Source organism: Vibrio natriegens NBRC 15636 = ATCC 14048 = DSM 759, from assembly GCF_035621455.1.
Taxonomy (GTDB): Bacteria; Pseudomonadota; Gammaproteobacteria; order Enterobacterales; family Vibrionaceae; genus Vibrio; species Vibrio natriegens.
This window is the reverse complement of sequence record NZ_CP141822.1, coordinates 1,499,214-1,614,556: the sequence shown is the minus strand read 5'-3', so window position 1 is coordinate 1,614,556 and position 115,343 is coordinate 1,499,214. Positions and strand designations below refer to the sequence as shown.

The window sequence follows — 115,343 nt, the reverse complement described above, 5'->3', positions numbered from 1 at the left end:
TTCTAGCCACGTCTAAAATCATAACTCGCGCTCAATTCTTGCAATATCCATTATTTGGTTGATAATTGGCCACTACAAGGCCATGAAATTGAAAACAATTGTTGCAGAGTTGTAACCCTTATAAACGCTGTTGAAATTCGGACGAATCTTTTTAAAACAGTATGGTAAGGAATGATGACTTTTGCCCGTAAAATTTTTTCTGATTCGAGACTAAAAAATGCTTTGATTTCACAATTTTGGTGATTATGATGCGCGCCTCAAAAGTGAATGGCTAAAGTCACATCAATTGGCGTAAACCCAAATTTGAACGTGGGAGAAATACAGACGTTGAACGCTAAACAGCAAGCAGGAAATCCAGTTATTCGTTTATCTGGCATTAGTAAGAGTTTTGATGGTAAGGAAATCATCAGCAATTTAAATCTGGATGTTAATCATGGTGAGTTTCTAACGATTCTTGGTCCATCAGGTTGTGGTAAAACAACCGTTTTGCGCATGGTCGCGGGCTTTGAGGCGGTAGATAACGGTCAAATTATTTTGGATAACCAAGATGTTACTCAGGTTCCTGCTGAACAACGACACGTCAACACCGTATTCCAAAGTTACGCACTATTTCCACATATGACTGTTTATGAAAACGTTGCGTTTGGTCTTCGTATGCAGAAAACGCCTGCAGCAGAGATTGAACCGCGAGTCATGGAAGCGTTACGTATGGTGCGTCTTGAAAAAATGGCTCAGCGTAAACCGCATCAGCTTTCAGGTGGCCAGCAACAGCGTATTGCTATCGCTCGTGCGGTAGTGAACAAGCCAAAAGTATTGCTGCTTGATGAATCGCTTTCTGCACTGGATTACAAATTGCGTAAGCAAATGCAGATTGAGCTGAAACAATTGCAGCGCCAACTAGGTATCACCTTTATCTTTGTGACGCACGATCAGGAAGAAGCGCTATCAATGTCAGACCGTATCATCGTAATGCGTGACGGTGTCATTGAGCAAGATGGTTCTCCGCGTGAAATTTACGAAGAGCCTAAAAACCTGTTTGTTGCGCGCTTTATCGGCGAGATCAACGTATTCAATGCAACCATGTTGGAGCGCATCGATGAAAAACGCATTCGCGCTGACATTGAAGGTGTTGTGTCGGTGGTTTATTACGACGACGAAGCACAAGCTGGCGATAAACTCCAAGTTCTACTCCGCCCTGAAGACTTACGTATCGAAGAGATCAAAGAGTCGGAAGAAAAAGGCATTGTTGGTCACGTGACGGAACGTACCTATAAAGGTATGACGCTAGATTCTGTTATCGAACTCGATTCAGGCATGCGTGTAATGGTAAGCGAATTCTTTAACGAAGATGATCCTGATGTGGACCACTCACTCGGCCAGAAAGTCGCTATTACTTGGGTTGAGAGCTGGGAGGTTGTCCTCAATGATAACCAAGAAGATTAATCTTCAGAACGCAATCATTACCCTAATTGTTGGTTGGCTGACACTGTTTGTGTTGGTGCCAAACTTGATGATTATCGGTACAAGTTTCTTAACGCGTGACGAAGCGAACCTAATCGAACTCACCTTTACGTTGGATAACTACGTTCGTCTGTTGGATCCGCTGTATGCGAAAGTGCTCATGCACTCGTTCTACATGGCGATCATTGCGACGTTATTGTGTTTAGTGATTGGTTACCCATTTGCGTATATCGTCGCGAAAATGCCAGAGAAATGGCGTCCGTTTATGCTGTTTTTGGTGATTGTACCCTTCTGGACGAACTCGTTGATCCGTACGTACGGCTTAAAGATTGTTTTGGGTACTCAAGGCATTTTGAATAAGTCGCTGATGGCGATGGAAATCATCGATAAGCCGCTGCGACTTATGTATACCGAAACGGCGGTAATGATTGGTCTCGTGTACATCTTGCTTCCATTTATGATTCTGCCGCTTTATTCAGCGATTGAGAAACTAGACAACACCTACATCGAAGCTGCGAAAGATTTGGGCGCGAACAAGTTTCAGACGATTACCAAAGTTATCCTGCCTTTGACGATGCCTGGCATCATCGGTGGCTGTTTATTGGTGCTACTTCCTGCGCTTGGCATGTTCTATATCTCGGACCTTCTGGGCGGCGCGAAGAACCTGTTGATAGGTAACGTAATCAAGAGCCAGGTGTTGAATGCACGTGATTGGCCATTTGGTGCTGCAACCAGTATTGCGCTCACCATTGCCATGGCGATTATGCTATACGCCTACTACAGAGCAGGTAAGTTATTGAATAAGAAAGTGGAGCTAGACTAATGGGACGCACAGTTAGATTTAGCTTTATGGCACTGGTGTACGCATTTTTGTATTTGCCAATCATCGTGCTTATTGTGAACTCATTTAATGCGAATAAATTCGGCATGAAATGGGGCGGATTTACCACTAAGTGGTACGAGACCTTAGTTAACAACGACAGCCTGATGCAGGCGGCGTGGCACTCGTTAAATGTTGCCGTATTTTCTGCCACAGCTGCTACTATTATTGGTAGTTTGACGGCAGTTGCCCTATTCCGCTATTCCTTTAAAGGTAAAGGCGCAGTAAACGGCATGCTGTTTGTTGTAATGATGTCACCAGACATCGTGATGGCAATTTCATTGTTGGCGCTGTTTTTAGTGCTGGGCGCACAGCTTGGTTTCTTTACACTGTTGATTGCGCACATCACCTTCTGTTTACCATTTGTTGTGGTAACGGTTTATAGCCGCTTGAACGGCTTTGATGTGAAAATGTTGGAAGCAGCAAAAGACCTAGGTGCAAGTGAATGGGTTATCTTGAAGAAGATCATCCTTCCCCTGGCAAAACCAGCGGTTGCAGCAGGTTGGTTATTAAGCTTTACCCTGTCTTTGGACGATGTGATCATCAGTTCGTTTGTGACAGGCCCAACCTACGAAATCTTACCATTGAAAATTTACTCAATGGTGAAAGTGGGTATTTCACCGGAAGTGAATGCCCTGGCAACGGTTATGTTGATTGTTTCTTTGGTACTTGTGGTAATTTCTCAGTTGCTTGCAAGAGAAAAAGTAAAGTAAAATCAATACCCGTTAACATCACGAAACAGAATGGTTACATGCCATTCTGTTTTTCTATCTATCGTCCAAAATAGTTTGGACAACGTTTGGTTTGGAGCTAACGTCAATGAAAGAATGGGCTACTTTATTAGCTGGTAGTGCATGTGCGCTTTCTCTGTTCTCAGGTTCAGTGGCAGCGGACGATAATGAATTGGTATTTATGAACTGGGGTCCTTACATCAACAGTAATCTCCTGGAACAATTTACCAAAGAAACTGGTATCAAAGTGATCTACTCAACTTACGAGTCGAACGAAACTTTGTATGCAAAGCTAAAAACTCATAACGAAGGTTATGACTTAGTGGTACCTTCTACTTACTTCGTAGCGAAAATGCGCGATGAAGGTATGCTACAAAAGATCGATAAATCTAAGTTGAAAAACTTCGGCAACCTTGACCAGAACTACCTGGACAAGCCATTCGATCCTAAGAATGACTACTCTATTCCTCACGTTGTTGCAATTACTGGTCTAGCTGTCAATACCGACATGTACGATCCAAACGACTTCCAAAGCTGGGCTGACCTATGGAAGCCAGAGCTTGAAGGTCAAGTGATGCTAATGGACGACACGCGTGAAGTATTCCACATTGCACTGCGTAAACTAGGTTATTCAGGTAACTCAACGGATCCAAAACAGATCGACGAAGCGTATGCAGAGCTACAAAAGCTGATGCCTAACGTGCTTCTATTTAACTCTGACAACCCAGGTGCACCATACATGTCTGGTGAAGTTGGTGTTGGCATGCTTTGGAACGGCAGCGCAGCAGCAGCTCAAAACGAAGGTCTAAACCTTAAACTGGTATTCCCGAAAGAAGGCGGTATTGGTTGGGTTGACAACTTCGCTATCTCTTCTGGTGCGAAAAACGTAGAAGCGGCGCACAAGATGATCGACTTCCTATTGCGTCCTGAAATCGCAGAGCAGATTTCTCGTGACACTGGTTACCTGACCGCAGTGAAAGCGTCGAACGAGAAGTTTAAAGACGTTGCTCCTCTGTTCCCTTCACAAGAAGACCTTGACCGTGTTGAATGGCAAGACTCTGTAGGCGATCTGACAGTGAAATACGAAGGTTACTTCCTCAAGCTAAAAGCTGGCCAGTAATCGAATTTGCCGCAGGCAAATTGACCAAAATGAAAATAGGCAGCAATGGCTGCCTATTTTTGTAATTGACTGATATAATTATACCTTGCTACGTCTATTTGGTTCGACTCGTTTCATCTCAATGGAGTGAGAGGCATCGAATTTCATAGACAGAATTGTACTTAATGCAATTTGGTTCAACTTAATCATTACCGCTAGTATTGATTTGTCCAATCGCTAAACAAAACGGAAAACAAATGAAAAGTAAATTCTACGCAAGCGCTCTATGTGCAGCGACTCTGTTCGCTACTCCAGCAATAGCGGCTGATCAAGAACTCTACTTCTACAACTGGTCTGAATACATTCCAAACGAAGTTCTTGAAGACTTTACAAAAGAAACAGGAATCAAGGTGCTTTACTCGACTTACGAGTCTAACGAAAGCATGTACGCGAAGTTAAAAACACAAGGTTCTGGTTACGACTTGGTAGTACCGTCTACCTATTTCGTATCTAAAATGCGCAAAGAAGGCATGCTTCAAGAGATTGACAAAGAGAAGTTATCCCATTTTGCCGACATCGATCCTAACTTCTTAAACAAACCTTTTGATCCAAATAACAACTACTCTATCCCTTATATCTGGGGTGCGACAGGCATTGGTATCAATGCGGATATGCTGGATAAATCATCCGTCACAAAATGGGACGACTTCTGGGATAGCAAGTGGGAAGGTCAATTAATGCTGATGGACGATTCTCGCGAAGTTTTCCATATCGCATTGACAAAACTTGGTTACTCACCAAATACGACAAACCCTGATGAAATCAAAGCTGCTTACGAAGAGCTGCAAAAGTTGATGCCAAATGTGTTGGTGTTTAACTCTGATTTCCCAGCGAACCCATACCTAGCGGGTGAAGTTTCTCTTGGCATGCTGTGGAATGGCTCTGCTTACATGGCTCGTGAGGAAGGCGCGAACATTGATATCATCTGGCCAGAAAAAGGCACAATCTTCTGGATGGACAGTCTTGCGATTCCTGCGGGTGCTAAAAACGTGGAAGCCGCACATAAGATGATCGACTTCCTGCTTCGTCCAGAGAATGCGGCTAAGATTGCACTGGAGATTGGTTACCCTACTCCAGTTAAGACGGCGTTTGATCTACTTCCAAAAGAATTTGTTAACGACCAAAGCATCTTCCCTCCGCAAGAAGTGATGGACAGCGGTACTTGGCAAGATGAAGTTGGTGAAGCGAGTGTGATGTACGATGAGTACTTCCAAAAGCTAAAAGTAAACAACTAATACCAGTCAAAGTATAAAGAAAAAAGCGGCCAACTAAATTGGCCGCTTTTATTGTTTTTGAAGGCTTTATTTGTCTTCCAAAGATAAAATTTCATTCACCAACTTTGGTACTTCGATACTTGCCTTGCCGTAGCGTTTCTCTTCGAACTCACTTTCTATTGCACTTGGCTCCAGATTAATCTCGATGGTATGTGCTCCGTGCATTTTTGCATCGTGGACAAACCCAGCCGCAGGATACACCACACCAGATGTACCAATAGAAATAAACAAGTCCGCTTGTTCTAGCGCTTCGTAAATATCACCCATGCGCAGAGGCATTTCGCCAAACCAAACAATGTGAGGGCGCATTTGGGACGGAATTTGACAACAGTGGCAAAGCTCACCCGTTTCAATATCCTCAGTGTGTTCTATCACCTGATGCGATTCGCTACAGCGGGCTTTGAGCAGTTCGCCATGCATGTGGATGACATTGTGGCTTCCGCCTCTTTCATGCAAATTATCGATATTTTGCGTAATGACGGTCACTTTGCCATCCAGCTCTGCCTCAAGTCGCCCTAAAGCAAGATGCGCGGCGTTTGGCTGTATCGCCTCGTCCTGTAGCTTTTTACGACGTTGATTATAAAATGCCTGAACAAGGTCGGGATCTCGCTCGAATCCTTCAGGGGTTGCCACGTCTTCAATACGGTGGTTCTCCCAAAGGCCATCTTGAGCTCGAAATGTTTGAATGCCGGACTCTGCTGAGATACCTGCCCCAGTAAGTACTACAATGTTTCTATACGGGAAATTCATAACTGATCCTTGTTGTTCTTTTTCATTAGCTTAACACTGAAACAATATCAGCTGTAGTAATATGGATTAGACAATGGTAGTAATGAACAATAATAAAATGATATTTTGAGAGGAAAAGCAATGAGACACGTATCTCTGGCTCTTGTCTTACTTACGACTCTAGCGGGCTGTCAATTGACCAATGTTGAAGGTGAAATTGATGATGTGAGAGTGAGCGTTGGTACCAATGATCATGACAGACACGATGGTCATGGTAAATTCTGCCCTCCGGGTCAGGCAAAAAAAGGAAATTGCTAGAACGTATTGAAACGCTCGTTACTGAGATGAACAATACTTCTATAAAAAGAGCGGCGTAATGCCGCTCTTTTGCATTTTGTTAATCTTCGTTAGTTGAAGAGATTTTGTGGATAGCTAAGTCGGCACCATTAAATTCATCTTCTTCAGACAATCTAATGCCCGTAACTGCGTTAATTGCGCCATAGACAGCCAACGCACCTAATACAGCAATAGAAATACCTAATACGGTTCCCATAAGCTGAACAACAAGGCTAACACCGCCTAACCCGCCTAACGCTGTTTGTCCAAAGATGCCCGCAGCAATGCCTCCCCATGCGCCACAAATACCGTGAAGAGGCCAAACACCCAACACATCGTCAATCTTGGTTTTGTTTTGTAGATGTGTAAACAGGTAAACAAAGAGCACGCCCGCAATCGCACCTGTCACCAGCGCACCGATTGGGTGCATAAGGTCAGAGCCCGCACACACGGCAACTAATCCAGCCAGAGGGCCGTTATGGATAAAGCCCGGGTCATTTTTGCCCGCGATAAGTGATGCAATAATGCCACCAACCATGGCCATCAATGAGTTCATTGCGACCAGACCGCTGATCCCAGAAATAGCTTGAGCCGACATTACGTTAAAGCCGAACCAGCCCACACAAAGAATCCAGGCACCAAGCGCTAAGAATGGAATGTTTGATGGTGCAAAGTTGGTATGTTTGCCTGCGCGAATGCGCCCTTTACGCATACCTAAGAAAATGACGGCAACGAGAGCAATCCAGCCACCCACTCCGTGGACAACGACGGAGCCTGCGAAGTCATGAAAGCCAAAGCCAAAGCTTGCTTCAAACCAATCTTGGACACCAAAATTACCGTTCCAAATGATGCCTTCAAACAGCGGATAAACGATACCTACCGTGAAAAATGTCGCAATGAGGATAGGATAAAAACGCGCACGTTCGGCAATTCCCCCAGAGACAATCGCTGGTATAGCGGCAGCAAACGTTAGCAAGAAAAAGAATTTAACAAGCTCATATCCATTGCCTTGAGACAGTGTCTGCGCATCGGCAAAGAAAGTACCGCCATACGCGATCCAATAGCCAATAAAGAAGTAGGCTATGGCGGAAACACCAAAATCGGCCAAAATTTTAACCAACGCATTTACTTGGTTCTTTTGACGTACGGTCCCTACCTCAAGAAAAGCAAAACCTGAATGCATCAGAAATACCATGATGGCGCCAAGCAATAAAAATAAGGTGTCGGAACTTTGGGTCAGGGTTTGTACAGCTCCGTATACCTGACTTACAGTTTGAGTCATTCTCGTTACACTCCATGCAGCAATATAAATAATCGCACCAAGCAGGTGCTTAAAAATTATCAATTCACAAAAATGGTGAATTTATTATGTTTGTACACTGCTTAGGCAAAATGTGTTCCAGACTGTTTAAACTAGCTTGCATTGTTATGCGGTAAAACATTAAGCCTATGAATATTATTGATATATATAAATTTTAGTGAGTTTTAAGTGAAAGGTTTGGTCAATGCATAAACGAAAAAAGCGCACCAAATTAGTACAATTGTACCGATTTGGTGCGCACCATTAAATGGAACAATAATTAATCAATAAGGAATTTAGTTGGAGGTTACGGTTTGTTTACTGGGTTCCGGCTCAGAAAGCTCCTTTCTATCCTCAGATATTAGATTATTTAACCATTTACGTTGTAACACTCGATAGATGGCTAGCCCGGCTTTTACCACTTCTTCCGTCATAGAGATCAGATAAACCAAATACAGAGGCCATAGCCATTGCAAAGCACTAAGGTACACCAATGGAATACCGATACACCACATACAGAAAAGGTTAAATAACGCTGCAAACTTGATATCACCACCACTGCGTAATACACCAATGACTGCCACTGTATTAAACACTTTAATACACAGTGCTGATGCGAGAACGGCTAACACATAAATTGCATTTGTTAGGGTTTGTTCGTTCAGCTTACCAAACAGCGGCACAATTTCCTCTCTCAGTAAATAAAGGACAATACCGACCAACACAGCAACGCCAGTGCCCAGCCATAAAAACACTTTTGATTGTGACCATGCCTGATGATATCGGTTTGCGCCCAACTCATGCCCGAGCATGGTCGAACACGCTAAAGCAAAACCAAGAAAAAACGCGTATAGGCAATTTTCGAGTGGGCTCAAGAGGCTCATTATCGCCAAAGCTTCAACGCCCATTTGGCCGTAGATAAAAGCATAAACTAAAGTACCTAAAGCCCAGCCCCCATCATGCAACATCACGGGAATAGCGATGGCAGCAAACAGCCTAATGTTCTTGCGACTAAGCGCATTTTCAACATCGTTCTGTGTTGGCATCAGCCATTGTTTTTTCCTCCAGATGAGCCCCACAATACATACAGTTTGCAGCAATCGCGCGATGGTTGTTCCCCAAGCACTGCCTGCAACACCAAGCTCTGGGAACCCTAAGTTGCCAAAAATTAACAACCAATTTAGTGCAATATTCAGAGCTACTGAGATTAGGCTAATTATGGTGGGTGTTTTACTATCTCCTGTTGCGCGAAGCGCTGCTTCAATTGGCACGACCAAACACGTGAAGAACAATGATACCCCGGTTATCTGCATGTATTCCGCGCTCAACAATACCAACGGGGCGTCTTCACTCGCCAAGTGCAAAAACAGTCTGGGATGGATGCTATAGAGCGCGATAAATGGCAACGATATCAGTGTTGCAGCCATAACGGCTTGTACAACACAACGACGGATCCCTGCTTCGTCTCCACTACCATAATACTGTGCTGCCAATACATTCACGCCACCTGTGATTCCAAGGATCAATACCAGATTAAAATAGAAAATCCGGTTGCTGAGTCCTACCGCAGCCACTTCAGTCTCCCCAAGTTGACCGACCATCATGATATCGACCAGGCCTAATACCGCGTACAGCAAGAGCTGTAACGCAAATGGTAAAGCAATGGAAAAAAGTCTGGGAAAAAAGGTGCTATCGTAAAGTGATTTTGATCTCATATCATTGCCTGCGGCCCTGAGAACGGGCTAATCAAAATAGAGAATCCCACTATAAGAAGTACGCCACTATCAGGAAATAGGATAAACTCGCATCAGGATGGGAAAAACTATCAGGGGAAGGGAAAATCAAGGTATGACAACAACATGGCGAGACTGTTTAGAAGTAGACGACGCTACCGAAGAGCGATTTATAAGCCCTGAGAATGTATTGCCGTTGGCCAAAAATGACGTGCACTTATGTGGCGTTATGAAGGCTAAGCAGCACTATCGTGTCTGCCGTACACGGCCTGGTTTTCATGTTTTTCTTTATACTATTCATGGGCAAGCGCGCTTGTTTACTCCCAATCACACACTTTCCATAGAAGCTAATACGTTAAGTCTGGTACCCGCTGATAGCATATGTGGATATGAACTGGTGGGTGATGAATGGGAATGTGCTTGGCTAAGTGTCGATAATACCAGGCAGTGGCAAGCACTTTCTGGGAGTGCTCCCGAAGTGATGCACTGTGAACAAGCTTTGTCTGTTTATCACTTGATGCATTTGTTGCATCATGAACTCAAAGCCATTCACGTAAATGATGGTAGCGTAGGAAGTTGTGGCCAACTTTTGGTGGATTTGATCCGTAGGTCCTTGCAGCAAAGAGCCGTCGTAGATCCAATAGAAGTAAAACTTAGACAACTGTTTAGTGAGGTTGAAAATCAGCTGCATTATCCTTGGTCTATCGAGGAGCTGGCAGCGCGAGTGCACTATTCGCCACCACACTTTCACAGAATATGTTTGAAATATTTTGAGCAGAGTCCAAAGCAGTATCTACTTGCGCTAAGAATGACCCGAGCTCGTCAACTGCTACAGGGTCAGCACCTTAGTATTAAGCAAGTAGCACATAGCCTTGGTTATTTTGATGTCAGTTATTTTTCCAATCGGTTTAAAAAACATTTTGGCGTGGCACCAGGTGCCGTGCAGCGGAATGCAAATTACAGCGAGTCAGCCTCTGCAATAGGCTCTGAGGCCTGATTGCTAAGGCTGTTGCTCTTGAAGTCAGGGGCAGATAGTTGCTTTATCACCTTGCATGGAGAGCCTACCGCTACTACGTTAGCCGGAATATCTTTGTTTACCACACTACCCGCACCAATCACCGTGTTATCACCTATGGTTACCCCAGCCAACACAATGGCACCAGCACCAATCCAAACTCGGTTACCAATATGAATCGGCTCGCCGCAAGAGATAGGAGCAACCCGGTTTTCAGCCAATATAGGATGGCCAGCGGCACATAACTGGACTCTTGGTCCTATCAGCACATTGTCACCAATATGCACCTCGGCAATATCGGTTACCACTAAGCCATAATTAACAAATCCACCTTGACCGAAATAGATTTTTTCACCTAAATCACAGTGGAATGGTGGCACAATTTCATTGTTATGATAACTGCCCAGCAACTGACCGAATAGTTGATGGCGTTTTTCTTTTTCTCTGGGATGAGTGTGATTAATCTGCCACAGTAGATCCTGTGCTTTATCAACTCTCGCCTGAAATGATGCGTTATATGGTTCTAAAGTACTGAAATCATCCACTGTTGTGTGCATAACAACCTCCCTTGATACGACAAGAACTAGCTCAACTAGCCAACGTTTTTATTATAAGTAGAATCAAACGGACTGACTGTTGGATAAACTCGCATGGCTTTGCAGGAAACTATCATTCTAGCGTTAAAAAGAAGTTTAACGTGAATGTTGGTTGGCAACAGTTTGAGTTAACCGTAGTGATATTTTCATCGTACTGCTGGGAGTGGGATAAGGTTTAGCATGAAATGAAAATCTTCACACTGATTGATAATATTAGCGTCATTCCTACTCTTAATAAGAATGACGCTATGGAGACCTACAAGTTAGGACCTGTAGAAGGTCTGTGCGGCTTGTTATTACGTAATTGATGCATGCCTTGAAGCATCCGCCATAGCCACACGCCTATCGCTACAACGGCGAACACACTGCCAATGTATGGAATAACATACGCGATGTTATCTAACATTGTGCTACGCACCCAATAGTCACTGACCCCTTTTAACACACCATTTGTGGTGGCAACGGTCACGATTAAGACAACAAAGAACGTGAGGTACAGGAAGAAAGTACGAATTAGCCCGTAGTAATGCGAGATAACCACATCACTGTCTTCGCCTTTGTCCAAACGATAACCAGCATAAATAATAGCGACAACGCCTGAGATCAAAAACGTAAACGGGGTAAAACAACTCAGGATGTACGCAATCCAAATCCCGTTATGATGTTTGTTCATTCGCTTTCGCTCCTTTATCTGTTGCTTTAACCTCGTCTGATTCTCCCATTGCCTCTTGAGATTTGACTTCTTCGTACCAGAGATCGTGGTGCTCTTTCGCCCATGTTTCGTCAACCTCACCCGTTACCATTCCTTCCAGTGCTCCTTCCATACCGAACAAGCCGATATAGATGTGGAAAACAAAGCCACAGATAAGAATGAGTGCTGAGACTGCGTGAATCAGGTTAGACAACTCCATATCACGGCGGGTTTGATCAAAGATAGGGAAATCCAAAACCAGACCACTTGCTGCAGCGATTGCACCGACAAAAATGAGTAACCAGTAAACCGCTTTCTCACCACCGTTTGAGAAACCTGCCGATGGATGAGTGCCTTTGTGTTTACCAACCATCCCGCCCATTTTCATGAACCAACGTACGTCTGTCATGTTCGGGATCGATTTACGCCACCATTTCAGCAGAATTAACATCAGCAAGATAAAGAACAGCGGCCCCATGTAGTTGTGGTATTGCTTCGCCAACATAACGATGAAACCCCAGAACTCACTAGGCACGTATGGCTTCAGGAAGTGTTTGCCGTAAACAAGCATCAACCCACTGAACGCCAGGGTTAAAAAGGTAAACGCCATGCTCCAGTGCAGTGCACGATCAAGTCGAGACCAGCGCTTAATCTTTTTGCCTGTGCGAGGCTTACTTAGCATCAGAGGCCCGACAAAGACATAAGCCAATACAACCATCGCGATACTACCGAAAATAGCGATAGCACCGGCTGGAGACATCCACTTTTCTTTCAGGATGTACCAGGTTTCGCCCGGCTTACTGATTAGCACGCCGTGCTCAGGTGATTGAGACGTGGTGTAACCTGACTCACCCTGCCTGATCTGACGCCAATAATCCGCCCCTGCGAGTTGTGTCATCTCCTGCTGCACGACTTTGGAAGATTGCTCTTCTGCGGACGCTGGCATAGCAAAAGTCAGCAGTAATGCTGTCATGGCTGACAGCATTACCAGAGACGCACGTTTTAGAGTGTTTAACATGTGTCTCTCCTTACTTAGCTTTTTGTTGCGTCGTAAGAAAGATCATTTCCGTCTGTCCAACCTGCATTCTTAGCGCCGCGCTCTACAACACGCTGACGGAAAATATCAGATACTTTCTCTGCATCACCGGCCAACAATGCTTTCGTTGAACATAATGACGCACACATCGGCAGTTTCCCTTCTGCAATACGGTTCGCACCATATTTCTGACGCTCTTCAACCGAACCAGGTTCCGTCTCGGGACCGCCAGCACAGAAGGTACATTTGTCCATCTTGCCACGCTCACCAAACGCTTCTTGTTTAGGGAACTGAGGCGCACCAAACGGACATGCAAACAGACAGTAACCACAACCGATACACAGATCTTTGTTGTGAAGTACGATGCCATCTTCTGTGTGCTCAAAGCAGTCTGCAGGACACACCGCCATACAAGGCGCGTCGGTACAGTGCATACAAGCGACAGAAATCGAGTTTTCACCGGCCTCGCCGTCATTAAGTGTTACGACACGGCGGCGCTGAATACCCCACTCGAGCGCATCATCATTTTCGTTCTTACATGCAGTAACACAGCCGTTACACTCGATACAGCGTTTGGTGTCACATAGGAATTTCATTCGTGCCATTGTCGGACTCCTTACGCTTTACGAATGTTACATAGGGTTACTTTGGTTTCCTGCATCAGGGTAACCGGGTCGTAACCGTAGGTGGTTGCTGTGTTGGCAGACTCACCGCTTACATACGGTTGTGTACCTTCAGGGTATTTAGGGCGAAGATCTTCACCTTCAAACTCACCACCAAAGTGGAACGGAATAAATGCCAGCCCCGGTTTCACACGACGAGTCACCATCGCTTTCACCTTGATTCGGCCTTTCTCCGCGCCTTCAACCCAAACATCATCACCATCTTTAAAGCCAAGATCGTTAGCGTCTTTAGGGTTTACTTCTACGAACATTTCTTGCTGAAGCTCCGCCAACCAAGGGTTTGAACGAGTTTCATCACCGCCGCCTTCGTATTCAACCAAGCGACCAGAAGTCAGAACAATCGGGTACTCGCCAGATTTGTCTTGGTCTTGAATCGATTTATATAACGTTGGAACACGGAAAATCGCGTCTTTGTCTTCCCAGGTTGGGTAATCCGTTACAAGGTCACGTCTAGGTGTATAGAGCGGTTCACGGTGCAACGGTACGCGGTCTGGGAATGTCCAAACAATCGCACGCGCTTTTGCGTTACCAAATGGGATACAACCGTGCGCGATAGCAACACGCTGAATACCGCCAGACAGGTCGGTTTTCCAGTTTTTACCTTCTGCTGCGACTTTCTCTTCGGCTGTCAGGTCATCCCACCATCCTAGTTGTTTTAGCAACTTGTCGGTAAATTCCGGATAACCATCTTTGATCTCACTGCCTTTCGAGTAGCTGTCTTCAGCTAGCAGGTTCTTACCTTCAAACTCCACACCAAAGCGTGTACGGAAGTTACCACCACCTTCAGCAACGGTTTTAGAAGTATCGTAAAGGATATGAGTGCCCGGATGTCCCATCTCTGGCGTACCCCAACATGGCCAAGGTAGACCGTAGGTTTCACCATTAATTGGTCCGCCCTCTGCTTCAAGCGTGGTTTTATGGAATGTGTGCCAGTTTTGCTGGTGCGCTTTGAGACGCTCTGGGCTTTGACCTGTGTAACCGATCGTCCACATACCTTTGTTGAATTCACGAGTCAGATCTTCAATCAGAGGCTGGTTGTTTTCTACACGAATGTTTTTGAACAGCAGATCGTCGAAGCCAAGCTTTTTCGACAACAGGTACATGATTTCGTGGTCAGGCTTTGACTCAAACAAAGGCTCGACAACCTGATCGCGCCACTGCAAAGAGCGGTTAGAAGCCGTAACACTGCCGTAAGTTTCGAATTGGGTAGTCGCAGGAAGCAGGTAAACACCATCAGTGCGATCGTTCATTACCGCCGCTACGGTTGGGTATGGGTCAACGATGACCATCATATCCAGTTTCTGCATTGCCTTCTTCATCTCAACACCACGTGTTTGAGAGTTTACAGCGTGTCCCCAGTAGAACATGGCGCGAATGTTTTCTCGCTGACGAATGTTGTCTTTGTCTTCTAACACACCATCGATCCAACGCGATACCGGAATACCAGCACTGTGCATTGGTTTTTGACCGCCATACTCGTTGTCATCAAAACGGGCTTTGATCCACTCGTAGTCGATGTCCCAAACTTTTGACCAGTGACGCCAAGAACCTTCAGAAAGGCCATAATAGCCTGGTAGAGTATCGGCTAGAACACCAAGGTCTGTTGCACCCTGTACGTTATCGTGACCACGGAAAATGTTGGCACCGCCGCCTGATTTACCAATGTTACCAAGCGCAAGCTCAAGTACACAGTAAGCACGAGTGTTGTTGTTACCTGTGGTGTGCTGAGTACCACCCATACACCATACAACACAGCCCGGGCGGTTTTCAGATAGTAGTTTTGCAGTCTGGTAAACGTCTTCTTCGCTTACGCCTGATACGCGCTCAACTTCTGCTGGTGTCCATTTTGCGACTTCAGCACGGATTTCATCCATACCAAATACACGCTGACGGATAAATTCTTTATCTTCCCATTGGTTTTCAAACACGTGCCACAATACACCCCAAATGAAAGCGACGTCTGAACCTGGGCGAAGAGATACATAGTGATCGGATTTTGCAGCAGTACGAGTACGACGAGGATCCGCCACTACAATCTTACAGTTGTTTTTCTCTTTGGCGATCAGAATGTGTTGCATCGCAACTGGGTGTGCTTCTGCAGGGTTAGAGCCAATGAACAGCATAGACTTACAGTTATGCATGTCATTGAAAGAGTTTGTCATTGCACCGTAGCCCCAGGTGTTTGCTACCCCTGCTACCGTGGTTGAGTGACAAATACGCGCTTGGTGGTCAACGTTATTAGTTCCCCAAAGCGATGCCATTTTGCGGAATAGATACGCCTGTTCGTTGCTGTGTTTCGCACTGCCTAAGAAATAAACAGAGTCAGGGCCGGATTCTTTACGGATATCCAATACCTTGGTGCCGATTTCTTCAATTGCTTCGTCCCAAGACAGCTTTTTCCACTTACCGTTTTCAAGCTTCATTGGGTATTTTAGGCGACGTTCACCATGGCCATGTTCGCGCAGCGCAGCCCCTTTCGCACAGTGTCCACCAGCGTTAAATGGGTGATCAAAAGCTGGTTCCTGACCGGTCCAAACTCCATTTTGAACTTCAGCGTAAATACCACAGCCTACCGAACAGTGAGAACAGATGGTGCGTTTCACTTCTGTTTTCGCTTCTGGGTCGACAGTTTTCGCTTCCGCTTTTTTCATCATGCCCGGAGCAAACAGACTTGCACCGACAACAGCGCCACCAGCAGCAAATGAGGTGTTTTTCATAAATGCACGGCGCGAAATGCCAAGTTGGTTGGTTTCTTTGCTCACACTGTCGGAGCGTTTGACAAGTTTCATCTCTTACCTCCTAAAGTGTGTCGTAGTAATCACGAATGTGTTGAGTTTCACGGTACCCTTTCTTCTTCACGTCTTTTTCAGAAGACTCAACGGTTTCCGACGCGTTTGCCACTTTCGTAGTTCCTGCGACGACGGCACCAGCAACGGCAGCGGTTGTGAAGCCTTTCAATAGCTCCCTGCGGCTTGAGTTTATTTCTTTATTATCTTTCATCATTGCTTCCTTACCTTCCGGTAGATCTTTGGAGGATCATGCCTCTCTATCGATATGACTTTGTACTGCTTGATTACTCATAATCAGTGACGTTTTTCACATCAATTTTTAATTTGGCTTTACTGCTCTTGGTGTTCTCGCTAAATCGAACCTGTTCAAGCGTTAGAAACGCGTTGCAAAGCTGAGCGGCTGGTTTATAGAAGTTTGCACTTTCTGCATTTTCTAACTGGCGAGTGAATGCGCTAAACCAAGGGGCGAGATGTTTGTTAAACACGGCTTGTTGCAAGCCCTCTTCTTCGTCAGTCAGCATGGCCATGACTTCACAAAGTGCTGAAATGTGATCTTCGGGTTCTTTCACGTTTTCAGCGCGCTCTATGCCCAGTAAATCTAAATCGTGACGAATATCCGCTAGCGGCTTTTCCATCATTGAGCCTGTGCGGTGCCATGATCCAAATGGAACGACTTCACCACGACCAATTCCGATAAAGAGATCTTGATATTCATCTTCAAGCGTTTCTCGTTCCGCTTTTTCAGCCGCTAGCTGAAGCGCAATCCATGCTTGCTGCATTGCACTTGCCGAAGGTTCCACTTCCAGAGACTTAAGAAACTCAAGCATCTCTTCTGTTGGCGCACTGCGAAAAAGCGCCGATAAAATCAGGTATATTTCTGTTCTCAGTGTTTGTTCTTGCTGTTTTTCCACTGTGAGCTCCTAATACTTGAGTTGTTTCATTGGATCAGAGGCCATCGACTCAAACATATCGACCACGCGGCAGTCTTCACACATGGCGATACGGTTAATTGCGGCTTCATCAGTAAAATGAGAATGTCCACGTAGCTTGTTTTGCAACATGTCGATCATGGATTGAGGTGCGAAAGGTTTGTGGCAACGAAGACACTCAGCCGCTTTCTCTTGGTGAATGACGACTGCTTTCTGACGTTCTTCTTTCACCCAGTTCATGCGAGGCGTTAGCGTAAGTACATTTTCCGGACACGCTTTTTCACATAAGCCACATTGAACACAATCTTGTTCAACAAATTTAAGAGACGGAGACTGACCATCGGTATGCAGTGCGCGAGTCGGACACACAGCGACACAGCTCATGCACAAGGTACAATCTTTACTTTCACAAGAAACCGAGCCATAAGGTGCATTACCCGGTAATTCAACGGTATTATCGACAGGAATACGCGAGGCAGATAACGCATCTAGCGCGGTAAACAGGCGCTGACGTTTATTGCCTTGTAGTTCTCCTACCGCTAAATCGAAGGAATCTGTACACAATGTCGGTGCGCCTTCACGCAGAGATTCCAAATACAAGATATCGATGGTTTCTTTTGCAATGCCAAGTTGATCAAGCAATTCATGTGCTATACCGACTTCACTATTAAGTACGCGCAAAATGGTTGGCGGCATAAAACGTGAAGCAGCAAACAGAACCTGAGTCGCTCCGTTCACAAGCGCAGCAAACCAAGTATCGATACCAACAGATGGCAACTCTTCAACCACAATAGGAATGACGTTATCTGGAAGCGCTTTTAAAGCCATGACGTTGTACGTTTCATGGCGTGAACTACAAATCAGTACGATAGGATCAACGCCACCTGCTTTTTCGTAATTCGCTAACGTACGTTCGATGAACTTTTGCGTATCTTCTGGATTTGGGAGTGCGTAATGAATCGCTTCTGTAGGACATGCGGTTGCACAAGTTCCGACACCTTGACACAGGTATGGGTTAATCTCGATACGATGTCCTGTTTTAGGACTACCTTCACTGGATAGTGCACCCGCCGGACAGGCATCAACACAACGCTCACAACCTTTTACGCCTCGAGAACTGTGCGCGCACAAGTCGGTATCTAAACGGAAAAACTTCGGTTTATCAAACGTCCCCATTAACGTCGGGATTTCTTCCAGTGCTTCTGCGAGTTTCGGATAGCCGCGACCGACTGGATAATAACCCGGAGCTGGTACTTCCTCAGACATACAGCTGTTAAGGCAAAGATCGAGAACGACGTCGAAACAATCTGTATTAATCGCTACTTTAGCGAGATTGTTTGTCGAACCATTGTTTTCAATAATTACTTCAAATGTACCCAGAAAGCCAGATACCTGAACAGAGTTCGCATAATAAAGCGCACTGTGAGTTCCCTTTTCTCCGTCAGTAGACAGCAACGTAAGGCTGTTCATTTGTGATAATTGAGCTGCGGCACTTTCAATGATCGCCGTCGGGCCGACAATTAAAGTGTTACCGCCACTTTCATAGCTCACCGTCGGTGGGATCAGGTTTGTCAACTCGATGGTATTTTCAAAAGCATATAGCCTTGCTTTACCGTTACTGGAAGTCGTTTGTTCTAATAGTTGTTTCAACATTGCTCGTTTCCATTTATCAACATGGATAATCTTCCATCTTTCATTGTAGTTAGCGCGGTAGATTCTGCTGATTAACTTATAATTAAGCTGTTTTGTATGGAGCATCAGAGCCCATAGCAAAATTCAGAAAACCGATAGCGTTACAAGAAGATTGGTAATACCACTCAATTAGCAAGCGTCATGCCAATTTTAATATTCAATATTTTCAATAAGTTAATTGGAATCTAGCTGGTTTTAACTAATAAAAAAGCCGGATGAGACAATATGTCCCACCCGGCCAGTTGAGTGTTTAGTCAAAATGTACCTATTTTGAGTGTGGTATATTTTGTCCTACTTGTTCTGATAGCGATTCTGACTCTAAAGTGTCATTTTTACCTACTACTGTATATTTATCCAGTTCGCCTTCATTTTGAGCAGGTTCGACGATTTCTTGCTCATTTTCATCAGCATCTGAAGCCTCTGCTTGAACCACAGCCAGCTTATTATTTTCAATGGTTGCGTCGTCTTCAGTTTTATCTTTCACCCAGTCTCGCAGTGTTTCTGCTACACCTTCCGAAAGTGACTTCAAATTGCTGTAGTCGTCATCGTAATCGTCTAACCCGTCACGGACATTGAATTCTTCTGATAGAAACAACTTACGTAACGCGGCTTTTTTCACGCTTTCTGATGCTTCTGAAACCAATAGGTTTGCAATCGACATCTCTTCCGGCTTTTGCTCGTCAACGTTGGCAGCCGTTTCACTTACTTCAGCTACCAAGTTCTCTTCAGGTAAAGGCTTACCAGCAATGCCATCAGCAGAAGGATTTGCGTCTGCCTCCGTATTCGTCACGTCACTTTGTTCGGCATCTTCATGAGTGTTTTGAGATTCTTCTAACTTACGTTTTGACCAACGGCTTAAAAAATCATGACTAGTTGCCATTTGCTCTACCCGCTCCTTTGCGCTTCTTACCTTTCAACTCTAGCATTTCTCCATGGCGTCCGATAAAGGCTTCCATCCAGGCTTGCACAGGTAATGGCATGTTGTTTGATAACACTAAATTGTCCCCATCCATATATCGAGCCGCGACGGCTTGAGAGGCGGTGAGAAGCTGTATCGCTGGCTTCTCATTGGAGTCGAGGTTATCCATTACGAGAAAGAGTTTTGGGTTTTGCGAGCTTAGGTTAAATCGGTAATCCGTGCGTTCATCTCGGTGTAATTGGAGAAGACAAACATCAGTGGTGTCTTTATCAGGTGTCAGTACAAACTGTGTTAGTTGCCATTGGGTTGTGACCCAAGCACCTGTAATAATTTCATGTTCAACCAGTTCTACGCCGATAGGCCATGAATCTTCGGTTTTCTCATATATGTTTTCTAAATCTTTGTTAATGTCCGACATAACTCACCCAACTTGCTTCATTTGGTTTGATTGGCGAAAAGGACATTCTGGCCTACGCTCTCAAACCACGTTAGGTATACGTAGCAATAAACGCGCCAAATCAACCACTGTAATACTAGACAAGATACAGATATAAATACCAAATTAGTCGAAACTCAATGGGTTGTATGTGTCATTCCTGCGAACTCTCAGTTTTTGTATTAAGTAGCGTGAATCTCTCGCATTTTTTCCGTCAACCGCTATGTTGGAATGAGATTTGCTATTCAACCTCGTGTTAAAAAGAACAATCCTTGTGAGCAAGTAGCTCCTTCACTGAACAGGACAAGACTGTGGTAAAACCAAATATTATTAAAACCAGTGAAAATCCCCTGCAGACTATCGAAGTCGATGTGTACGATGAATACGGTGAAAAGCTGACGAAACAGATTGCCTGCGAGCGACCTCTTACCGTAATGCTGAACTGGAAAGAAATCGTAACGTTGATGACGATTGGATCCCGTCCAGATGCGCTAGTTTTAGGCTATTTAAAGAATCAAAGCTTCTTATCTGATCCGGAAGCGATAGAGTCTGTCATCATCGATTGGGAAACCCATTCTGCCGCAGTGATAACCAAAGAAAACATTGAGCATTTAGAAGGTGCGTTGAAAAAGAAAACCGTTACCTCGGGTTGTGGCCAAGGCACCATGTACGGCAATGTGATGAAACAATTGGAGAACTATCAGGTTCCGCAAGTGCCGCTTAAGCAGTCAGAAATCTATGCCACGCTTGAAGCGCTGACTCATTACAACGATACATACCGAAAAGCAGGTGCGGTTCATGGATGCGCAATTTGTAAAGGAAACCAAGTGTTGTCGTTTGTGGAAGATGTAGGTCGTCACAATGCCGTGGATACGCTCGCCGGAGAGATGTGGTTAAATCAAGAAACTGGCGATGACAAAATTTTTTATACCACCGGACGTCTTACATCTGAGATGGTGATTAAAGTCGCTCAAATGGGCATCCCTGTTCTTCTTTCTCGTTCTGGTGTAACCCAGATGGGGTTAGATCTCGCCAGACAATACGGTATTACTACGATCGCGCGTGCTAAAGGGTTGCGTTTTCAGGTATTTACTGGCGCGGAAAAAATTGATTTTGATGTAAAAGGTACCCAAACGGAATAATTTGCAAAAGCAAAGTTTGGTGTAAACTTAAATTAATCGCAGCCAATATGGGGTTGGCTATTTTGATGACTCCTATTTTACTGCGATTAGTATCGCTAATACCGTTTATTCACAAAGGATGTGAACTATGGACAATGACCAGCTTTGGAACTTTTTGCTCACGCCAAGTGGCATCATGGTTTCGATGATAATTACATTCGGTGTTGTTGGGATTTATGCTTACCTAACCGGTCAATTTAAGGATTAGACATCCAAACGAGAAAAAGACCTCAATGTGAGGTCTTTTTAGTTTTTAAAGATTCGCTTTAGACGTTGTATTAACCGTCGATACCACGTGATTTAAGGAACTCAGAGTAAGTGCCTTTGAAGTCTGTGATTTTGCCGTCACGAATTTCAAGAATACGGGTAGCCAACGAGTCAACGAATACACGGTCGTGAGATACGAAGAACAAAGTACCTTTGTACTGCTCAAGTGCCGTGTTAAGTGATTCAATGGATTCCATATCCATGTGGTTGGTTGGTTCATCCATTAGCAGCATGTTTGGTTTGTGCATCATTAGCTTACCAAGCAACATACGGCCTTGCTCACCACCGGATAGCACTTTTACCGACTTCTTGATGTCGTCCTGGCCAAATAGCATACGACCCAAGAAGCTGCGTACGACTTGCTCGTCATCGCCTTCCTGACGCCATTGACCCATCCAGTCTGTCAAGTTTAAGTCTTCTGCAAAATCATGTGCGTGGTCTTGCGCGTAGTAACCAATGTTTGAGTTCTCAGACCATTTGTACGTACCCGTACGTGGTTCCAGAACGCCAGCCAAAGTATTCAACAGCGTAGTTTTACCGACACCGTTCTCACCAATAATGGCGACGCGCTCACCCACTTCAAAGATTGCATCGAAGTTTGCGAACAGGTCATCTTCAAAACCTTGGCTTAGGTTTTCAACAATCAGAGCGTTACGGAATAGCTCTTTAGACTGTTCAAAACGAATGAATGGGTTTTGACGGCTAGACGCTTTAACTTCATCCAGTTTGATCTTATCAATCTGCTTCGCGCGTGATGTTGCCTGTTTTGCTTTCGATGCGTTTGCAGAGAAACGCGCAACGAAGGTTTGAAGTTCAGCGATTTGCGCTTTCTTCTTCGCGTTGTCGTTGAGTAGACGTTCACGAGCTTGCGAAGCTGCGGTCATGTACTCGTCGTAGTTACCTGGATAAACACGTAGCTCACCGTAATCCAGGTCAGCCATGTGGGTACAAACTGAGTTTAGGAAGTGACGGTCGTGCGAGATGATGATCATTGTACAGTTACGCGCGTTTAGCGTGTCTTCCAACCAACGGATAGTGTCCATATCCAAGTTGTTGGTTGGTTCGTCAAGTAGCATGATATCTGGGTCTGCAAACAGAACCTGAGCAAGAAGCACACGCAGTTTCCAGCCAGGTGCAACTTCGCTCATCAGACCAAAGTGTTGCTCCATTGGAATACCTACAGCAAGAAGAAGCTCACCAGCTTTCGCTTCTGCCATGTAGCCATCCATTTCTGCGAACTGAACTTCAAGGTCAGCTACTTTCATGCCGTCTTCTTCACTCATCTCTGCAAGAGAGTAAATGCGGTCACGTTCTTTCTTAACTTCCCATAACTCTTTGTGGCCCATGATTACCGTATCGATAACCGTGAACTCTTCGTAGGCAAATTGATCCTGGTTTAGCTTTGCAACACGCTCGTTCGGGTCGTAGCTTACGTTACCACTGGTTTGCTCAAGCTCGCCGCTGAGGATTTTCATAAAGGTTGATTTACCACAACCGTTAGCGCCAATTAAGCCGTAGCGGTTACCTTCGCCGAACTTAACTGAGATGTTTTCGAATAGCGGCTTAGCGCCGAATTGTTGAGTAATATTCGCTGTGGAGATCAAAACCTTTACCTTAGCAATTTGAGTGTATTTATAAAAACCGGGCAACGGTACTTGTTAAGGCTACACACTGCAAGTTTTGTTTTTATTAATTATTCAGAAAACCTTTATTTGATGGATATCACATTAAATATCCAAGCCAGATTAAGCGATATTGGTGACCTCCAGCATTAACTCAGCTTTTTTCGGCAGATAAATACTGAACACGCTGCCTTTGCCCCACTCGGACTCCACTTTTAGCTCCCCGCCCGTTTGGCTAAGAATACTTTGCGACACAGACAGCCCCAATCCGGTGCCATCTCGTTTGGTGGTGTAGAACGGCGAGAAAATACGACTCACGTTTTCTGGCTTGATTCCACAGCCTTCGTCGGCAACATGGATAACGGTACCTTTTACTAAGCCATTTTCCAGCCAGTCTTCACTCGTTACGATCAATTTACCTTGACCGTTCATGGCGTGGATGGCGTTCATCTGTAAGTTAACCAATATCTGCAACAGGTGATGGCGATTAATTTCAACCGGGGTATGAGCCTGCAAATCAGCAACAAATTCAATGTCGCGCTTTTTGCTCCCTGTTTTAACCAACGTGATACTTTCGTCGATGATCGGATTAACATGCTGCCAGGTGATCTCATCCTGAACTCCGCCCTGCCGACTGTATTGCAACAAACTGCGGGTAATGTTTCTGATGCGATCGATTTGAGCGTGAATAGCGTCAATTTCTTCTTGAACTCGATTTGCGTCGTCGCCAAGTTCAAAATGAATGAGTTCGATATTACCGAGGATCACCGCCGTTGGGTTATTAATTTCATGGGCGATACCCGCGGTAAGCTCTCCAAGCGCAGAAAGCTTTTCATGCACGACCAGCTTATCTCGGGTTTGATTGAGCAACTGAATGTGCAGTTCCAGCTCTTGGGTTTTCTCTCGTAAACTCGCTGTACGTTCTTGAACTTTACACTCTAACTGCGCTGCGGAATTCTTCAGTTCTATCTTGCGCTCTTGCAGTGCGTCCAACATGTTATCGAATTGCTTAGCCAGTTGTGCCAGTTCATGGTCGTCATTCAGCCCCAAAGGACCAATGCGCTTTTCTTTACCCAGTTGAACCTGTTTTACCACCTTATGAATACGTTCTATCGGGCGGAATAAATCACGCGAACCTCGATACACCATCACGCCAGACACAAGCAGTAACATCAAGGTCATCAGGCTGACTTCCGCAATGTTCGTCACATACGCTTTGACAAACGGCCACATTAAATAACCGGTATATAGCATGCCAATCACATTATCATACTGGTCTTTAATAGGCTGATAAGCGGTGATATACCAAGCATCGTAAACGAAAGCCCGACCAACCCACATTTCACCCCGGGACAGTACTTGCTCTGAAACTTCGTTGCTCACTTTCGTACCAATGGCCCTGCCAAGGCGATGATCACTGTCCAGCGGGACGTTGGTGCTTACGCGCAGGTCAGACAAAAACAGGGTCAGGGTGCCAATTGGTCGTAATCGGTCATTTACGTTGGGATAAATAAGGTCGCGAATCTGGTCTACCAGCACGGTACTGTTGTTGAGGAGTAATCCTCCGTCCAAGAAGCCAATTAAATCGTTCGCGCGACTATAAACAGGAATGACTGTACGGCTTACTAAGCCTCGGGTTTCTGTTCCACTGCCTTGGCTCACAATCGGAACCTCTGCCCGTTTAGCCAGATCGGGATCAAGTTGTTCAAGCTCTTGTTTATTCAATATATCGAAGAAGGACTCCCGCTTAGTCAAATCCATAAAGCGGAATTTGTTTTCAACGGAGTTCACGTGTTGGAAAGAGAGAAAATCTAACCCGTAACGATGCTTCTGGGTGGAGACCCAGGCCTGGAGTTCTTCCGGTGGCGTATTTTGATTGATACGGTAGTGAAAGTCATAAGAATCTGCGAACGCCCTAACGTAATTGGCTTGCTTTTGTTGCAACAGCTCGACACTATTTTCTGCAACCCCCAAGCGCTCAGAAACATCAAGCAACGTATTCTGCCACGTGTATTGAATAGACCAATAAATGGTGATGGCAATCAACGCGAGCAGCGTCACGAAGATAGGTGCTGATGTGAGAATTAACAGGCGGTAACGCACCATACTTTTAAATCGGTGCGTCCACTTAGACAATCCTTTGTGCTGCTGCCACTTAGTTGGCATATTCCTCATCCTCTGCGTCCCACTCTTTGTACTTACGCTCTAACGTTTTGCGTGCCACGCCTAAATCACGCGCTGCCGCCGATTTGTTACCATCGTGCAGGGTAACAACCTGTTGAATATGCGCTTTTTCTACTTCTTTAAGAGTCCAGCTATTGGGATAACCGTCGCCTAAAAACTCATTACTTTCCTTGAGCGTTGGAAGCTCGGCGGTATGTGAAACGGTCATAGAAACATTTGGCAAGGCGTGAGAGCCGTTTACTTCTCGCCAATGATGAGCAGGCGGCTTACCTAATAAGATGCAACGCTCAATCAGGTTTTTTAACTCACGAATGTTACCTGGCCAATCGTACTCGCTCATTGCTTCCATATCTTCATGCGCCCACTTCGGTGCGGGCATTCCTAGCTCGCGAGTTAGCATGTTGCTGAAGAAAGGAATGAGTTCAAAGAGATCACTTTTACGTTCACGAAGTGGACACACTTCAATCTTCAGAACGTTGAGGCGGTAATACAAATCGCTACGGAAGTTGCCCTGATTCACTTCCTCCTGCAAATTTCGGTTAGTCGCAGCCACGACACGGACATCGATGCTAATTTCTTTCTCTGAGCCAACCGGTCGGATAGTACGCTGCTCTAAAACACGCAAAAGTGATGCTTGCATCGATAATGGCATTTCACCGATTTCATCAAGGAAAAGGGTTCCGCCATTAGCCACTCGAAATAAACCTTCACGTGATTTTTTCGCACCGGTGAACGCGCCGGAAGTGTGGCCAAAAAGCTCACTTTCTAATAATTCAGGCGCGATCGCGGCGCAGTTGACGGGAACAAATGGACCACTTCTATCACTGGCCTGGTGAATACCGCGAGCAACCAATTCTTTCCCCGTGCCCGACTCACCTTCAATTAATACTGACGCACGTGATGGTGCAAACTGAGTTATCAATAACTTAAGTTGACGGGTTTTCTCTGAACCACCTATGATTTCTGAGCTGTTGTAGCGTTGATAATCCCGTTTCATCGCATATTGCATACGCTCATTCAATCGACGCTCCATACAGCGGGTCACCGATTTAAGCATTTGATCGAGATTAAAAGGTTTGAGAATAAAATCTGAAGCTCCAAGCTGGAGAGCTCGAATCGCGGTTTCAAGATCAGCATAACCGGTCATGAATATCACATCTGCTCTTTTTTCATCATCGGTAAAGGCTTCTTCCCACTCAATTCCTGAGCGGCCGGGCAAATTAATGTCGAGTAAAATCAGATCGTAATGACGAGAGCTTCTCAGTTGCTCTGCTTCTTCAATGCAGCCAGCCGTATCAACCTGGGAAAAGAGTTTACCCAAGGCTTTTTTCAAAATGGCTTGCATGCCTGGCTCGTCATCAACGACCAGAACAGAAAACGCGTTGAATTGTTGCTTTGTACTAATATGGGATTGCGCAGACATATTTACCCCAGATGGTTTCAGGTGGGACAGAGTGTACCAACACGACAGGGGTACCCTCCTCAATAACTGAGACATTTTGTACCAATGGGAGAATTTATGCAAACAAGTCTATGAAATGGCGCATAAATAGAACAATTTTAGGTTGAATATTGTTGGCATCTTGTTTGCTATAAGGGGTATCCAAGTCGCCAATATGTTGGGCTCTTAGAGTCTGCCACTCAAGGAAGGCTTGTGATTTGAGCAATCAAGATCGTTCAGGAACTTCTCACACGTTAAACGTAAAAGAAACCGAAACATCATTGGAAAGGAAACAAATAAAAATGAAAAAAATTGCGCTAACCTTGGCAGCAACGTCAATCACACTAGTAAGTTACTCTGCTTTTTCCGCTCAAGATGGCGAACACATTCGCTTAGCAACCACAACCAGCACGTACCATTCAGGACTGCTGGATTACCTACTACCAGAATTCGAAAAAGAGACAGGCTATAAAGTCGACATCATCGCTGCAGGTACCGGCAAAGCGCTTAAAATGGGTGAAAATGGCGATGTGGATTTGGTAATGACACACGCGCCTAAAGCAGAAGGCCTATTCGTAGAAAAAGGGTACGGCGTTCAACCGCGTAAGCTAATGTACAACGATTTTGTGGTTGTTGGTCCTAAAGCCGATCCAGCTGAAATCAAAGATGATGAAAGCGTTCTTGATGTGTTTAAAGAAATCGCAAGCAAAGACGCAACCTTTATTTCTCGTGGTGACGATTCAGGCACACACAAGAAAGAAATGGGCTTTTGGGCACAAACAAAAATTGAACCAAACTTTGGTGGCTACCGCAGTGTAGGCCAAGGTATGGGCCCTACTCTGAACATGGCGTCAGAGATGCAAGGCTACACGATGACAGACCGCGGTACTTGGCTGGCATATGAAAACAAACTGGATCTGGAAATTCTGTTCCAGGGGGATGAAATGCTATTTAACCCTTATCAGGTGATCTTAGTTAACCCTGAACGTTACCCAACTATTAATCACAAAGGCGCGCAAGTATTCAGTGATTGGTTGGTTAACCAACACGGTCAGGAATTAATTAACAGCTTCCGCCTTAACGGAAAACAGCTGTTTGTAGCGAACGCGGACAGTAAATAACGCACTATGAATCTTGCTGAAACAACACTAGAAGCGCTCCAGCTTCTGGTGAATTTCGATGCAGAGCTTTGGGAGATCGTCGCGGTCTCCTTTAGCGTTTCTATTACGGCAATATCGTTAGTGGTATTGCCGGCAATTTTGATGTCCTTTGTACTCGCTTACACCGATTTTCGTGGAAAGTGGTTTTTGCTGTCTATCATCAATACGCTTCAGGCCGTACCAACGGTTGTTATCGGCCTCTTGCTCTACATGCTGTTGTCGAGAGCTGGCCCTTGGGGCGGGTGGGAAATGCTGTTTACGCAGAAGGCGATGATATTCGGTCAAATGCTGATCTGTTTCCCTGTGTTAGTCTCGATGATGCACGGTGCATTGCAATCGAGCGATCGCCGTATGATAGAGACATCGCTTACCTTAGGTGTATCCCTTCCTCGTGTTGCATCGACAATGATTTGGGAAACGCGATTCCCGTTACTCGCAGCAGTCATTGCAGGCTTTTCGCGAATCGTTACTGAAGTCGGCTGTTCGATGATGGTTGGTGGCAACATTATGGGCGTGACACGCAATATACCAACAGCGATCGCAATGGAAAGTAGTAAAGGTGCTTTTGCGCAAGGTGTTGCATTAGGAATTGTATTACTATCCTTAGCATTAGCATTAAACTTCTTCCTGTCGAGTATGAGAGGCAAAGGCTATCTTAGAACATGACGCTAATGATCGACTCGTTTTCTATTCTCTGTAGAGGCGTACTATGACTATAAAAATTACCGCCGAACAATTGTCCATGCGCTTTAAAGAGCGCGTGCTCTTTCACATTCCCGAGCTAACGATTGGACCGAACGATGCGATTTATCTTAAAGGCGATAACGGCGTCGGAAAAACAACACTGCTGAAAATTCTAGCCGGTCTTTTGAAAGCATCAACCGGCACTGTAGCCGCACCTAAAGATACCTGGCTGAAAAAACTGACCCGCCGAAATGGTCGTGTCGATGTTATTTATCTCCATCAATCTCCTTACCTATTTGACGGCAGCGTTTACGAAAACGTTGTTTATGGCGTGAAATATCAGCAGGACAACGCAAAAGATAAGCGAGCGCAAGTCATCAACGCGCTACGCATGGTAGGTTTGGAAACCTTAGCCGATGAACATATCTCTGTATTGTCAGGTGGCGAAAAGCAGCGTGTTGCCATGGCGAGAGCATGGATCTTAAAGCCGTCGATTTTATTGATGGATGAGCCAAGTGCTTCACTAGACGCCGAATCGATCGAGCGATTAGTCGTGATGGCCAAAGATCTTTTAGATCGTGGCTCTAGTATCGTGATCACGAGCCATCAAACCAACGCGCTAACCGATTTATGTAAAAAACAGTGGTGGATTAAAAACAAGACTTTGGTAGAGTCACCTCTGTTATATGTCATACCAAAAGAAAACTCCCAAGAGAATGCATATGCTTCAACCAACACAAACTAGTTGGGTCATCTTAGCTGGCGGTCAAGCCAGCCGCATGGGTGGAAAAGATAAAGGCCTGATAGAGCTAAATCACAAACCACTCATCAAACACGTCATAGAACGTCTATCACCACAAACACCAAGCATTTTAATCAATGCCAATCGAAACCAAGACGCCTACCGTCAGTTTGGTTTCGTCTTCAGTGATCAATTCAAAGATTACCCTGGGCCGATGGGTGGCATTCATGCCGGATTAATGCACGCGCAAACGGATTGGGTCGGGTTTGTTCCATGTGACAGTCCACAGATTAATACTGACTTAGTTGAACGCTTTTGTCAGGCGGTCAAAGACGACACTGACATTTTGGTCGCGCACGATGGTGATCACCAGCAACCAGTTTTCACTATGTACCATAAGCGCGTACTGCCAAAACTGACGGCATTTTTAGAGCGTGGCGATCGAAAAATCATTTTGCTTTATAAAGAATGTCACACCAGCTACGTTGATTTCAGTGACTCACCAAACTGTTTCGTCAACTTAAACACTCCGGAAGAACTGGCGCAATTTGGACAATTAGAATCATGAAACACACGCTAAATATCCCTATTCTTGGTTTTGCCGCATACTCAGGTACTGGCAAAACTACGTTGCTAGAAGCACTGTTACCAAAACTGACCGAAGCTGGTTTACGTATTGGCATGTTGAAACACGCGCACCACAACTTTGACGTCGATAAGCCAGGTAAAGACAGCTATCGTTTACGCAAGGCTGGCGCTTCACAAATGTTGATCGCATCTCGAAATCGTTTTGCTTTGATGACAGAAACTCCGGATGCTGAGGCAGAGTTCGAATACCTGTTGACTCGTTTTGATGAAGACAAGTTAGATGTCGTTCTGGTTGAAGGTTGTAAAAACATCGCCTTTCCAAAAATCGAACTTCACCGAGAAGAAGTCGGCAAACCTTGGCTTTACCCTTCTGATGAAAACATCATTGCGATTGCCTGCGATAGTGGTGAATTAGATTCCGAATTACCGCAGATGAACATCAACGATTTGGATGCTATCGCGGAGTTTGTTCTTCAGTATGTCAACGCAGCGAAACAGCCGAAATCGAAAGACAAAGAAGCCGCGTGCTGTGACACCTTATCCCCTGCTTTCCTATCTGTGGAGCAAGGCCGAGAGAAAATTCTCTCTTTAGTGCCTTCCTTGACTGACATTGAACTATGCGATGTTGAGCGTAGTTACGGTCGAGTATTGGCTGATGACATCGTTTCTCCGGTTAACGTACCTCAATACACAAACTCGGCAATGGATGGTTATGCTATTCGCAGTGACGACCTTGAGCGAGAGAGTTACCAAGTGATGGCAGAAGTTCTTGCTGGCCATGCTTACGATAAACCGTTGCAGATGGGGCAAGCGGTTAAAATCATGACGGGAGCACCAACTCCGGTTAATGGTGACACGGTGGTGATGCGCGAACAAGCTATACAAACTGGTGACAAGGTAACGTTTAATACTTCAGGCATAAAAGCGGGTCAGAACGTTCGTCAAGCTGGTGAAGATCTTGAAATTGGCAGTAACGTCTTTACCTCTGGTACTCGCCTCGCCTCTCCGGAAATGGGCATGATCGCCTCTCTTGGTTTCGGACAAGCAAGTGTCTTTCGTAAACTCAAAGTCGCAATCTTCTCAACGGGTGACGAAGTGCAAGCGCCAGGCACCGAGCAGAAGCCTAATTCAATCTTCGACTCAAACCGATTTACCATTATGGGTATGCTTGAACAGCTCGGGTGTGAAATTTTGGATTTTGGTATTCTGGAAGACAATGAACAACAGATGATCGAAGCATTGGAGCAAGCATCCCAGCAAGCAGACATGGTAATGACATCTGGTGGCGTGTCTGTTGGTGATGCGGACTACATTAAGTTAGCTCTGGAAAAGTTGGGACAAATTGACTTTTGGCGTATCAACATGCGCCCTGGTCGCCCACTTGCGTTTGGCCAAATTAACAGTAAGCCGTTTTTTGGTTTACCGGGTAACCCTGTTGCCGTAATGGTATCGTTCATCAACTTCGTTGAGCCTGCAATCCGTAAAATGCAGGGAGAACAAGGTTGGCAACCATTAAAAGTCAACGCGGTTGCAACGGAAAACTTACGCTCTCGCCAAGGCAGAACTGAGTTTAGCCGCGGATTCTATCAGCTAGACGAAACCGGCCGCCTCACCGTTCGCACGACGGGTAAGCAAGGCTCCGGTATTTTGCGTTCGATGAGTGAAGCGAATTGTCTAATCGAAATATCCCCTGCTATCGATACAGTTAAAGTGGGAGAAAACGTGACAATCATCCCTCTTCAAGGCAGAATCTAGCCCCAATAGGTTACTAGCAACGATTTTATAAAGGTCAGCTATGCTGACCTTTCGTTTTTAGTGGAGTTTGAGGTTGGTACTCCATATCAAATATCCATCGCTGCTTACGGTAGGCATGGCTCAATTTCACTGAAAGCATTAACACACTATTCGAGAGATTATTATGGCTCGCACCATTCTTTACACATACAAGAACGAAGACAAAGAACTGACGTTCTCTTACCAGCAACATCGCAATATTCATGAAGCCGTTGCTGAAGCAGAAGGTATTGATATTTCTGAGTTCCTAAAAATGGAACAGCAAATCGAAGCGATTTCTGATACCAAAGCCGTTCGAAACTATCGTGATAACCACTTTAAAAAACTTGGTTTTACAAAAATCACTCTGGCCCAAAAGGAAAACTTGGGCGTTGGTAAAAAGAATAAATAGTTTTTACCAAATAGCAAAAGCTCGCGATTAAACGCGAGCTTTTTTGTATCTGCTTGGATCTGTTCGAGTTTAGAGCTGAGGCGCAACAACCACAAACTTACTCGTCCCTGCAATTGGCGCATACCAGTCATTGCCTCGGACATAATAGGTAGCACCATCCACCGTTACTCTCACTACACCACTTGGGAGTGCATTCACAACCTGACCCGATAGACTGCTGCTTACGGAATTGACTTGCTGTGACGAGGATACAGGTGGCTGCTCAACATAAATATACTGGTCACCACTTTGCTTGTAATAAGCGTTATCGATAATCGCATACGTTATTCCCGCAATCGCTAAAATTGCGGCCGTAGAAGGCAATCCGCTATGATGATACGAACGATGTGACGGAGCCTTATGACTCGGTCTATGGTCTGGCTTTACTACAACAACTTTGCTCGGAGGTTGATGGTCATGCCCCTGTCCCGGCGCTTGCTTCGCAAAAGATGGGGCCACCATACTCATCAGTACCAACGCAATGGCACCGTTACGAAATGTTGAAACGTTAAACATAGTCATCCCCGTTAATTAATCTCTAAGATTTAAAGAAATCTTACCAGAGGCTAGTTCAAGTGACGTAAATGAAGTGTAAAGCTCGGTAAAGACGGTTTCCTGACAAAGTCTACGCAAACAAAAAGCCCTGTTGCATAATTAGCAACAGGGCTTTTATTCAATTCTAAATGTTAAACCAAGCTAACTATTTACTTGATGTTTAAGAATGCTGCGCCGCGAACACCACCCGAATCACCATGTTTTGCTTTGATGATTTTTGGACATTTCGCTACAGAAAGCAGGTGTTTTGGAATACGCTTTGGCATCTCTTCGTAAATAAGATCGAAGTTAGAAAGGCCACCGCCCAGTACGACAACATTAGGATCTGTTGCGGTAAAGATGTTGCCCAAACAAATCGCCAGAAGTTCCATAAAGCGCTCAACGTGTTCAACGGCTGAAGCTTCACCTTCGCCATACGCTTTGATGATATCGATCGCTTTTTTCTGCTCGCCGAAGTAATGCGCATAAATCAGCTCAAAACCGCGACCGGATAGGTAGCTATCAAGACAACCTTTCTTACCACATCCACAACCAAGTAATGGCGCATTGTCACCTAGGTGGAACCATGCATCGATAGGAAGACGCATATGGCCAACCTCTCCCGCTACGTGGTTACGACCTGAGAAAACTTTGCCTTCGTAAATAAAGCCGCCACCAAAACCGGTACCCAAGATTAAACCCAATACAGATGGCTCACCTTGTAGATCTTCATCCCAAGCTTCTGAAAGTGCGAAACAGTTTGCGTCGTTTTCGATCTTCACAGAGCGACCGATTTTCGCTTCTAGATCTGCACGTAGTGGTTTGCCTTTCGCAGCGGGTACATTTACTGTCAATACGGTTGCATCATCAGCATCTTCCATTCCCGGAAGACCCAGGCCAATGGTACCTTCGCAGCCAAACTCAGCGTCGTACTTACTAATAAGATCAGCGATAGTGTCAACCAATAGTTCATAGTTATCAGTTGGTGTTGGTACACGCTCAGTTGCTACACGCTCAAGCTTTTCGTTAAATGCACCAAACTCAATCTTTGTGCCACCGACATCAAAGCCATAATACATGCAATTCTCTCCTAAAAAGTGCTAACAGGACTCCCAAAAATTTAGTGGAGTCAAAAAGATAAACTTCAGGCATTATCCATATCTATACGCCTACAAACCGTGACCAAATCCAGATTTATCCTCTCACTCAAGCCAGTTGAACAACAAGCGATCAACAAAAACTCATTCCTTAGAGTCAGTTCTCAGTTTTTGCCCACGCTTTGAAACGATGTAGATGCGGACGGTTGGGATCCGTTTTGACTCGTGTTTTGGTCAGCATGTAGGTTTCTCTAAAAGCTTCGAACCACAATTGGAGACACTCTGAAGCTTGGTGCTCACCTGCCTGTTTAAGCACTAAAGTGGCAACTTCAGCCGTAGAGAGATGCTGCTCGTTTTCAGAACGTCGCATGATGTATTCAGAGAGTGTTTCTGGTTGTATCGATAATACCGGTAACGATTGTAGATAGTCAGAACGGCGGAAAATTTTTCTCGCTTCACGCCAGCTGCCATCAATAAAAATCAACAGCCATTTATTGTTGCTGCTTTCCGGTGTTCTCAATAGCTCAGGGCTCAGGCTGTCCATTAATCGTGAAGTGTCATCGACATAATCTGCCGGGAATATGATCACCGGCTGATAGTCATCACTTTTTAATAACGCGAGCATCTCATTGGAAGGTTCCGTTCGGTTCCATTGGTATACGTAGGTTTCCTCAATGGTATCGGCAATCAGGCGACCCGTATTACTCGGCTTAAACACTTCGTTTTCCGATACAATCAACATACAAGCGAGATTGGATTTGATATTTGGCTGTAGTTCACACAGGCAGTGCTCTTGTGAGACCTGACAATATTGGCAGCGAATAACTTTGCAGCCTCGCGCGTTAAAAGTCTTTGTCGAGATAGACTGACGGTGCTGATATAAACGGTGAAAAGCGTGAATTCTCATGAGTAGCAATGCCAAATAAAAAGTAGAGCGCGATTCTACTGGCATAACCGCTTAGCCTCAAGGTAAGGTATAGATACCGAAAGAAATTGGCACTGAATTTGGTCTGTTCAGACAGAATAGATAACTGAGAGGAACTTCTGTGACAGAAACAGCATTTAACGACCCCGCTTGGATAAGGCTCGGTTGCTTTGTCGGTGTGTTGCTGCTTTGCACGTTATGGGAAAACGTATTACCCAGAAAAGTATTAACGGTGTCTCGCGCTTTTCGTTGGGTAAACAACCTCTCACTCGTCGCGCTCAACAGTGTTGTTATCGCGTTAGTCATGCCTATCGCGGCATTCCAGGCAGCCGTTATTGCTAGCGAGCATCAGTGGGGTCTATTCCAATTAATGTCGTTCCCTGATTGGTTAAACGTTCTGATCTCTATCATCCTGCTCGATTTTATTATTTATGTGCAGCACGTTATCTTCCACCGTGTCCCTGTATTGTGGAAGCTTCATCGGATGCACCATGCTGATTTGGATATTGATGTAACGACGGGCGCCCGCTTCCACCCAATTGAGATTTTGATTTCCATGGTGATTAAAATTGGTGCCGTATTTATGCTCGGCGTCTCTCCAATCGCCATTGTCATGTTTGAAATTATTCTCAACGCGAGTGCTATGTTTAATCACAGTAATGCGAAGCTTGCGTTACCTGTAGATGCATGGCTAAGGAAAGCGATTGTTACTCCGGATATGCATCGAGTCCATCACTCCGTCATTCCGAGAGAAACGCATTCTAACTTTGGGTTCTTTTTGTCAGTGTGGGATCGAATGTTTTCGACGTACCGCGCTCAACCAGAGCTTGGGCATGAGCATGTTGTCATTGGTTTACCTGACATCAGAGACAAACTGGAGCAGAGGCTGGATAAGCTTCTTACCCAACCATTCCGCTATCGTGTTAAGACAAAAAAATAACGTTGGTTTGGAATGACACTGGTTTTTTTGGTCATTCCCTTACAAACTGATTATGACGATACTACCGGAAAATCTGGCGCGACTGTCGATTCTTACGAGCGTTCCAAAGCCATATAGATACGCCCATAGCAAAACCTAAAAATAGCGTCTTCATCTGTAAAGCGGTGTTGTTATCTAATATTTCCAACGAGTAATGTGCGTGAGAGTTAAAAATCACATTGGTGAACAAGATTACCAACATCAATACCAGACCAGCCCTGCGGTATCGAATCAAAAGGTAAACTGCCAACAGGTCGAAAATGCCCAATATACTCCAGTAGATATTTAACCAACGCGGTGCAAAATCATAAGGTAATAAACCGTCGGCAATGTTGTCGTAAATGTGTACAGCACCGCCAATCGTCAAAAAAAGGCATAAGAGAAACACTACGAATTTATCCATCATCGTTTCCTTATTTTAGTGAATAGCGAAGAGCATATAGAACTAATCGAACAATTTATAATTTTGTGGCAATTTTTGGGACCGACCATGCCCTAATGCATGACCAAGTAATTGGAAATGTATTCGGTTACGAACATGCTGCTACTGCAAGGATAGTTACATGTTATCAAATTCGCACGCTGCGAGCGCATGTATCTCCAAATAACTTTGGCATGGAAGACTTAGTAAGTATGCTTGGGATACGAAACGGGAACAAAAAGGCCAAGGACGTCGATAGACCCGGCCTTGGCTTGTCGTCGGTTTACTTATGATTTACAAGTCATACTTATGAAGCATAGCTTGTTGATGGCCAGCAATTTCTGCCACTTGTTCCGAGCTTTCGACCATTGATTCTAGTCGTAGCTTTGTTTGCTCGCCTTGTTCCGATATTTGTGCGATTGATTGTGACACATCAGCGGTTGCCCGCTCCTGCTCTTCTGTCGCGACAGAGATCTGTTCAACACGTTCTTGAATAAGTTTAACGGCGTTATTGATGTCGGAAAATACCAATTTAACTTCATGACTCGATTCTAGTGCATGCGTCATTTCTTCCCGGGAATCGCTCACGGCTTGTCGAGAACGCTCTGCCGCCGTCGTCAACTCATTCATCATTGCCCGAATATTGGTGGTTTGTTGCGACGTATCGCTGGCGAGTTTACGCACTTCATCTGCTACCACCGCAAAACCACGCCCTTGCTCACCTGCACGCGCCGCTTCAATCGCAGCATTCAAGGCCAACAAGTTAGTGTTATCAGCAATACCACTGATCATATCGACCATTTCGCGAATCTGTTTCACGCGCTCATCGAGCTCCAGTATGGACTGTTCATTCATAGTAAATGACGTCTCTAGTGCCTCCAGTCTAGCGCGATTTAGTTCAACAACTTCAACCCCTTTTTCGGTTTGCGTTGTCGCCACAAGAGCATCTTCGGCTGAAGCGTTCGTCACCATGGCTATTTCTCGTATCGAGGCTTCCAACTGTGTAATGGTAGTGACCATACTCACCAAGGCTTCATTTTGTTTACTGAGTCCTTCGTTAGTTTGCTCTGCGGCGGTATGGCTGATTTCCGCCGTTTGATAAAGTGTCTCACAATTTCGAGTCACCGTAGAGATGGAGTCATAGGTGGAATCAATGACCAGATTCAGTTTACGCGCCACCTCTTTCAGTTCTTCAGGTCCCACCTCATCGGCTTTCTCCCGGAAATCGTGTTCGGTCAGTGCGGATAATCGGCTAAGGACCGACTTTAGTCCTCGATTCGTCCAGCTTCTCAAACCAACCAAAGTTGCGAAAATAATGATTGAGATGACCACAGCGGCGATAATGACCATTAAGCTAACGGTTTTTATCGTCGTATTTACGACGTTTTCTCTCTCATTAATCAAATCAGAAGCTGCGAGTGAAACCTGATCAAGTAACAGCATCGTCTCGTCAGCGAGCTGGGAAGCTTGTTTAAATTCCGCTCTTTGTTGTTCGCTTTGTTCGAGTTTAGCAAGAATCAAATGCAGAATACCTTTGTCAGTAAAGCCTGCTTTTACCATTTCATAAGGCGCGGTTAGACTGGCATAGTCACTGACTTCAGGGTGCAGTGCTTGGAAATCGGAGTATGCGAGGTTAATCCCTGCGATTCGGTTTCGCATTTCACGGTATTCTTTTTCCGCTTTTTCTAGGTCAGTATGCGTAAGCATCATTAAAAAGGTACTTTCCATCGAACTTGCTGAAGCAATAAACCGATTGGCAGCGTCACTTGATTGAGGATTGTCTGCACTCAAAAAAGAGCTGATGCGGTTCATTTCCGGGCCGATAGAGCTTAGACCGTAGCGGAACCCACCAACCGCAGAATTTATGTCCGTTTGAATCTGGATCACTGCCTTCTGCTTTAGCAATATCGCTTGAGTGATGTTGTGCAAGTTTTCGACTTTGGTTTTTAATTCATTTGAAAGCGAAACCGCAACGCCAGAGGTTTTTTCCGTTAAGCCCTCAGATTGAATAGCTAACGCTTCTATTTGTGATTCAATTACAGGGAGTTCTTTAGGTTCGGTAACTTGCATTCCATGGTTTAGCAATTTAACGATCTCGAGAACATTTCTGGTTAACTTGGCGTTGGCCATTGCCATAGGTAATGCTTTTTGAGACAGATCTTCAAATTGTTCTCCGATCTGTCCCATTCCTTTGAAACTTGAAGCAGAAAGAGCTATAACAAGTGCAATGATAGTTAAAAATGTTGCACTGATCGTCTGAATCAGTGAGAGTGAAAAGCGTGAGCGTTTGCGCGTTGCCATAATCAATTTTTATTCTTTCTTAGGTTTGAACGGTTTTACTGCGTGTCCATCACATAAAGTTGATAAAACCGTGATAAGCGTTCAATAGTATGGATTGATTGTGACAATAATATTTCATGTATTAATCACTTGAATGGTAGGTGGATGATTTGCGTCGTATTTATTTCTCTTTGATAATCAGCGCACTTATGACAGCTTGTTCGTCGGGTCCTGAGCCAGCAGAGCACGCCGTGGCTGTGACAGTTCCCCCTGCGAAAACTTTGGCTAGCAAACCGGAGTTACTGCAGTTTTATAACGAGTGGCACGGCACTCCGTACCGCTTGGGTGGGACACAAAAGTCAGGTATTGATTGTTCTGCCTTTGTGCAAAAGGCCTTTGTGGAAGCGTATCAACTTGCTTTACCGAGGACGACAAAGCAGCAATCTAAACAAGGCGTAGAATTAGGATGGAATGAAGCCAAACAAGGGGACCTTGTCTTTTTTAAGACCAGAAGAACAACATATCATGTTGGTATCTATTTGGGTAACAAGCAGTTTATGCACGCGTCCACATCGAAAGGCGTCATTATTTCTCGGATTGACAACCCCTATTGGGCATCAAAATTTTGGCAAATTAGAAGGGTGACATTGTAACGCCACGAGCGCTTTGAACGATGAGAATTCACGATTCAAACAACATAAGCCTCTAGTCGTAAATCGCCACTGCGTTATCAAAAAGATTTTTCACCAATGCGACGTACTCTTCCAAAAAAGTAATCTGTTCATTGGTCGCCTTCTTACCCCAGACTCCAGCGAGGACTTCACCCAAGTCTTCTACTACGGCATCCGCTTCTTTTAACAACTTAAAACGCACACTGGAATGAAGTTCAGGGTTTTGCTCAAAAATCATCATGATATTTGATGCCACCATATCGGTAACCACATCTTCGATACTTTCTGAACCTGTATCACCACGCTCGGTGGTAAAGATATCAAGGTTTAGCGACAAGTGTTCGATAAGAGCAAGGTAACCATCCGTTTCAACAACCACTGTATTTCTCCATTAACGTCAAGACTAGAATGCTAGGTGCACAATTTGTATCAATAGTAAGACATTACTAAGAAATTTCACTAACTTATGTCATAGAAAAGCGTATTTACGAGCCAAATGGACAGCTAGTAACCAACAATATAGAAACTCGTCTCGATTTAGTCGTCACCAAATACACAACTTTGGTTTCGTCCGCTTTCTTTTGCACGATACAAAGCGGAGTCTGCACTTTTTAACCATTGTATATGGCTTTCAAAGTGAGGCTTATATTCGCATACGCCAATACTGACGGTGTAGTTAATCAGAGAATCTTCAACTTTCACGGTCTCTTGTTCTACGCGTTTACGTAGCCGCTCTGCAAAATAACTGGCCTGTTCCTGATTGGTATTTTTTAACAACACTGTGAACTCTTCCCCGCCAAAACGACCACAAATGTCGCTGCTTCGGGCTGTTTTTCTTAACAGAGCTGACGTTCGACGAATCACTTCATCCCCAACAGGGTGACCAAAATTATCATTAACTTGTTTAAAGTGGTCAATATCGAAAATAACCAGAGAACAGGACCCATCAACGACTTTTATTTGGGTAAATTCTTCTTTGAGTGATTGTTCCCAATAAGCGCGATTAAACAAACCGGTAAGACCGTCTTTACGGCTGATTTCTGAAAGGTGTTGATTGGTTTCTTTAAGATAAATACGGCTTCGTGCCGTTTCAGACACATCGTTTATTTGGATAGCGATATGGCTTATCTCTCCGGAAAGAGAGCGCAGCGGCGTGATCACGATATCCTGATACATAAAGGTGCTGCTGTTCGATACCGGAGAAAAGTTAGTAAACTTAAAAAGGTATGGACGATTTTCCCAACTAGAAAATGAACGAGTTTCCAAGTCGGCTGATGTATTTAATTTTGTCTCGAGCCAAGCTCTAGGCAGGTCTTCAAAGTGGTCGAATAGACTCTCACCGAGAATTTCTTGCGACAATACACCGCTGTAGGATTGCATAAAGCTGTTCCACACGCAGACCTTATACTGGCGATCCAGCACAATAAGGCCAGAGTCCATTGTGTCTAAGATTTGCGTGACCCAGTGAAAGTCAGCCATGTCCAGCGTGATTTCGGACATCAGATTAACTCCATGATTTCATAAATGATTTCTACAGATGGTTTGTCTATCAGAAAGAGCACTTCACATTCAAAGTCCAGTGATTCCGCCATGTATGTATATTCAATCGTAAAAAGCTCCCCTTTTTGACCTTGCTGCTCACTATAAGTCGGTAAGGTTTCGATGATACTCGGCTGGCGAAGCGAGAACTGCTTATCTAACTGGCAACCTAACGACGTTAAGAACGAAGACACTAACAAGTTAGAGATATTAAGAATGATCTCGTTATAGCTGGTGAACTCCAGTTGAAAGCCTAGCCGCTCTCCTATCTGGTCGATGTGTTTACCTCTGAGGCAAACTAATGCTTCACCATGAATACCACCACCAACAAACCGTTGTGCGACCGCAATCGAACCATCACGGCGAATGACATCAACCAGCGTCATATGGAGTTCTCCATATGTTAATGGCCCAACGTGAGGTACTGGCAACTGAATAAACTCGCGTAAATGATCGGCCATGATGGCGGCCCCTTTTCCTAGGGCAACATTCGCGACTTCTCGAAACTTCGCAAGCGAGGAAAGATCATCGAATACTTGCTGTTTAGGACTGAGCTCTACGGTAGGCTTAAATGCGTATTGCATTCCCAGTTGCTCATACAGCGGGGCCACTTGCTCTTCAGACAATGGTTTTGCAATAAATGCTTTTGCACCTAATTCGATGCAGCGCTGTTGGGCTTCTTGTTGGACATCGCCAGAGATGATCACTATCTGGGTGTTGTAGCGGCTTACTGGTAAGGATTTTAGAACTTCGAAACCGTCCATAATCGGCATCGTGAGATCGAGGAACATAATGTCAATATTTTGTTCCGCCAGAATCTTCAGTGCTTCATACCCATCTTGGGCTTCGATCAGCTGCATTGATGAACTTTGCACGATTGTTCTTATAATCAGTTTTCTTGCGATTGCTGAGTCATCACATATCAGTACTTTCATGCTATCAATGGAACCAAAGTCAAAAAAATTATAATACATGTTGTGTGGGTATATAACCATCTGCTAGGACGATAAATCATAAACTTATGAGCGATATGATTCACACTTATGCAAATTTCGTCAGCAGATTCATAAATTTATTGTTCAAGTATGCGCAGCAACGCGCCAATTTCTCGTCGTTTATCCTAAACTATTGGTGGTCAAACAGATTCGCGAGGTTTTGTATGTGGCAAGCAATATCGCAACAGCTTTCTGATACGCTGTTATTTGAATATCAAATCAACGAAAAAGTTCGCCTTTCTGGTGGAGATATCAATGAAAGCTATATGATCAATGATGGCGAGCAACGCTATTTCGTTAAAATAAACGATCGTGATTTTTTGTCTAAGTTCCAAGTAGAGGCTGAAAGCCTGCATCTGTTACGTGAAACTTCAACCGTATTTGTTCCAGAGGTTGTACTGGTCGGCAAAACAAAAAATAACTCTTTCTTAATTCTTAACTACCTCCCAACTAAACCGTTAGAAGATGCGCAAAACAGCTTCTTGTTTGGCCAACAGCTTGCTCAATTACACCAATGGGGAGAACAAAAAGAGTTTGGATTTGATACCGACAACTATTTGGGTTCAACCCTACAACCTAACCAGTGGCACAAGAAGTGGTGCATGTTTTTTGCAGAGCAGCGCATAGGATGGCAATTACAATTACTGAAAGAAAAAGGCGTAACTTTGGTCGATATTGAGGACTTTGTTAACGTCGTGAAACAGCTTTTGTCTAATCACACGCCTGAGCCATCGTTACTGCATGGTGACTTATGGAATGGTAATGCTGCCGTGACACCTGTCGGACCTATTTGCTATGACCCTGCATGCTACTGGGGCGACAGAGAGTGCGACATTGCGATGACTGAGCTTTTCGGTGGATTTAGACCTGAATTTTATCAAGGATATGAATCAGTTATGCCATTATTACCTGGATACCAGGAACGTAAAGAGATTTATAATCTCTACCATGTTCTTAACCATTGCAACCTGTTTGGCGGGCATTATTTAGAGCAAGCGCAGCTAACAATTAACAAAATTATTTCTGTCTAATTTGAAATACTTAAAACGTTGCATAATGTAAATTTACGAGTGATATCACTCTGAAAATTGACCCCAGATTCAGTGTTGAGTTTGGGGTCAAGTTTTGTACTTATTTCGATTCAAATAGCAACAACTACACTTAATATTTAAGTATCTCTCGATGTTGGGACAAAGTAAGTGATAGGGCTGAGCTTCCACAATAAATTGTTTTAAAAGCCCTGCAATACGAGGAGTTGTTGTATGAAAAACTATACTGAAAGACACGTAAAGTGTCCGCATTGTGGGCACTCAATAGGAATCACTTTAGACGCCAGTAATGGTGACCAAGAGTTTTATGATGACTGCCCTGCCTGTTGTCATGCCATTCATCTCAACATGCATGTGGATGAACTGAACGATAAAGTAGAGCTGTTTATTGACGATAACTACGAATAAACTAAAACGTAAAAAGGAGCAATAACGCTCCTTTTTTAGATCACGGCAAATATCACTGATATTTAAATTTGTTTCGCTGCCAGCACACGCTCGACCGTATCGACAATAGCCTGAGTTTGTGGATCGAACTCAATATTGACACGTTCAGTCACTTTCCTACCGCCAAACATAGTTCTCTGCAACGTCTCAGGAATCAGATGTACAGAGAAACGATTGTCTTCTACCTCGCCAATTGTTAACGAACAGCCATCGATACCAATATACCCTTTGGCCAATACGTATTTCATTGAATCTTGAGGCAACTCGAACCAGATGGTTCGGTTATTTGGCGTGTCAATGACGTCGACAATGGTGGCCATCAAACTAATATGACCAGACATATTGTGACCACCAATTTCATCACCAAATTTAGCCGCTCGTTCGATATTGACGTTATCGCCCTCACTGAGAAAACCCAGATTGGTTAATGCTAGTGTCGCTTGCATCAAATCAAAACTAATGTGCTTCCCGTCGATTTGAGTGACAGTCAGACAGCAACCATTATGTGCGACGGATGCCCCAATCTCTAACCCGTCAAGAAGGGAGCCATCTAACTCGATCACATGAGTTTGAAAACGCTCTTTCTTTTCGATTTTCACGACCTTTGCCGTGCCCTGTACTATTCCAGTAAACATTGTTTATACCTACTTATCTGATCTCTACTAAACAACGCTCGAGAGATGTTTATTTCTACGCGTTTACCTTTCTTCTATCGGACTACTATAAACTGTTTTCAAGTTAATATGCAGTTAAAGGTATGGCATATAAAGATACAATTGTTTATCATTTGCGCGGAGGCTCTCTGAGACATTTTTCCACCTTATCATGGTTAAGATCAACCACTAGGTCAGTCCATCACATCTTTTGTTCTCGAGCTCTCTCATTCTTTCAATTTCAATCTCTCTTTGCGCCCTGGAGTATTTCGTGCAGCACTATAAAGAAGAAGCGTCGAGTCTTATAAAATTGGCTACCCCTGTATTGATAGCTTCCGTCGCTCAGACAGGCATGGGGTTTGTGGACACGGTAATGGCAGGTGGCGTAAGTGCTACTGACATGGCAGCTGTGTCTGTTGCTTCAAGTATTTGGCTTCCATCGATTTTATTTGGCATTGGCTTGTTAATGGCGTTGGTACCTGTTGTTGCACAACTTAACGGCTCTGGTCGTCGGGTAAAAATACCTTTCGAGATTCAGCAAGGTATCGCCATGGCGCTATTCGTTAGCATTCCTATTATTGTGGTGCTATTGCAAACTCAACTTATCCTCGGGTTTATGGATATAGAAGCGCTGATGGCTGAAAAAACCATAGGCTATATTCACGCTGTCATTTTAGCGGTGCCGGCTTTTCTCCTGTTTCAGGCTTTGAGAAGTTTTACCGATGGGATGTCACTCACTAAACCAGCAATGGTGATCGGTTTTATTGGTTTATTGCTCAACATTCCATTGAACTGGATTTTCGTTTACGGCAAGTTTGGTGCGCCAGAGCTTGGTGGCGTTGGTTGTGGCGTCGCAACAACTATCGTGTACTGGATAATGTTTGCGCTGCTCTTATTTTATGTGGTTACGTCGGAACGACTGAAGAACATCAATATCTTTGCTGAATTCCACCCACCACAACTGAAAGCGCAAATTCGTCTGTTTAAGCTCGGTTTTCCTGTTGCTGCTGCGCTATTTTTTGAAGTAACACTGTTTGCAGTCGTTGCACTTCTGGTGTCCCCTCTAGGTCCAATTATTGTTGCAGCTCACCAGGTCGCGATTAACTTTTCGACTCTTGTGTTCATGCTGCCAATGAGTATTGGTGCCGCTGTTAGTATTCGAGTCGGGCATAAACTTGGAGAAGAAAGTGTAGCAGGCGCCCGAGTGGCATCGCGTGTTGGTATCATGGTTGGTACTGCGATGACTGTTGTGACGGCATTTCTAACGGTAGTATTCCGTGAATTTGTCGCAGAGTTATATACCAGCAACCAAGAAGTTATCAAACTGGCGATGGAACTATTGTTACTCGCTGCGATATATCAGTTTACCGATGCCGTACAAGTGATCGCCGCAGGTGCATTGCGTGGGTATAAAGACATGCGCGCTATCTTTAATCGAACTTTCGTTGCTTATTGGATTTGCGGTTTACCAATGGGTTACATCCTTGGCCGTACCAACTGGATCGTTGAGCCAATGGGCGCGCAAGGTTTCTGGATTGGCTTTATTGTTGGCCTGTCGTCTGCCGCTCTGTTGCTTGGCGTCAGGTTACGTTGGATGCACCACCAAAAGCCAGAGGTTCAGTTGAACTTTTCGGTACAATAATCTCCTGTAAAAGCCAGCAATCGCTGGCTTTTTTGATCGAACCGAGCCTCAGTCAGGTATACTTTTATACCAAACCAACTCAGTGATCAGAAAGGAACAGTGTGCGTCTAACCCTATTGTTCTCAATAACATTGCTTTCAGGTTGTACCGACTTATTCAACCCTGAACAAGCGCTGCTGGATAAATACCATCAACGCTTGGCGAATGTATTGGACGTTTCAAGCGTTGAGATAACTTCCCTGCCCGCCATCACCATTCCTCCTCGACGAGCGCTTTTTCAGCCATTACCCAGACTGACACTCGGTCTGTTGGAAAGCTACCAACTTCGTCAGTGTGGCTTGTTTAATCTTTTGGCAGACAAAAATTCGCAACTAGGTAAAGTACAGGATGCTTTTCACGATTTAGATTATCAGACATCGTTACTCAGGACTTTGAATTCATGCCTGAATGACTTTCCAATTAGCGATGATGAACGACAGACTCTAACACTATTGTACGGTCAGAAATGGAGTCACCTGCATACTCACCTTGATAACCTGTTGTTTGCCAGTGAGACGATGCAAAAACAACTCACAGCCTCTGATTGGCTATCTGTCGATAACAAAAACCAAATTGCGATGGTGAGCGAAGCTTTTAACCTCTTAGGTAATATGTATGAAACGCCTAACAAGACTATCTCTCGATTACCGGATATTCATATCGTGCAATACCAGGAAGTGCTGGAGAAGTCTCGCCTTATGGGTCGACTTTACTACTCTCTCGTAAACGCTTCCCATTGGCTAAATGAAACCACCCAATTGCTCGACACAAATCAAAGTAAGCTTATTTGCGGCAAGAATCGAGATATCACAACGTTTCGTTACTTAAATAACGTTTTTCAATCTATTTACGTGAAAGAAGTACAACCATATCTGGCCTATTTGGACAGTACATACCAACGCCTGGACAGTGGCGTTAACTTAATCGAAAAAAGAATAGACCTTCATGGCGAGTCATACGGACTGATGGATGCTCACAATACGTTCAGAAAAAGAACCCTGGAGCACATACAGTTCTGGCAGGGTCTTTTTAAGCGTTGTGGTGTGACAGTGGGAAACGCCGAGAAGTAAGAATCGAGCGAGGCTACTCTTTAGAACGCTCGCGCAAAAATCGGGCAAATTTCGGTTTTCCGTTATGAGTAAACCCGTTGTACCTAAATGTGATAATCGAACCCAATTGTGGTGGGTTTCGACGCAACTCGTCTGTAAATCCACTACCAATATAAAACTCTGTACCATCAGGCATACGAACCAGAATCGCGCCCATCATTCCCAGCAAGCGACCAGTACCGGGCTTATGTCCGATCACTTGTGCTTCTGTATCGGCAAAACGTTTTAACTTAAGTAAATCACTGCCCCGGCCCGCTTGGTAACGACTAGACACCTTGCGTAACATGACACCTTCCCCATCAGCTAACGCGATTTTGTCTAATTGGCTAAATAAGTGCTCTTCATCTTGAATAGCCATATGCTCGACGTACTTAATGTGTGGCTCGTCCAGTTCATACACCAAGTTTTGGATATTGTAATAGCGCTTCCGATAGTCACCCGCAGAGTAAGGCATATCAAACAACATAAAATCTACTTTCTTCCACGCGCTGTCGACCGGTGTTTTGTCCAAAACCGTTTGCTGGACCAAATGAAAATTACCTCGCCCGGCCCAAAGTTCCCCATCCAGAGGGTAATCTGGCAATGGTGCTGTAAACCACTTAGGAGCGTGTATCCGGTTTCCATTACGTGTTACAAGGTGTTGCCCCGTCCAGTAAGCACGAATACCATCCAGTTTTTCACTGTACCAGTATTGCGACACATCAATCCCATCTTGATAGGTTTCTGCTAGCGAGACTAAAGGCGCGACAGTTGGATGGGCTTGAACGTGCGTGGATGCCATAATGGCGAGTGCGATCAATGTCATTTTTATGGGCATAGGGAGGAACCTTGTTCAAAAAATCTCCCATATTGAAGCGCAACTTTCTTCGATAACCTATTTGTCAGTAATTATTCTTCGACTCACAACAATGATTGTCAGTAAGACTCTGCAAATTTAAGACTGATCTTTAGACAAGGTTTGATTGTTGCTTGTGCTTAATCCTGCCACTGGTGTCGCATCTTCTCGATCGTTGCCGTTGGGACATCGTGAATGCTCTGATATTCACCATCACACACTTTTATCTCGACCTCGATACCCTTCTTTTTACAGTAATCCAGATACCGCTTCATTTCCCAAAGGCGAACAAAAGTATTGCTCACTATGACGGTTTTACCTTGGTTTAACCACCTTCGAGCTTGACGGAAACACCACTCATGAGCTTGAGGAAGTTGCTGTGGATTGAAGTGGTACTCCCCACTTTCTTTTTCAAAGTACATGTCCGCTTCAAAATGTTTCGCATCGAGCATTGGTACCAGCTGTTTAGCCAGCGTTGTTTTTCCAGATCCCGGAAGACCACGAATTAGAATGAGTTTATTGATAGACATGATTTGACAATTTTGAAGTTGACGACGCACAAACTCTAAATGAATTTATTAAAAAGGAAAGAACAAATAAAAATGCCGAGCTTACAAAGCTCGGCATTGAAATCGTGTGTTTCAGATAGACTATTTGTATGCAGGTAGTTCGGTTCTTAAACCCTTAACCAAGCTGACACACATTACCAACAAAACTAATGTAAACGGCAAGCCTGTTGCGACAACGCCAGACTGTAGTGCCTGCAAGGCTTCTTTACCGCCTATCCAAAGCATAACCGCCGCGATTGCCCCTTCAATACATGCCCAGAAAATTCGCTGAGGTATTGGAGCATCAATTTTACCGCCAGCTGTAATGCTATCGATGACCAAAGAACCGGAATCCGACGACGTTACAAAGAACACCAAAATCAGACCGATAGAAAGAATCGAAATTACCGAGCTGTATGGCAGTTGGTCATACACATGGAACAGAGTCAGAGAAATGTCCGTAAGGCCATTTGTCCCCAGCTCACCCACTTTATTCACGACCTGATCAAGTGCAATGCCACCAAAGATAGCCATCCAGATAAGTGTAACCACTGTTGGAATGATAATAACTGCACAGATGAATTCTCGTACTGTACGACCTTTCGATACTCGTGCGATAAACATACCGACGAATGGCGACCAAGAAACCCACCACGCCCAGTAGAATACAGTCCAACCTTGCATCCAAGTTTCATCTTCTCGACCGTGAGGATTACTCAGAGGAATGATGTACTCGATATACGCTTTGGTTGTATCAAAAATTGACGTAAAGGCGGTGTCGAAGCTGATGAAGGTAATGAAAATAAGCAACGCAAAAGCGACCACCATGTTGACATTACTAAGCACCTTAACACCACCATCGATGCCACGAACGACCGAAAGTACCGCAATGAAGGTCACAAAGGCGATCACGATCATTTGAGTGCCGATACCACCATCAAGACCAAATACATGGTTGATACCACTTGTCGCTTGCTGAGCACCCAAACCCAATGAAGTCGCCAGACCAAACAGCGTCGAAAGCACTGCCAGGATGTCGATGACATGACCTAACCAACCCCATGCACGGTCACCAAAAATTGGGTAAAAAGCAGAACGTAGTGACAGTGGTAAGCCCTTGTTAAATGCAAAGAAGGCAAGAGCTAGTGCAACAAGGGCGTAGATACCCCAACCATGAACACCCCAGTGAAACATGGTCGCAGCCATTGCCAATGATTTCGCTTCTTCAGAGTATGGTTCCGCATTTAGTGGCATTCCCCACCAATCAGTGAAGTACGCGGTTGGCTCTGCAACACTCCAGAACAGAAGACCAATACCCATACCTGCAGCAAATAGCATGGATAACCAAGATACTCTTGAATGATCAGGTGTTGCGTCTTTGCCACCTAAGCGAATTTTTCCCAGCGGCGATAACAGTAAAACAACGGCGAATAATACGAAGAAGTTCGCTGACCACATGAAAAAGGCATCAAATTGCTCAATGATTCCGTTTTTAACACCGTTCAAAGCGTCACGAGCGGTATTAGGGTCAACTAAAAGCAATGAAATAAGACATAAAACAATAAGACCGGCACTGATTCCGAAAACAGGGTTGTGAACGTCAAATCCCCACTTTTGTACGTTATCCTGCCCTACCTGATAATCTGTTGTCTCGATACTATATTTTTTAAATGAAGCTTTATCCATAAATACAAATTTAACGTTAATTTGAAACGCTCCTCAAATGAGAAGAACTCCAATACGCCCTCCAATAATTTGAGCTCTAAAGTTTTTAATCGCAACGAATATTAACATCAGTCACAAAAATATGCAAAAATGATGCTTTTATTGCATTTAAAAGACAGTTCATTTTCAAGAACAGCAAAATAAACACTATGATGTCTAATTATTATCTCTCGCTATAATAACCATTGCTCTCATATTGTGGGTGGGCGCTAAACAAAAAAGTGGCCCTCGCTGAATCGCAAGTGACCACTTTATGGCTGTCGCAAAAACTAAGAAGTGAATTTTCCTGGGCGAGATGTTTATAAGAAATGGAAAGTAACGTTGCCGGTAAAGCTACTAACTGAATCGCTGTCGCCATCGATATCAACACCAAAAGCCTGGTAACTTGCACCAACTGAGATGTTATCTAGCAAAAAGTACTCTGCACCGACACCATACATATAAGAGACGCCATCATCTTTATCGATAGCACTTAATGAACCTTTATAGTCAACGTTAAAAGCATTGATGCCACCCTTGGCATAAATATGGAACGGGCCAAAATCGATGCTTGGCTTAACCGCTAAATAGAGTGAAGAGAAATCCCCATCGCCTTTGGTTCCATCCACATTCAGTCCAACTTTGCCATGGTTAAAGTAACCCGCTTCGATACCGATTAGCGGTAAAATCCCCGTACCGACGTGTAAACCGTAGGTTGTATCACTTTCGCCTTCAATATCAGATTGACCGATTTGTCCGCCAGCATATAGCCACGAATCCGCGAACGCAGACGTTGAACACAACGCCAAAGCCAATATCGAGAGTTTTGTTTTCATAGTCATACCATCCTTTGTAAGTCTGCGTGATTTCACGCTCCTAGCTCGTAGTTTAATGATCACTATATATTGGAAGGTATAGAGAAATTAAGATCAAAGAATGAATAATTTATATTCAATTCGTTGTAGTGTGATATCAATTCAGACAGAGAGGCAAGTCGAAGTCACTATCAGAAACAAAAACACCGGCTTAAAGCCGGTGTTTTATAACTCTCGGATATGTCGAAAATTATAGGAAGTGCAAAGATGCATTCACAGAGAACGTACCGATATCGTCTTTATCTGCTGTGTAGTTCATGTAGCTTGCGCCCACAGAAAGTGGACCAAAGATGAAGTATTCAGCACCAACACCGTACATTAGATCGAAGTCGTCATCGTCGCTACCTCCTTTCACTTCTTTATCCCATTGGTGGATACCACCTTTTGCGTAAATGTGCAGTGGGCCGAAGTCGATGCTTGGCTTTAGTGCTGCGTAGTAAGAGGTAAGTTTTGTATCGCGACCATCAACGTTAAATTCACCGTGCTGAGTCACACCAGCTTCAATACCGATAATTGGAAGAATACCTGTACCTACGTGCACTGAGTATGATGTATCCGTCTCGCCTTTGTAATCAGACTGACCTACAGATGCGCCACCGTAAATCCAAGAATCTGCCATTGCCGCAGAAGATGCGCTAAGTAGTGCCACTGCTAATAGAGTTTTTTTCATCATTTACCTTTTACTCTTTTCATTCCTACGTCTTCTCAATCTGACGTAGACACTGCAAATACAAGGGAGGCAAACTATTGCCTCCCTAGAACTAAAAACAACACATTTATCAAATACTAGCAATTACTATACCAGTAACCGCACGAGCGTTGATATAAATAACTGTCACGATTGTACTTTACGCTAACAAGCATCAATCGCGTTTTTGACTCGTTTGTCAGACACCGGATACGGAGTGCCTAATTGCTGAGCAAAGTAACTCACACGTAGTTCTTCTAGCATCCAACGCACTTCTTTTACGTTTTCTGGAATAGCCATGCCTTTTGGAATCTTATTCAATAACTCTTTGTAGTCCTTGGTTACTGACTCGATTTTCAACATATGCAGGCGATCTTTATTCGGATCGATTGGCAACTTCTCCATACGGCGTTCAATTGCACGCATGTAACGGAGAATGTCTGGTAGACGTTTCCAGCCACACTCAGTTGCAAAGCCTTTGAAGATCAAACCCTCGAGTTGAGCTTTGATGTCTGACAGTGCAAACGCCATGGTAAAGTCGATCTTACCTTTCAACTTCTTATTGATGTTAAAGGCAGTCGTCAAAATGGTTTCAACTTGCTTAGCAATTTCAACCACGGTATCGCCGAGTTCGGCACGAACGTGTTCTTTCAACTTTTCAAATTGTTCTGGTTCCCAAACTAATCCGCCCTGCTCTTCGATAAGCTTATCGACGCCACAAGCTATGCAGTCATCAATCAGATCCAGTACTTTTCCATACGGGTTAAAGTACAAGCCCAGTTTTGATTTGTTCGGCAAATTGGCATGCAAGTATTTAATAGGCGATGGTACATTCAACAAAATTAAACGACGCTGACCAGCACGCATCGCCGAGATTTGCTCGTATTCTGTCTCGTATAGTTTAATTTCAACACTATCTTTGGTATCGACAAGGGCTGGGTACGCTTTCACGTCATAACCGCCGCGTTTTTGTTGATACACTTTTGGCAGTTCGCCAAAGCTCCACGTATGCAAGCCCTGCTGCTCGATATCATCGTCAGCTACTTTTGAGAGCGTTTCCTGAACTTTCTCTTTCAGGCTTTCTTTCAGCTCATGAAGGTCTTTGTTTTCCTTCAGCTTTCGATTGCGATGATCAACAGCGCGGAATGTCACTTTCAAGTGTTCCGGCACCTGATCCAGCTTCCAGTCTTCACGCAATACTTCTACGCCCGTCATGCGTCGTAACTCTTTCTCAAGTGAGTCAAGAAGTGGCGCTTCCATCGGCGTAGAACGAGCTAAGAACGCATCTGCGTAATTTGGCGCTGGCACAAAGTTCTTACGAATGGTTTTTGGCAACGACTTAATCAGGCTCACCACAAGTTCATGGCGCAGACCTGGGATCTGCCAGTCAAAGCCGGCTTGTTCCACCTGGTTAAGAATTGGTAGTGGCAGATGAACCGTTACACCGTCACTATCATCACCTGGTTCAAACTGATAGCTAAGCTTGAGTTTTAAACCATTTTGGTGCCAGAAGTTCGGGTAGTCTAAGTCAGTAACATGGCTGGCATCGCCCTTGAAAAGCATCTCTTTTTCAAAGTTGAGCAGTTCCTTGTTTTCTTTCGACGCTTTTTTCCACCATGAATCAAAGTGTTTACCAGAAACCACTTCGGTACCGACGCGTTGGTCGTAGAAATCAAATAGCTCATCGTCATCGACCAAAATATCGCGACGACGAGATTTATGTTCCAGCTCTTCGACTTCTTGCAATAGTTTACGGTTTTGCTTGAAGAACGCGTGTTTGGTTTCCCACTCGCCTTCAACTAACGCACTGCGAATGAAGATTTCACGACTGATAGATGCATCAATGTTCCCATAATTCACCAGACGTTTAGGGACGATTGGCACTCCATACAACATGACTTTTTCGTACGCCATAACCGCAGCTCGTTTCTTTGACCAGTGCGGTTCGCTGTAGCTGCGTTTGATTAAGTGCTTGGCTAATGGCTCAATCCATTCAGGCTGAATTTTTGCAATAATTCGGCCCCAAAGTTTTGAAGTTTCTACCAACTCCGCTGACATGATCCATTTAGGCTGCTTCTTAAACAAGCCAGACGCTGGGAAGATATGGAAACGGGCATTACGCGCACCCTGATACTCATTCTTCTCCTGATCTTTCATACCGATGTGAGATAACAGGCCAACCAGAATTGCGCTGTGCACACCATGATATGACGCAGGCTCGTCATTGAGCTTAAATTCCATTTCACGCATGGATTGGTGAATTTGGAAATAAACGTCTTGCCACTCGCGAACACGCAAGTAGTTCAAGTAATCTTGCTTACACTGTTTACGGAACTGATTACCCGTCAGCGCTTTTTGCTGCTTCTGAATGTAATCCCAAAGATTTACTAACGTCAGGAAGTCAGACTCTTCATGGAAAAAGCGACGGTGCTTATCGTCTGAAGATTGTTGTTTGTCCGATGGGCGCTCACGTGGGTCTTGGATCGACAACGCGGCTGCAATCACCATCAATTCTTTTAACGCACCGTACTTTGGTGCTTCTAACACCATGCGCGCTAAACGCGGGTCGATTGGTAATCGTGCCAGTTGGCGACCCGTTGGGGTAAGGCGTTTTTTCGGATCTTTTGCATCTGAATTAATCGCACCCAACTCTTCTAGCAGGCGCACACCATCTTGAATGTTGCGTTTGTCTGGCGCTTCAACAAATGGGAACGCTTGAATATCGCCTAAACCAAGAGCCGTCATTTGCAGGATTACCGACGCTAGGTTGGTACGCAGAATTTCTGGATCGGTAAACTCTGGGCGTGACTCGAAATCTTCCTCTGAGTAGAGGCGAATACAGATACCCTCTTCCACACGACCACAACGACCTTTACGCTGGTTCGCACTTGCCTGAGAAACAGGCTCAATTGGAAGACGCTGTACTTTAGTTCGGTAACTGTATCGACTGATACGCGCGGTACCTGGGTCAATCACATATTTGATGCCCGGAACGGTTAACGACGTTTCCGCTACGTTGGTTGCCAATACAATGCGGCGACCAGCGTGTGGTTGGAATATCTTGTTCTGCTCACCAGCCGACAAACGCGCATACAAAGGTACAATCTCTGTACTCTTAAGATTACGTTTAGAAAGCGCATCTGCCGTATCACGAATTTCACGTTCACCGTTCATGAAGATCAGAATATCGCCCAAACCTTCATCACACAGCTCATCGACGGCTTCGAAGATACCTTCTAGCTGGTCACGATCGTTATCCTCATCGCCGCTTAACGGACGGTAACGCGTTTCTACTGGGTAAGTACGACCAGACACCTCAATAATTGGGGCATCGTTGAAGTGCTTGGAAAAACGTTCCGGATCGATGGTTGCCGACGTAATGATGACTTTTAAATCAGGACGACGTGGCAGAAGTTCTTTTAGGTAGCCCAAAATAAAATCGATGTTCAGGCTACGTTCGTGCGCTTCATCGATAATGATAGTGTCGTATTGATTCAAGAAACGGTCATGCTGAATTTCTGCCAGCAAGATACCGTCCGTCATCAATTTAATCTGAGTATTCTCTGAGATTTGATCGTTAAATCGAACTTTATAACCAACAAATTCACCGAGCTTAGTTTCCATCTCTTCCGCGATGCGATTTGCTACGGAACGCGCAGCAAGACGACGAGGCTGAGTATGACCAATCAGGCCAAATTTACCACGGCCAAGCTCTGCACAAATTTTGGGTATCTGCGTGGTTTTACCCGAACCCGTTTCACCAGCGATAATAACCACTTGGTTTTCATCAATCGCCTTTGCAATGTCGTCTTTCTTTTGACTAACAGGCAGGAGCGCAGGATATTCGATTTTTGGCTGATAACTGCCACGTTGTTCGACTTCCATCATCGACTTAGCAATGTCTAAAGCGATTTCATCAAACACGACATTACGCGATGCATCTTTCTTAATTTTACTTGCGCCAGAAATACGTTTACTTAAGCGAAAACGGTCGCGCATCATGCACTGATTAAGTGCTTTGCGTAGCGAGGCGGCATTGTTCACTTGAGCATGAGGCGCTTGAACTTTCTTTGCTCCATTTACTGGCGCAGATTGCGCTTCAGAGGAGGTTTTCTTTGTAGGCTGTGACGAAGTCAAAGCGTTTCCTATTCTTTTCATTACATAAAACTGCGCGAATTGTATCACAACAGGACCAAGACAAGACAACTGAAAGCTTATTCAATTTTTTCGAACAACTTAAGCAAACAAGTCGGGTTTAGAACCTCAGCCCATTGCTTATAATGCATCACATAGTCGAAAGCACTTATTTAAGGAATATCCATTATGTCTCGTGTACTAGCTCTAAAATCAAGCATCCTTGGCGACAACTCACAATCAAACAAGTTGGTTGAAGAGTTCATCAAAAACGTAGCTCAAGACAAACTAACGGTTCGTGATTTAGCGGCGAACCCATTGCCAGTGCTTGATCTTACCGTAGCGACAGCGCTACGCTCGACAGGTGACCTTTCTCAGGAACAACAGCAAGTTGTAGAGTTGTCAGACTCGCTTATCGAAGAAGTGAAAGCTGCGGATACGCTAGTCATTGCAGCGCCAATGTATAACTTCACGATTCCAACTCAGCTTAAAAACTGGATTGACTTGATTGCTCGTGCAGGTGTGACATTTAAATACACAGAAAATGGCGTTCAAGGTCTGTTTGAAAACAAAAAAGCGATTGTTGTAACGACTCGTGGCGGTATTCACAAAGATGCTCCGACAGACAACATCACGCCTTACCTACGCACGGTACTTGGTTTTGTTGGTATCGCTGATGTGGAGTTTGTTTACGCTGAAGCCCTAAACATGGGTGAAGATGCAGCAGCAAAAGGCATCACTGAAGCTCAGAGCCAACTAGCAACGCTAGCGTAAGCTTGATTCAACTAGTATGAATACAAAAGGGATGGCCCCAATTGCCATCCCTTTTTCATTGACCACTTCATATTTGCGAATAGAAGCATTCCAGTATTTACCACAGTGTTGGGTTATGAACCTTCGGTTTTATTTTCGTCTGCGGTCTTCTCTATGTTTTCTAGCGCGTTCTTATAGAGTTGCTCTAATACTTCTTCAGCCTCCTGAACCATGCGCTCTACCATTGCATCAAACGCGACATCGCTGGGTATCTCTATTTCCTCACCCACACGCACTTCTATTGAGTCAACGTAAAGCACTAACCATCCGTCGCCTTCCATATGCCCTTCTCCGTTAACCACAAAGAATCGCTTGGCGAACTCGTCATTAGTGCAGTTTGTTCCCTCAATCTGAATGTTATATGAAGAATCAATGCTCATCGTGCTAATGCCATCAAATTTATCGGATGCATTGCAAATGGCTTTAACCTTTGCGCGATAAACAAATTTCAGCTGGGATAATAGTGTATTCGTTTTCATCTCACTGAGAATGGGTGATATTTTTCGCGGTGACAAATCCGACCTTTGATCTCGTTGTAAAATAGAAACACATTCAAGCACCAACCATAAATGCCAGAAGTGAGGCATGCCGGAGCCATTTCACGTCTTTTCTATAAAATTGCTCGATAAAAAAGCAATCATTCGTTAATTGAAACTTTACGCTTATGTTCTTTCTAAATGAGCCGTTACAATGTGAAATGTTGTCATATACGTGACAGAATAAATCTTATGCTTTGATAAATTGGCATTGAATCTCGTTGAAATAGAATGAATTACCTAACGAGTTGTGCCAGTTATGTCGCTAGCCCTAACGATAACGAATAAAAAGTGAAAGTATCAGAACTCATTTCCATCCTTAATAATTTGCCGACCAACACTGACCCAGATATTGTTATGGGAGAAGAGTGGCTGCCGGAAAGATTGGTGGAAACACAACTTGACGGCAATCTGTTATTTTTGAGCTTCGACAATGCACCAGAAGAATGTCAGGCAGAAGAAGGTCGGGGTTTCGTTGACCATGAAATTGATTTAATTCGTACTCGATTACGACAGGTTCTGGACGAAGACAGCGATAACGATTCGAAGACAGAAGCGATGCTAGGGTTGTTTCTTGCGGGTCACGAATTGAGTAGCGCTCAAGTAGTAGAAATATTAGAAGAATCAGACAAATAAGGAACCAGTTTGGCTGCATCATTAGACAAAACCCAACATCCTCATCTTCCCCTTATCATTGCGGGCCCTATTCTCCGCAAAGTGACTGCATCAGAAGTGAATATTTGGCTGGTCACGACCAAGCCATTAGAAGGGTTCATCGAAATCAACGATGCAAACTCTGCGACTTCGTATCACACTGAGGACTTTGAAAAGCTCACTCAACTTCAGGTTGGTGAGCAAGCTTGGGTTTGTTTACTGTCATTAAAAGCTGACTTCCCTACTAATCAGCCACTTCGATATCAGCTGCACACGCAAGACGGTCTACTAACAGAGCTGCTGCCTCACTTGTGTTATGAGCACGATAACTATATGCATAACGGCATTGAATTTTTAATCAGTGAAAAAGCCGATTATGTCCTTCATGGTTCTTGCCGCAACCCACAGCATTTTAGTGACGATGCTTTAGTTGCAGCCGATGCAAAAGTGGCTCAGCAAAGCGTAGAATCTCGCCCAGACATGCTCATCATGAGCGGTGATCAGGTTTATGTTGATCATGTAGCTGGACCAACCTTGGATGCGATTGAGCAAGTAATCGAGTTACTGGGATTGCCGGATGAGCAATTTCAACAAGCACCGATCACCGACACCAAAACGCTTTATCAACACGCTGCGTGTTTTTATGGCCGCGACCAGTTGCTACCGCATTACGTCGATGACGGCAGCCTGCTCAGTCAGTTTTTCCCTCACCGTGGCACGCCTATTTTCAGCTCTAAAGAGTGTGAAAATCACCTGATCAGTTTTGCCGAATGTTTTGCCATGTACCTCTTGGTTTGGTCGCCGACGCTTTGGCATCTCATCAAGCGTGACCGATTGCTGGAGAATCAATTCCTTGTCGGAGGCAACACGCTCGCGCCCAACTGGCAACAAAAATGGCGTGAGGAAAAAACGCAAATAGATAAATTTGTCAGCGGTTTAGACCGCGTACAGCGCCTTCTTGCGCACCTTCCGACTTACATGATATTTGATGATCACGATGTGACGGACGACTGGAACTTGACCATTGGCTGGGAACAAGCGGCATACACCAACCTTTTTGCAAAACGAATAATCGGAAATAGCCTGATCGCCTATTGGTTTTGTCAGGGCTGGGGAAACGCACCGGAAAAGTTCGATGACGCGTTTATGGTTCACATAAAAGATTTTCTTGAGCAACGCACTGCCGAAGCTCAAGATGACCTGATTCAGTATCTCTATCGCTTCGAGAACTGGCATTACACGATTCCGACCTCCCCCAAAGTCGTGGTTTTGGATACCCGAACTCGTCGCTGGCGGTCAGAATCTAAAATGAATAAGCCGTCTGGCTTGATGGACTGGGAAGCGTTAATTGAGTTTCATCAAGAACTGGTTCACGAAGATAAAGTGATCATCGTATCTGCAGCGCCGATGTTCGGTGTGAAATTTATAGAATCGCTACAACGCGTGTTTACCATGTTTGGTAAGCCACTATTGGTGGATGCTGAAAACTGGATGGCGCATCCCGGCAGCGCGAACACGCTCGTCAGTATTTTCACTCATACTAAAACACCGACTAACTTTGTGATTTTGTCGGGGGATGTCCATTACTCTTTTGCTTACGACATCAAATTACGCTTTCGAAAAAGCAGCCCTAACATCTATCAAATCACCTGTAGCGGTATTAAGAATCAATTTCCGACAAGACTACTCACTATTTGTGATGCGCTGGATAGAATGCTTTACAGCCCCCGCTCGCCACTAAACTGGTTCACCAAGCGTAAGCGACTCAAAATTTATAAGCGTGCGCCAAGTAGTCATAACTTTTATCGTTTGGTTAACCACAGTGCGATCGGAGAATTACATCTCGATGATGACGGTAAGCCTAGTCAAATCAGTATACTTACCGCAGATAACCAAGAAATTCATTTTCCACCGACGAGAATAGAAAATTGATCACCTTGATTGATAGCGTCGTATTCTAAATGTAAAGAATTCGTAATTTCAGGTTTCACCCCTTGAGATTTAAGTCACATATAACCATGTTTAAAAGATAGTTATCAGTTTGGTGCTTACTATGTTCAATTCTCTTACATCTCTATTTAAACAGCTTCTCGATGGCGAGGATCTGGCACAGACTCATACCGTGTCTCCCAACATGGCGATTGCATGCTTACTTTGTGAAGTGTCCGGCGCCGACCACCAAGTGGATGAAAAAGAGCTAGAAACAAAACATTCTCTTTTAATGAAGTTGCTTTCGCTGAGCGCTGCAGAGGCGACACAATTACTGGAAAAAGCGGCACAAACAACAAAAGAGTCCGCGTCATTGTATGACTTCACTTCTCAACTAAGAGAGTTAACTCAAGAAACACGTTACAACCTGATCAAGAGTATGTGGGAAGTGGCGTATTCTGACGGGCAAATTGACCCGCTTGAAGATGCAGTCATCCGTAAGACGGCAGAATTGCTCTATGTCGACCACAAAGACTTTATCCGCGCCAAACTGCAATCGCAGTAGTGTCACCACCTACTCGTCACCCAATAAAAAACGCGCTGAAGTTCAGCGCGTTTTTATTTTATAGAAGCCAACGTGTTGTTATTAAGACTGGTCAAGATTTGAATTTGTTTGACAAGGTCGAGATTAGACAAACTCCATGACAGAAAAACACAAGTTGGATTAAAGATTCATTACAAACCCACAACTAAAGCATAGTCAGTGCGAGTTTGGCTAGGTTATACGCATCAACATAACCAGAATGTTGGCGGCCTTCCCATTCAATCCCTTTCGCTTCTTGGGCAGCGCGATGACCAATGCGCTTTTCTTTGAGACGGTTTTGAATACGGTAAAGTGTCGCTAGGTTAATGAACTCAGTAAATGGCGCTTCGATGCCCTTTTGTTTGCACTCATCAAGTAAAATCGTGTCATCTCGCCCCCATGAGGCGTAAATTTTGTTGCGGCCGCCGAAGTTCTTAACCATAGACTTCAACACTTCTTCAAGTGGTCGACCTTGTTTCTCGATTTTACGTGGTGTAATCCCCGTTAGCTCGGCGCAGAACAACGAGACTTCATCTTGTTCAGGCTTAACATAGTACTGAGCACGTTTAACGATCTCACCTTTGGACAAATCTATTTCAGCCAACCCAACTTCGATGATCTCGCCAGTACGGCCAACGCCATTCTCGTTCCAGCAACACATTTCTAAATCGAAGCAGACGATACGGTTATGGTTCATAGTTTGTCTTGATTCCTAACATAGATTTTAAAGCGAGAGATTCTACCTCAATGACAGGTAAAACTCGAATGCGCTTGCCGATTTAATCACCGATTGCACTGGGTTAACGCTATTTTATAAAGTGATTCGACAAATTTAGGTTCTTATACTGCTGTATGAACACGATGTATAACGTCGGTGAAAACCGAGGCAAGGTGTCATTAATTGCGGAAATATCGTACTTCTGGCATGCCATGGCCTTTAAAGCGTGTTCCAATCGTTGGTTTTTCGCGCTAATCGTGCGGTAAATTTACGAATTATTACAGCGTTAAGCCTTGAATATGCTAACATCCGACATCATTTTAGTGTCTAAACTTGGTGCAAGATCGCAAAGACGATCAATTTAATAAACACATTGAGCCTATGCACCAATGAATCAATAGAAAGAGAAAAAACGTCATGAACATTGATTTGAACCTAATTCCTCAAACGTTCGATATGCTTCACGCTGGTCTTGCTGCTTCGAGCGTATTGCTTTTGCTGGTTGCTGTATCACGTAAATCGAAAGTGATTGAGAAAGTAGTAGAAAAGCCGGTTGAGAAAATCGTCGAGGTTGAAAAACCTGTCGAGAAGATCGTAGAAGTTGAAAAAGTCGTTGAAGTAGAAAAAGTGGTTGAAAAGGTTGTTGAAGTTGAATCAAAACTGGCAACTGCTTCTACTGACTCTGCAATGCAACTGCTTTCTATTATGCAGCAAGAAGCTCGCCTAATTGACTTCCTACAAGAAGACTTAACGTCATTCTCAGATGAAGAAGTTGGCGCAGCTGCTCGCGTTATCCACACTGGTGGTAAAAAAGTATTAAGCGATTACGTGACGCTTGCACACGTACGTAACGAAGACGAAGAAACCCGCATTACGGTTGAAGAAAACTTTAACCCACAAGAAATTCGCCTAACTGGCAATGTTACAGGCAGTGCACCATTCCACGGAACACTGGTTCACAAGGGCTGGAAGGCTACATCAATGAACTTGCCTAAACTGGCTGAAAATTACGATGCATCAGTCATCGCTCCAGCCGAGGTTGAGCTGTAATGGAACACATGAACCAAGAAAACATTTCTCAAGAAGAAAACATCCAAGAGACGCCAGAGCAACAGTCGCCTAAATTTAGCGTTGGTATCGACTTAGGTACGACACACTGTGTGATGTCTTTTGTCGATACTCACGATGAAGATGCTCGTGTAGAAGTTATGCCGATTCCACAATTGACGGCACCTGGCACAGTAGAAACTCGCAGCCAACTTGGCTCGTTCCTGTACCAACCTCACGAACACGAAATGAATCCTCAATCACGCGTACTGCCGTGGTCTAGCGAGCCTAAAGCACTGGTTGGTGCGATTGCTCGTAATCTGGGTTCAAAAACGCCAATTCGCTTGATTGCCAGTGCTAAATCTTGGCTTTGTCATGGCGGCGTAAACCGTCGTGATGCGTTTCTGCCTGCAGGTAGCCCTGAAGAAGTTGAAAAAGTATCCCCTCTTCGTGCAACCGAGTTGTACCTTGAGCATCTAAAAGACGCCTGGAACCACACTCACCCTAATCACAAGCTTGCTGAGCAAGATGTGACAATTACCGTTCCTGCATCGTTCGACCCAGCGGCACGTGACCTAACGGCAGAAGCTGCGCGCAACGTTGGTTTTGTGCATCTGACACTACTAGAAGAGCCTCAGGCTGCGCTTTACAACTGGATCGACAACAGCAACGACAAATGGCGTGACGAAGTTGAAGTCGGCGATATCGTTCTGGTGGTTGATATCGGTGGTGGTACAACCGACCTATCTTTGGTGGAAGTAACTGAAGACGACGGTAACCTGAGTCTTAGCCGTATCGCAGTAGGCGAACATATCCTACTTGGCGGTGACAACATGGACCTTGCCCTTGCGTACCGCTTGAAAATGAAGCTTGCGCAAGAAGGTAAAGATCTACAACCGTGGCAAGTTCAGGCAATGACACACGCTTGCCGCGATGCCAAAGAAGCGCTTCTGAACGACAGCGAGCTGCAATCTGTGCCAATCGTTGTTCCTAGCCGTGGCTCTAAACTGCTTGGCGCAACGCTTAAGACCGAACTGACGCAGGAAGAAGTACAGCAAACGCTGGTTGATGGTTTCTTCCCACAAGTTGCGATTACTGATCACCCTGTTCAGCGTAACCGTGGTGCACTGACGCAGATGGGCCTGCCTTATGCTCAGGATGCAGGTATCACGCGTCACATTGCTGCATTCTTGTCTAAGCAAGCAAACGCACAAGGCGGTGGTGAGTCTGCACCCGCTCAAGACTACAACCCATTTGCGAACATGCCGGGTATGCCAGGCGCTGAAGCTACTCAATCAGCAGATTTCATCAAACCAACCGCGATTCTGTTTAACGGTGGTGTACTGAAATCAACGCTATTGGCCTCTCGCTTAGAAGACACCATTAACGAATGGTTGCTTGAAGCAGATGCAGAAATGGCGAAACGTCTGACTGGCGTTGATCTCGATCTTGCAGTAGCAAGTGGTGCGGCTTACTACGGCTCAGTTCGTCGTGGTCAGGGCGTTCGTATTCGCGGCGGTATTGCTTCGGCTTACTACGTAGGTATCGAAAGCGCAATGCCAGCGATTCCTGGAATGGCACCTCCAATGGAAGCCCTATGTGTGGCACCATTTGGTATGGAAGAAGGCTCAAGTGTTGACGTACCAAGCCAAGAGTTTGGTTTGGTTATCGGCCAACCAGTAAACTTCCAGTTCTTTGGTTCGACAGTACGTCGTGATGACCTAGCAGGTACACATCTTGATCACTGGGCACCAGAAGAGCTAGAAGAGTTGCCAGAAATTCAAGTAACGCTACCAGTATCCGAAGGTCGTCGTGAGGGCGAAGTGGTTCCTGTCACTCTGGCATCTCGCGTGACAGAACTTGGTACGCTTTACCTGGAAGCAATTGCCGCCGATAACGGTCAAAAATGGCACGTTGAGTTCGATGTGCGTGAAGACGCAAAAAGTGACTCAAACGAAGAAGAATAAATAGAAATCAAACGGCATCCAATCGGGTGCCGTTTTTAAATACACGAAGGTTTGTATGGCATCTCCTCGTTTTCTAGTTGGTATTGACCTTGGCACGACAAATACTGTGGTCGCCTATTGTGAAATCACCGACAACCTTGAACAATCCGAAGTATCCCTATTTGATATCGACCAGTTAATTGGTCCTGGTGAAGTGGTTCGTAAACCGCTGTTACCCTCTTTTCGTTACCACCCGGCTCAGGGACAAATTTCCCCGTCTGATTTAACCTTGCCTTGGGAAAATCAGCCTGTTTCTGGCGACATTAAAAATGTCATCGTCGGTGAATGGGCACGTGAACTAGGTGCGAAAGTCGAAGGACGTCAGGTATCGAGCGCAAAAAGTTGGCTCTCCCATCAAGCGGTCGACCGTAGCTCAGACATTCTTCCTTGGGCTGGCGCGCAAGACGTTGATAAAGTCTCACCCGTAATTGCCAGCGCAAGTTATCTGAATCACATCCGCCAGGCATGGAACTATCGTCATCCGAGTAACAAGCTGGAAGACCAAGACGTCGTGGTCACCGTCCCTGCATCGTTCGATGAAACGGCACGTAAACTCACCCTTGAAGCGGCCGAGCTTGCCGGATTGAAGAAGATCGTCCTACTCGAAGAGCCACAAGCGGTATGTTACGACTGGTATGCACGCCATCAACAAACGGCGGCCGACGAACTCAAAGACCTACCGCTGATCCTTGTCTGTGACGTGGGTGGTGGTACTACCGACTTAAGTTTGATTGAGGCTAAGTTCAAACAAAGTAATGACAGCGAGAGTGAGCTGGCCCTTGACCGTATAGGCGTTGGTGAACATCTCATGCTGGGCGGTGACAACCTCGACTTAGCACTCGCGCACCTCGCAGAAAGCCGCTTCAATCAGAACAAAAAGCTGACAGCTGCAAGCCTAACAAAGCTGATTCAGCAGACCCGAAAAGCGAAAGAGAACCTGCTTTCTTCAAATGCACCTGAAGAAGTTAAAATCACCATGCTGGGTAGCGGCTCAAAACTGCTTGGTGGTACCAAGAGCATTGCGCTGAGTAAACAAGAAGTACACCAGATTGCCCTGGATGGCTTCTTCCCGCTTTCTGAATTTAATGAAGTACCCGACAAACGACGCAGTGCCGTTGTCGAGTTTGGGTTGCCTTACGTTGCAGATCCTGCAGTAAGTAAACACGTAGCCGAGTTCCTAACTCAGCATCAGCAAGTGTCGCGATCTGCTCTTGGCATAGAAGACGAAAAACAAAACGCGATTCCGGTCGGCTTACTACTCAATGGTGGTGTGTTTAACAGCGACCTTGTCACAGAGCGTGTCACTACCCTACTCTCAGACTGGCGCGGCGCTCCTGTCACGGTTTTGGATAACCCGCATCCTGATTGGTCTGTCGCACTTGGTGCCGTTGCCTTTGGTAAAGCACGACGGGGAGCCCAGCTAAAAATCGGTGGTGGTGCCGCTCGTTCTTACTTCCTGCACCTGCAAGAGAAAAACAAAATGGGCAAAGCCCTTTGTTTGCTCGCAAAAGGGACGGAAGAAGGCCATGAGATTCGCTTAAGTGGTCGTCGATTCTCGCTTACACTTGGCGAGCCGGTTCGATTTAATCTTCTTACCTCAACCCACGATACTCTGACCAACAACACTGCGATTCAAAATGGTGTGATGGTTGACGTTGATCCTGACTTATTTGTTCCACTTCCGCCGTACATCACCACATTAGAAGGCGAAGGTGCTGAGCTGCACGCAAATCAAAAAGAGCGTGTCGAGGTACAACTCGCTTGCCAGTTAACGGAAGTGGGCACACTCAAAATGGAATGTGTCAGCGCAGAAGACGACACTAAACGTTGGGCGCTAGAGTTTGAAGTACGTAACAAACAAGCAGACGACAACGAAGACGTACAACTTCATCCAAAGTTGAATGAGTGTAAGGAGCTGGTGGCTCGTCTTTACAGCGGTAATAAGAAAAGCGCCGACAGCAAAGAGATCAAAACGTTAGCGAAAGATCTTGAGAAGAAACTGGGTAAGCGTGATGAATGGGACTTCACAACGCTTCGTCAGCTATTCGATGCATTTGCTCAAGGCAGAAAACGCCGCCGTCGTTCAGAGCAACATGAAAAGAACTGGCTTCGACTTGCGGGCTTTGCACTGCGCCCGGGGTTTGGTGATCCAACCGATTCTTGGCGTATCGAACAAATTTGGGGACTTTACCAACAAAACATTCAGTTTAAAAACCATCAAGGATGGACAGACTGGTGGGTATTCTGGCGTCGTATTGCTGGTGGCTTAAACCAGGAACAGCAAGAAACGATTTTGGCTGACATTGCGAAATATCTGCACCCAGGCGCAATGAAGAATCCACAATCCGCCAAAGCTGCGCAAGACATGGGCTACGAGTCAATGGTTCGGCTGTCAGCGTCGTTGGAAAATCTGGAAGTCGAAGATAAAGTGCTTTTGGCAACGTGGTTCCTGAGTAAAGCCATTAACCAAAATCAATTCCAACAAGCACACTGGTGGGCAATGGGCCGACTTGCATCTCGTACTCCGCTATACGGCAGCCAGCACAATGTTATTCCCCGTGAGCAAGCAGAACAGTGGCTTCCAAAACTGTTAGATCAAAACTGGCAAAAAGAACCAATGATCGCGTTTGCGGCTGTCATGATTTGTCGTAAAACAGGAGACCGCCTGTTCGACATCTCAGATGACTATCGCGAGCAGGTTCTGGCGAAGCTGAAACAAAGTAAAGTACCTGAGTCTTGGGTCTCTTTGGTTGAAGAAGTGAAAGAACTTTCTGATAGTGAATCGAAGCGTGTGTTCGGTGATGCACTCCCAAGTGGTTTAACGCTGGTTCATCACTAAGCTTTTTCTCCATAGAAATGCTAAAAAAATGCACAAAGCCCTTCGTTGAAGGGCTTTGTTTTATCTGATTTCTCTACAAACAACGGGTTAATTCAACTCTGTCGTAATCACCACATCACGCGTTTCGTTATCCATGTCACTGATGCCGACCACTGAGACTTCGCGATCCGAAAGTGTCTCAATCAAGCTGTCTTCTAATCCGCCATCAGCTAACCAAGTATAAAATTTCTCTGCGATGCGCTCCGAACCTTCTCCAACAAACGTTAATGTGACCTTCTTCATTTGTGACACTCCATCAATTTACGATTCAGCAACTTAAGCGTAGTATGTTTGGCAAACATCGACATCTACTAAGGCTAACTTCTTTTATGACCATTGAAAAATTTGGCGCGATTTACCAACGCGCCGCCGAACGTAAAGGCGGTAAAGACCAACTTGAAGCCCTGCTTACTCACCCGTTAAGTAAAACAGAGTTAGCCGCTATTCCTGATGACCGTTGGTTAGCTGCATTTTCAATGAAAGTATTTCAAAGTGGCATTTCATGGAGTGTGGTACGAAAAAAATGGCCAAACTTTGAAGAGGTCTTTTTTGGTTTCAAAATCGAGCCATTACTTATGCTTTCTGACGAACAGTGGGAAACAAAAGCGACAGACGAACGTATCATTCGCCACCTGACAAAAGTGATGTCGATTCCCGCTAACGCTCGCATGATCCATGAAGCGAGCATTGAATACGGCTCATTCGGTAAAATGGTTGCAGATTGGCCTCAAGAGAATATCACCGAACTTTGGGCTTATTTAAAAAAACACGGCAAACGCTTGGGCGGAAATACAGGGCCATATACCTTACGCCAAATGGGTGCAGACACATTTATCATCTCGAACGATGTAGAGGCTTACCTGCGCAACTGCAAGATCATTGAAGGTGGTAAAGACACCAAGAAATCTCTGGACGCAGCCAATAAAGCCTTTATTCAGTGGCAAAAAGAGAGTGACCGAAGCCTCACAGAAATCAGCCAAATCATCGCATTTAGCACGGGTGATAATCGCGTCTAATTGGTAACGACTGTGCTTATCTTTTTTTACCTAAGCTTGGTTGGGTAGCTTATTCTGAGCTTAGGTTAACGCCGCGCTTTTCTCTCAAAACACAAGTTTATTCCGGCTTAAAGCGTTGATTAAACTCAGTTAAAGTTATGTTTTAACGCTTTAAGTTACCAATTCACTCTGAACCACCAAAACCACCCTATTAACATGAATTTCACATAATTTTGTTACATTGGCGGGTTGCAGTAATAAAGTGAGAAATTCGATAGAGCATATATTCAAAATCAATACAAAATATCGTATTTATGTTTGCTCAATATTTGTGCTTGTAAACTTTTCATTTCGCCCAATAATGGTTCCATAATAATTTCAATCAGTTAAGTTGGGAGGCGGAATGAGAATTTTCTGGCAGCTACGTTGGTATTTCAAACAGAAATGGAAACACTACGTTGGCTCTATTTTACTATTGGCACTGATCTCTGTCCTCCAACTGATACCGCCAAAAGCGGTAGGCGTGATTGTTGATGGTGTCGTCGATAACACTTTAGAAACAAGCACGTTAATTATGTGGTTGTCTGGTCTTACCGCAATATTCGTTACGATCTACGTATGCAGAATATTGTGGCGTATATGGCTGTTTGGCGCGAGTTGGGAGTTAGGAACCATCCTTCGTAACAAGCTTTACCGACACCTTTCAACTCAACCACCGCGCTTTTTTGAACGTTACAAAACTGGCGACTTAATGGCTCGCGGTACCAATGATGTCAGAAACATTGTCATGACCGCTGGCGAAGGTGTGCTTACCGCCGCAGATTCGTTAATTACAGGTATTGCCGTTCTTATCGTGATGGTGACTCAAGTTAGCTGGAAATTAACGGTTATGGCGCTTTTGCCTATGCCGTTTCTTGCCATCGTCATTTTCTATATTGTGCGTATCCTTCACCAACGTTTCCGCATAGCGCAAGAAGCTTTTTCTACAATGTCAGATATGACTCAAGAGTCATTGAACGGTGTTCGTATGCTGCGTGCGTTCGGCCTAGAGAAGCAAGAGCAACAGCGTTTCGAAGATGTAGTGGACGACACAGGCGCGAAGAATATCGCAGTTGCGCGTGTGGATGCGCGTTTTGACCCAGCTATCCAACTGACTATTGGCATCTCCTTTTTACTTAGCGTCGCTGCAGGTGCGTACCTCGTCGATAAGGGTGAGCTCTCTCTTGGTGACTTAACCGCTTTCACTATGTATCTGGGCCTTATGATTTGGCCAATGTTGGCGTTTGCTTTCCTATTCAACATTTTGGAACGTGGCTCGGCGGCATGGAATCGTCTGCAAGAGATCTTTGATGAGCAACCTGAAATTGTCAGTGGCGACACTCTGCTGCAAGATAAGCCTCTGCCCCTGCAAATCAATATCGATACGTTTCACTGGTCAACGGATTTACCGCCAGCCCTGGCGGATATCAATGTGACGTTAGAGCCAGGAAAAATGTTAGGTATTGCTGGCCCGGTTGGAAGCGGCAAATCAACATTATTGACGCTACTTTTCCGTCAGCATGATTTGGAAAACGGCACGATTAAATTCGGTGATGTATCAATTAAAGACGCTCAACTTCCGCAATGGCGAAATCGCTTTGCTGTGGTAAATCAAAGCCCATTCCTGTTCTCAAAATCGATCTTTGACAATATCGCATTGGGTAATCCAAATGCGTCTAAAGAAGAAGTGTACCGAGCAGCAAAACTGGCCTGTATTCACGATGACATTGAGAAGTTTCCAGACGGATACAACACCGAAGTGGGCGAAAAAGGCATCACGCTTTCTGGTGGCCAAAAACAGCGTATTGCGATTGCGCGAGCCATGTTACTCAATGCTCAGGTCCTTGTTCTGGATGATGCCTTGTCTGCTGTCGATGGACGTACTGAGCACCAAATCCTGAAGAACCTTGAAACACATTATCGTGATCAAGCCTTAATCGTGATTGCTCATCGTTTAACAGCACTCAAATCGGCTGATGAGATTATCGTCCTCAATCACGGTCATATTACCGAGCGTGGTCGTCATCATCTATTAGAGCAAAACCAAGGATGGTACGCGGAAATGCTTCAGTACCAGAAACTAGAACAGGCAATGGAGGAGGAATAGATGAAACAGACGAGTACATTTAGGCGGTTGTTGTCTTACCCATTGTCCCAGCCAAAACCGATGCTCAAGGGGTTAGGTCTGCTGTTTATCGCCGCATTAGCCAGCGCAGGTGGGCCTTGGTTGATTCAATATTTTATTGATGAACACATTGCCAAAGGGGATTACTCGCAAGGTGTCTTGATCACGTTAGCTGCAGGCTACATTGCACTTCAGGTGATTTCAGCGACTTTTCAATACTTGCAGTCATTGCAGTTCAGTATGGTCGCAACCAACACCATTAAAACGATTCGTAAGCAAGTGTTCGCTGGCGTGATCAAACAGCCGCTTTCTGCCTTCGATTACACACCCGCAGGAAAGTTGGTCTCGCGAATTACTAACGATACCGAATCTCTCCAGCAGTTCTATGAGCTCTTGATTGCGACGGTAGTAAAAAATGCCGTGATGATCCTCGTAATGCTGGGGGTTATGTTCTTTATGAGCTGGCAGCTCACACTGGTTGTTTTGGTGCTACTTCCAATCGTGATTGGTTTTATGTATCTGTTTAAGCAACTCAGTACAGAAAGCTACCGCAGAATGCGTGACTTGCTCACTGACATTAACGCTAACTTAAGTGAGTCAATCCAAGGGATGAGCGTTGTTCAGTTAATGCAACAAGAAGAGCGTTTTAATAAACAGTTTAACGAGTTAACGGAAGAGCACCTAGTCGCTTCCAAGCGAGTTATTCGTTTAAACGGCTATCTATTACGTCCATTAATGGATCTGTTAGCCGGTCTTGCTTTGATGAGCCTGGTTGCTATCTTTGGTTTCAATGGCGTCGAGGTAATTGGTGTCGGTGTACTTTATGCGTTCATCAGTTACCTGGGTCGCGTTACTGAGCCGTTGATTGAAATGACTCAACAACTGGCTCTATTGCAACAGGCACTAGTATCGAGTGAGCGAGTGTTCGAACTCATAGATGCAAAAGAACAGACGTATGGCGATGACAAGGCCGTTCTCAAAACGGGATCTATCGAGATTAAAAACCTGACGTTTAGCTACGATGGAAAGCAAGAAGTATTAAAAGACATCTCTATTAAAGCCGATCATCAAGACTTTATTGCCTTAGTTGGTCATACAGGAAGCGGAAAAAGTACCCTAGCCTCGCTGCTAATGGGGTTTTACCCAACAGAAGTTGGCGAATTGCTAATTGATGGCCGTCCGCTCAATACGCTAGCCAAGCATGTGCTACGTAAAGACGTGGCAATGGTTCAGCAAGACCCTCACATTCTTCCAGATTCAGTTAGGGAGAACGTTTCTTTGGGACGCCCCGTTGAAGACACTGAAATATGGGATGCATTAGATAAGGTAGGTTTATCGGAGCAGATACGTCGTTATCCTAACGGGCTGGATACTCAGCTAGGTCAGGGTGAAACTAACCTTTCCGCAGGTCAGAAGCAACTGCTCGCTTTAGCAAGGGTATTAGTGGCGAAACCAAAAATTCTCATTCTGGATGAAGCAACGGCAAACATTGACTCAGGCACTGAAGCTCTGATTCAAAAGAGTTTGGCGGTATTACGTCAGAATATGACTTTGATTGTGATCGCTCACCGTTTGTCTACGATCTTGGATGCCGATCAGATTGTGGTTCTTCATCATGGTGATTTAGTTGAAAAAGGTACGCACAAATCACTTCTTGCACAAAATGGCCGCTATGCACAAATGTATCAATTGCAACAAGCTAGCAGACATTTACAAGAAATTGAGGAAGAGGAAGCAAATCAATTGGAAGAAGCGGTTTAGAATATGCGCCCGTAGCCATTTTACGGGCGTACTATTTTGGTGCAGTAATCACGCCTTAATATTCAACTTCTGCATTTTGACGTAATTTAGCGTTACATTTCGCAACAAACGACAATAATTTTCTATTTCCTCACCGATAATTGACATAACCCCTCGCTAATTAACGCGATGTCGTTGTAAAATCGCAATTAAATTCAGCCAGTCTATTTTCTATTTCTCGATCGGCTGGTTATCACATTTCAATATTGCATATTAATCTCATGACTGAAGTCCATGGATAAAGATAAGTTTACTAATATCTATCGTTTACCAGGCTCGATTCAAATTCGCATTGGTAAATGGCAAAAAACGTTCCGCGGAACCTCAGATTTGGTTTTGCACCAAGCTTTAATGGAACGTAACAAACAATTTAAGAAACCAGACTTTCTCCCAAAAGGCTGGTGTATTACTCCTATTGACGAAAATGACATCACCGTAACGCATCATGGCAAATATATTCAGACTGTCATGAGAACCATGCTGGACAGAAAAGTTTCTTATAAAAGGCTTTTCCTTTCTCGTATGAGCGAAGACAAAGGTGAACAAGTGCTTCGTGACTACAAGTTAGAGTGGGTAAGAAAGCACAATCAGATAGCGAAGAAGTACAACCAGATTAAGAAAAAGCAGTACATGAACTTTTCCCGAGAAGAAGAAGAGACCCTCTACCCTTCTATCCCTAAAGGTGAGTTTGATAAAGCACTGTGGAACAAACTGGTGGTTTCTGCATTTGGTCCAGCAAAGAAATACAAAAACCCGCACTATGTACGCAAAGCGGATTTCTAAGCGCATCCAGTTAATGCAAAAGCAATTGCGCTGCGGCGTTTATTATGTGTAAGCCGCAGCAGCGATGAAAAGGATTAATGACGAGAATCCGCGCTAAACTCTACTTCTTTGTATATATCAGCCAGCGATTTTTTACCTTGTCTGTCTTTGACTGAACGCGCGTTTTTTGGTTGGTAATGATACTCTTGCTCATGCAAAGCCTGTTCATGCTCTTTGGCCGACTGAACAAACTCAGAATTCGCAAGTGCTTGTTGGCGTAAGCGGTTTACTCTTTCTAGGGTTTCCCACAACATACTTCACCTCCAAACTTAATCTAAACCACAATACTGTACATGCATACAGTATTGTTTATAAAATCCTCCTAGTCAAATTTTCATCTCCTTCATTGTTTACCACTATTCTACAGAGCAGTGTTCTGGATATTTATGGATAATTTGTTTTAGATAAACTTGGTTATCCCGCAAGACGTTGACACACTCACCAGACAATAAACCGTCACTTACCCATTTCTCTAACTCAATTAACGCATACGGAATAGACCATGCCTGACGATTTGGGTGGTGCGTGGTCAGTACGTCAAAGGAGTTCGCAACTGCAACAATTTGAGCGGCGATTGGAACATCCTTTTCTTCCAATCCATGCGGGTAGCCTGACCCGTTTAAATTTTCATACTGATAAGTCACCATCTGCATGAATAGCACAACACTCGGATGAACGGGGTTACCAATGCGGGCAACGGTGTCGTCTGCCGACTCGATACATTGCTCAATATGCTGGATGATGATGGACTCTTGCTCTTTGCTAAAATGACTACGATGACAAGCAATATCAATCGGCAATTGGATACCACTCACAGCATGGAACTGTGCGAAAATACCAATCTGTTCAACCATTTCATCCGTCAACTTATGTCGTTCCGCAAGGTGAACACCAAGCAAGTGAGCGTAAAGGCGCATTCTCTTGGTGTGGGCGTAGCACTCTGGACAATAACCAGGCATCGAACATAGCTTACGCTCAGACAGCCTTTCGATCTCATTGACAACATGATCTTCCGACTCCACGGCAAATTCGACCATATCAAAATAAGGTTTGAGCACATCCAGCGTTTCTAACTTAAATGAATTGGGTTTAACGGAATTCAAAAAGACAAAGCCGGTAAATACTTTGTTTTCGTAGCAAGGAATTGCGGCAGAGGATCGATACCCGTAGTTAAGCAGGACTTTAACGCGATCGCTGTGATTAATGTCGTTGAGATCATCAACGATACGAGGTGTTCCGTTTTGAGCCGCGGCATACAAGTTGGGGAGTTTACGAAGTGGCGCTTCATAATGCGCTAAATCCCAGTTATTAAACTCAGTGTCAGCGAAAGATATGAGCATATCTTGTCTGGGGTGATATTTTGCGAACGACACCCTGTCAATGCATGGCATATGTGCCTGCATCCTATTTTTCAACGCTTGCAATTGCTCATTAAGCGGTTTTGCAAACGGATAAAAACTACGGTGTGTCATACTTCCACTCTCCCAGTCAAACTAGGTATTGAGCGAAAAAGCCCTTTTTATCAGTTTATTGCGTAAATTATTAGAGCAAATTTTTTCAACTCAAATTTTTGATATACCACAATATAAGTGTACAAAACAAAACCGAACATCCGCCAACTTTTTTAGTGGATATATCCAACTCACCTGATCCAGATTAAAAAAGCCAATGAATCATACCCATTGGCTTTAAAAATGTTTAGTTTTAGACAGAATAATCAACCTAAAGCTGGCAACACTCCAAGCGTAATCAATATCTGTGCAGCGACGATTCCCGTACCTGCGATACCTGTGATCACTAACGCCCCCTGCCCGCCAGCTACGCGGTATTCTCCGGAAAAATCGTCAGAGCGACGGACTTTAATAACCATCACCAGCGGTAAAAATATCGCTAGAATAGCCAGAGCGATAGCCGCATAGCCTAATGCCATGATGAAACCTTGCGGATAAAACAGCGCAAAGCCTAATGGTGGAGTAAACGTGATTAACGCAGCAATCAAACGGTTTGGCTTTTCACTGCTTCCTTTGATCGTATCGCCCAAGAACTCGAACAAGCCAAGACTCACGCCAAGGAAAGAGGTTAATAGAGCCAAGTCTGCAAACACACCAACAATGTTACCCAGATTTGATTGGTGAACCGTCAGTGATAACTGTCCAATAAGAGCACTTAATCCGCCATTTTCAATCAATGTATCCTGACTGACCACGCCTAACGTCACGACTTGCCAGAATATGTAAATGACCAGAGGAATAGTAGAGCCTACGATCACGGCTTTACGCAATGAAGCAGTGTCTCCGTCTAAATAGTTCACAATAGCCGGAATACTGCCGTGGAAACCAAAAGACGTAAAAATCACAGGAATCGCCGCCACAATAAGACCTTGTCCGATGGGCATGCTTAGCAGGTAAGATTGCGTCACATTTGGCGCTAAAAATGACAGTACCGCAACCATAGTAAGAAGTTTGAGGGCAAACAAAACACGGTTCACTTTATCTACGGTACCGGTGCCAACAGTCACAACCAACGTCACTATCAATGTGAAAATGATGGTTGAAGTCGAGCCTGAAATATCAAGATCAAACCATTGGGTTAGGCGTTCGCCAAACTGTGCACCGCCACCAGCGATGTATGCCGCACACAAAGAGTAAAACAAAAATAGCATTGCAAAGCTGGCAACCCATTTACCCTTCTGGCCCAGTATTTGTTTCGCCAGAGTATGGAGTGTTGCACTGCTTTCAGCATACTGATGAAGCTCGAGCATCAATAAGGCGGTAAATGCCATTAAAGCCCAAAGACCCAACATAATAACGAGGGAAGTAGAAAAACCGATACCAGCAGAGGCAAGAGGAAGCGCCAGCATACCGGCACCAATTGTAGTCCCTGCAATAATTAGGGTGCTACCAAACACTTTAGAACGACTCATTGTATATTATTCTTTACATCACATTGAATATTAGCAGCACCAGATCGGGTAAGAATGACCCTACATGACACCATATTTTGTTATGATCCCGATATTGTAGGATATTCACGATAAGATCAAGCAAAGTGTAAGAATAAAAATCCATTGATGTATATTTTTATTTACACATGGAAATCAGCCAAAAAAATTCATGACGATCGGGTGAGACTCATCACGACTATCAGGGCAAAACTTAATTATATGATTTCTGGTAGGTTTGTTATGGATGGTTGGGAGTGAAAACAGAGGATTCAGAACATGGTTGAAAATGTTCTGTTATAGGATGATGGCGAGACGTAAAGATTACGCCTCACCTGATATTAATAAAAAGGGATTAAATCGTGTCAGTTAGCTTGCGATATCTAACAAATTATCTCTGACGCCATTGATACGGAACCAACCTGCGATACTAAATCGCTCTGTATTAGTCGGTAACACTTCATGTGGAAATTGTTCTGACAAGAAAACAAGAAGACGCCCTCCACGCGGTGGTATCTTGGCGATTACGTTGTCTTTAAGATCATAAACGACCAGTTCGCCAGCGTCTTCTTCACTCCAGGCTTCATTCATGTAAAACACGGTGGTCAAACGACGATTTTCATTTCCTTTGAAACTATCGAGATGTTTTTTATAAAAATCGCCTTGCTCGTATTTCGCAAAGTGAGATTCATATTCAAACAGACCGAGATATAGATGACGATTAACCGCTTCGCGAATGTCTTCCATCTTATTAAGGTAAGATGCTATCGGTTCGCCCATATCAGGTTTTAGCCATTGAATTTTGTCACTGCGAATGGATTCTATGCGTGTAACATCTTCATTACGACCAATGCGCGCCTTTTTCCAATTGTCAGGGATACACGCTCTTAAGTGAGCAACCTCTTCTTCTGAAAGAAAATCGTCCCAAATATAATATCCATGAGTCGCAATAGCATCGATCAGTTCGTTCATTTAATCTATTCAATCGTGTGGTTGGATGCGTCTTATATGTAATTCAACCAACAACGACAAATGTGATATTTTGTCGATACGACAACTATTTAGTTTTATAGGTCGTCCTTCTCATTTCCGCTCTGTGTTCCCTATTAAACCTTACGAAAACAGAAACCCTCTGCTTTAATAATAAGATTGTCCGCAAACCGCCCACATTTTATCGGTAACAACGCTCAAACTGGACGAGATGGGACGAACAATCCTCATCACAATCGAATTACTATAGTGATAAATACCAGAAAAGTTTATTTTCATAACATGATAAATTACAAAATTACTGTTATTCTCGAATAAAACAAAGACCGAAACTCACTTATGGACTATATCACTCTTTCTAGAATCAGTTTGAAACACCTCACCGTGTTACACATGTTGCTGACAACACACAGTGTCACTCAAGCTGCAGAGCGACTCTGTGTTACACCTTCGAGTGTCAGTAAAACACTAAGCCAGCTTCGTGAAACTCTAAAAGATGAACTTTTCTATCGTGATGGTACCCGTTTAGTTCCTACGCCATTTGCAATAAATATCGGTCCTTCTATTCACGGCATCTTGTCTAGCATGAACGGCTTATTGCACCAGGGCTCATTCAGTCCGGCGTACTTTCAGGGCGATTTTTCCATTGCGATGCGTGAAAGCTCAATGGAGCTGTTTGCTCCAGTCTTAGTTCACTTGTCACAACAACTTGGTAACCATGCTTATTTAAACGTCCATTCTAAAGACGAGATGAGTTTTGATGCGTTGATCAGAGGTCAGATTGATTTCTTGTTGCTGCCCCATGATCTTAGTCAGCCACCGACTCATAACAAAGATCTCGTTTGGCAAACCATATTAAAAGATGAACTGATCTGTTTGATGGGCAAATCTAATCCGCTGGCCAAGCAACCACTGACGATTGAAGGGTATCTGTCCGCTAGGCATATAGGTATTCATGATAAAGACCTTTCTCGGCCATACTTTGAGCAAAACTTGCAACAAAGGCACCAGAAACGAAACCTTGCCATGCGCGTCGCTGATTTCGGATCCGCAGCGGTAATGTGCCATCATACAGATTACTTATTCACCTGCTCTAAACGTTGGGCAAGAATCGCACTGCAAACAAAAGGTTTGGTTGAGCAGCCTCTGCCGTTTGATTTTGGGCAAGTGTCGTATAGTTTGGTCTGGAACAAAGCGAGCTTAAATGATCCCGCCTTACGCTGGTTACAACAGCAACTACTTGATGCATGTAAAGTGCTTAGCGCTTGTGAATATTGACTATTAACATTTTGAACAAGCTGAAGATGTAAAGATGGGATTTTTGTCTTGAGAGTCGAGGAAGATTCCCCACCGGATGTCGTCACTACGCAGGTAAACGTCTTAACATCATCAAATCGCCCACCGCTTTTATAGAGTAGCCAGCCATTTTTAATTTAGATTGTACTGGTCTATCTCTACTACGGTAAACGCAGTGGGTTCACTCCTTTTTAAGCCAAACAACGTTGTTGTTTTGTTATTCTGTCGAACCACACACAGAGTTTACTCTAGCCAACGATTGGCAACTAATGAAAAAACCCACACGCACTATTTCCAAAAAGGAAATAAGACATGCCTAAATTAGCACTTAATTATGCAATTCAATTTGCCAATCTTGATTAGTTTCTTCTAAACAACGATCTTTTAATAAACAGCAGTTATTTCATAAAGTTAATTAAGTTGCACCCAGAAAGAGTGATAAGTTGTTAAAGAATAGAAAAACGTGCCCCTTTCACGCCATAAGCGACTAAGAAACTTTGTGTGATATCGTCAAGCCGGAAGGCAAATAATTAAAATTTCTGATTATATCTGAGTGTTTTATTCGCTACGGTTTTAGCGTAGGAATAGTATGACATATTTCCATAACAGAAATTAAAAGACTTAAAGATGATAGATTTCTATTTCGAGGCGTGGGAAATAAAACGGCTACGATTTTGAACTCGTAGCCGTAAAAAATGACAGAGATATTCGTTATCTAAGTCTTTCAAAGACAACGCTTTGAGCAAGGTGTTCATGGTATTGAGTATAATCCAGCCCCCTATCAAAGATGTATGCGGTCACCAGATTCCTCACACACTCTACCAACTGGCTGGCCTGCCACGGCTTCTCGAAGTAACGGTCAATGCCTGCGGTATTAATCGCATTAATGGTATCTGTGTGCGTTGCCTGCCCGGTTAAAAGGACTTTTCTAGTATGAGTAAAACGACTGTCTTTTGAAATTTCAGCCAAAAGCTCAACGCCAGTTTTTCCTGGCATGACGTGATCAGAGATGATCAAAGCAATCATTTCACCCTCTGCATCAAGTTCATCCATCAGTTCCAGAACTTCATCTGCGGACTCACAATCTTCTATGTTTATCCACTGAGATAATGGTTCTAGATCAAGTAAAACTGCGCTTAACACCTCTCGTTGGTCATCAACGCAAATTAAATTAAGCTTCTCCATGTTCACCCTCTACCGGTAATTTGATTCTAAAAATAGTTTTGTCACTGTTACTCTTTACAACAATCGAACCGCCATAGCCTGCTACAATGCGTTTAACTATCGACAAGCCCAAGCCCAGTCCAAATGACAGCCCCCCTTTCTTGGTAGTAAAGTTCGGCCGAAATATCTTTCTACGCGTCGCTTCATCTATCTCAGGGCCGTTATTAGTGATAGTGACAAGAATTTTTCCTTTGCTGGCTCGAGTTTGAATCTCGATGACTGGCGAATCTACGCTAATGAGCGCATCACAAGCATTTTTTAAGATATTCACCCAAACCTGGACGAGTTCGGTCTGTGAGCCAACAAACAAAGGGAGTTCCGCAGGACTAAAACGAACTTGTACTCGTCTTAAATCACTTTGTAACAATGCAACCGCTCGGTTAATCGAATCATTGATATTCAAAGCCTCATCCAGATCGATATCGGTTCGACCCAATTGCTTAACAGAGCGAACAATGCCCACCGTATGCTTGGAAGCCAGACGCAGGTCATGAAGATCTCTCCCCATCTGCCAGTACCTGATGGCTTCCTCAGGACGCTTCAACCAATGCTCTGAGAGGTAACCTTCTGGTACCGCACGAGCTAAATCCCTCGCTAAGTCTCTCGGGAGGCCATAATACTTTTCAAAATGCTTGCCTCGTTTGCGTGCCTCACTAGACGAGACTTTTTGCCCCTGAAGCAAGCCAAAATCAAAAAACTGACTCGCCTCCGGATGCACTTCCTCTAACAGCTCCATAATCACAGTTTGTAAACGTTCGGACTTACTGCTCACTACCCCAATGGCGTTGTTAAGTTCATGCGCAATACCCGCAGCCAATTGCCCCAGCGTTGTCATCTGCTCTGCAGTATGAAGCTTTTGCAGGGCCTTTTCTTTTGCAAGTGCCTCTTCCATTGCACGGTGCTGGCGGCGAGATAACTCGTTGACCATTACCGGCATAAATTGCGTTGTCAGAGGACCGAATTGTGATTCTTGCACCGCTGGCGTACTGCGCTCTATCCAAGCTAGCTCTGCGGCTGTTTGGGCAACCACGGTTGACGACGCCGTCCACGTACCAGAAAAAAAGCTATGCACCCCGATAAATGTCCCCTCGGAGGCGGAAAAAACTTTAATGGGCTTTTTGTCATCTTCTGAGTAGTAGCCCGCCAATTCACCCGAAATCACGAAATATAGACGATCGTTATAGCCAGCTTGTTCAATCAATACCGACCCTGCCGACACATTAATTCGTCGGTCGTTATTATCGAAGTAGCGTTCTACCAACGCATCTAATTTGCTTTCATACATGACTTAACCGATATGCCCTACAGAATGCAGTATCCAAACCATAACAAAGCTTAGCAGTACCCCCACAACACCAAGTACCACGCCAATCCGAGCCATTTGGTTACTTTGTACATGCCCGGTAGCATGAGCGAGCGCATTTGGCGGCGTACTGATTGGCAGTGACATACCCAGAGAAGCTGCAAACGTCACTACCAGAATCAACGTTACTTCACCACCTAATGGTGTTAGTGATGCCATCGATGTACCTAGAGCGGCCATAATTGGCATCAACAAGTTAGCGGTTGCCGTATGCGACATAAAGTTGGCCATGGCTAAACAAAGGAAAGCGGCACCAAACAACACCACATAAGGTGAATATTGGTCAAATGGAATGCTGTTCACGACTAATTTAGCCAAGCCGGTTTTATCAAGGGCTAACCCTAGGGCAATACCACCGGAAACCAACCAAAGCACGTCCCAAGAGATTTTCTTTAAATCTTCTTTGTTGATGATGCCAGTTAAGGAAAAAACCGCGACAGGAATCAATGCGACTGTGTATGAGTTCATGCCGTGTGCTGAACCCATTAACCAAAGAATAATCGTACCCGCAAATGTAATGTACACAATCATCGCTTTTGGCGTCTTCAGGAATTTGCTCTTAATATTCAAGTCGATTGTGGTTTGTTCGGCTTTATACATTGCCCCGATAAGTACCCAAGCTAGAGCCATCATAATCACGACAAACGGCACACCAAATACCATCCATTCACCAAAAGTAATCAGGTTCTCCCCGACTAAATATTTAAGTGCAATCGCGTTAGGTGGCGTCCCGATAGGTGTCCCGATGCCACCGATGTTTGCCGCAACTGGAATACACAAAGCAAATGCGATTCTGCCCGGGTCTTTTGGACCAAACACAGCAATGACGGGAGTCAGGATAGATAACATCATCGCGGTAGTTGCCGTGTTAGACATAAACATGGAGAAAATTGCGGTAATCAGCATCAATCCCAACATAACGTACTTGGGATTTTGTCCAAACGGCTTCAAAAGTACACGTGCTAAGTTGACGTCCAAACGGTACTTGGTCGCCGCCATCGCCAGAAAGAAACCGCCCAAGAACAGCATAATAATTGGGCTGGCAAAGGTCGCCATGATCTCATTGTATTGCAACAACTCGCCAAAATGCGCCTGTCCTTCTTGTGCCCTAAACAACACGATTCCCTTATTGGAAATCAGCAGTAGTTCCAGAACAATAATCACCACCGAAGTCGCGTAAATTGGGATAGGCTCGAAAACCCAACACAACGCCGCCAGTAAGAAAATCGCGATGACGCGCTGTTGAATAATGGTGATGCCATCAAATGGAAACGCAGACAAAGGCATCAGCCAGATGATTAACGGAATTATCGTTGGGATGATGTATTTAAGATAAGGACGCATAGTGCTACTTCTCTTCCTGAGATGGTGTAAAGATGTAGGAGTTTCACTAATAAACGGACGTTTTGCTGTTTCGAATACTGGCTTTGTTGATGATGCTTATCCGAAACAAACGCAGCTAATCACGACTCCGATTTGGAATTATGCGCACTGTTAAGGGAAAAAGATTTGGTGTTAGATCAATGAACTTGTATTCACATTCGAAAACATCTTTGAGATGTGTTCGACCTCACTAAATACGTGTCATAAATAATAATTTTCGTTATAAGTCACTACAACCTCATCCACTTGGTCTCTGAAAATAAACATGCCGACATTCGCCGGCATGTTTTCGCTTTGGTTTGGAAAGGCGATGTGACAACCGCTACAACAAAATCTTTTATTGACGGGCAAAACGCGCCTTTATCGCCACGACTTGTCTAGAAACCGTATAAGTAGCACCAATTACCAGTGCGCTCGCCAGCATTACACCCAAACCAAATTGAGTAAATGATCCCTGAGCCTCAGCGCCTTGCACCAATCCATGAGATAAACTGAAAAGAAGTATCGCAGCGGCAGCTATCACACTCTTCGCTCCACCCTTTTTAAGAGCGATAAGCGCAAGCGGTAAACCGATTAATGAACTAGCGACTAAAGCTTCTACGGAATTAGCCGCAGCCCACTCAAGACCAATCGCATACCCGCCAATAATTGCTACCATTATCAATGCTGAAATTTGGCTTGCTCTGCGTAGTGCAAAGCTTGAAAGAAACAATCCTATCAATGCCATTGCAGATAAATGATCCCAGCCGGTCAATGGGTGCAAAAAACCTTGAGAAAAGCTGGCCTGCATTGCGTGGCCCGTATGGGCAAAACTGCTTGCACTGACTAAAGCCAAACTTGCTGCAAATACTTTTGTTAGTCCTTTCATATCACTGTTCCTTATGCTTCCGTAACTTCAACTTTTACGTCACGCTTCTCCAGCATGCCGCGCTCAACAATAAAATTGATGACTTCCTGTAAACCATCACCACGAATCAGGTTGGTAAATACGAATGGCTTTTCGCCACGCATCTTTTTCGCGTCACGGTCCATAACGTCTAACGATGCATTAACCATCGGTGCGAGGTCGGTCTTATTGATGATCAATAAGTCAGACTTAGTGATACCCGGTCCTCCTTTACGAGGGATTTTATCTCCCGCGCACACGTCAATAACATAAAGCGTTAAATCAGATAACTCAGGGCTGAAGGTCGCACTCAGGTTGTCTCCGCCACTTTCGACTAACACGAACTCTAAGCCGGGATGACGATCTTGTAGCTCATCGATCGCTGCCAAATTCATAGACGCGTCTTCGCGAATAGCCGTATGTGGACAACCGCCTGTCTCCACGCCCAGAATACGATCGGATTCTAACGCTTCATTACGCAGTAAAAATTCCGCGTCTTCTTTGGTGTAAATGTCGTTGGTCACGACGGCTAAATCGTAATGTTGACGCATTGCTAAACATAACTGACGCAGCAGTGCCGTTTTTCCTGAGCCAACCGGGCCACCCACGCCAACTCGTAAACATTGTGTACTCATCCTTAACTCCTAAATAATCTTGAATATTGGGTTTCATGCCATGCACAGGCCATCGCAAAGTTCGGTAAAGTCAGCCCTATTGCTTCGTCTTCTACCGCAAACCCTGTGGTAATTGCTTCTTCAATTTGTGGCATTAATGCGATGAGAACGCGTTGGGCTGACGTCTGCCCCAACGGCACCGTTTTACATGCCACTGTAATTTGGTTTTCCAGCCACGACCAAAGCCACCCCGTCGCAGCTTGCTCCAGTGATACACCAAAGTGCTGACAAGCTTTGGCAAATAACGGCAGATAAGTCATTGTTTTTGCCTGTGGCGGTAATTCCACTTCTAAGCTCGTTAATAAACGATAAAAGGTTTGCCCAAGTTTTTGCTCTTCCATTACCAGCTCCGCCGTTTCCCGGTTTGCCAGTAACACCGCCTGCCAATGTTCCAGAGCTGCCATGTCGTTTGCTTGCCACGCTTGATAACAGCGAACTAAAAGTGGTACTTCCAAATTGGCCTGAGCATGATTAAGAATCGGTTCAAGCCAGGTTTGTAGCGTCGCCTCATCGCTCACCCACTCCAGGTCTACCGCCGTTTCCAAACCTTGGCTGTAAGCGAATGCACCAATAGGCAGACTCGGACTGCTAAGGTGCAACAGAGAGAGTAATGACTGAACGTTCATTAGTGGCTATGCTCCCCATGGCTGTGTTGATGTTCACCATGTGAATGACCGTGACTATGCCCACTGCCGTGATACGCACCAGACTCAGGATTAAACATCGCTTGATGATGGTTGCACTCCAGCCCAAATAGTTCGACCATCTCCTCCAATACGTGGTCAGGTTGAAAACGCAGCCAAAGTTCACCGATTTCCATTGGTACATGGCGATTCCCCATGTGATAGCAGGCTTTGGAAAACGTTAACCAGTCTTTTGCCGAAGCCGTGACGATCTCTTCCTCCTGAGCTTCGACCAGAAATACCTTTCCGCATTCAGTGAAAAGGCAGTCACCATCTTGAAGAACATCACCTCGTGGTAGAAATACGCCTACATCCATGCCCTTTTTGCTTGATGCTCGAAAACGTCCGCGTTGACGCACTTCATAAGCCAATACAATCGAGTCATCAATTTCACCATGGTGATGATCAGAGCGACTAATTACTCGGTACATAATAAAATTCCTTCTTTAAACTAAGCGATTAGAACAGGGTGTAACGCTGCGCAAGAGGCAACTCTGTCGCTGGGTCGCACGTTAATAGCTCGCCATCCGCTCGAACTTCATAAGTTTGTGGGTCTACCGTCACCGTTGGCATATAGTCGTTCAGAATCATGTCGTTCTTGGTGACAGTCCGGCAATTCTTGCAGGCTATCAACTCTCGCTGTAACCCCAATTTGTCTTTCAGCCCATTCTCAGTGGCGACTTTGCTGGTGAAGGTGACGGACGTTGCAGAAGCAGCGCTACCAAAACCGCCAAACATACGACGATAGTGAACTGGTTGAGGCGTCGGGATTGACGCATTCGCATCGCCCATCGGTGCTGCAGCAATAAAGCCACCTTTAATGATTAACGCTGGTTTAATACCAAAGAACGCTGGTTTCCAAAGAACGATATCCGCTAGCTTACCGACTTCAAGAGAGCCGACCGTATGATCAACACCATGCGCGATTGCAGGGTTAATGGTGTATTTCGCGATGTAACGTTTAGCGCGAAAATTATCCGCCTGAATCTCTTTGTCTTGTTCCAGATAACCACGTTGCACTTTCATCTTGTGTGCGGTTTGCCAGGTACGGGTAATCACTTCACCCACTCGCCCCATCGCCTGTGAATCCGAGGCAATCATGGAGAACGCTCCTAAATCATGGAGAATGTCCTCTGCTGCAATGGTTTCTTTGCGAATACGAGAATCGGCAAACGCGACATCTTCCGGAATGTTTGGATCAAGGTGATGGCACACCATCAACATATCCAAATGTTCATCAACGGTATTCACCGTGTAAGGACGTGTTGGGTTGGTTGACGATGGCAGTACGTTTGGCTGACCACAGGCAACAATAATGTCAGGAGCGTGACCGCCACCCGCACCTTCGGTGTGGTAAGTATGAATCGTACGTCCTTTAAACGCTGCAAGTGTGTCTTCCACAAAACCAGATTCATTCAGCGTGTCCGTATGAATGGCGACTTGCACATCGTATTTTTCAGCAACGGTCAAACAATTGTCGATCGATGCTGGTGTTGTCCCCCAGTCTTCGTGCAGTTTTAGTCCGCAAGCGCCAGCTTCAATTTGCTCTGCCAACGGCTCCGGCAAACTTGCGTTCCCCTTGCCTAAAAAGCCAAAGTTCATCGGCATTTGGTCCGTACTGCGCAGCATTTGCGCCATGTTCCAGGCACCGGGTGCACACGTCGTAGCGTTCGTTCCCGTTGCTGGGCCAGTACCGCCACCAATCATGGTCGTGGTACCTGCCATTAACGCTTCTTCAATTTGTTGTGGGCAAATAAAATGGATGTGAGCGTCGATAGCACCTGCCGTGACGATATGACCTTCGCCGGCAATCACCTCGGTACTTGCGCCGATGTTAATCGTGACATCAGGCTGAATGTCTTTGTTACCTGCTTTGCCGATCGCGGCAATGTTGCCATCTTTAATGCCAATATCCGCTTTCACAATGCCCCAGTGATCAAGGATTAACGCATTGGTGATCACGCAGTCCATCACTTGATCACGACATAACTGGCCTTGTCCCATGCCATCACGAATGACTTTACCGCCACCAAATTTCACTTCATCACCGTATACGGTGTAATCCTGCTCAACTTGAATAAATAGCTCAGTGTCGGCCAGACGGACTTTGTCGCCTACTGTCGGGCCATACATATCGGCGTAGGCGCGACGAGAAATTTCTGCCATTGTTTAGTTCTCCTTAACCTTCAATGCTTAGCATCTCACTAAAGCTGGCTAAATCTGTATTAGACCTTTCCCATGACTTCACCGCGGAAGCCATAGATGGTTTTCGTTCCGTCAATCTCGACCAATTCTATGTTGCGAGTCTGCCCCGGCTCGAATCGTACTGCGGTACCAGCCGCAATGTTGAGTCGCATTCCTTTGGCTTTCTCGCGGTCAAAATCTAATGCCGGATTGGTCTCAAAAAAGTGGTAATGACTGCCAACTTGGATCGGGCGATCACCATGATTAATTACTGCCAATTGCTCAGTACGACGTCCTTTATTCAGCTCGATTGGCACGTCACTTAAAATGTATTCACCAGGCTTCATGGTTGCTCCTATTGAATCGGGTTATGAACAGTGACCAGCTTCGTGCCATCCGGGAACGTCGCTTCTACCTGCACTTCCTCTAACAGCTCTGGAATACCTTCCATCACGTCATCTTTTGTGAGCAGTGTGCGTCCATCACTCATAAGTTGGGCGACCGTTTTGCCGTCACGAGCGCCCTCCATGATTGCTGCGGAAATATAAGCAGACGCTTCTGGATAATTGAGTTTTACGCCGCGAGCGAGTCGACGCTCTGCCACTAACGCTGCGGTAAACAGCAATAACTTGTCCTTGTCTCTTGGAGATAATTCCATTTGTAAACCCTCTAACCTTTGCGTTACGTCCCTAAACGTTACATTGTGACTTTTAATGCCGCTGCACTTAGCGGGCTTCGTTTAGTTACTGGACTTAAAATAACCTACGTATTCCAAATTCTCGGTGGGCATGCTGGGCGCCTAAGCAGCTCTGGACGAATAAGTTGCCAGCACGCTCGCAGTTGCCGCTGAGCCTCTTCACTGCAATCACCAAGGTAACGAACTAATAAAACATTGAGTCTGTAAGTGATACTCAACGTGCCATGTGTATCTGCGGAAAAGTGTTCTCGCAGCGTTTCAACCATAGTTTGAGCGTCATTCAATCCAACAACCGTTAAAGTGCCAGAGACTAAATTGCTGTTGAAACCACTGATAGCGGTCAAAAGCGGATCGTCTGCGGCCAGATATTGGCGTTCAAGTAACAGAGGCGTACCGTCTTGATAGATGGATAAACGCTGCTCTACGCTTCCCTGTATGAACGGAAAGTGGCTTTTCGGGCGACCTAAACAAAAAACATCGATACCGATAAACTTCGCATCACCGTAAAGATTAACGTTGGTGGTCAATTTACCGTGCGCACCATTGAAGACGATGGTTTCCATGGGTAACCACTCGCACGCGGCATTATCAACTTCGATATCGACATGCTGTTTTTGCTCGATGTTTTTACTGTCAGCCTTATAAATTTTGCCCGCAGACGGTGTGGTGATCAGCGCATGACTATCGTTTTGGCAATGAATCTGAATACTCAAATCATCACCCGACACCAACCCACCTGGCGGATGAAGCAAGTAAACGTGGCAGACATCCAATTCTGGGTAAAATGGTCGCTGCACTCGCAATGGGCCTTGAAACTCCATGCGCTTCATCTGCGTTTTGTCATCGGACTTACTAAAGCCGAGGGACAGATAAGCTGGCCAATGACGCTGCGTTTGGGTCGACATGTTAAATACACTGTTCATCCGCTTACACCGTCAGGTATTTCTTAACTAACGTATCATCGAGCGCTTCCATTTCTCCCATCGCCACCTGACGACCACGATCAATAATGCAGAAGTTGTCTGCGACTTTACGCGCGAATGGTAATTTCTGTTCAACGAGCAACACGGTCAGGCCAATCTCTTTATTTAGACGGCGGATGATGTCACCAATTTCAGCCACAACATTAGGCTGAATGCCTTCGGTAGGTTCATCCAGAATAAGGAGCTTAGGGTCAATTACCAAGGCGCGACCAATCGCAAGCTGCTGCTGTTGTCCGCCGGATAAATCACCACCACGACGGTGCAGCATTTCTTTTAATACCGGGAACAACTCGTAGATGAATTCCGGAACCTGTCTCGCTCCATCTTTGCGCATTGGTAGACCGATACGTAAATTCTCTTCTACCGTCAGCAACGGAAATATCTGGCGTCCCTGAGGAACATAACCTATCCCGATTGGCGCACGTTTCTCTGCGGCCATTTTGGTGATGTTTTGACCCAAGAAGTTAATCTCGCCGCTCTTGGTTGGTAACAAGCCCATGATGCATTGCAGCAACGTCGTTTTACCTACCCCATTGCGTCCCATCAGAACGGTACATTTGCCCTCTGGTATCTGCATGTCGAGATCCCACAACGTGTGGCTCTGTCCATAAAACTGGTTTAATCCTTTAATCTCAATCATGCTTCTTCTCCAAGGTAGACTTCCACGACCTTACGGTTGCTTTGAACTTGGTCCATCGTGCCTTCAGCCAATACGCTGCCTTGGTGTAAAACCGTTACATCACGCGCTATCGAGCGGACAAAATCCATATCGTGCTCAACCAGCACAATCGTACGTTCACCCGCTAATGACGTTAGTAATTCGCCCGTTCTGTCCATCTCTTGGTGGGTCATCCCCGCAACAGGCTCATCAACCAGCAACAGTTTCGGGTTTTGCATCAGCAGCATGCCGATTTCCAGCCACTGTTTCTGACCATGAGATAATGCACCAGCCAGTAGTGCACGCTGCTCGTACAAACCTATTTGCTTGAGTACGTGATCGATATGATCCACCTGGCTGGGCGTTAGTGTGGCAAACAGCGTTGAAAACACCGTTTTTGCCCCTGCCATCGCCAGCTCTAAGTTGTGAAATACTGATTGAGATTCAAACACCGTCGGCTTCTGGAATTTACGGCCGATGCCCGCTTGTGCAATTTCAGGCTCACTCATTTGTAACAAGTTAATGTTTTGACCAAACCACGCGGTACCGGTATCCGGACGGGTTTTACCCGTAATGATGTCCATCATGGTGGTTTTGCCTGCGCCATTAGGTCCAATGATGCAGCGCAACTCCCCTTCTTTAATGTAGAGATTGAGGTCGTTGATTGCTTTAAAACCATCAAACGACACGCTGATACCTTCGAGATACAACAAGCAACCATGACCGACTTTAAGCATCGGGTTAACTTGCGGCTTCATAAACTCATAAACGTGTTCGCGGTCCGTCAGCTCTTTAGCAAGGCTTAGAATACTCATGAATGCACCTCTTTACGTTTGATTAAGCCGGTTACTCCCTTAGGCAGGAATAGCGTGACCAGAACGAACATTGCGCCTAAGCTAAACAGCCACACTTCCGGAAGCGCCGCGGTTAAGTAGGTTTTGGCGTAATTGACAGCTAAAGCACCAACCACCGCACCGTACAATGTTGCACGTCCACCAAGTGCCACCCACACGACAAGTTCAATTGAGTTAAGAGGAGAAAATTCTGAAGGGTTGATGATGCCCACCTGAGGGACATACAACGCACCTGCAATGCCAGCGAGTACCGCAGAAAAAGTGAAGATAGCTAACTTGACGTATTCCACTTTGTAGCCGGTGAAACGAGTCCGAGCTTCAGCATCACGAACGGCCATGGCAACTCGACCTAAGCGGCTAACCACAATGAATCGACAAGCCATGTACCCTAATCCCAGAGCGATGCCTGATAACGCAAATAGTGTCAGGCGTGTCGAATCGGCTTGCAGGTCAAAACCTAAGATATCTTTGAAGTCAGTTAAGCCATTATTCCCGCCAAAGCCCATCTCATTACGGAAGAACGCCAACAGTAAGGCATACGTCAGTGCCTGAGTGATAATGGATAGATAAACACCCGTTACTCGCGAGCGAAAAGCAAACCAGCCAAACACAAACGCGAGGAGTCCAGGAGCCAATACCACCATCAACATCGCGAACCAGAACTGGTCAAAACCATGCCAGAACCAAGGCAGCTCCTGCCAGTTAAGAAAGACCATGAAGTCCGGTAGTTCTGGGTTACCATACACGCCGCGATCACCAATCTGACGCATCAGATACATACCCATCGCATAGCCACCCAGTGCAAAAAAGGCGGCGTGACCTAAGCTCAGAATACCCAAATAACCCCAAACCAAATCCACTGCGACTGCCAGTAGCGCATAGGTCAGATACTTACCCATTAATGTAACGGTGTAAGTCGAAATATGAAGTGCAGATCCTTCTGCAAAAAACAGGTTCAGCGCTGGAATTAAGCAAAGCGCCGCCCCCAATACAATCAAAAACATCAGTGTAGAGCGATCGAACAATTTTGATTGATGATCCATGATTAACCCTCCGCCGAGCGACCCTTCTGAGGGAACAAGCCTCGGGGTTTCTTCTGAATAAATAGAATGATAAATACCAGCACCAGGATTTTAGCCAGAACGGCTCCAGCCCAAGGCTCCATCACTTTGTTAGCGATACCAAGCGACATACCAGCGACGAGAGTTCCCCACAAGTTGCCGACACCACCAAACACCACAACCATAAATGAGTCGATAATGTACGCCTGACCTAAATTTGGTCCCACGTTGGTGAGCTGACTAAGCGCGACACCGGCAATGCCTGCAATACCAGAACCGAGACCAAAGGTCATTGCGTCAACCCATTCCGATTTCACGCCCATTGCTCTCGCCATACTGCGGTTTTGCGAAACGGCGCGAACTTCAATGCCTAAACGGGTGTAACGTAATACTGCAAACAACAGAGCAAAGACGATCAAACAGAAGATGATGATGTAGAAACGGTTCAGGGTCAGACTTAGCAGCGGGTTAATTTCAATCACACCTTGCATCCAGTCCGGTGTTGATACCGAACGGTTCAGTGGAGAGAAAATCGTGCGTACGGTCTGTTGCAAAACCAGGCTGATACCAAACGTCGCCAACAAAGTTTCTAACGGTCGTCCGTATAAGAAACGAATTACACCTCGTTCGATCAATATGCCTACTGCACCAGAAACCAAAAATGCCACAGGTATCGAAACTATGATTGACCAGCCAATATGATTCGGCATCAACGTTTGAATCACGTACGTGGTGTAAGCGCCAAGCATGATAAGTTCACCATGCGCCATGTTAATCACGCCCATAACACCAAACGTAATCGCCAGACCAATTGCGGCAAGCACCAGAACGGAACCTAAGCTCAGACCAAAAAATAGAGTTTCACAAAAATGTGCCAGACTGACGCGCTGCTCAATCAAACCGAGCGCTTTGTTTGTCGCATTGGTCAGTTCCTCATTTGGTTCTGTCGCTAAAAATTGGGTAAGTGCATTGCGCGCGGTTGGCTGATAGCTATCCCCCAGCGTTGCTATCGCTTGTTCTTGTGCCACTTGGTCGCTCGAATGTTCTAGTTGATATATCGCTAGTGCTGTATCTAAAACTTGTTGGACATCCGAGTCTTCTTCACTAAGTCTCGCTTTTTCTAGCAAGGTATACGTTTGTTCGTTCAGGTCACCCATAAGCTGTGTCACCGCATTGATACGGGTGCCTGAATCTGGGTGACGGATATTAAGTGCGGCAAGTTGCGCTTTAATTTCGCCGCGGATCTGGTTGTTAATACCGATTTTTTTAACGGAACGGCGTTTGACGAGCAGTGGCTCTGCCGACTCTTGGGCAAAAAGAGGGGTGACTAAATACTGACTGCCCTTTTTCTCGACAATTTTGACCAATTGCTTGGACTCTTTATCAAGATAGATATCACCGCTGAATAGGAGTTCGAGAACTTGAATTGAACGCTCGTCGCCACTCTCTCCAATGTTGATAACAGCCTGGCTGATTTGATCATAGTCGCGTGTCGCAAGACGTTGTAGCTCACTCTCTAACCCTGCCGTTGAGGCTAGAGTTTGAGCAGATATAAATAGGCTAAAAAGAACAACGGTAACATGCGAAGCCGAGGAAAATATCCCATGGCAACATTGAGTTAGTCGCTGAAAAATGGATGCGTAAAACATCGTAGGCAAACCTCTGGTTAAACGAATATTCTTCTCGAGTGAACGGAAAAATAAACAAAAGACTCGAATAAGTGACAGTGCCACGTATGAGTTAAAGGCACTGTCACTAACGTTTAACGATTGAACTCTGCTATGAGAGCGTGATGGTCAACTTAGAAGTTTTGACCAGAACATTTGCCAGTTTTGGTGTTGTAGTTACCGCAAGATAACGGTTGACGCCAATCCGAGATAAGGTCTTTTGAACCCGGTAGGAAATCCGACCATGCATCACCAGCCACTAATCCCGACGTTTTCCATACCGTTTCAAACTGGCCATCGTCTTGGATTTCGCCGATAAGAACGGGTTTAGTGATGTGATGGTTAGGCATCATTGCGGAGTAACCACCAGTCAAGTTAGGAACGGTCACGCCGACAAGCGCATCACCAACAACAGCTGGATCGGTTGTGCCTGCTTTCTTAACCGCCTCAACCCACATGTTGAAGCCAATGTAATGCGCTTCCATTGGGTCGTTGGTTACGCGCTCATCGTTCTTAATGAACTTGTGCCATTTTTCGATGAACTCGTCATTCACGTCGGATTCAACGCTCATGAAGTAGTTCCATGCCGCCAAATGGCCAACCAAAGCAGAGGTATCCATACCGGACAACTCTTCTTCACCCACAGAGAATGCCACTACTGGAATGTCATCTGCTGAGATACCTTGGTTACCTAGCTCTTTATAGAACGGTACGTTAGCGTCACCGTTGATGGTAGAAACCACTGCTGTTTTCTTACCTGTAGAACCGAATTTTTTAATATCTGAAACGATTGACTGCCAATCAGAATGACCAAACGGCGTGTAGTTGATCATAATATCGGCTTCAGCCACGCCTTTTTCTTTTAAGTATGCTTCAAGAATTTTGTTGGTAGTGCGCGGGTAAACGTAATCTGTTCCGGCTAAAACCCAACGCTCTACGCCTTGATCAAGTAGGTAGTCAACCGCTGGAATGGCTTGCTGGTTTGGCGCGGCACCCGTGTAGAATACGTTTTTCGAGGACTCTTCACCCTCATATTGAACTGGGTAGAACAATAGACTATCGAGCTCTTCAAAAACAGGAAGGACAGACTTACGAGACACCGATGTCCAGCAGCCAAATACTGCGTCGACTTTGTCTTTTGAAATGAGCTCACGCGCTTTTTCAGCGAACAGTGGCCAGTCAGAAGCTGGGTCCACAACCACGGCTTCAAGCTTTTTACCTAGTAAGCCACCTTTTTTATTTTGTTCATCAATCAGCATCAACATCGTGTCTTTGAGTGTTGTTTCACTGATTGCCATGGTGCCGGATAGAGAGTGAAGTACACCGACCTTGATGGTGTCTTCTGCCATTGCGTACCCACTCAGTAATGATGCCGCTAATACCGAAGTCGCCAAGAAATTCCGTTTCATTTGTCTTCTTCCTTTCACTAATTTGTTGATAACAAATACTAATTCACGTCGCGATGTTACTTATCCAATGGATAAATCCTGCTGACTAAATGAACGAGTTTGAGTATTGACCAGAATGGAAAGTTTGAATATGCGCGGTTCGTGCATAAAAACTACGTATAATTACGCATAGGTGGAAAAATAAATGCGAGCTATAATTGCGCGCGTACAAGGTGCACAGGACGTGCATTTGATAGTTTGAGCCACCAAATCGAAAAGTACTTTTACTCAAACGACACTGTTAATTCTCAAGGATGAAGAGTTATCTCTATACAAAAAGTCACCGTAACCCGACGCAAATACAATAAATTAGTCGGTAACGAGCTGCTCGAAGATTTCGCGTTGCGCTTTACTGCTAAGCGTGCACGAAAATGGTCGGCCAGTTGGATCGCGAATACCGCACTCGGTATCGTTTCGTTTTTGGTGCTCGAAGCACTTGGTGGCACGATCACGCTCAATTACGGTGTCACCAATTCACTTTGGGCGATTCTCGCTGTTGCTTTGGTCGTCATTTTTTCTGGTATACCTATCTGTTATTACGCCGCGAAGCACGGTGTCGATATTGATCTACTTAGCCGAGGGGCGGGTTTCGGCTATATCGGCTCTACCATCGCCTCGCTCATTTACGCCTCATTCACGTTCATCTTCTTTGCTCTGGAAGCGGCGATCATGTCGATGGCTATCGAACTGTTGTTTGATATACCTTTGGCTATCGCTTACGTGATCAGCTCCGTCCTCGTTATTCCCCTTGTCGTACTTGGGATTACCAATATCGGGCGCTTTCAAATGTGGTCTCAACCTATTTGGCTGATGCTACAAATCATACCTTTGATCTACGTTTTTACTCATGAAGACGCCAAGATTGATGAATGGCTAAGTTACACAGGCGTAAACGATGTTGGTCCTGACTTCAACTGGCTACTTTTTGGCTCTGCTTCAGCAGTATTGCTTGCGGTTGTGGCTCAAATCGGCGAGCAAGTCGATTTTCTACGTTTCCTTCCTGCCAAAGAGCGTTGCGGAAAACTGAAATGGTGGAGCGCCATGCTGTTAGGTGGCCCCGGTTGGATGATCTTCGGTTCGATGAAGCTTGTGTTAGGCAGCTTTTTAGCTTGGTTAGCCATCAGTCACGGTGTGCTGCCGAATCTTGCCGGCGATCCAGCACACATGTATTTTACTGTGTTCAGTTATACCTCGGACAACACGCAACTGGCTTTACTGGCTGCGGGCCTGTTTGTGATCATTTCCCAGTTAAAAATCAATGTGGCAAATGCCTACGCTGGCTCACTAGCTTGGTCAAACTTCTTTTCACGCCTAACTCACCACCATCCCGGTCGGGTGGTTTGGATGGTATTCAACGTATTAATTGCCCTACTTCTGATGGAGCTTGGCGTGTATCAGCTTATCGAACAGACCTTACAAGTCTACTCCGTGCTGGTACTGGCCTGGATAGGGTCCATTGTCGCAGATTTGGTGATCAATAAACCTTTGGGGTTGAGTCCAAAAACCATCGAATTCAAGCGTTCTAAACTCTACGACATTAATCCAGTTGGTGTGGGTTCCATGCTGATAGCCTCCGCTATTGGCATTACAGCACATCTGGATTTTTACGGAGAAGTAGCCAGAGCCTTTGCTTCATACATCGCTTTTGCGTTGCCGTTTCTGACGGTGCCGATCATCGCATTGCTTACCAAAAGCCGTTATTACTTGGTCCGTAACGATGTCATCGTAACCAGCGGAGATGAGGAGCACCAATGCTCAGTCTGTGAACACACCTTTGAGCATGAAGATATGGCACTATGCCCAGCGTATGGGGGGCATATCTGTTCACTATGCTGCTCGTTGGATGTACGCTGTCATGATAACTGCCGTCCTGATGCAACCTTTAGCGCACAATTAAAACAGATACTGTCTCCCTACTTCTCCTCGACCTGGGTTAATCGGCTTTCATCCACCATTGCGCACTTCGTCATTGTGATGCTGACAGTAAGCTTAGCGATGGGAAGTATTCTGGCACTGGCGTATTCTCAAATCCCCCAGCTAGAACAAGTGCATATGGATTCCATTTCAAATGGATTAATTAATGCGTTTGCTCTTCTGCTTATCCCAATTGGCATCATCAGTTGGTTGTTCGTTCTAGCTCGCACGAGTAACCGAACAGCTGTCAAAGAGTTAAAATCGCATACCGCGCTGCTGACTAAAGAAGTGAACGCGCACCACAAAACTTCTCAGGCATTACAGCAAGCGAAGCGTTCAGCAGAAACGGCGAATAACGCCAAAAGCCGATACCTCGCGAGCCTGAGTCACGAGTTGCGAACTCCGTTAAACATTCTGCTTGGCTATGCGCAATTGTTGAGTTCAGACAACAAGTTGGACAAACAAACGAGACAGTATGCTGAGGTTTTAAAACGCAATGGCAAACACCTGTCTGACATGATCGAAGGCTTGTTAGAGATTTCAAAAATTGAAGCGGGACGCTTAGAACTTCACCGAGATGAATTTAGCCTCACTGCACTGCTGGAACAGCTCGTCGATATGTTTTCCATGCAAGCGAAACGTAAAGGGTTGGAGTTTGAATTTGAAACCTCCGGTTACTTACCGACCTTCGTTGCAACAGACAAACAACGCTTACGCCAGATACTCATCAATCTTCTGGGCAACGCGATCAAATATACAGAAACAGGTACCATCATTTTTAAAGTGAGCTATCGCAATCAGGTGGTGCATTTTACGGTGCAAGACACAGGCATTGGTTTATCCGAACAAGATTTGGGGCTGATATTTAAACCATTCGAACGAATTAAAAACCAAAAGACCGAAGCGATTCATGGCTCGGGGCTGGGGTTAACCATTTCGAATGCTTTAGCGGAGATCATGGGCGGCGAAATTTCCTGCACCAGTAAAGTCGACTACGGCAGTGCATTCGTATTAAAGCTGATGCTCCCTGAAGTAAAAGATGGACGACCTGAACCGGAGCTATTAAGCGATGCCGTGATTGGGTACAACGGGGACCGAAAAACGATCATGATCGTTGACGATATCGAAGATCAACGACAATTGATGTCTCGAATACTGACGCCTCTGGGCTTTAATGTTTTGTTGGCAGAGAATGCGCCACAAGCTCTCAAGCTAGTAAAACAGCATCATGTCGATCTGTTTATGCTGGATATTTTTATGCCACAAGTAAATGGCTGGCAACTGGCGATCCAATTGCGCAAGGAAGACTTCCGCCAACCCATCCTGATGTTATCCGCTAACATTCAAGAACTGGAAACCAATAACCAACTCCAACGCTACCATAATGACTATTTAACCAAGCCCGTTTCTGTGCCTATGTTGCTTGCCAAGCTCAATCGCTTACTCGACATTGATTGGCTTTATGATGAAACCAGTAATCAAGCATCAAACCTCAAAACCGAGTCCGTTCACGTGCCACACCAAACGATCCCGGCTTATGAGCAATTGGTTAAGCTACGTGAATACGCAGAAATTGGTTTTTTGTCTGGAGTGAGCGGCGAACTAGAGAAAATCGAACAGGGTTTAGCTGGAAGTGGCGATTGGGTTGAGAAGCTGAAACAACACCTGCAGGAATGTAACTTCAACAATATTATCTTGCAAATAAATGGAATGATTAATGAGCATTATAACAAGCAATAATATCACAGTGTTGGTCGTGGATGACTCACCTGAATCTCTCAGCATGTTAAACGCCACGTTGAATCAGGCTGGGCTTACGGTACTTGTCGCGCTCAATGGCGTTCAGGCTCTCACTATTGTAGAGAAAGTGCAGCCCGACGTGATCTTGCTTGATGCCATCATGCCTGAGATGGACGGGTTTGATACCTGTATTCGGCTGAAAGAGCTTTTGCCTTCAACACCCATTATCTTTATGACTGGCTTAAATGACTCGAAACATGTCATGCGTGGTTTTGAATCCGGCGGCACCGATTACATCACCAAACCCGTCGTTCCTGATGAGGTACTCGCCCGAATCAAAGTCCATAGCCAATCTGCCCGTCTGGCAAAATCGGCACAAGCGGCTTTAGATTACGCGGGACAATATATTTTTTGTGTCTCCAGTAACGGTAATCTGGAATGGGCGACACCTCATGCTCAGGAGTTACTTTCTTCACTGGGTGACGACTTTTCTGAAACATGGCAAAAGATCCAACAAGATATCGCCATTTGGTTGATGCAGTCCCCGGCAGATACCCCACTCACCTTAAAACAGTTTTCTCCTCCGCTAGAAGCCAGTTACGCAGGCGATTACAACCGTATTCACTCGCTAGTGCGTATTTCGACGCCCAAGCAAAACGGTTCAGAGAAAGATCTTCAAACCCATTTGGGTTTAACCAGAAGAGAATCACAAGTGCTCTACTGGCTTTCATTTGGAAAGACAAACTGGGAGATTGCCCAAATTTTAGAAATGAGCCCTCGAACGGTGAACAAGCATCTCGAACAGGTTTATAAGAAGCTCGACGTCGATAATCGTACCTCAGCAGCAAGCGTATCAATCAGAATATTAGAGCGAGCATAAGTCAGTCTGACTATCCTACCCTTAAGCACTTTTACTAAAGCAGTAAAAGTGCTTACGTTATCTGGGAATTGACGGGTTATTCGCTAAAACACTTCTTAATAAATTCCGCTGCAGCCATCGCCCCCTCTGGGGAAATTGTATGTTGTGTGTGATCTTCATAACGAGCTTCCACGGTAAAACCTAAGTCCGTCAATTGCTCGTTCGCTTTTTCACTTTCTGACCATGGAATAACAGGATCACTTTTTCCGTGCACAAGAAACACGGGTGTCTCGCAATTTTTTTCATAAGGTTGAGGAGAAGATAGACGCCCTGAGAACGCGACAACTCCCACCAGCGGATAGCGACTACGCACTAACGCATCTAAAGACATAATCGATCCCTGCGAAAAGCCAACAAACACAATCTTGTCTCTGTCCGGATCAATGCCTTGCTCTGAGAAAATCTGGCTAATCGTCTCATCAAAACTTTCTCTGGCTTGATAAATTCGTTGCGGGCGATTTTCATTCGTCACTCCAATCAGGCTAAACCATTGAAACCCATCACCACCCTGATCAAAATGAAACGGCGCGTCAGGAGACAAAAATACCGTATCCGGCAGTATAGGCTTCCAGAAATCACCCAGCGCACTTAAATCTTTACCATTGCTTCCGACACCGTGAAGCAAAATCACCACTTGTTTCGACATAACGATTAATCCTTTATACAGTTTTAGAGCCCACACTAACCTGAGCCAATGCAATAATTAAATTGTGTTTAACACCATGGTTAACAACACAATTCGTATTTCTTAAACTTGATATCCGCCAATGACATCCTGATTTATTGCTTTACGCTGGTATCAGGTATCGTTGAGTGACTTTTTCAGGGAATCCTGCATGACAACCGTACTCACAAGTCACACCCATACTTTACAGATAGCTCAACTCAAAGCCCATTCAAGTTATGGTCGAATTGGTATTACATTCTGCACAGGTAAACACTATAGGTTAGCCATCGCAAGTATATGGGAAAGAAACCTCCATGTTGATTTAGATACCATTAAAGCCTGGGAATCCCATACCGTTGTTACCTTGCTGGAGTCTTCCGAAATGTTTGAGCTTAAATGCTCAAATCTGGAGAATAAGTAACGCGTAGAGGAATTAACACCACGTAGCGCAACGTATTATCCAGTGAAATCGTTTATTCTATTCCGCAACGTCAAACAAGCTGCGTTCTTCCATGAGCCAAGACCAATCATCAAATTACAAAACTGTACAGGGTTTAACCCGCGGGCTGTATTTACTCAATATACTTAATCGCCTTGATGGTGGTGCGAGTGTGCGTCAGTTATCAGAGTTAAGTGGTATTCACCGGACAACGGTCAAACGTATACTTGAAACCCTCAAAAGTGAGGGTTATGTACGTTACAGTGATTCTGACAATAGCTTTCGCTTGACCATGAAAGTGCGAGAGTTAAGTGAAGGGTTTCGAGATGAACAGTGGATCTCTGCAGTAGCCGCTCCGTTACTTGGAGGTTTGTTAGAAAAAGTGGTCTGGCCTACCGACATCACAACTTTGGATGTCGATGCGATGGTAGTCCGCGAAACGACCCACCGTTACAGCCGGTTATCATTTCACCGCGCGATGGTAGGACGCCGCTTACCTATCTTACAAACTGCATGTGGACTGACCTATCTCGCCTTTTGTCCGCAAAACGAACGTAGCAATATCCTGACCATTCTCGCTGAGCGAGATGAACCCGAGTATCAGCTGGCCAGAGAACCACAAGAATTAGACAAGATACTGCAACACATCAGAGAAAAAGGCTATGGCGAGAATAACCAGAGCTGGCAGCAAGAGAATAAAATCGCGGCTATCGCCGTTCCAATCCATGACGAGGACCGCTTACTTGGCTGTCTGAACCTGGTTTACATTGCTAAAGCCATGTCTTTAGATAAAGCCGCAGAAAACTATTTGGCTGATTTACAAGATGTTGCTAAGCAAATTGAATCAGGTGTTTCAGAAAATACTATCCGCTTTGGGTATCCTGTACAGTAATAAAAAACCAGTCGCAAGACTGGTTTTTAAGTACTCAAATTACTCAGCGATGGTTTATATCGCTTGTTTCGCCTTTGCGTGAAGCGATACTGTCTCTTGTTTAACTGCAGCGGTTTCTTTGGACAAGTAAACACCAATACCCGTTAATGCACACAACACACAGAACAACATCGCAATATAGTGAGTGTTCGTCCCTCCACCGGCCTGCTCAAGTAAGGCCTGAGCGATAATTGGCGTAAAGCCAGCACCGATCAGTGAAGTTAATTGATACGTTAGCGACAACCCGGTGTAACGAGTACGAGTAGTAAACTTCTCGCTGATAAAAGCTCCCATAGGTCCGTACATGACGGCTTGGATGATTGGGTTACCGATGATAAAGCCCAATAACATCATCCACGGATTTTCGTGACTGATTAATTCAAACATTGGCCAAATCAAAATCATACCCAGTACGACACCAGTCAGCATGACTGGACGACGACCATATCGATCGGAAATAGCGGCCATCAGAGGAATGGTGAATATGTGTAGCGTATTAGCAATTGTCAGCATTAATAATGCATCGCTGCGACTGTGACCAATGGACACCGCGTAAGTAAGAGCGAAGGTCGCTAACAGAGATTGAATAAAAAGTGGCGCAATACCAGATAAGGTGCCTAAGCCAATCTCTTTAGATGAACTACGAAACAGCTCAACAATTGGCACGCTGGCGGATTCAGATTGTTGTGCTTCTTTGGCTTTTGCCTGTTCAAAATCAGGCGATTCTGTGACCCTGTGACGTAGATACAAGCCAATCACCACCAGCAATGCCGACAATAGGAACGGTATACGCCAACCCCAACTCATAAATTGTTCTTCTGGCATTAACGAGAATCCACCCAAAACCAGAGTCGCGAGTACAGCGCCAGAAGGCCCGCCTGAAACAGCGATACTTGCGCCCAAACCTTTGGACTTTTTAGCTGAGTGTTCCATTGCCATCAGGGTTGCGCCAGCCCATTCCCCACCAACGGCCAGACCCTGCAAAACTCTTAATGCAAGAAGCGCGATGGGCGCTGCGATACCAATGGTTTGGTAAGTCGGTAGCAAACCGATCAATATCGACACGATTCCCATTACCACCAGGGTAATAAATAAGATCTGTTTTCGGCCATATTTGTCGCCGAAGTGGCCAAAAAGCAGGCCGCCTATTGGCCTCGCAATATAACCGGTTGCTAAGGTAAGAAACGACAGAATGATTCCCAGACCTGGGTCTAAGTCGCTAAAGAACAATGCAGGAAACACCAGACTTGCTGCACTTCCGTATAACAGAAAGTCATAGTATTCGACGGTTGAGCCAAGATAACTTGAAATGACCGCTCGGCGGCTTTCACGCTTTTTCTGTTTCAACTCTGCTTCACGTATTGGATTAGACATATTCCTCACTCCATGTAGGGATGGCCAGTATCGGCGTGGGATACCGGCTCTTAATATTTATTATTTAATGAGTGTTTTTACAGAGAGAACGACTATCGGTTTTTCAGCAAATCAAGCGCAACATCGACGATCATATCCTCTTGACCACCGACCATGCGTCGCTTACCAAGCTCAACCAGAATATCTACGGTATTTAAACCGTAACGTTCTGCTGCACGCTCAGCATGACGTAAGAAGCTCGAGTAAACACCGGCATAGCCAAGTGCAAGCGTTTCACGGTCTACACGAACCGGGCGCTCTTGCAGTGGTCGCACAATGTCATCTGCAGCGTCCATCAATGCGTATAAATCGGTGCCATGATTCCAGCCAAGTTTGTCTGCCGCAGCAATAAAGGCTTCTAGTGGGGCATTACCTGCCCCCGCTCCCATACCTGATAAACTCGCATCGATACGGTTACAGCCTTCTTCAACCGCCACCAAACTGTTGGCAACACCCAAGCTCAAATTGTGATGAGCGTGAATACCCGTTTCAGTTTGCGGGTCCAACACTTCTTTCAGAGCGCGGAAACGATCACGAATGTCCTGCATGGTCATCGCACCGCCCGAGTCCACCACGTAAATACAGGTAGCGCCATAGCTTTCCATTTTTTTCGCTTCCAGTGCTAAGTTCTGTGGCGTTGTCATGTGGCTCATCATTAAAAAGCCAACGGTATCCATACCTAGCTTACGTGCATGCTCAATGTGCTGACGGGAAACATCGGCTTCGGTACAGTGAGTTGCAACACGTACGATTCGTGCACCTGCGTTATAGGCGTTTTCGAGATCGTGAACACTACCAATTCCCGGCAATAGCAAGGTAGCAACTTTGGCATAGCTCAATTCTTCAGCAACCGCCTCAATCCACTCGAGATCGGTATGAGCGCCAAAGCCATAGTTGAAACTAGAACCTTGCAAGCCGTCACCGTGAGCAACTTCGATTGAGTCAACTTTGGCATTATCAAGCGCACGCGCTATCGACTTAACTTGATCAATGGAGTACTGGTGACGAACCGCATGGCAACCATCACGCAATGTCACATCTGAGATATACAGTTTTTGTTCATTCATGAGGGTCTTCCTTATTGGTTCAGACAAGATTGAGCGATACGTTCTGCGGTCGCCATAGCCGCACAAGTCATAATATCGAGGTTGCCAGCATAAGCAGGGAGATAATGGGCAGCCCCTTCGACTTCAATAAAGGCAGACACTTTGAGCCCACTGAACTCACCGTAACCCGGAAGCGTAACTGGCTTGTCTTCGCCAATCGATTCAAACTGCACCGCTTGTTTTAAACGGTAACCCGGCACGTAGCTTTGAACCGCGCTGACCATTTCTTCGATTGATGCGCGGACTTTGTCTTCATCTTTGCTGTCACAAAGTACGTGGACAGTGTCACGCATCATCAGAGGTGGCTCTGCCGGGTTCAGAATGATGATCGCCTTACCTTTCTTCGCGCCGCCTACTGTTTCAATGGCTTTAGAAGTGGTTTCGGTAAACTCGTCGATATTCGCGCGAGTACCTGGTCCTGCCGATTTACTGCTGATCGACGCAATAATCTCTGCATAATGCACGGTGGCTACTTGCGCTACAGCCGCAACAACTGGAATGGTTGCCTGACCGCCACAAGTGACCATATTGACGTTATTCTTCGCAAGGTTTTGTTCCAGATTCACGACTGGAACGCAATAAGGACCAATCGCTGCCGGAGTTAAGTCAATCAGCTTAATGCCTGGTTTCGCCTCACGCAGAAGGGCATCATTACTGATGTGCGCGTTAGCCGACGTCGCATCAAAAACGATATCGATGTCATTAAACTCTGGCAATTTAATCAAACCTTCCACACCTTCATGAGTGGTGGTAACCCCCATTCGACGTGCTCTGGCCAGGCCATCCGATTCTGGGTCAATCCCAACCATGACACTCATGGTCAAATGTTGGCTATTGCGCAGCACTTTTATCATTAAGTCAGTGCCGATATTGCCTGAGCCAATAATCGCTACCTTCATGGTTTTCATTTTTCACTCTCCTCTTGTTCTGTAAAGGAGACTGACACACGACCAACTCCTGTAATTTCGGCATCGAAACGGTCACCCGGCTGCACCGCTGCCATCGGGCCTAACGCACCCGTCAAAACCACATCGCCAGCACGTAATGGCTCGCCAAATGCACTCATGGTGCGAGCCAGCCAAACTGCTGCATTTAATGGGTTGCCAAGACACTCGGAACCGTCACCTTGGGATACGACTTCGTTATTGCGTGACATCGTCATGGTTGCGCCACGGAAATCTAAGCCGTCTACTGTTCGAGCAGGCCCGCCAAGTACATATAAACCGCTGGAAGCATTGTCTGCTACGGTATCAACAAACTTAATATCCCAGTCACGAATACGGCTGCCGACAATTTCTAAAGCGGGTACAACCCAGCCAATCGCATCCATTACTTCGCCTATAGTCGGGTCACTTTGCGGTAAGTCTTTCGCCAAAATCAGTGCGATTTCCGCTTCAATTTTCGGCTGCATGACCGCTTCATATGGCACCACTTCATTATCTCCGACACACATGTCGGCAAACAGAGTGCCAAAATCAGGTTGATCAACGCCTAACTGCGCCTGAACTTTAGGGTTCGTCAGACCGATTTTGCGCCCAACGATACGACGTCCTTGCTCGACCGCTACGGATACATTCATACGTTGGATAGCGTAGGCTTGCTGCACACCGGCGCCTTCGAACTCGTCACGCAGTGGTGAGATTGGCAGGTTATGCAGCTCTGCTTCACGCAGTCTCTGTGCCAGTTGTTCTATCTTGTCAGACATGGTTCTCTCCTTAATGCTGAATGAAGTCGACAACCAAACGGTTGAATGTGTCAGCATGTTCCCACTGCACCCAGTGACCGCACTGGTTGAAAACATGCAGTTGCGCCTGTGGAATGCCTGCCATCAAACGTAAGCTGGTATCAAACGGAACAAAGCGGTCTTGGCGACCCCAAATGACCAATGTATCGGCTTTGATCTCGCCTAATCGCGCAGAGAAATCCGGGAATTGTTTTGGATTGGCTTCCAGACTTTTCACAAAGTTGTCGAGGTGATCCTGACGAGCAAGAATGTTATTCAAACGAGTCTGGAACAACTCTTCGGTGAGGTCGCTGGTATCGAAGACGAAGATATCCATCATCGCTTTTAGGTTTTCGATAGTTGGCTCGCGGTATAGTTGATTTAGGCGCTTAATACCTTCTGCCGGCATTGGTGTGAACAAGCTTGCACCGCCAGTGCCGCCACCCATCAGAATCAATTTACCTACGCGTTCTGGGTAGGAAAGAGTGAATGCGACAGCCGAGTGCCCACCCATGGAGTTACCGATTAAATGCGCTCGCTCAATATCCAACGCGTCTAACACACCTTTTAATGCGGTTGCGTTTAGGTCGGAACGAGATTGAGTAGAGACTATTGAGTCACTCTTTCCCCAACCCGGACAGTCAAGAAGGATGACGCGATAACCAGCATTGACTAAAGGCTCAATATTACGGTTAAAGTTAGCCCAGCCCGTAGCACCCGGTCCTGAACCGTGTAGCATCACTACGACTTCACTCCCTTCACCGCAATCGTTGTAATGCAGTTTGAGATTGAGGTCTCCTGCCTCAATTTGAACAAATTTGCTTGTCTCTTGTTCAGTAAAAATTAGTTTAGACATTCCTATACTCCTCGTTTACAGCTTTAGTTTTTGTGTTCTTTGTTGTGGTTGCACTCATAGATCCAAATCCGGCGATCCACTCTGGTATCTCGCGGTAATAGCAACCTTCAGTTTTGTAAGGTCCGTAAGCAGATAGCGCCGCGCATGCCGCCACCCAGGTTTTCACTTCATGAGTGGACTTTCCGGCAATATCTGACAGGTCCTGATTGTTCATTGCATCCAGCTTGCTTATTTGCCCGTTGGCCAGATCGTGCATAAAGGCGCGATCCCATTCCGGATTTAGTGGATGTAACGTGTTTTGGTCATAGGTAAATTCAACCGCTGCGTTGATCACTCTTTGGGTGCGGGCGATACGTTCATCTTCAGGAAGGCATCGACCGCTGCCTTTTAATCGGTCTGCGATATGCTCGTTGGCAGTGGCTAGCTCAGGTACTGGCGGCTGGTGTGATAAACCGCCGGAAGCCAGAAATAACACGCGCTTGTTTAAGCTCTTGGCGTATTCACCGATGGCTTCACCCAGTAAGCGGGCTCGCTGAAAACCGGGCATTGGGGGCGCAACACCGTTGATAAACACCGGGATAACCGGAACGCGATCCAGACTACCTAACAGAAACTCGAGAGGTTGAGCAAAACCGTGGTCTACTTGCATGTTGTAAGAAACCGCTGCGTCCACCCCTTTAGCCAGCACGTATTGTGCGCACTCTTCAGCAAGATCTTGAGGGACGTTTAACGGGCCAGCTAAAGTGCCAAAATCACCAATCGCATGAGCGGCCATTCCGATACAAAACGACGGCATAACATCGTAGAAAAATCCGTTGTAATGATCAGGTGAAAACAGGATCACCAACTCTGGGTCAAATTCATCAATGCGCTTTTTGGCGGCAGCGATAACGCGATTAACTTCATTGATAACCTCCTGAGGGGGATCAAAATGACCGACTAATGGTGTATGCGACAAGCAGTGCAAATAGGCTTTACTCATATCAAGCTACCTTCTTGTCATTGGACTCAACTTTAGGAGCCGCGTCGCTGTGCTTAGTTGTGGCGCTCAGCGCCTTACGTACTTGTTGGCAAATGGTGTTGATCGACTGTGGAATAGCGATACTTGCAACGAATCGGTCAGGTCGGATAATGGCTACTGATGCTGGGTAACGACCAAACCAATCTTTTAGTGCGTGGGTTTCATCACCAACACACAGCACATCTGGATGCGTCTGAATCTGTGACTTGAGCTGTACTGACGGAATCACTTGAATAAACTTGGTACCGAGTTGCTGCCAATGCTGGATTTCGGCTTCACTCAACCCCTGCATAGGATCGGTGCCCCATGCGATTACTGCGAAGTTTTGACTGATAACATCATCAAGTTTGCTGATCTCATTACCCACTCGCACCATAGGCTGAATAAACAGTTTGCCCACTGGAGAGTCTTTGAGTGCAGGCTTGGGTTCAACAAGAACGCCTTGATGATACTTAGGCATTGGTTTAAAGCGCATTTCAACAAAGTAACGCTTAACAGGCGGTACATAGTTCAACAACCAAGATACGCCGTCACGCAACGTTGCCTGCCACTTTTTAGGTGGCGCCAGTACCTTACCGGCTAAAACTGACAGATCGATCATCGCTTTCGCATGGTCACGACGTTCTTGTTGATACGTGTCTAACAGGCTTGGATCCGCCAGCCCTTTAACCACTAAAGAGAGTTTCCACGCCAGGTTATTTGCATCGCGCATACCGGAGTTGTAACCCTGTCCTTGCCAAACTGGCATAATGTGCGCCGCATCGCCTGCAAGCAGGATTCGACCTTCGCGGAACTTACCAGCAAGACGGGCATTGTGGGTATAAACACGCTGACGGATAAATTTGATGTTTTCCGTTGATGGCAGCACTTTGCTCAACAGACGATCCATATTTTCTGGCTTGCTGAGTTCCTCTTCGGTTTCACCCGGCATGACCATAAACTCAAATCGACGAATACCTTGTGGTAGAGCCGCTGACACATATGGGCGTTCAGCGTCGCAACATAAGTAAATGTTAGGGGTACCAATTGGATCGTTTTCCAGATCCATTACGATCCATTGGTTTGGTGCGGTTTCACCATCAAACGAGATGTTCAAATTACGACGGACAAAGCTATTACCACCGTCACACGCAATCATGTATTTTGCTGAAATTCGCTCTTCTTCACCCTTTTCGTTAGTGAAGTTAGCCCAGGTTTGTTCGTTATCTTGGCCAAAGTTAACCAGTTCACGTGAGAACAGCACTTTAACATTCGAGAAGCGGTCTAATCCTTCATATAGCGCTCGATCGGCCTTTGGCTGAATAAAAGCGTTTCTTCTCGACCAACCAAACTCGTTAGTATTCGGTTGAATATCTGCGAAACAACGGCCTTTAGGGGTTAGGAAGCGCATGGCATGATATGGCGTTGTGTAAGGCACAACTTCTGAAGCTAACCCTACAGCCTGAAACGTTCTTAAACTCTCGTCATCAATACCAATCGCGCGAGGGTAATCGATTAGTGTCGGCAGTTGTTCAATCACAGTGACGTTAATGCCTTGGGCGCCGAGATAGTTTGCAATCATTAAACCGACTGGACCAGCTCCAATAATCATGACTTCTGAATCATAATGGGCAGTTGAGACCGTTTTCGGGGATGTGGATACTGTCACTTTGAATTCTCCAGGTACGTTCAAGTTATGGGAACCCTATTTGATCACGTAGATCGCTAGGGAAAGGCCTACTCATTCGCGTTCTGAAGGAGTCAGGCTGTATAAATGTTTTTATTTTGTTACTGAAACGTACATCCAGAGCGGTTATATCCACAACCGCAACTCAACTTTAGGTGCACATAGTGCACAATGTTGTTTTAACTTGTTTTTATATAATTACACCTCGATAAATTGGGCTGTGAGCACAGCTAAATTGAGCAGATTTCGCCAATATTTAGTGATGCAAATCTCGATTTTTTAAACGGCAAAGTTACACGTCTGTAACAGTAAGGCGACAGATAGTTGTGAAAAGTTGTAAAGCAAAGGGAGGTATCGATTTTGTTAGAAAGGAGTAGAAGTGGTGAAAAAGCTGGTCTGATTGCTGATGAAGTGAGTTATGAAGATAAGAATTAAGGATGCGTTAAAAATAATAACAACGCGAAAAACTCCAGGGCTGAAGCTTAAAAAACGAGGCCGATACATTTTGTATCGGCCCAGTTAAAGACTTACACCGTCTGTTTAAAGACGTGGAAACTACAGCAAGAATGCGCCATAGGCTAAACTTGCGCAAATTACATAAGTTGGGTGCACTTTGAATTTTTCCAAACACAGACCCGCGACGACAAATAGGAAGGCAAAATGTCCCCAACCCGCTTCGCCACCAGACATAATCAGTTTGTAGCTCAGCAATAGCATCAACGTGAAAATGATTGGTAGAACCCACGCGCCTAACGCTTTTACTTTTGGCGAGTTACGGTATTTGTACAGCACACTCATCGCAAGCACCATGATGATGATGGTAGGCGCAACCGTCGCGAACACGGCGATAAACGCACCAAGCGTTCCACCGACTTCGTAGCCGATGTAACCCGCCATTTTCGTCGCAATCGGACTTGGTAGCGCGTTGCCTAATGCTAGTACTTCGGCGAACTGGCTGGCATTCATCCAACCATACTGGCCAACAACTTGTGCCTCGATTAGAGGAATGATTGCAGGACCACCGCCATAACCGACGATGTTAGGAATAAAAAATGCTAAGAAGATATCGATATAAAGTTGCATGCTTATCCCTTTTTATTTTCTGGTTTTAGACTTTGCTCAGCCGCACTAGGCTTTGGGTCAGGTTTCACCAATACGGCAAGGAGTACTGCTGCGACAACCAGGCCCGGGTGTACACCCAATACCACGATAAACAAAATAGAAAGCGCGATACCAATACCCGTCGCAATTGCGCCAAGTGATTTGTACCCCTTTAGTAAGAAGTCATAGGTAAGCTTGGCCATCATCCAGGAAACTACCGGCAATACCCCTTGAGCCATACCGGCAACCCAAGGCTTATCACGGTATTCGTTTAATAAGCCTAATCCTGCAATCATGACGATAATCAGTGGAATAATCGTCATGATCACTGCATTGATACATCCGATCTTCCCACCTACTTTATAACCAATATAACCCGCCATTTTAGTCGCAATTGGGCCAGGTAGCGTGTTGCCGATTGCAAGTACGTTGGCAAACTCGTCATCGGTCATCCATTTATAGTTGTCGACCACTTCTTTATGAACCAAAGGGATCATCGTGGGGCCGCCACCAAATCCAAACAAGCCTATGCGGAAGAATGCACTGGCCAGATCTCGTTGTGTTTTCATCGTTCTTTGTTACCTTGCTGATTATTTTATTTTATAAACCGTTTGCTCTAACCACATCATACTCGAAGCGGTTACCCACTGATCTTGTGGACAGTCTATCATGGCCTCAATATCACTTAACTGGTGCTCTCTGTCATCGTATACACAAACAAATACCCGGTCACCATCAAGCAACTGATGGTCTTCTCCATAAGATGTATAACACGGTGCGCCAATCGCAATAGTAATTTCACTTGGTTGATTCGCCTCAATGAACAAGCTGTGCGTATTATGCATAGCACCGTCATCGGCTTGGTGGTTAATTGTCTCGACTAACCAGTCGGTTAACGATTGATAGAAGACATTGTATTCTGTTACCGACACGTCTTGGCTGCACAAGTGCCATTGCCCATTCCGGCTATGAAAGCCGCACAATCTGAGATGATCAAGCGGTGTCTGCTCAGAAAATGAGTCGACAGGAAGATCTAGTTCGGCAATACCCTTACTAAATGCGCCCCAGTTTTTCTTCTCAGCTAGCTTAGATACCGTTTTATTACGGTAGGTTGCATCATTGATTAACGTCAGCGCAAAAGGAGTAAGAGCGGCAATCTGGCCTTGCTCTGTATAGGTAACGCTGCATTTAATCGCAACCTCAGGCTCCATCTGAACCTTGGCATCTTGCTCTTCAGGCAATACCAATTTAGATGAACTGAAAGGCATCTGCCCGAGATAAGAGTCGCTAAGCTCACGAACAAACATAGGAAACAGCGCTCTCGGGCGCTGTGCTTCCTGATGTTCCTTTTTTTGTTTCTCGCTGAACGCAGAGATCTCTCCGGTCTGTGCCAGATAACCCGGCGAGTTTCCTGCTATTCCCAGCACAACGGAATGTGTCAGTGGTTGTTTAGTTTCCATCCGTTTTGCGCTCCTGCTGGGCTAGAATCATTTCTGTTAAACACTGCAAAGCAACTGCCACGTCATCCTCTTGAACACTTTCCAGTGGATTATGACTAATGCCTTTATCACAGCGAACAAATAGCATTGCAACTTCAGTTAGATGGATCATCGCAAGCGCATCATGCCCAGCGCCACTTGGTAAAAATACAGGTTCAGATTCTGAAACTCGAGAAACAATCTCGCCCCACTGACTTTGTAAAGAGTCATTACAAGGTACCGCGCTCGCCTGATAGAGCAATCGATTGGAGAAACTGACCTCACGACGCTTTGCAATCGCGTTAAGTGCCGTTAGCAAGTCGTCACACGAGCGCTCCAGTTGCTCCTGATTCAAGCTGCGGATATCCACAGTAAAATTAACCTCACCGGGAATAACGTTGACTGAACCTGGCGAAACCTCACACTTACCGACTGTCGCTACAACTTTGTTTTCAGTTTTGCTCTGTTCGGTCGCATAGTTTTCTATCGTCGAAATCATCTCAGCTACAGCGCACAACGCATCCATGCGCATGCCCATCGGAACTGTACCTGCGTGTCCAGCTAAGCCTTTCACCTGAAACTGAAAACGTTTTGCGCCGGCAATACCCGTCACCACACCAACTGGCTGATTTTGAGCTTCAAGCACGGGGCCTTGTTCAATGTGCACTTCCAGATAAGCCATCACGCCATCTGACGAACGGCTATCTTTCCCTACCTCTTCCGGAGACAGGCCAAATTCGACCATAGCCTGTGACATTGTCACGCCATCGTTGTCTTTCAGGGACAGCCAGTTTTGGTCAAATACACCCGCAACTGCGCTCGAACCAATCAATGTACTGTTGAAGCGGGTGCCCTCTTCATCGGCAAACGCGACAACATCGACATGAAATGGAAACTCAACATCTTTGAGCTGCTCCAACGAGGAAATACCAACCAGTATCCCCAGGTTTCCGTCATATTTACCCGCATCCGCAACCGTATCACTGTGAGAGCCGATAATTAGCGTTGGCATGGTAGGGTTGGAAGATACCTTCCTTCCCCATTGGTTCCCAACACTGTCCTGCCATGTTTCAAGCCCGGCTTGTAGCATCCATTCGCCGAGTTGATGGTGCGCCTGCTTATGTTCCGGCGATAAGTAGGTGCGTTTTAATCCATCTTGCATCGAGGTAAACGTAGCCAAGTGGTCAGCACGTTCCATAATGCGTTGGGCATCCAATTTACTCATCCTTGATTCACCCTCTTAATGGCATTAAACATATTTTTCCATCGCGGCAATGACTGCTTGTCCCGGAATGATTTTAGCTTTATTACGGATAAGGATGGCTTCCAGCGCTGCAAGCGTGGTTAATACTGCTTCTTGGCGCGCGTTGTAACCCATTGTACCGATGCGCCAGATTTTGCCGTCCAATGGACCAAATGACGTGCCAATCTCAATACCAAAGCTGTTAAGCAGTTCCTGACGTACTTTGTTGCCGTCCACTTCTTTAGGAATGTAGACACCCACAACGTTGTTCATTTTGTACTTCTGGTTACCAAATAGCTCTAAGCCCATTGCTCTTAGGCCGCAGGCCATCGCATCACCCGCTTGTTTGTGGCGAGCAATTACGTTATCCGCGCCTTCTTCAAGGTAGATACGCGCACATTCACGTGCTGCGTAAAGCATACTGGTTGCTTCGGTGTGGTGGTTAAGACGCTCTGGTCCCCAGTAATCCATGATCATCGACAAATCGAAGTAGTTCGAGCGAATGATCTCTTCTTCACCTGCAGTGTGGTGATCAGCGCGAATACCTGCTTCGACGTGTTTACGACGATTGATCAGTTCAGCACATTGATCGCTCAGCGTAATTGGAGAACTACCAGAAGGACCACCAAGACATTTTTGTAAACCGGCTGAAACGGCATCAAGATTCCATTCGTCGACTTTAAGTTCATTACCAGCAATCGATGCTGTTGCATCACAGTAGAACAACACGCCATGACGTTTACAGATTTCACCGAACTCTGCCAGTGGCTGGTTCATGGTTGTCGAAGTATCACCTTGTACCGTCGCCAGTAGTTTTGGCTGGAATTCTTTGATTGCCTTTTCAACCAGCTCAGGTGGACACACTTCGCCCCATTCAACATCAATGGTTTTAACTGTTGCGCCAACGCGATTTGCGATTTCACTCAACAGGTGGCCAAAACGACCAATAATTGGGATAAGTACTTTATCGCCCGGCTTAATCACTGAGACAAGTACTGCTTCGATACCTGAACGAGCCGTACCGTCAACCAGCATGGTTTGTTGGTTTTGTGTTTCGAATACACCGCGATACAGCGACTGAACTTGCGTCATGTAGCCCGTCATAACCGGATCATATTGACCGATTAAAGCCTGTGAAATGGCTTGGTGCACACGTGGATAGGCATTAATTGGGCCAGGCCCCATCAACAAACGTTGTGGTGGGTTCAAAGTTTCAAATAGCGTTTGAGTTGTCATTATCTCTCTCCTAAAAATATATCGCCATCGCTGCGAGGGTCACTCGTTGCGTCTGCCTGTCCTTGCTGATCTAGGGTTATTGCTCCCGCGTGTCCCATCAGCTCACTCAAGTTTTCAACCTGAGTCACTTGGTGGCCCATCTGCGTTAATGTTTGCCCGTATTCGCTGTACAAGTCTTCTTCAAGTCGTAAATTGTTTGTCGCATCACCCCATGTTCTGCCGAGTAGCCATCGTGGCATAGACACGGCTTGTTGCAGAGACATGTTTTGATAAATGTGTCGGCTGAATAAACAAGCCTGAGTTTGCGGTTGCCCTTCTCCGCCCATCGTTCCGTACACGATGCGTCGGCCATCTTTAAGCTCAGCATAAGCTGGGTTCAGTGTGTGGAACGGCTTTTTGCCAGGTACTAAAGCATTGTGATGTTCGCTATCTAGCGAGAAGCTTTTTCCTCTGACGTTCCACATAATTCCGGTTGAAGGAAGTACAACGCCTGAGCCAAACTCCCAGTAAACACTCTGAATAAAACTCACCATTGTGCCGTATTGGTCGGTTGCGCCCATCCAGATGGTGTCGCCCGGTTTTGCCTGATAAGGCCATGGCTGAGCTTGGGTTAATGAGATACGCTGTGCGCACTCTGCCACCACACTTTCATCTAAGTATTCCTGCAGTGGCTTGCTTAAATAGCGCTCATCGGTAACGACTTTGTCGCGGATAATAAATGCTTGCTTCGTCGCTTCGACGAGTAAATGAATATGGTCCAGCTCTGAGTTTGCTTGCGATGCTAAGCGATCGTATATCGCTAAAATTAATAACGAAGCCAATCCTTGAGTCGGTGCACCCAGGTTATAAAGCTGACCTTTTGAGGTCTCAACGTTTAGTGGAGTCGTAACCAATGCCTGATGCTGATGAAAATCTTCAATCGTTAGCGGACTTCCCGCCTGTTGAAGCTCTTTTGCTGCCAGTTCTGCAATCTCACCTCGGTAAAAGTCATCCAACCCTACCTCGGCCAATCTTTCCAATGTTTTTGCCAGCGCCGGGTTGACCACTGTTGCACCAAGTTTTAACGTTTCACCGTTATCAAGGAACAAACGGCTGAATTCGGCTTCATCTTTTAAGCGCTCAAAGGTTTTTACACTCGCATCGACAAGGCTTTGTGTAACTTCAATGCCGTTTCGTGCTGCGTCAATAGAAGGTTGTAACAGAGTGCTTAAAGGCAGTTTGCCACCATCGATTTCCAGCGCTTTTTGCCAACCGGCGACTGTACCAGCCATGGTAATAGACGCTTCGCCACCTTTTTCTGGCAGCTCGGTGCCCAATGCGCGGTAGTAATCTGGGTCGATGGATAATGCCGCTGCTCCGCATGCATCTATGGCAACTGGTGCTTCTCCCGGCTTACTGATTAACCAAAATCCGTCACCGCCAATGCTGTTCATATGAGGGTATTGCACCGCAATCATTGACGCAGCCGCGACCATCGCTTCAGCAGCCGTTCCGCCTTGTTCTAAGATTTGTTTTCCCACTTCCGTTGCTTTGTGATGCGGGGCGGTAAATGCGGTTTGAAACACCATTAAGACTCTCCTTTGATTAAAGACGACGCTGTCGCAATCAGATCGTATTCGCTGTTAGCAGACCCAAGTAACGACACACCACAAGGTCCATTTGTTACGTTATTCATTGGGATATGAAGTTGAGGGAATCCACTTAAACCCGCGAGACTGGTTAGCCCCATAAGATCAGAGCGATATTCCGCTAAGTCTGCATCTGGAGTCGTGAGCTTAGGTGATTTTCCTGGGGTGGTCGGTAATACCCACAACGTATCCTTGTCCGCAAGTTGCTCAGCTAGCCAGCTGGTAAACTTCGCTTGTTGTTCTTTCCCTTTACGATAATCTTGAGCCGAAATGGTACGCGCCCATACAACTCGTTCTTGTATTGCTGGTGCCAGCGTATGTTGCCACTCATCAAGCCACGCGCTGTGGCGGTCAATAATTTCGTAACCTTGGATGGTTCGGAATAATGCGCTTAATTCGCCAAGGTCATAGCCTGCGTCTTGCAGAGCATTGCTGTATTCAAGCTGAATATTTGCACTGTCAGCCCACTGCTTCAGTTCCTCTAGGCGCTCACTTCCCAGAGTCTTTGACAAGCTTTGATCCAAAATCAGGGTTTTCGCGACAGTTTGAGCCTGAGTTTCGGGGCCAAGACATGCATACACGTTTTCCAGCGTTGATAAGTCTCGGCTGAATACACCTGCGGTATCGAAGCTTTCAGCCAGTGTGAAACTGCTTTCTAATGACAACTGACCCAATGTTG

General features: G+C 45.3%; 105 protein-coding genes (1 of these 105 only partly in view). 36 read left to right on the top strand and 69 right to left on the bottom strand.

What is annotated here, in order from left to right:
• The first annotated feature begins 267 nt into the window (after nucleotides 1-267).
• The 5 genes from potA to VER99_RS07360 all read left to right on the top strand — a co-directional run bounded on the left by potA (nucleotide 268) and on the right by VER99_RS07360 (nucleotide 5,466).
• Nucleotides 268-1,443, top strand: coding sequence for a spermidine/putrescine ABC transporter ATP-binding protein PotA (gene potA, locus VER99_RS07380; RefSeq protein ID WP_020333277.1), 1,176 nt, complete (start codon nucleotides 268-270; stop codon nucleotides 1,441-1,443).
• Nucleotides 1,424-2,284, top strand: coding sequence for a spermidine/putrescine ABC transporter permease PotB (gene potB / locus VER99_RS07375; RefSeq protein ID WP_014231828.1), 861 nt, complete (start codon nucleotides 1,424-1,426; stop codon nucleotides 2,282-2,284). The genes potA and potB overlap by 20 nt, the downstream gene beginning before the upstream one ends.
• Nucleotides 2,284-3,054: a spermidine/putrescine ABC transporter permease PotC gene (gene potC / locus VER99_RS07370; protein ID WP_020333276.1), complete on the top strand. Its 771-nt coding sequence runs from the start codon at nucleotides 2,284-2,286 to the stop codon at nucleotides 3,052-3,054. The genes potB and potC overlap by 1 nt, the downstream gene beginning before the upstream one ends.
• A 106-nt stretch (nucleotides 3,055-3,160) precedes the next feature.
• Nucleotides 3,161-4,192, top strand: coding sequence for an extracellular solute-binding protein (locus VER99_RS07365; RefSeq protein ID WP_020333275.1), 1,032 nt, complete (start codon nucleotides 3,161-3,163; stop codon nucleotides 4,190-4,192).
• A gap of 236 nt (nucleotides 4,193-4,428) precedes the next feature.
• Nucleotides 4,429-5,466 (top strand): extracellular solute-binding protein, encoded by a 1,038-nt coding sequence (locus VER99_RS07360; protein WP_014231825.1) that lies wholly within the window; start codon nucleotides 4,429-4,431, stop codon nucleotides 5,464-5,466.
• A 66-nt stretch (nucleotides 5,467-5,532) separates the two neighbouring features.
• On the opposite strand, the gene cobB is transcribed toward VER99_RS07360, so the two are convergent.
• Entirely contained in the window at nucleotides 5,533-6,255 is a 723-nt protein-coding gene (gene cobB, locus VER99_RS07355) for a Sir2 family NAD+-dependent deacetylase (RefSeq protein WP_020333274.1), read from the bottom strand.
• A gap of 120 nt (nucleotides 6,256-6,375) precedes the next feature.
• Between cobB and VER99_RS07350 the strand changes: the two genes are divergently transcribed.
• Nucleotides 6,376-6,552, top strand: a complete 177-nt coding sequence (locus VER99_RS07350) for a hypothetical protein (protein WP_014231823.1) — start codon at nucleotides 6,376-6,378, stop codon at nucleotides 6,550-6,552.
• A gap of 79 nt (nucleotides 6,553-6,631) precedes the next feature.
• On the opposite strand, the gene VER99_RS07345 is transcribed toward VER99_RS07350, so the two are convergent.
• Nucleotides 6,632-7,852 carry an ammonium transporter gene (locus VER99_RS07345; protein ID WP_020333273.1) on the bottom strand — a complete coding sequence of 407 codons (1,221 nt, stop codon included), beginning with the start codon at nucleotides 7,850-7,852 and terminating at the stop codon, nucleotides 6,632-6,634.
• A 314-nt stretch (nucleotides 7,853-8,166) separates the two neighbouring features.
• Nucleotides 8,167-9,585 carry an MATE family efflux transporter gene (locus tag VER99_RS07340; RefSeq protein ID WP_020333272.1) on the bottom strand — a complete coding sequence of 473 codons (1,419 nt, stop codon included), beginning with the start codon at nucleotides 9,583-9,585 and terminating at the stop codon, nucleotides 8,167-8,169.
• A 133-nt stretch (nucleotides 9,586-9,718) separates the two neighbouring features.
• On the opposite strand from VER99_RS07340, the gene VER99_RS07335 reads away from it, so the two are divergent.
• Complete coding sequence (locus VER99_RS07335) at nucleotides 9,719-10,600, top strand: helix-turn-helix transcriptional regulator (protein WP_161624421.1); 882 nt, start codon at nucleotides 9,719-9,721, stop codon at nucleotides 10,598-10,600.
• Here VER99_RS07335 and VER99_RS07330 read toward each other — a convergent pair.
• From VER99_RS07330 to VER99_RS07285, 10 genes are all read right to left on the bottom strand, one after another.
• Nucleotides 10,561-11,175 (bottom strand): sugar O-acetyltransferase, encoded by a 615-nt coding sequence (locus tag VER99_RS07330; RefSeq protein WP_020333270.1) that lies wholly within the window; start codon nucleotides 11,173-11,175, stop codon nucleotides 10,561-10,563. The genes VER99_RS07335 and VER99_RS07330 overlap by 40 nt on opposite strands.
• 295 nt (nucleotides 11,176-11,470) lie before the next feature.
• Nucleotides 11,471-11,887, bottom strand: a complete 417-nt coding sequence (locus tag VER99_RS07325; RefSeq protein WP_020333269.1) for a membrane protein — start codon at nucleotides 11,885-11,887, stop codon at nucleotides 11,471-11,473.
• A complete protein-coding gene (locus VER99_RS07320) occupies nucleotides 11,871-12,923 on the bottom strand; it encodes a formate dehydrogenase subunit gamma (RefSeq protein WP_014231816.1) in 1,053 nt (350 codons plus the stop codon). The genes VER99_RS07325 and VER99_RS07320 overlap by 17 nt, the downstream gene beginning before the upstream one ends.
• A gap of 14 nt (nucleotides 12,924-12,937) precedes the next feature.
• Nucleotides 12,938-13,546, bottom strand: a complete 609-nt coding sequence (fdh3B, locus tag VER99_RS07315) for a formate dehydrogenase FDH3 subunit beta (protein ID WP_014231815.1) — start codon at nucleotides 13,544-13,546, stop codon at nucleotides 12,938-12,940.
• A gap of 11 nt (nucleotides 13,547-13,557) precedes the next feature.
• The gene (locus tag VER99_RS07310; RefSeq protein ID WP_014231814.1) at nucleotides 13,558-16,413 is read right to left on the bottom strand and encodes a formate dehydrogenase subunit alpha; all 2,856 of its coding nucleotides are present in this window, start codon (nucleotides 16,411-16,413) and stop codon (nucleotides 13,558-13,560) included.
• 10 nt (nucleotides 16,414-16,423) lie between these two features.
• Nucleotides 16,424-16,624 carry a transcriptional initiation protein Tat gene (locus VER99_RS07305; RefSeq protein WP_020333268.1) on the bottom strand — a complete coding sequence of 67 codons (201 nt, stop codon included), beginning with the start codon at nucleotides 16,622-16,624 and terminating at the stop codon, nucleotides 16,424-16,426.
• Between the two features lie 73 nt (nucleotides 16,625-16,697).
• Nucleotides 16,698-17,324 carry a TorD/DmsD family molecular chaperone gene (locus tag VER99_RS07300; protein ID WP_014231812.1) on the bottom strand — a complete coding sequence of 209 codons (627 nt, stop codon included), beginning with the start codon at nucleotides 17,322-17,324 and terminating at the stop codon, nucleotides 16,698-16,700.
• 9 nt (nucleotides 17,325-17,333) lie between these two features.
• Nucleotides 17,334-18,995 carry a 4Fe-4S dicluster domain-containing protein gene (locus VER99_RS07295; RefSeq protein WP_014231811.1) on the bottom strand — a complete coding sequence of 554 codons (1,662 nt, stop codon included), beginning with the start codon at nucleotides 18,993-18,995 and terminating at the stop codon, nucleotides 17,334-17,336.
• A 304-nt stretch (nucleotides 18,996-19,299) separates the two neighbouring features.
• Complete coding sequence (locus tag VER99_RS07290; protein ID WP_020333265.1) at nucleotides 19,300-19,914, bottom strand: DUF3306 domain-containing protein; 615 nt, start codon at nucleotides 19,912-19,914, stop codon at nucleotides 19,300-19,302.
• Nucleotides 19,904-20,371, bottom strand: a complete 468-nt coding sequence (locus tag VER99_RS07285) for a DUF3305 domain-containing protein (RefSeq protein WP_014231809.1) — start codon at nucleotides 20,369-20,371, stop codon at nucleotides 19,904-19,906. The genes VER99_RS07290 and VER99_RS07285 overlap by 11 nt, the downstream gene beginning before the upstream one ends.
• Before the next feature lie 329 nt (nucleotides 20,372-20,700).
• Here VER99_RS07285 and VER99_RS07280 point away from each other — a divergent pair, with 329 nt between their 5' ends.
• Nucleotides 20,701-21,531 carry a formate dehydrogenase accessory sulfurtransferase FdhD gene (locus VER99_RS07280; protein ID WP_020333264.1) on the top strand — a complete coding sequence of 277 codons (831 nt, stop codon included), beginning with the start codon at nucleotides 20,701-20,703 and terminating at the stop codon, nucleotides 21,529-21,531.
• Between the two features lie 317 nt (nucleotides 21,532-21,848).
• Here VER99_RS07280 and VER99_RS07275 read toward each other — a convergent pair whose 3' ends face one another.
• The 3 genes from VER99_RS07275 to VER99_RS07265 all read right to left on the bottom strand — a co-directional run bounded on the left by VER99_RS07275 (nucleotide 21,849) and on the right by VER99_RS07265 (nucleotide 27,066).
• A complete protein-coding gene (locus VER99_RS07275; protein WP_014231806.1) occupies nucleotides 21,849-23,441 on the bottom strand; it encodes an ABC-F family ATPase in 1,593 nt (530 codons plus the stop codon).
• 141 nt (nucleotides 23,442-23,582) lie between these two features.
• Nucleotides 23,583-25,625: a sensor histidine kinase gene (locus VER99_RS07270; protein WP_020333263.1), complete on the bottom strand. Its 2,043-nt coding sequence runs from the start codon at nucleotides 25,623-25,625 to the stop codon at nucleotides 23,583-23,585.
• On the bottom strand, nucleotides 25,615-27,066 hold the full coding sequence (locus tag VER99_RS07265) for a sigma-54-dependent transcriptional regulator (RefSeq protein ID WP_020333262.1): 1,452 nt from the start codon (nucleotides 27,064-27,066) through the stop codon (nucleotides 25,615-25,617). The genes VER99_RS07270 and VER99_RS07265 overlap by 11 nt, the downstream gene beginning before the upstream one ends.
• Before the next feature lie 320 nt (nucleotides 27,067-27,386).
• Here VER99_RS07265 and VER99_RS07260 point away from each other — a divergent pair, with 320 nt between their 5' ends.
• From VER99_RS07260 to VER99_RS07235, 6 genes are all read left to right on the top strand, one after another.
• Nucleotides 27,387-28,205, top strand: a complete 819-nt coding sequence (locus tag VER99_RS07260; RefSeq protein ID WP_014231803.1) for an ABC transporter substrate-binding protein — start codon at nucleotides 27,387-27,389, stop codon at nucleotides 28,203-28,205.
• A 6-nt stretch (nucleotides 28,206-28,211) separates the two neighbouring features.
• Nucleotides 28,212-28,910, top strand: a complete 699-nt coding sequence (locus VER99_RS07255; protein ID WP_014231802.1) for an ABC transporter permease — start codon at nucleotides 28,212-28,214, stop codon at nucleotides 28,908-28,910.
• Nucleotides 28,911-28,953: 43 nt separating this feature from the next.
• Nucleotides 28,954-29,673 carry an energy-coupling factor ABC transporter ATP-binding protein gene (locus VER99_RS07250; RefSeq protein ID WP_020333261.1) on the top strand — a complete coding sequence of 240 codons (720 nt, stop codon included), beginning with the start codon at nucleotides 28,954-28,956 and terminating at the stop codon, nucleotides 29,671-29,673.
• A complete protein-coding gene (gene mobA / locus VER99_RS07245) occupies nucleotides 29,651-30,238 on the top strand; it encodes a molybdenum cofactor guanylyltransferase MobA (protein WP_020333260.1) in 588 nt (195 codons plus the stop codon). Before VER99_RS07250 ends, mobA begins: the two co-directional genes overlap by 23 nt.
• A complete protein-coding gene (locus tag VER99_RS07240; protein ID WP_020333259.1) occupies nucleotides 30,235-32,013 on the top strand; it encodes a bifunctional molybdopterin-guanine dinucleotide biosynthesis adaptor protein MobB/molybdopterin molybdotransferase MoeA in 1,779 nt (592 codons plus the stop codon). Before mobA ends, VER99_RS07240 begins: the two co-directional genes overlap by 4 nt.
• Before the next feature lie 163 nt (nucleotides 32,014-32,176).
• The gene (locus VER99_RS07235) at nucleotides 32,177-32,443 is read left to right on the top strand and encodes a DUF2960 domain-containing protein (protein ID WP_014231798.1); all 267 of its coding nucleotides are present in this window, start codon (nucleotides 32,177-32,179) and stop codon (nucleotides 32,441-32,443) included.
• A 69-nt stretch (nucleotides 32,444-32,512) separates the two neighbouring features.
• Here VER99_RS07235 and VER99_RS07230 read toward each other — a convergent pair whose 3' ends face one another.
• From VER99_RS07230 to VER99_RS07220, 3 genes are all read right to left on the bottom strand, one after another.
• Nucleotides 32,513-32,998 (bottom strand): DUF6515 family protein, encoded by a 486-nt coding sequence (locus tag VER99_RS07230; RefSeq protein ID WP_020333258.1) that lies wholly within the window; start codon nucleotides 32,996-32,998, stop codon nucleotides 32,513-32,515.
• Nucleotides 32,999-33,186: 188 nt separating this feature from the next.
• Complete coding sequence (nagK, locus tag VER99_RS07225) at nucleotides 33,187-34,095, bottom strand: N-acetylglucosamine kinase (RefSeq protein WP_014231796.1); 909 nt, start codon at nucleotides 34,093-34,095, stop codon at nucleotides 33,187-33,189.
• A 175-nt stretch (nucleotides 34,096-34,270) separates the two neighbouring features.
• Nucleotides 34,271-35,020 (bottom strand): tRNA-uridine aminocarboxypropyltransferase, encoded by a 750-nt coding sequence (locus tag VER99_RS07220; protein ID WP_024372674.1) that lies wholly within the window; start codon nucleotides 35,018-35,020, stop codon nucleotides 34,271-34,273.
• Nucleotides 35,021-35,159: 139 nt separating this feature from the next.
• On the opposite strand from VER99_RS07220, the gene VER99_RS07215 reads away from it, so the two are divergent.
• Nucleotides 35,160-35,978, top strand: coding sequence for a sterol desaturase family protein (locus VER99_RS07215; protein ID WP_024372673.1), 819 nt, complete (start codon nucleotides 35,160-35,162; stop codon nucleotides 35,976-35,978).
• Nucleotides 35,979-36,039: 61 nt separating this feature from the next.
• Here the strand turns inward: VER99_RS07215 and VER99_RS07210 are convergent, their stop codons facing one another.
• Nucleotides 36,040-36,420 (bottom strand): hypothetical protein, encoded by a 381-nt coding sequence (locus VER99_RS07210; protein ID WP_014231793.1) that lies wholly within the window; start codon nucleotides 36,418-36,420, stop codon nucleotides 36,040-36,042.
• A 312-nt stretch (nucleotides 36,421-36,732) separates the two neighbouring features.
• The gene (locus VER99_RS07205) at nucleotides 36,733-38,739 is read right to left on the bottom strand and encodes a methyl-accepting chemotaxis protein (RefSeq protein WP_020333255.1); all 2,007 of its coding nucleotides are present in this window, start codon (nucleotides 38,737-38,739) and stop codon (nucleotides 36,733-36,735) included.
• 140 nt (nucleotides 38,740-38,879) lie between these two features.
• Between VER99_RS07205 and VER99_RS07200 the strand changes: the two genes are divergently transcribed.
• A complete protein-coding gene (locus tag VER99_RS07200; protein ID WP_024372672.1) occupies nucleotides 38,880-39,371 on the top strand; it encodes an NlpC/P60 family protein in 492 nt (163 codons plus the stop codon).
• A gap of 52 nt (nucleotides 39,372-39,423) precedes the next feature.
• Here the strand turns inward: VER99_RS07200 and VER99_RS07195 are convergent, their stop codons facing one another.
• The 3 genes from VER99_RS07195 to VER99_RS07185 form a co-directional block, all read right to left on the bottom strand.
• Nucleotides 39,424-39,768 (bottom strand): DUF3802 family protein, encoded by a 345-nt coding sequence (locus tag VER99_RS07195; RefSeq protein WP_014231790.1) that lies wholly within the window; start codon nucleotides 39,766-39,768, stop codon nucleotides 39,424-39,426.
• A 158-nt stretch (nucleotides 39,769-39,926) separates the two neighbouring features.
• A complete protein-coding gene (locus VER99_RS07190) occupies nucleotides 39,927-40,889 on the bottom strand; it encodes a GGDEF domain-containing protein (RefSeq protein WP_020333253.1) in 963 nt (320 codons plus the stop codon).
• Nucleotides 40,889-41,863, bottom strand: a complete 975-nt coding sequence (locus tag VER99_RS07185; protein WP_024372671.1) for a response regulator — start codon at nucleotides 41,861-41,863, stop codon at nucleotides 40,889-40,891. Before VER99_RS07185 ends, VER99_RS07190 begins: the two co-directional genes overlap by 1 nt.
• Nucleotides 41,864-42,087: 224 nt before the next feature.
• On the opposite strand from VER99_RS07185, the gene VER99_RS07180 reads away from it, so the two are divergent.
• Nucleotides 42,088-42,954 carry a fructosamine kinase family protein gene (locus VER99_RS07180; RefSeq protein ID WP_014231787.1) on the top strand — a complete coding sequence of 289 codons (867 nt, stop codon included), beginning with the start codon at nucleotides 42,088-42,090 and terminating at the stop codon, nucleotides 42,952-42,954.
• A gap of 231 nt (nucleotides 42,955-43,185) precedes the next feature.
• Nucleotides 43,186-43,380, top strand: a complete 195-nt coding sequence (locus tag VER99_RS07175; RefSeq protein WP_014231786.1) for a CPXCG motif-containing cysteine-rich protein — start codon at nucleotides 43,186-43,188, stop codon at nucleotides 43,378-43,380.
• A 62-nt stretch (nucleotides 43,381-43,442) separates the two neighbouring features.
• Here VER99_RS07175 and VER99_RS07170 read toward each other — a convergent pair whose 3' ends face one another.
• Nucleotides 43,443-44,054 (bottom strand): riboflavin synthase, encoded by a 612-nt coding sequence (locus VER99_RS07170; protein WP_020333251.1) that lies wholly within the window; start codon nucleotides 44,052-44,054, stop codon nucleotides 43,443-43,445.
• Nucleotides 44,055-44,343: 289 nt separating this feature from the next.
• Between VER99_RS07170 and VER99_RS07165 the strand changes: the two genes are divergently transcribed.
• Both VER99_RS07165 and VER99_RS07160 read left to right on the top strand, forming a co-directional pair.
• Nucleotides 44,344-45,714, top strand: coding sequence for an MATE family efflux transporter (locus tag VER99_RS07165; RefSeq protein WP_020333250.1), 1,371 nt, complete (start codon nucleotides 44,344-44,346; stop codon nucleotides 45,712-45,714).
• Between the two features lie 101 nt (nucleotides 45,715-45,815).
• Nucleotides 45,816-46,823, top strand: coding sequence for a DUF3080 domain-containing protein (locus VER99_RS07160; protein WP_020333249.1), 1,008 nt, complete (start codon nucleotides 45,816-45,818; stop codon nucleotides 46,821-46,823).
• Between the two features lie 13 nt (nucleotides 46,824-46,836).
• Here the strand turns inward: VER99_RS07160 and VER99_RS07155 are convergent, their stop codons facing one another.
• The 6 genes from VER99_RS07155 to hrpA form a co-directional block, all read right to left on the bottom strand.
• Nucleotides 46,837-47,679, bottom strand: coding sequence for a DNA ligase (locus VER99_RS07155; protein WP_020333248.1), 843 nt, complete (start codon nucleotides 47,677-47,679; stop codon nucleotides 46,837-46,839).
• 158 nt (nucleotides 47,680-47,837) lie between these two features.
• A complete protein-coding gene (locus VER99_RS07150; protein WP_014231781.1) occupies nucleotides 47,838-48,227 on the bottom strand; it encodes an ATP-binding protein in 390 nt (129 codons plus the stop codon).
• 120 nt (nucleotides 48,228-48,347) lie between these two features.
• The gene (locus tag VER99_RS07145) at nucleotides 48,348-49,931 is read right to left on the bottom strand and encodes a BCCT family transporter (protein WP_020333247.1); all 1,584 of its coding nucleotides are present in this window, start codon (nucleotides 49,929-49,931) and stop codon (nucleotides 48,348-48,350) included.
• Nucleotides 49,932-50,269: 338 nt separating this feature from the next.
• Nucleotides 50,270-50,785, bottom strand: coding sequence for a porin family protein (locus VER99_RS07140; protein ID WP_014231779.1), 516 nt, complete (start codon nucleotides 50,783-50,785; stop codon nucleotides 50,270-50,272).
• A 229-nt stretch (nucleotides 50,786-51,014) separates the two neighbouring features.
• Nucleotides 51,015-51,494, bottom strand: coding sequence for a porin family protein (locus VER99_RS07135; RefSeq protein WP_014231778.1), 480 nt, complete (start codon nucleotides 51,492-51,494; stop codon nucleotides 51,015-51,017).
• A gap of 183 nt (nucleotides 51,495-51,677) precedes the next feature.
• Nucleotides 51,678-55,649, bottom strand: coding sequence for an ATP-dependent RNA helicase HrpA (hrpA, locus tag VER99_RS07130; protein ID WP_020333245.1), 3,972 nt, complete (start codon nucleotides 55,647-55,649; stop codon nucleotides 51,678-51,680).
• Nucleotides 55,650-55,835: 186 nt separating this feature from the next.
• Here hrpA and VER99_RS07125 point away from each other — a divergent pair, with 186 nt between their 5' ends.
• On the top strand, nucleotides 55,836-56,420 hold the full coding sequence (locus VER99_RS07125) for an FMN-dependent NADH-azoreductase (protein ID WP_014231776.1): 585 nt from the start codon (nucleotides 55,836-55,838) through the stop codon (nucleotides 56,418-56,420).
• A 113-nt stretch (nucleotides 56,421-56,533) separates the two neighbouring features.
• On the opposite strand, the gene VER99_RS07120 is transcribed toward VER99_RS07125, so the two are convergent.
• A complete protein-coding gene (locus VER99_RS07120; RefSeq protein ID WP_231113050.1) occupies nucleotides 56,534-56,839 on the bottom strand; it encodes a hypothetical protein in 306 nt (101 codons plus the stop codon).
• Nucleotides 56,840-57,286: 447 nt separating this feature from the next.
• Between VER99_RS07120 and VER99_RS07115 the strand changes: the two genes are divergently transcribed.
• The 3 genes from VER99_RS07115 (at nucleotide 57,287) to VER99_RS07105 (ending at nucleotide 60,143) form a co-directional block, all read left to right on the top strand.
• Nucleotides 57,287-57,631, top strand: coding sequence for a VC1380 family protein (locus tag VER99_RS07115; protein ID WP_014231774.1), 345 nt, complete (start codon nucleotides 57,287-57,289; stop codon nucleotides 57,629-57,631).
• A 9-nt stretch (nucleotides 57,632-57,640) separates the two neighbouring features.
• Nucleotides 57,641-59,581 (top strand): alkaline phosphatase D family protein, encoded by a 1,941-nt coding sequence (locus VER99_RS07110; protein WP_020333243.1) that lies wholly within the window; start codon nucleotides 57,641-57,643, stop codon nucleotides 59,579-59,581.
• Between the two features lie 121 nt (nucleotides 59,582-59,702).
• Nucleotides 59,703-60,143, top strand: coding sequence for a tellurite resistance TerB family protein (locus tag VER99_RS07105; protein WP_020333242.1), 441 nt, complete (start codon nucleotides 59,703-59,705; stop codon nucleotides 60,141-60,143).
• A gap of 184 nt (nucleotides 60,144-60,327) precedes the next feature.
• Here the strand turns inward: VER99_RS07105 and VER99_RS07100 are convergent, their stop codons facing one another.
• A complete protein-coding gene (locus tag VER99_RS07100) occupies nucleotides 60,328-60,858 on the bottom strand; it encodes a 3'-5' exonuclease (protein WP_014231771.1) in 531 nt (176 codons plus the stop codon).
• Between the two features lie 438 nt (nucleotides 60,859-61,296).
• On the opposite strand from VER99_RS07100, the gene VER99_RS07095 reads away from it, so the two are divergent.
• Genes VER99_RS07095 through VER99_RS07085 form a run of 3 tightly spaced genes read left to right on the top strand, consistent with a single transcriptional unit; the run spans nucleotide 61,297 to nucleotide 66,771 of the window.
• Complete coding sequence (locus VER99_RS07095) at nucleotides 61,297-61,929, top strand: DUF2760 domain-containing protein (protein WP_014231770.1); 633 nt, start codon at nucleotides 61,297-61,299, stop codon at nucleotides 61,927-61,929.
• Nucleotides 61,929-63,893, top strand: coding sequence for an Hsp70 family protein (locus VER99_RS07090; RefSeq protein ID WP_020333241.1), 1,965 nt, complete (start codon nucleotides 61,929-61,931; stop codon nucleotides 63,891-63,893). The genes VER99_RS07095 and VER99_RS07090 overlap by 1 nt, the downstream gene beginning before the upstream one ends.
• Before the next feature lie 55 nt (nucleotides 63,894-63,948).
• Complete coding sequence (locus tag VER99_RS07085) at nucleotides 63,949-66,771, top strand: Hsp70 family protein (protein WP_020333240.1); 2,823 nt, start codon at nucleotides 63,949-63,951, stop codon at nucleotides 66,769-66,771.
• 87 nt (nucleotides 66,772-66,858) lie between these two features.
• Here VER99_RS07085 and VER99_RS07080 read toward each other — a convergent pair whose 3' ends face one another.
• Nucleotides 66,859-67,053 (bottom strand): hypothetical protein, encoded by a 195-nt coding sequence (locus VER99_RS07080; RefSeq protein WP_014231767.1) that lies wholly within the window; start codon nucleotides 67,051-67,053, stop codon nucleotides 66,859-66,861.
• Between the two features lie 86 nt (nucleotides 67,054-67,139).
• Between VER99_RS07080 and VER99_RS07075 the strand changes: the two genes are divergently transcribed.
• From VER99_RS07075 to VER99_RS07060, 4 genes are all read left to right on the top strand, one after another.
• Nucleotides 67,140-67,826, top strand: a complete 687-nt coding sequence (locus VER99_RS07075) for a DNA-3-methyladenine glycosylase I (protein WP_020333239.1) — start codon at nucleotides 67,140-67,142, stop codon at nucleotides 67,824-67,826.
• Between the two features lie 382 nt (nucleotides 67,827-68,208).
• Entirely contained in the window at nucleotides 68,209-69,951 is a 1,743-nt protein-coding gene (locus VER99_RS07070; protein WP_020333238.1) for an ABC transporter transmembrane domain-containing protein, read from the top strand.
• Nucleotides 69,952-71,730, top strand: coding sequence for an ABC transporter transmembrane domain-containing protein (locus VER99_RS07065; RefSeq protein WP_020333237.1), 1,779 nt, complete (start codon nucleotides 69,952-69,954; stop codon nucleotides 71,728-71,730). It abuts the gene before it with no gap.
• Between the two features lie 273 nt (nucleotides 71,731-72,003).
• On the top strand, nucleotides 72,004-72,552 hold the full coding sequence (locus VER99_RS07060; protein WP_014231757.1) for an MSHA operon transcriptional regulator: 549 nt from the start codon (nucleotides 72,004-72,006) through the stop codon (nucleotides 72,550-72,552).
• Nucleotides 72,553-72,626: 74 nt separating this feature from the next.
• On the opposite strand, the gene VER99_RS07055 is transcribed toward VER99_RS07060, so the two are convergent.
• The 4 genes from VER99_RS07055 to VER99_RS07040 all read right to left on the bottom strand — a co-directional run bounded on the left by VER99_RS07055 (nucleotide 72,627) and on the right by VER99_RS07040 (nucleotide 76,504).
• On the bottom strand, nucleotides 72,627-72,845 hold the full coding sequence (locus VER99_RS07055) for a hypothetical protein (RefSeq protein ID WP_020333235.1): 219 nt from the start codon (nucleotides 72,843-72,845) through the stop codon (nucleotides 72,627-72,629).
• 102 nt (nucleotides 72,846-72,947) lie between these two features.
• Complete coding sequence (locus VER99_RS07050; RefSeq protein WP_020333234.1) at nucleotides 72,948-74,063, bottom strand: HD-GYP domain-containing protein; 1,116 nt, start codon at nucleotides 74,061-74,063, stop codon at nucleotides 72,948-72,950.
• A 245-nt stretch (nucleotides 74,064-74,308) separates the two neighbouring features.
• Nucleotides 74,309-75,514: an aromatic amino acid transport family protein gene (locus VER99_RS07045; RefSeq protein WP_014231754.1), complete on the bottom strand. Its 1,206-nt coding sequence runs from the start codon at nucleotides 75,512-75,514 to the stop codon at nucleotides 74,309-74,311.
• 387 nt (nucleotides 75,515-75,901) lie between these two features.
• Nucleotides 75,902-76,504 carry a 2OG-Fe(II) oxygenase gene (locus tag VER99_RS07040; protein ID WP_020333233.1) on the bottom strand — a complete coding sequence of 201 codons (603 nt, stop codon included), beginning with the start codon at nucleotides 76,502-76,504 and terminating at the stop codon, nucleotides 75,902-75,904.
• Between the two features lie 357 nt (nucleotides 76,505-76,861).
• Between VER99_RS07040 and VER99_RS07035 the strand changes: the two genes are divergently transcribed.
• Nucleotides 76,862-77,800 carry a LysR family transcriptional regulator gene (locus VER99_RS07035; RefSeq protein WP_020333232.1) on the top strand — a complete coding sequence of 313 codons (939 nt, stop codon included), beginning with the start codon at nucleotides 76,862-76,864 and terminating at the stop codon, nucleotides 77,798-77,800.
• 729 nt (nucleotides 77,801-78,529) lie between these two features.
• On the opposite strand, the gene VER99_RS07030 is transcribed toward VER99_RS07035, so the two are convergent.
• The 16 genes from VER99_RS07030 to urtA form a co-directional block, all read right to left on the bottom strand.
• Nucleotides 78,530-79,003, bottom strand: a complete 474-nt coding sequence (locus tag VER99_RS07030) for a response regulator (protein ID WP_020333231.1) — start codon at nucleotides 79,001-79,003, stop codon at nucleotides 78,530-78,532.
• The gene (locus VER99_RS07025; RefSeq protein WP_020333230.1) at nucleotides 78,990-80,327 is read right to left on the bottom strand and encodes an ATP-binding protein; all 1,338 of its coding nucleotides are present in this window, start codon (nucleotides 80,325-80,327) and stop codon (nucleotides 78,990-78,992) included. The genes VER99_RS07030 and VER99_RS07025 overlap by 14 nt, the downstream gene beginning before the upstream one ends.
• A 3-nt stretch (nucleotides 80,328-80,330) precedes the next feature.
• Nucleotides 80,331-81,749: an SLC13 family permease gene (locus VER99_RS07020; RefSeq protein WP_014231749.1), complete on the bottom strand. Its 1,419-nt coding sequence runs from the start codon at nucleotides 81,747-81,749 to the stop codon at nucleotides 80,331-80,333.
• 376 nt (nucleotides 81,750-82,125) lie between these two features.
• Nucleotides 82,126-82,656: a HupE/UreJ family protein gene (locus VER99_RS07015; protein ID WP_020333229.1), complete on the bottom strand. Its 531-nt coding sequence runs from the start codon at nucleotides 82,654-82,656 to the stop codon at nucleotides 82,126-82,128.
• Nucleotides 82,657-82,667: 11 nt separating this feature from the next.
• A complete protein-coding gene (ureG, locus tag VER99_RS07010; protein ID WP_014231747.1) occupies nucleotides 82,668-83,309 on the bottom strand; it encodes an urease accessory protein UreG in 642 nt (213 codons plus the stop codon).
• Between the two features lie 2 nt (nucleotides 83,310-83,311).
• Nucleotides 83,312-83,974 carry an urease accessory protein UreF gene (locus VER99_RS07005; RefSeq protein WP_020333228.1) on the bottom strand — a complete coding sequence of 221 codons (663 nt, stop codon included), beginning with the start codon at nucleotides 83,972-83,974 and terminating at the stop codon, nucleotides 83,312-83,314.
• Nucleotides 83,974-84,462: an urease accessory protein UreE gene (ureE, locus tag VER99_RS07000; RefSeq protein ID WP_020333227.1), complete on the bottom strand. Its 489-nt coding sequence runs from the start codon at nucleotides 84,460-84,462 to the stop codon at nucleotides 83,974-83,976. Before ureE ends, VER99_RS07005 begins: the two co-directional genes overlap by 1 nt.
• A 28-nt stretch (nucleotides 84,463-84,490) precedes the next feature.
• Entirely contained in the window at nucleotides 84,491-86,197 is a 1,707-nt protein-coding gene (ureC, locus tag VER99_RS06995; protein ID WP_020333226.1) for an urease subunit alpha, read from the bottom strand.
• A gap of 59 nt (nucleotides 86,198-86,256) precedes the next feature.
• Nucleotides 86,257-86,562, bottom strand: a complete 306-nt coding sequence (locus VER99_RS06990) for an urease subunit beta (protein ID WP_014231743.1) — start codon at nucleotides 86,560-86,562, stop codon at nucleotides 86,257-86,259.
• An 8-nt stretch (nucleotides 86,563-86,570) separates the two neighbouring features.
• The gene (gene ureA, locus VER99_RS06985) at nucleotides 86,571-86,873 is read right to left on the bottom strand and encodes an urease subunit gamma (protein ID WP_014231742.1); all 303 of its coding nucleotides are present in this window, start codon (nucleotides 86,871-86,873) and stop codon (nucleotides 86,571-86,573) included.
• 104 nt (nucleotides 86,874-86,977) lie between these two features.
• Nucleotides 86,978-87,835 carry an urease accessory protein UreD gene (locus VER99_RS06980; RefSeq protein WP_020333225.1) on the bottom strand — a complete coding sequence of 286 codons (858 nt, stop codon included), beginning with the start codon at nucleotides 87,833-87,835 and terminating at the stop codon, nucleotides 86,978-86,980.
• A 4-nt stretch (nucleotides 87,836-87,839) separates the two neighbouring features.
• Complete coding sequence (gene urtE / locus VER99_RS06975; protein WP_014231740.1) at nucleotides 87,840-88,535, bottom strand: urea ABC transporter ATP-binding subunit UrtE; 696 nt, start codon at nucleotides 88,533-88,535, stop codon at nucleotides 87,840-87,842.
• Entirely contained in the window at nucleotides 88,532-89,311 is a 780-nt protein-coding gene (gene urtD, locus VER99_RS06970) for an urea ABC transporter ATP-binding protein UrtD (RefSeq protein WP_372378671.1), read from the bottom strand. Before urtD ends, urtE begins: the two co-directional genes overlap by 4 nt.
• 53 nt (nucleotides 89,312-89,364) lie before the next feature.
• A complete protein-coding gene (urtC, locus tag VER99_RS06965) occupies nucleotides 89,365-90,450 on the bottom strand; it encodes an urea ABC transporter permease subunit UrtC (RefSeq protein WP_020333224.1) in 1,086 nt (361 codons plus the stop codon).
• A 2-nt stretch (nucleotides 90,451-90,452) separates the two neighbouring features.
• Nucleotides 90,453-92,117, bottom strand: coding sequence for an urea ABC transporter permease subunit UrtB (gene urtB / locus VER99_RS06960; protein WP_020333223.1), 1,665 nt, complete (start codon nucleotides 92,115-92,117; stop codon nucleotides 90,453-90,455).
• Nucleotides 92,118-92,269: 152 nt separating this feature from the next.
• A complete protein-coding gene (urtA, locus tag VER99_RS06955; protein WP_014231736.1) occupies nucleotides 92,270-93,544 on the bottom strand; it encodes an urea ABC transporter substrate-binding protein in 1,275 nt (424 codons plus the stop codon).
• A 381-nt stretch (nucleotides 93,545-93,925) separates the two neighbouring features.
• Here urtA and VER99_RS06950 point away from each other — a divergent pair, with 381 nt between their 5' ends.
• Together VER99_RS06950 and VER99_RS06945 are read left to right on the top strand one after the other, a co-directional pair.
• Entirely contained in the window at nucleotides 93,926-97,237 is a 3,312-nt protein-coding gene (locus tag VER99_RS06950) for a hybrid sensor histidine kinase/response regulator (RefSeq protein WP_020333222.1), read from the top strand.
• Nucleotides 97,215-98,117 (top strand): response regulator transcription factor, encoded by a 903-nt coding sequence (locus tag VER99_RS06945; protein WP_014231734.1) that lies wholly within the window; start codon nucleotides 97,215-97,217, stop codon nucleotides 98,115-98,117. Before VER99_RS06950 ends, VER99_RS06945 begins: the two co-directional genes overlap by 23 nt.
• A gap of 76 nt (nucleotides 98,118-98,193) precedes the next feature.
• Here VER99_RS06945 and VER99_RS06940 read toward each other — a convergent pair whose 3' ends face one another.
• Nucleotides 98,194-98,802, bottom strand: coding sequence for an alpha/beta hydrolase (locus VER99_RS06940; protein WP_020333221.1), 609 nt, complete (start codon nucleotides 98,800-98,802; stop codon nucleotides 98,194-98,196).
• A gap of 190 nt (nucleotides 98,803-98,992) precedes the next feature.
• On the opposite strand from VER99_RS06940, the gene VER99_RS06935 reads away from it, so the two are divergent.
• Together VER99_RS06935 and VER99_RS06930 are read left to right on the top strand one after the other, a co-directional pair.
• Nucleotides 98,993-99,244, top strand: coding sequence for a protein-tyrosine phosphatase family protein (locus VER99_RS06935; RefSeq protein WP_020333220.1), 252 nt, complete (start codon nucleotides 98,993-98,995; stop codon nucleotides 99,242-99,244).
• A 91-nt stretch (nucleotides 99,245-99,335) separates the two neighbouring features.
• The gene (locus tag VER99_RS06930; RefSeq protein ID WP_020333219.1) at nucleotides 99,336-100,154 is read left to right on the top strand and encodes a DNA-binding transcriptional regulator; all 819 of its coding nucleotides are present in this window, start codon (nucleotides 99,336-99,338) and stop codon (nucleotides 100,152-100,154) included.
• A gap of 54 nt (nucleotides 100,155-100,208) precedes the next feature.
• On the opposite strand, the gene VER99_RS06925 is transcribed toward VER99_RS06930, so the two are convergent.
• From VER99_RS06925 to VER99_RS06860, 14 genes are all read right to left on the bottom strand, one after another.
• Complete coding sequence (locus VER99_RS06925) at nucleotides 100,209-101,567, bottom strand: MFS transporter (RefSeq protein ID WP_020333218.1); 1,359 nt, start codon at nucleotides 101,565-101,567, stop codon at nucleotides 100,209-100,211.
• 92 nt (nucleotides 101,568-101,659) lie between these two features.
• The gene (gene dmpG / locus VER99_RS06920) at nucleotides 101,660-102,673 is read right to left on the bottom strand and encodes a 4-hydroxy-2-oxovalerate aldolase (RefSeq protein ID WP_020333217.1); all 1,014 of its coding nucleotides are present in this window, start codon (nucleotides 102,671-102,673) and stop codon (nucleotides 101,660-101,662) included.
• Between the two features lie 11 nt (nucleotides 102,674-102,684).
• Nucleotides 102,685-103,620, bottom strand: a complete 936-nt coding sequence (locus VER99_RS06915; RefSeq protein ID WP_020333215.1) for an acetaldehyde dehydrogenase (acetylating) — start codon at nucleotides 103,618-103,620, stop codon at nucleotides 102,685-102,687.
• Nucleotides 103,617-104,417 (bottom strand): 2-keto-4-pentenoate hydratase, encoded by an 801-nt coding sequence (gene mhpD / locus VER99_RS06910; RefSeq protein WP_014231727.1) that lies wholly within the window; start codon nucleotides 104,415-104,417, stop codon nucleotides 103,617-103,619. Before mhpD ends, VER99_RS06915 begins: the two co-directional genes overlap by 4 nt.
• A 10-nt stretch (nucleotides 104,418-104,427) precedes the next feature.
• Nucleotides 104,428-105,291 (bottom strand): alpha/beta fold hydrolase, encoded by an 864-nt coding sequence (locus VER99_RS06905; RefSeq protein WP_020333213.1) that lies wholly within the window; start codon nucleotides 105,289-105,291, stop codon nucleotides 104,428-104,430.
• Complete coding sequence (locus VER99_RS06900) at nucleotides 105,284-106,273, bottom strand: 3-carboxyethylcatechol 2,3-dioxygenase (RefSeq protein ID WP_020333212.1); 990 nt, start codon at nucleotides 106,271-106,273, stop codon at nucleotides 105,284-105,286. Before VER99_RS06900 ends, VER99_RS06905 begins: the two co-directional genes overlap by 8 nt.
• 1 nt (nucleotide 106,274) lies before the next feature.
• Nucleotides 106,275-107,960 (bottom strand): bifunctional 3-(3-hydroxy-phenyl)propionate/3-hydroxycinnamic acid hydroxylase, encoded by a 1,686-nt coding sequence (locus VER99_RS06895; RefSeq protein WP_201765963.1) that lies wholly within the window; start codon nucleotides 107,958-107,960, stop codon nucleotides 106,275-106,277.
• Nucleotides 107,961-108,533: 573 nt separating this feature from the next.
• The gene (locus VER99_RS06890) at nucleotides 108,534-109,061 is read right to left on the bottom strand and encodes a chromate transporter (RefSeq protein ID WP_014231723.1); all 528 of its coding nucleotides are present in this window, start codon (nucleotides 109,059-109,061) and stop codon (nucleotides 108,534-108,536) included.
• A 2-nt stretch (nucleotides 109,062-109,063) separates the two neighbouring features.
• Nucleotides 109,064-109,648 carry a chromate transporter gene (locus VER99_RS06885; protein WP_020333210.1) on the bottom strand — a complete coding sequence of 195 codons (585 nt, stop codon included), beginning with the start codon at nucleotides 109,646-109,648 and terminating at the stop codon, nucleotides 109,064-109,066.
• 21 nt (nucleotides 109,649-109,669) lie between these two features.
• On the bottom strand, nucleotides 109,670-110,539 hold the full coding sequence (locus VER99_RS06880) for a DUF5718 family protein (RefSeq protein WP_020333209.1): 870 nt from the start codon (nucleotides 110,537-110,539) through the stop codon (nucleotides 109,670-109,672).
• A complete protein-coding gene (locus VER99_RS06875; RefSeq protein ID WP_020333208.1) occupies nucleotides 110,529-111,782 on the bottom strand; it encodes an allantoate amidohydrolase in 1,254 nt (417 codons plus the stop codon). The genes VER99_RS06880 and VER99_RS06875 overlap by 11 nt, the downstream gene beginning before the upstream one ends.
• Before the next feature lie 24 nt (nucleotides 111,783-111,806).
• Nucleotides 111,807-113,036: a pyridoxal-phosphate-dependent aminotransferase family protein gene (locus VER99_RS06870; protein WP_020333207.1), complete on the bottom strand. Its 1,230-nt coding sequence runs from the start codon at nucleotides 113,034-113,036 to the stop codon at nucleotides 111,807-111,809.
• Nucleotides 113,036-114,601 carry a gamma-glutamyltransferase family protein gene (locus VER99_RS06865; protein ID WP_024372667.1) on the bottom strand — a complete coding sequence of 522 codons (1,566 nt, stop codon included), beginning with the start codon at nucleotides 114,599-114,601 and terminating at the stop codon, nucleotides 113,036-113,038. The genes VER99_RS06870 and VER99_RS06865 overlap by 1 nt, the downstream gene beginning before the upstream one ends.
• A 2-nt stretch (nucleotides 114,602-114,603) precedes the next feature.
• On the bottom strand, nucleotides 114,604-115,343 hold the 3' portion of the coding sequence (locus tag VER99_RS06860) for an amidase (RefSeq protein ID WP_020333205.1). Its footprint extends 442 nt past the window's final position; 740 of the gene's 1,182 nt are visible here — the last part of the coding sequence; its start codon lies beyond the right edge, outside the window — the gene reads right to left on this strand; it ends in the stop codon at nucleotides 114,604-114,606.

What these genes read in the sequence shown, in the direction of transcription:
- potA (WP_020333277.1), top strand. Translation starts at nt 268, where the DNA reads ATGGCTAAAGTCACATCAATTGGCGTAAACCCAAATTTGAACGTGGGA.
- potB (WP_014231828.1), top strand. Translation starts at nt 1,424, where the DNA reads ATGATAACCAAGAAGATTAATCTTCAGAACGCAATCATTACCCTAATT.
- potC (WP_020333276.1), top strand. Translation starts at nt 2,284, where the DNA reads ATGGGACGCACAGTTAGATTTAGCTTTATGGCACTGGTGTACGCATTT.
- VER99_RS07365 (WP_020333275.1), top strand. Translation starts at nt 3,161, where the DNA reads ATGAAAGAATGGGCTACTTTATTAGCTGGTAGTGCATGTGCGCTTTCT.
- VER99_RS07360 (WP_014231825.1), top strand. Translation starts at nt 4,429, where the DNA reads ATGAAAAGTAAATTCTACGCAAGCGCTCTATGTGCAGCGACTCTGTTC.
- cobB (WP_020333274.1), bottom strand. Translation starts at nt 6,255, where the DNA reads ATGAATTTCCCGTATAGAAACATTGTAGTACTTACTGGGGCAGGTATC.
- VER99_RS07350 (WP_014231823.1), top strand. Translation starts at nt 6,376, where the DNA reads ATGAGACACGTATCTCTGGCTCTTGTCTTACTTACGACTCTAGCGGGC.
- VER99_RS07345 (WP_020333273.1), bottom strand. Translation starts at nt 7,852, where the DNA reads ATGACTCAAACTGTAAGTCAGGTATACGGAGCTGTACAAACCCTGACC.
- VER99_RS07340 (WP_020333272.1), bottom strand. Translation starts at nt 9,585, where the DNA reads ATGAGATCAAAATCACTTTACGATAGCACCTTTTTTCCCAGACTTTTT.
- VER99_RS07335 (WP_161624421.1), top strand. Translation starts at nt 9,719, where the DNA reads ATGACAACAACATGGCGAGACTGTTTAGAAGTAGACGACGCTACCGAA.
- VER99_RS07330 (WP_020333270.1), bottom strand. Translation starts at nt 11,175, where the DNA reads ATGCACACAACAGTGGATGATTTCAGTACTTTAGAACCATATAACGCA.
- VER99_RS07325 (WP_020333269.1), bottom strand. Translation starts at nt 11,887, where the DNA reads ATGAACAAACATCATAACGGGATTTGGATTGCGTACATCCTGAGTTGT.
- VER99_RS07320 (WP_014231816.1), bottom strand. Translation starts at nt 12,923, where the DNA reads ATGTTAAACACTCTAAAACGTGCGTCTCTGGTAATGCTGTCAGCCATG.
- fdh3B (WP_014231815.1), bottom strand. Translation starts at nt 13,546, where the DNA reads ATGGCACGAATGAAATTCCTATGTGACACCAAACGCTGTATCGAGTGT.
- VER99_RS07310 (WP_014231814.1), bottom strand. Translation starts at nt 16,413, where the DNA reads ATGAAACTTGTCAAACGCTCCGACAGTGTGAGCAAAGAAACCAACCAA.
- VER99_RS07305 (WP_020333268.1), bottom strand. Translation starts at nt 16,624, where the DNA reads ATGAAAGATAATAAAGAAATAAACTCAAGCCGCAGGGAGCTATTGAAA.
- VER99_RS07295 (WP_014231811.1), bottom strand. Translation starts at nt 18,995, where the DNA reads ATGTTGAAACAACTATTAGAACAAACGACTTCCAGTAACGGTAAAGCA.
- VER99_RS07290 (WP_020333265.1), bottom strand. Translation starts at nt 19,914, where the DNA reads ATGGCAACTAGTCATGATTTTTTAAGCCGTTGGTCAAAACGTAAGTTA.
- VER99_RS07285 (WP_014231809.1), bottom strand. Translation starts at nt 20,371, where the DNA reads ATGTCGGACATTAACAAAGATTTAGAAAACATATATGAGAAAACCGAA.
- VER99_RS07270 (WP_020333263.1), bottom strand. Translation starts at nt 25,625, where the DNA reads ATGCCAACTAAGTGGCAGCAGCACAAAGGATTGTCTAAGTGGACGCAC.
- VER99_RS07265 (WP_020333262.1), bottom strand. Translation starts at nt 27,066, where the DNA reads ATGTCTGCGCAATCCCATATTAGTACAAAGCAACAATTCAACGCGTTT.
- VER99_RS07260 (WP_014231803.1), top strand. Translation starts at nt 27,387, where the DNA reads ATGAAAAAAATTGCGCTAACCTTGGCAGCAACGTCAATCACACTAGTA.
- VER99_RS07255 (WP_014231802.1), top strand. Translation starts at nt 28,212, where the DNA reads ATGAATCTTGCTGAAACAACACTAGAAGCGCTCCAGCTTCTGGTGAAT.
- VER99_RS07250 (WP_020333261.1), top strand. Translation starts at nt 28,954, where the DNA reads ATGACTATAAAAATTACCGCCGAACAATTGTCCATGCGCTTTAAAGAG.
- mobA (WP_020333260.1), top strand. Translation starts at nt 29,651, where the DNA reads ATGCTTCAACCAACACAAACTAGTTGGGTCATCTTAGCTGGCGGTCAA.
- VER99_RS07240 (WP_020333259.1), top strand. Translation starts at nt 30,235, where the DNA reads ATGAAACACACGCTAAATATCCCTATTCTTGGTTTTGCCGCATACTCA.
- VER99_RS07235 (WP_014231798.1), top strand. Translation starts at nt 32,177, where the DNA reads ATGGCTCGCACCATTCTTTACACATACAAGAACGAAGACAAAGAACTG.
- VER99_RS07230 (WP_020333258.1), bottom strand. Translation starts at nt 32,998, where the DNA reads ATGTTTAACGTTTCAACATTTCGTAACGGTGCCATTGCGTTGGTACTG.
- nagK (WP_014231796.1), bottom strand. Translation starts at nt 34,095, where the DNA reads ATGTATTATGGCTTTGATGTCGGTGGCACAAAGATTGAGTTTGGTGCA.
- VER99_RS07220 (WP_024372674.1), bottom strand. Translation starts at nt 35,020, where the DNA reads ATGAGAATTCACGCTTTTCACCGTTTATATCAGCACCGTCAGTCTATC.
- VER99_RS07210 (WP_014231793.1), bottom strand. Translation starts at nt 36,420, where the DNA reads ATGGATAAATTCGTAGTGTTTCTCTTATGCCTTTTTTTGACGATTGGC.
- VER99_RS07205 (WP_020333255.1), bottom strand. Translation starts at nt 38,739, where the DNA reads ATGGCAACGCGCAAACGCTCACGCTTTTCACTCTCACTGATTCAGACG.
- VER99_RS07190 (WP_020333253.1), bottom strand. Translation starts at nt 40,889, where the DNA reads ATGTCCGAAATCACGCTGGACATGGCTGACTTTCACTGGGTCACGCAA.
- VER99_RS07185 (WP_024372671.1), bottom strand. Translation starts at nt 41,863, where the DNA reads ATGAAAGTACTGATATGTGATGACTCAGCAATCGCAAGAAAACTGATT.
- VER99_RS07180 (WP_014231787.1), top strand. Translation starts at nt 42,088, where the DNA reads ATGTGGCAAGCAATATCGCAACAGCTTTCTGATACGCTGTTATTTGAA.
- VER99_RS07175 (WP_014231786.1), top strand. Translation starts at nt 43,186, where the DNA reads ATGAAAAACTATACTGAAAGACACGTAAAGTGTCCGCATTGTGGGCAC.
- VER99_RS07170 (WP_020333251.1), bottom strand. Translation starts at nt 44,054, where the DNA reads ATGTTTACTGGAATAGTACAGGGCACGGCAAAGGTCGTGAAAATCGAA.
- VER99_RS07155 (WP_020333248.1), bottom strand. Translation starts at nt 47,679, where the DNA reads ATGCCCATAAAAATGACATTGATCGCACTCGCCATTATGGCATCCACG.
- VER99_RS07150 (WP_014231781.1), bottom strand. Translation starts at nt 48,227, where the DNA reads ATGTCTATCAATAAACTCATTCTAATTCGTGGTCTTCCGGGATCTGGA.
- VER99_RS07145 (WP_020333247.1), bottom strand. Translation starts at nt 49,931, where the DNA reads ATGGATAAAGCTTCATTTAAAAAATATAGTATCGAGACAACAGATTAT.
- VER99_RS07140 (WP_014231779.1), bottom strand. Translation starts at nt 50,785, where the DNA reads ATGAAAACAAAACTCTCGATATTGGCTTTGGCGTTGTGTTCAACGTCT.
- VER99_RS07135 (WP_014231778.1), bottom strand. Translation starts at nt 51,494, where the DNA reads ATGAAAAAAACTCTATTAGCAGTGGCACTACTTAGCGCATCTTCTGCG.
- VER99_RS07125 (WP_014231776.1), top strand. Translation starts at nt 55,836, where the DNA reads ATGTCTCGTGTACTAGCTCTAAAATCAAGCATCCTTGGCGACAACTCA.
- VER99_RS07120 (WP_231113050.1), bottom strand. Translation starts at nt 56,839, where the DNA reads ATGAGCATTGATTCTTCATATAACATTCAGATTGAGGGAACAAACTGC.
- VER99_RS07105 (WP_020333242.1), top strand. Translation starts at nt 59,703, where the DNA reads ATGTTCAATTCTCTTACATCTCTATTTAAACAGCTTCTCGATGGCGAG.
- VER99_RS07100 (WP_014231771.1), bottom strand. Translation starts at nt 60,858, where the DNA reads ATGAACCATAACCGTATCGTCTGCTTCGATTTAGAAATGTGTTGCTGG.
- VER99_RS07095 (WP_014231770.1), top strand. Translation starts at nt 61,297, where the DNA reads ATGAACATTGATTTGAACCTAATTCCTCAAACGTTCGATATGCTTCAC.
- VER99_RS07090 (WP_020333241.1), top strand. Translation starts at nt 61,929, where the DNA reads ATGGAACACATGAACCAAGAAAACATTTCTCAAGAAGAAAACATCCAA.
- VER99_RS07085 (WP_020333240.1), top strand. Translation starts at nt 63,949, where the DNA reads ATGGCATCTCCTCGTTTTCTAGTTGGTATTGACCTTGGCACGACAAAT.
- VER99_RS07080 (WP_014231767.1), bottom strand. Translation starts at nt 67,053, where the DNA reads ATGAAGAAGGTCACATTAACGTTTGTTGGAGAAGGTTCGGAGCGCATC.
- VER99_RS07075 (WP_020333239.1), top strand. Translation starts at nt 67,140, where the DNA reads ATGACCATTGAAAAATTTGGCGCGATTTACCAACGCGCCGCCGAACGT.
- VER99_RS07070 (WP_020333238.1), top strand. Translation starts at nt 68,209, where the DNA reads ATGAGAATTTTCTGGCAGCTACGTTGGTATTTCAAACAGAAATGGAAA.
- VER99_RS07065 (WP_020333237.1), top strand. Translation starts at nt 69,952, where the DNA reads ATGAAACAGACGAGTACATTTAGGCGGTTGTTGTCTTACCCATTGTCC.
- VER99_RS07060 (WP_014231757.1), top strand. Translation starts at nt 72,004, where the DNA reads ATGGATAAAGATAAGTTTACTAATATCTATCGTTTACCAGGCTCGATT.
- VER99_RS07055 (WP_020333235.1), bottom strand. Translation starts at nt 72,845, where the DNA reads ATGTTGTGGGAAACCCTAGAAAGAGTAAACCGCTTACGCCAACAAGCA.
- VER99_RS07050 (WP_020333234.1), bottom strand. Translation starts at nt 74,063, where the DNA reads ATGACACACCGTAGTTTTTATCCGTTTGCAAAACCGCTTAATGAGCAA.
- VER99_RS07045 (WP_014231754.1), bottom strand. Translation starts at nt 75,514, where the DNA reads ATGAGTCGTTCTAAAGTGTTTGGTAGCACCCTAATTATTGCAGGGACT.
- VER99_RS07040 (WP_020333233.1), bottom strand. Translation starts at nt 76,504, where the DNA reads ATGAACGAACTGATCGATGCTATTGCGACTCATGGATATTATATTTGG.
- VER99_RS07035 (WP_020333232.1), top strand. Translation starts at nt 76,862, where the DNA reads ATGGACTATATCACTCTTTCTAGAATCAGTTTGAAACACCTCACCGTG.
- VER99_RS07030 (WP_020333231.1), bottom strand. Translation starts at nt 79,003, where the DNA reads ATGGAGAAGCTTAATTTAATTTGCGTTGATGACCAACGAGAGGTGTTA.
- VER99_RS07025 (WP_020333230.1), bottom strand. Translation starts at nt 80,327, where the DNA reads ATGTATGAAAGCAAATTAGATGCGTTGGTAGAACGCTACTTCGATAAT.
- VER99_RS07020 (WP_014231749.1), bottom strand. Translation starts at nt 81,749, where the DNA reads ATGCGTCCTTATCTTAAATACATCATCCCAACGATAATTCCGTTAATC.
- VER99_RS07015 (WP_020333229.1), bottom strand. Translation starts at nt 82,656, where the DNA reads ATGAAAGGACTAACAAAAGTATTTGCAGCAAGTTTGGCTTTAGTCAGT.
- ureG (WP_014231747.1), bottom strand. Translation starts at nt 83,309, where the DNA reads ATGAGTACACAATGTTTACGAGTTGGCGTGGGTGGCCCGGTTGGCTCA.
- VER99_RS07005 (WP_020333228.1), bottom strand. Translation starts at nt 83,974, where the DNA reads ATGAACGTTCAGTCATTACTCTCTCTGTTGCACCTTAGCAGTCCGAGT.
- ureE (WP_020333227.1), bottom strand. Translation starts at nt 84,462, where the DNA reads ATGTACCGAGTAATTAGTCGCTCTGATCATCACCATGGTGAAATTGAT.
- ureC (WP_020333226.1), bottom strand. Translation starts at nt 86,197, where the DNA reads ATGGCAGAAATTTCTCGTCGCGCCTACGCCGATATGTATGGCCCGACA.
- VER99_RS06990 (WP_014231743.1), bottom strand. Translation starts at nt 86,562, where the DNA reads ATGAAGCCTGGTGAATACATTTTAAGTGACGTGCCAATCGAGCTGAAT.
- ureA (WP_014231742.1), bottom strand. Translation starts at nt 86,873, where the DNA reads ATGGAATTATCTCCAAGAGACAAGGACAAGTTATTGCTGTTTACCGCA.
- VER99_RS06980 (WP_020333225.1), bottom strand. Translation starts at nt 87,835, where the DNA reads ATGAACAGTGTATTTAACATGTCGACCCAAACGCAGCGTCATTGGCCA.
- urtE (WP_014231740.1), bottom strand. Translation starts at nt 88,535, where the DNA reads ATGATTGAGATTAAAGGATTAAACCAGTTTTATGGACAGAGCCACACG.
- urtD (WP_372378671.1), bottom strand. Translation starts at nt 89,311, where the DNA reads ATGAAGCCGCAAGTTAACCCGATGCTTAAAGTCGGTCATGGTTGCTTG.
- urtC (WP_020333224.1), bottom strand. Translation starts at nt 90,450, where the DNA reads ATGGATCATCAATCAAAATTGTTCGATCGCTCTACACTGATGTTTTTG.
- urtB (WP_020333223.1), bottom strand. Translation starts at nt 92,117, where the DNA reads ATGTTTTACGCATCCATTTTTCAGCGACTAACTCAATGTTGCCATGGG.
- urtA (WP_014231736.1), bottom strand. Translation starts at nt 93,544, where the DNA reads ATGAAACGGAATTTCTTGGCGACTTCGGTATTAGCGGCATCATTACTG.
- VER99_RS06945 (WP_014231734.1), top strand. Translation starts at nt 97,215, where the DNA reads ATGAGCATTATAACAAGCAATAATATCACAGTGTTGGTCGTGGATGAC.
- VER99_RS06940 (WP_020333221.1), bottom strand. Translation starts at nt 98,802, where the DNA reads ATGTCGAAACAAGTGGTGATTTTGCTTCACGGTGTCGGAAGCAATGGT.
- VER99_RS06935 (WP_020333220.1), top strand. Translation starts at nt 98,993, where the DNA reads ATGACAACCGTACTCACAAGTCACACCCATACTTTACAGATAGCTCAA.
- VER99_RS06930 (WP_020333219.1), top strand. Translation starts at nt 99,336, where the DNA reads ATGAGCCAAGACCAATCATCAAATTACAAAACTGTACAGGGTTTAACC.
- VER99_RS06925 (WP_020333218.1), bottom strand. Translation starts at nt 101,567, where the DNA reads ATGTCTAATCCAATACGTGAAGCAGAGTTGAAACAGAAAAAGCGTGAA.
- dmpG (WP_020333217.1), bottom strand. Translation starts at nt 102,673, where the DNA reads ATGAATGAACAAAAACTGTATATCTCAGATGTGACATTGCGTGATGGT.
- VER99_RS06915 (WP_020333215.1), bottom strand. Translation starts at nt 103,620, where the DNA reads ATGAAAACCATGAAGGTAGCGATTATTGGCTCAGGCAATATCGGCACT.
- mhpD (WP_014231727.1), bottom strand. Translation starts at nt 104,417, where the DNA reads ATGTCTGACAAGATAGAACAACTGGCACAGAGACTGCGTGAAGCAGAG.
- VER99_RS06905 (WP_020333213.1), bottom strand. Translation starts at nt 105,291, where the DNA reads ATGTCTAAACTAATTTTTACTGAACAAGAGACAAGCAAATTTGTTCAA.
- VER99_RS06900 (WP_020333212.1), bottom strand. Translation starts at nt 106,273, where the DNA reads ATGAGTAAAGCCTATTTGCACTGCTTGTCGCATACACCATTAGTCGGT.
- VER99_RS06890 (WP_014231723.1), bottom strand. Translation starts at nt 109,061, where the DNA reads ATGCAACTTTATATCGATATCTTCTTAGCATTTTTTATTCCTAACATC.
- VER99_RS06885 (WP_020333210.1), bottom strand. Translation starts at nt 109,648, where the DNA reads ATGAAAACACAACGAGATCTGGCCAGTGCATTCTTCCGCATAGGCTTG.
- VER99_RS06880 (WP_020333209.1), bottom strand. Translation starts at nt 110,539, where the DNA reads ATGGAAACTAAACAACCACTGACACATTCCGTTGTGCTGGGAATAGCA.
- VER99_RS06875 (WP_020333208.1), bottom strand. Translation starts at nt 111,782, where the DNA reads ATGAGTAAATTGGATGCCCAACGCATTATGGAACGTGCTGACCACTTG.
- VER99_RS06870 (WP_020333207.1), bottom strand. Translation starts at nt 113,036, where the DNA reads ATGACAACTCAAACGCTATTTGAAACTTTGAACCCACCACAACGTTTG.